This window comes from Streptomyces sp. 1222.5, from assembly GCF_900105245.1.
Taxonomy (GTDB): Bacteria; Actinomycetota; Actinomycetes; order Streptomycetales; family Streptomycetaceae; genus Streptomyces; species Streptomyces albidocamelliae.
On record NZ_FNSZ01000001.1, the window covers coordinates 4,823,942 to 4,937,646 of the forward strand.

The window sequence follows — 113,705 nt, forward strand, 5'->3', positions numbered from 1 at the left end:
CGGCCCGTGCGACCCGTACCGCGTCCGCGGTGGCGCGCACCTCGTGGACGCGCACCGCCCACGCGCCGGCCTGCGCCGCGAGCGCGGAGACGGCGGCCGTGGCGGCGTCGCGCTCCCGGGCGGGCGGTGGCGCCCCCTCCGGGCCGGCGAGGACCCGGCCGAGGAACCGCTTGCGGGAGGCGGCGACCAGCAGGGGATGACCCAGGGTGTGCAGCCGGTCGAGGTGGGCGAGGAGAGTGAGGTCGTGGTCGGCCTCCTTGGAGAAGCCGAGGCCCGGGTCGACGACGATGCGGTCGGGGCTGATGCCGCCCGCCAGGACGGCGTCCACGCGCGCGTGCAGCTCGTCCACGACCTCGGCGACGACGTCCTCGTACGTGCCCCTGACGTTGCCGCCCTCGAGGAAGCCGCGCCAGTGCATGACGACGAACGGGGCGCCCGCGTCGGCGACCACCGGGATCATCGCGGGGTCGGCGAGGCCGCCACTGACGTCGTTGACGAGGGCGGCGCCGGCCTTGAGGGACTGCTCGGCGACGGTGGCGCGCATGGTGTCGACGGAGACGGCCACGCCCTCGGAGGCGAGGCCGCGCACGACGGGGATGACACGGCGCAGTTCCTCGGCCTCGTCCACGCGCGTGGCGCCGGGGCGGGTGGACTCGCCGCCCACGTCGACCAGGTCCGCGCCCTCGGCGACCAGGTCGAGGCCGTGCTTGACGGCGGCGGTCGTGTCGAACCAGCGGCCGCCGTCGGAGAAGGAATCGGGGGTCACGTTCACGACTCCCATGACCGCGCACCGGTCCCATGCCGGAAGACCCGTCACTCGTCCGCGCCCGCTGAGGTTGTTCATACGTTCAGCGTAGGCCCAGGAGGGTGCCGGGAACGCGCGGCGGCCCGGGTGGAAGCCCCTGTGCTGGAGGGGGTGGGGCTTCCACCCGGGCCGGTCTCGGGCCGTACCGCCGGTCCGGGTGGTCAGGCGGCCCGGACGTCACGCTCGGGCACGGCGTGCGCGCAGGGGCGCCGGCCGGCCGCCCGGCGCCGGCGCAGGAAACGCGGCACCGGCAGGGCGAGGTCGACGAAGCCCTCGGCCTGCATCGCGGCGAAGCCGATGCGCGGCAGGTCGCCGGAGACGCGGTAGACCACGAAGCGGGGCTCCCAGCGTGGCTGGAATTTGGCGTTGAACTTGTAGAGCGACTCGATCTGGAACCAGCGCGAGAGGAACACCAGCAGTCCGCGCCAGGCACGCAGCACCGGTCCGGCGCCGATCTTCTCCCCGCGCGCGAGGGCGGAGCGGAACATCGCGAAGTTCAGCGAGACGCGGGTGATGCCGAACCTGGGGGCGGCCTGCAGCGCGGCGACGATGAGCAGTTCGTTCATGCCGGGGTCGGCGGCGCGGTCGCGGCGCATGAGGTCCAGGGAGGCGCCGTCCTCGCCCCAGGGGACGAAGTGCAGGACCGCCTTCAGGTCGCCGTACTCGCCGGGCTCCTCGTCCTGCTTGTGGGCGGTGGCGATCAGGCAGTCGCCGTCGGCCGCGTCCCCGATGCGGCCGAGCGCCATGGAGAAGCCGCGTTCGGTGTCGGTGCCGCGCCAGTCCTCCGCCGCCCGGCGGATGCGGTCCAGTTCGGCCTCGCCGAGGTCACGGATGCGCCGTACCCGGGTTTCGTAGCCGGCCCGCTCGATGCGCTTGACCATCTGGCGCACGTTGCGCATCGCGCGTCCGGCGAGCGAGAAATCCGCGACGTCGACCACCGCCTCGTCGCCCAGTTCGAGCGCGTCCAGACCGGTCTCACGGGTCCACACCTCGCCGCCCGTCTCCGAGCAGCCCATGACCGCCGGGGTCCAGGAGTGGGCCTTGGCCTCGTCCATGAAGCGTTCGATGGCGCCCGGCCAGGCCTCGACGTCGCCGATGGGGTCGCCGCTCGCGAGCATCACCCCGGAGACGACGCGGTAGGTGACGGCCGCCTTGCCGCTGGGGGAGAAGACGACGGCCTTGTCGCGGCGCAGCGCGAAGTGGCCGAGGGAGTCGCGGCCGCCGTGCTTGACCAGCAGGGCCCGCAGCTTCTCCTCGTCCTCCTCGGTGAGCCGCGCGGCCGGGTGCTCGGGGCGGAAGGCCAGGTAGATGGTGGTGACCGCGGTGATCCAGCCGAGGGCGCCGAGGGAGAAGGCCACGGTCCAGGAGGTGTTGCCCTGGTAGTCGACCGGGCCCTCGAAGCCGAACAGGCCGTAGACGACGTGCGTCAGCCGGTCGGCGAGGCTCGGGTCGCCGATCGTCCGGTGCGGGTGGACGTTGACGATGACCAGGCCGAGCAGCAGGGAACCGGCGCTCATCAGGACGAAGTTGGCGAGCGCGCGCCAGCGGCTGCGGGGGTCGGGCAGGGCCGCGAACTCGTCCCGGTGGCGCAGCAGCGGCACCAGCAGGGCGACCGCGATGAGCACGCCGACGAGCGAGTGCCGGTAGGCGAACTGGGCCGCCGCTCCGGCCGGCAGCAGCGCCACCGCGGCGCGCCATGCCCGGCGCTTGCGCCGCTTGAGGCCGTGCGCCAGCAGCAGCAACAGCACGCCCGCGCTCAGCGAGAGCGCGGCGGCGAAGGGGCCGAAGGAACCCGGCAGCACCTCGGCTATGGCGTGCATACGGCTGTGCCGGAAGCGCGGGAACACGCCCGCCGCGATGTCCAGGACGCCCACGATCGCGGCCGCCCTGGCGACCAGTGCGGGGACGGCCTCGGGGCGCGGGCCGCGCAGCATGCGCCGCGCCCGGCTTGATCGGCCCGGAACCCCGCCCGACATTTCCCCATCTATCCTGACAGACATCGCATCCCGTAGTTCTGCGAGAGACCTTCGACCCGGGCCCGATCGGGCATCCGGCGACATTGCGCCCTCTAGGACGGTGTCTCGGGGAGAGAGGTTCACTCCCCACCGGAAAGTCGGGTCAAAGGCCAAGGAAAGCCCCGGGCAAGTCCGCGCGACGACGTGTGGACGCGGCACGGGCGGAAAGCGCAGGCAGGAAACAGCCCATGGGTCTCACGAGCAACAAAGTGCTGGTGCTGGCGATGTTCTTCGCCGCCGTGCTGTTCGTCGGCACAGTGTGGCTGTGGCCGCGCCTGGCCCGGCAGAACTGGCGTACCGTCAGCGGGCGGGTCGGCCTGCTGCTGGCCACCCAGCTGGCACTGTTCGCGTGCGTCGGCCTCGCGGCCAACCAGGCCTTCGGCTTCTACGCCAGCTGGGCCGACCTGTTCGGCAAGGAGACCGATCAGGGGATCGTCGTCGACCACACGGCGCACGGCAGCACCGGCGGTCCGCTGCAGGTGGTCTCCACGTCCGACGTGCCGGGCGGGCGCGGTTCGCGGCCGGAGACGGCCGGGCAGATCCAGAAGGTCGACATCGTCGGCCGGACGAGCCGCATCGCCGCTCCGGCGTACGTGTACCTGCCGCCGGAGTACTTCCAGCCGCAGTACCGCACGCGTACGTTCCCGGTGGGCGTCGTCCTGACCGGTTACCCCGGTACGGCGGAGTCGCTGGTCAACAAGTTGAACTACCCGCGTACGGCACAGCAGCTGGCCAAGGACGGGCGGATGCAGCCGATGATCCTGGTGATGATGCGGCCGTCCGTGGCGCCCCCGCGGGACACCGAGTGCGTGAACGTGCCGGGCGGCCCGCAGGTGGAGACGTTCTTCGCCAGGGATCTGCCGGAGGCCGTGCTCGCGCACTACCGGGTCGGGAAGCGGCCGGGCAGCTGGGGGGTCATCGGAGACTCCACGGGCGGTTACTGCGCGCTGAAGTTCGCCATGCACCATCCCCGGGTGTACGCGGCCGGCGCGGGCCTGTCCCCGTACTACAAGGCGCTGATCGACCCCACGACCGGCGACCTCTTCCACGGTGACCGGAATCTGGAGAACCATGCCGACCTGTGGTGGTTCATCAAGCACCGCCCGGCGCCGGACACCTCGCTGCTCGTCACCAGCAGCAAGGTCGGCGAGCGCAACTACCGGTCCACGCTCACGTTCATACAGGGTGTGCAGGCCACGAACCTGACCCGGATCTCGTCGATCATCCTGGACAGCGGCGGGCACAACTTCAACACCTGGAAGCGCGAGATCCCCCCGGCGCTCCAGTGGCTGAGCGGCCGGCTCACCGACCGCTGACCCGCCGGACCCCTGACGCCCCGTGAGCCACGGGAAGTGGCTGGCTTTTTACGGGGCGGGGGTCCGCGAATCGCCTACGCGCGGTAAGTTTCTGGCCATGCCACGTGGACGCCACCGCCATTCCCCCCCTTTGCACCGGCTGTTGCCTCCGTCGGCGATCGCCGGTGTGTCCGTCGTCTGCGCGCTGGGTCCCTGGGTGTTCTCCGAGGCCACGGTGCTGCGCGCGCTGGCCGCCGCCGCCGCGGTGACCGCTGTCGTCGGTGCGGTCGTGATGCGCCGCTGGGACGTGCAGGCGGGCAGGCAGGTCGCCGACCTCACGCGCGCGCGTGCCGGTGACGAGTGGCGGTTCGAGGAACGGGTCGCCGAACTGGAGACCGACCTGGAGGAGTCCCGCGAGCTGCGGACCAAGCTGGAGCAGCGGCTGCGCGCCAAGCGGGCCGAGCTCGCGGGCCTGCGCAACGAGCACGCCTCCTTGCTGCGCCGGTACGCCACGGCGGAGACCGAGCGCGCGAGCGCCCTGGAGGGCCGCCGGCTGCTGGAGATCGAGGCGGCCGAGCCGTCGACCTCGCCCGCCCTGCCGCCCGCGCGCAGCGCCGGCCGTGGGGCGCTGGAGGCGGCCCCGAAGACCGTGAAGGACGGCGAGAGCGCCGAGGACACCAAGGACGTCGAGAACGCCGGGGACACCGAGGCCGGCGGCGCGAGCTCCGAGGAGGGCGGGGGATCCCCGGCGTCCGGGGACGGGCCGAAGGCGAACGCGGTGTTCTCGCCCGAGGGTTCCTGGCTGTACCAGCGGGCCCTGCTGGCGCTGGCCGGCTTCGACGGCGACGCCCCGGCCGACGACTCCGAGGCGGAGGCCGCGGGTTCCCGGACCGCCGTACCCGAGACCGAGTCCGCGGTTTCCGAGGAGGAGGCGGCCGACGACGGTGCCGCTGAGCCCGAGCCCGCCGCTGCCGACGCGTCCGGCGCGGACGCGTCCGGGTCCGAGACGTCCGGGCCCGAGGCCCCGAAGGGCGGGACGGCCGAGGCCGGGCCCGTCGCCAAAGGAGTCACCGAAGGAGTCGCCGCAGGAGAGGGCGCCGAGGACGGCGTGACGGACCACTCCGCCGCGCCCCGGAGCGAGGACGGCGCGCCGGCGGCGCTCGAGGACGGGGAACCGGGGCAGCACGCGACGGACGGCGATCACGCGCGCGCGGCCGCCGACCCGACGGCTCAGGTCCTGCCCGCCAAGTCCGCCGGACAGCCGCAGTCCGGGCACTTCACGGTGCCGACGGCGGTGGCCGTCGTACCGGCCGCGCCCGCGCGTCGCCAGGTGGTCGAGGGCGGATTCGACTTCTTCGGCACGCAGAAGGGCGAGCCGAAGGCCGCGCTCGACTCCGTGCAGAACGAGGACCTCGCCGATGTCGTCGGCCAGGAGGCCCTCGCCGTGCACAAGGCCGAGGCGGAGGCCGAGTTCAAGCCCGCCGGCCCGAACTCCCTCGGGGCCGGGCAGGTCATCGACCTGACGGAGCACGACGAGACCGAGCAGATCGACGTCCAGGGACTGCGCAGCGCGGCTTCCTGAGCCGCGCGGAACCGTACGGACCGAAGGCAGGGCCCGGCTCCCCCAGGAAGGGGGGCCGGGCCCTCGTCACGGCCGGGCCGTCTCCTCAGCCGGTCATCCAGCGGTCGGGGAGCGCGCCCCGGCGTCCGGTGCGGGACCGCTCCGCCTGCTCGCGCAGCAGCCGCCGGGCCTCCTCGGCGTCCCGCAGCCGCGCCGTCACGGTCTTTCCGGCCCCGGTGTCCACGTGCACGTCGGCGAGCCGCCACAGGCGCTCCCAGGGCCCCTGGGTGAGCCGTACACTCTGCACCTTGGCGTGCGGGACCAGCGACAGCCGGCGGCACAGCAGACCGCTCCGGGTCGCGAACACGGCGCCGGTGACGGCGAGGTGGTGTCCGCGCCACCACACCGGCACGTTCCAGTGGGCCCGCCGGGGCGACCGCGACAGCTCACCGGGCACGGCCGCACCGGGCAGCACGCGCGCGACGACCGACTCGGCGACCGCGCGCGGGACGACGGGCAGCAGGACCGAGTTCGCGGACCCGGCCACGTCCAGCTCGACCCGGACCCGGTCGATGCGCCGCCACAGCAGGGGCTCCACGATCCGCACGGTCTGCACCCGGCCGGGCGGCACCGTCTCGTGCGCGCGGTCGAGCAGCCCGTGGTCGATGCGCAGTCCGTCCGGGGACTCGCTCACCGTCCAGTCGAACTCGGTGACGAACCGCCCCACGCTGCTCGCGCCGGCCGCGCCGAGCAGGGGCAGGGCGCTGGCGAGCACGCTCCACGGGTTGTGCGTGGTGAACCACAGCACGGCCGGCACGACGAGTGCGGCGCACAGCGAGCCCCAGGTGGCGCCGGTCAGCAGCAGGGCGCGCACCAGCTCGCGGGGAGGCACGTGCACCAGCGCGCGGGCCGGGGCCTCACCGACTTCGGCGGCGCTCTCGGGCGCGAAACCGGCCGCGCGCGCGAGCAGTTCCGCGCGCAGGGCGCGCGCGTCCCGCTCGCCCAGGAAGGCGAGCTCGTCCTTGTCGTCGGTGCCGACGACGTCGATCCGCAGCTTCGCGACGCCCGCCACGCGCGCGAGGAGGGGACGGGAGACGTCCACGGCCTGGATGCGTTCCAGCCGGATGTGCGCGGTGCGCCGGAACAGCAGCCCGGTGCGGATGCGCAGTTCGGTGCCGGTCACCGAGTAGTGCGTGAACCACCAGGACAGGAAGCCGTACAGACCGGCCACCGGCACCAGCACGGCCAGCCCCACGAGGAGCATGGTGGAGGTCAGCCGCGCCAGCTGCTCCTGGGTGCCGTTCGGGTCGTGCACCGCCCAGCCGGCCAGGACGGTGACCGGCGCCCACGCCCGGCGGAAGGGCGTGACCGGATGCAGCCGGTGCTCGGTGACGGACGGGTGCTCCGGTATGCCGCCGTCGCCGTCCGGGGAGCTCACAGCCCCGCCGATCGGGCCTCGCCCAGCTCGGTGAGCCGGTCGCGCAGCCGCTCCGCCTCGGCCGGGTCCAGGCCGGGGATGGTCGCGTCGGTCGCGGCTGCCGCCGTGTGCAGCTGCACGGTGGCCAGCCCGAAGCGCCGCTCCAGGGGCCCGGAGGTCACCTCCACCAGCTGCATCCGCCCGTACGGCACGACCGTCTCCTCGTGCCACAGCACACCGCGGCTGATCAGCAGGTCGTCGGCGCGCTCGGCGTACCGCCAGGAGCGCCAGTTGCGCTCCACCAGCCACCAGCACCAGGCGCCCAGGGCCAGGGGCAGCAGGGCGAGGGACGCCCACGCGGGACCCGCGAACAGGTTCAGCAGCAGTCCCGTCGCGAGCGCGAGCACCCCCGCCCACAGGGCCAGCAGCAGCCGGCGCACCCGCACCAGGGCGGGCCGCAGCCCCCGCCACACCAACTCGTCCCCCGGTATTCCGGTCCCGTCAGGGCTCCCCGTCTCCATGGGGCCAGCGTACGTAGGGGAAACTGGGGCCATGACTCCTACGACGGAGACCACGGTCGGGATCGGCGGCGCCGCGGAGAGCACCGACATGGTGCTGAACATCGGGCCCCAGCACCCGTCCACGCACGGCGTGCTGCGGCTCAGGCTCGTGCTGGACGGGGAGCGCATCGTGCACGCGGAGCCGGTGATCGGCTACATGCACCGCGGTGCCGAGAAGCTCTTCGAGGCGCGCGACTACCGGCAGATCGTCATGCTGGCCAACCGCCACGACTGGCTGTCGGCGTTCTCGAACGAGCTGGGCGTCGTCCTCGCCGTGGAGCGCATGCTCGGCATGGAGGTCCCGGAGCGCGCGGTGTGGACGCGCACGCTGCTCGCCGAGCTGAACCGGGTGCTGAACCATCTGATGTTCCTCGGTTCCTACCCGCTGGAGCTGGGCGGGATCACGCCGGTGTTCTACGCGTTCCGGGAGCGCGAGGTGCTCCAGAACGTCATGGAGGAGGTCTCCGGCGGGCGGATGCACTACATGTTCAACCGCGTCGGCGGCCTCAAGGAGGACCTGCCGGCCGGATGGACCGCACGCGCGCGTGAGGCCGTCGCCGCCGTCCGTTCCCGCATGGACGTCTTCGACGACCTGGTGCTCGGCAACGAGATCTTCCGGGGCCGCACGCGCGGGGTGGGGGTACTCTCGCCCGAGGCCGTGCACGCCTACGGCGTGAGCGGGCCCATCGCGCGCGGCTCGGGGGTCGACTTCGACCTGCGCCGCGACGAGCCGTACCTGGCCTACGGCGACCTCCAGGACACCCTGAAGGTCGTCACCCGGAGCGAGGGCGACTGCCTCGCGCGGTTCGAGGTGCTGCTGGAGCAGACCCACAACGCGCTGGACCTCGCCGACGCCTGCCTGGACCGGTTCGCGCAGCTCCCGCCGGGCCCGATCAACCAGCGGCTGCCCAAGGTGCTGAAGGCGCCCGAGGGGCACACGTACGCGTGGACCGAGAATCCGCTCGGGATCAACGGCTACTACCTGGTCAGCAAGGGCGAGAAGACGCCGTACCGGCTGAAGCTGCGCTCGGCGTCGTACAACAACATCCAGGTGCTGACCGAGCTGCTGCCGGGGACGCTGGTGGCGGACATGGTGGCGATCCTGGGCTCGATGTTCTTCGTGGTCGGGGACATCGACAAGTAGGCGACAGCGGTGGGTGCGCCGGAGCGGGTGCGCCGGCGGGCCTCAGGCGAGCGGGTCGGGGATGCCGACCGGCTGGAGCAGCCAGCCGAAGTCGCCGAGGCCGCCCGGGGCGGTGAGCTCGGCGGCCTCGCCGGCACCCGCCAGCGCGCGCACGTAGGCGGCCGGGTCCGTCGAGGCCAGCGCCAGCGGGGGGCGTGCGCCGGTGATCTGCAGCGCGCGCAGGGCGTCGCGTTGCGTGAGAAGGCGCGCGGCGGGCAGCCCACGCGCCGCTTCCTCGGGGCTCTGTGCCTTGCCCGGTCCAGGCTCGGCGAGGTCGCGCGACGCGCCGGCCGCCGCGCACGCGTCCAAGGCCACGTGCGCGGTGATGTCGCAGGAGCCGTCCGGTACGGGCGCCGTCTCGCGGCCCTCCCGGAAGCCGGTGAGCGTGCCGAACGGGGGGCGCGTGTCCACGGTGTGCGCGTAGTCCGCGGCCACGGCGAGCCCGCGCACCACGGTGGCGACGGCGTCCGCCCAGGCCCGGTCCCGGGGCAGTCCGATCTCCGCCCGCAGCCCCTCCTCGGCCGGCAGCGGCCACCACCGCGCCAGCCAGTCCGCCTCCGCGCCGCCCACGGGCGCCCCGAGGCGTTCGGAGCCGTCGTCCGCGACCAGCACCAGCCGGGGCACGCCCGAGGAGTCCACCTCGGCGACGTCCACGGGGACGTTGTCCAGCCACTCGTTGGCGAACAGCAGCCCGGTGACGGCGTCCGGGGGCTCGCTCAGCCAGGTGATCCGTCCGTCCGGGCGGGCCGGACGGTGGGCGATCTCGACGGCGTACCCGCGCGCGCGGGCGGCCACCTCGGCGGGCAGGGCGGCGAGCACCCCGGCGACCAGCTCCCCCCGTCCGGCGCCCATGTCGACGAAGTCCAGCACCGGGGGCCGGCCCAGCGCCTCGTCGACCCGGCACAGCAGCCGGGCCACGGCCCCCGCGAACAGCGGGGAGGCGTGCACGGACGTACGGAAGTGGCCGGCCGGGCCCTCCGGGCGCCGGTAGAAGCCGCCGGGCCCGTACAGCGCCGTCCCGGCCGCCGTCCGCCAGCCGCGCGGGCCGCCACCCGCGCGGGGGCCCTCCGCTCCCGCGGTCGTCTCATCCGTCACGGGAACAGACTAGGCGCACAGATGATCACGTCCTCCACCTTGCGGAGTACACGCGCGGGGTACGGATCGGCCCTCCGGTTGACCCCTGCACACATCTGGTTTCCCTACTCTGGGTTACGTGCAGCGCCTCTACGACTTCCTCCGCCGCCACCCGACCTGGGTCGACACCTTCTGGGCCGTCGTCCTGCTCGGGCTGTCCGGCCTGAGCGTGGTCAACCAGCACGGGGTGGCCGACCAGCACGGCACGATCGCCGAGGGGATGGCCGTGTCGGCGGTCCTGTGCGTCGTCGTCGCGCTGCGCCGCCGCCACCCCGAGCCGATGCTGCTGCTCGCCCTCGCGACCGGACTGGCCCAGCTGGTCCTGGACGTCGAGACGACCGCCGCGGACTTCGCGATGCTGGTGATCACTTACACGGTCGCGGCGATCGGTGCCCGCTGGGCCTCCCGGCTCGCCCTGGCCGCCGGTCTCTGCGCGGCGGTCCTCGCGCAGATCCGCTGGCCGGACGAGCACAGCAGTCTCGCCGGGCAGATCGCGATAGCCGTCTTCCAGACGGTGCCCTTCGCCCTGGCCTGGGTGCTCGGCGACTCCATGCGCACCAGGCGGGCCTACTTCGCCCAGCTGGAGGAGCGCGCGGCCCGGCTGGAGAAGGAACGCGAGGCGCAGTCGAAGGTGGCGGTCGCCGCCGAACGCGCCCGCATCGCGCGCGAGCTGCACGACGTCGTCGCGCACAACGTGTCGGTGATGGTCGTGCAGGCCGACGGCGCCGCCTACGTCCTCGACGCCGCCCCCGACCAGGCCAGGAAGGCCCTGGAGACGATCTCCTCCACCGGCCGCCAGGCCCTCGCCGAGATGCGCCGCCTGCTGGGCGTGCTGCGCACCGGGGAGCACCAGGAGAGCGGGGAGTACGTCCCGCAGCCCGACGTCGAGCAGATCGACGACCTCGTCGACCAGTGCCGCACCTCCGGCCTCCCCGTCGACTTCAAGGTCGAGGGCACCCCGCGCCCGCTGCCCAGCGGCGTGGAGCTGACCGCCTACCGGATCGTGCAGGAGGCGCTCACCAACACCCGCAAGCACGGCGGGCCCAACACCGGCGCGAGCGTCCGGCTGGTCTACTTCGACGACGGGCTCGGCCTCCTCGTGGAGGACGACGGCAAGGGCGCCCCGCACGAGCTGTACGAGGAGGGCGGCGCGGACGGCCAGGGGCACGGCCTGATCGGCATGCGCGAGCGGGTCGGGATGGTCGGCGGCACCCTGGACGCCGGCCCGCGCCCGGGCGGAGGATTCCGCATCAGCGTCCTGCTGCCGCTCAAGCCCGCCTCCTGACGCGCTCGCGCCGCCGAGAGAACGCCCGCCCGCCCCGAACGAAAGAGACCCGATGACGATCCGCGTGATGCTCGTCGACGACCAGGTGCTGCTGCGCACCGGGTTCCGGATGGTGCTCGCCGCCCAGCCGGACATGGAGGTCGTCGCGGAGGCGGGCGACGGCGTCGAGGCCCTCCAGGTGCTGCGCGCCGCCGCCGGCGCCGTCGACGTCGTCCTGATGGACGTCCGCATGCCGAAGCTCGACGGCGTGGAGACCACCCGGCGCATCTGCGTGGAGCCCGACCCGCCCAAGGTGCTCATCCTGACCACCTTCGACCTGGACGAGTACGCCTTCTCCGGGCTCAAGGCGGGCGCCTCCGGGTTCATGCTCAAGGACGTGCCGCCGGGTGAGCTGCTGGCCGCCATCCGCGCCGTGCACAGCGGCGACGCGGTGGTGGCGCCCTCCACGACCAGGCGCCTGCTCGACCGCTTCGCCCCGATGCTGCCCTCCAGCGGCAAGCAGCCCCACCACAAGGAGCTGGAGCGGCTCACCGACCGGGAGCGGGAGGTGATGGTGCTGGTGGCGCAGGGCCTGTCCAACGGTGAGATCGCGGCCCGGCTGGTGCTGAGCGAGGCGACGGTGAAGACCCACGTCGGCCGCATCCTGACCAAGCTCGGTCTGCGCGACCGGGTCCAGGTCGTGGTGCTGGCGTACGAGACGGGTCTGGTGCGCGCGGGCGGCCACGGCTGACGGCCGCCGGCGGGGACCACACGGGCTCGAAGGCGTCCGTCAGCGCAGGACGCCCTCGATGAAGTCGCTGCCCAGGCGGGCCACCGCGGACAGGTCCAGCTGGTGCTGCACGTACCGGCCCTGGCGGCAGGCGGTGATCAGGCCCGCCTTCTTCAGCACCGCGAGGTGCCGGGAGATCTCCGGGGCCGACATGCCGTGCGCGTCGGCCAGTTCACTCGTGGTGTGCGGCCCCCGCGCGAGGTGCCGGCACAGCCGTATCCGCACCGGGTGGGCCAGCGCCTCCAGACGGCGCGTCAGCTGTTCCACGGACGGCGCCTGCGGGCGGACGCCGTTCACCGGATAGGTGATCGTGGGCTGCCAGCCGTAGCGGTGCAGGACCAGCAGGTGCGGGCGCCCGAGGCTGGTGGGCACCAGGACCAGGCCGCCGTCGCCGGTGGCCGCGCGGCCCACCAGGAGCTTGTCCACCGTGACGAGGCCGGCCTCCTCGTCCACCGAGACGGCCGCCGACAGCGAGGTCAGGGCCTCGCCGAGGCCCTTGCGGCGGAGCAGTTCGGTCCGGTGCCGGGCGTCCGCGGCGAGCTGGGGCTGGATCCGCGCCCAGGTGTCGGCGAAGAACGCCTCGTCGCAGTCGAGCATCAGCTGCCGGAACCAGGCGCGGACGGCCGGCGGGTCCTCCAGCAGCCGGCGGGTGAACCGCTCCTGCACGGCGCCCCGCGCGGCGGCCAGTTCCAGGGAGCGTCTGCGCAGCTCGGGGTCCTCCAGCGGGCCGTCCGCCTGGAGGTGGTACCGGGGGTGGCAGGTGAACTCCAGCGCCGCGTTGACGAACTGTCCGTCCGTCAGCTTGTCCAGCTGGTCGAGCTCCTCGGCGAGCGTGGCACCCGGAACCTCGCGGCCCCCGGGGATGCCGGCGAACGGGGCGAACACGTCCGAGAACGTCGTACGCCACAGGAATTCCGCCTCGCACAGCCGGTCGGCCAGGCAGGGGTCCAGCCGTGACGAGACGGCGGTCGCCCAGCCCTGCAGCTCCGGGTGGTGGCCGGGCTCGCTGAGCGCGTGCAGGGCCATCCCGAGCTCCGCGAGCGGAGAGGGCACGACGGACACCCGCCGCCACCTCTCGGCCGTGTTCGCGCCGGCGGCGCCCGTGTCGACGGCCAGCCCGGTGATGTCGATGGTCACGCTCATGCCCCCATCGTGCACCGGCCCACCGACAGCGCCCGCACGGATTGACGGCAGCCGTCAATCCACGGGACATCCGCCCGGCGCACGAGCAGGCTGATCCGCCATGAGCATCACCCAGCAGCACCTCCTCGACACCCATCGCGCCCGTCTGCACGGCGAGCCGGAACCGCCCGCGCCGGGCCGTCACGACCTCGACGTGCTGCGCGCCCTGCGCGACCACCGCCGTTTCCGCGCGGTGATCGCCGGACGCCCCGCGCACAGGCGCGTGCGGCACGCACTGCGTCGCCTGCTGCGCCCGCGCGCGCTGTAGCGGCACGCGGGCCCCGGTTCGGTGCGCCGCGCGCGGGCTACGCGCCGGGCAGCCGGCGCGCGAAGTCGGCGACGGCCGCGCGCACGTCCCCGGCACTCCACTCCAGGCCTTCGGAGCGCACGGACACCTCCGTGCGGGACAGCCCCGGCCCGCCCGGCTCCCAGTGGCCGCCGAAGAGGTACGTCCCCGTCTCCTCGGCCTGGCACAGCGCCGCCTCCATCAGGACCTCGGAGTCGTACGGCAGCCACACCTGGAACTCGTGCGTGTGCGGCTCCCCGGGGTGTACCCGCGCCCACGGCACGCCCGCCGCGGCGAAGCCGTCCCGCAGCGCTCCGGCGACCACGCGCGCGTGCCGGACGTAGTCCGGCAGCCGGGGCAGCTCGCGCTCCAGGCCGACGAGCGCCGACAGGACGGTGGGGAACTGCTGGAAGACCATGCCGCCGTACCGGTGCCGCCAGGTCCTCGCCTCCTCCACCAGGCTCGCCGGGCCGGCCAGCGCGGCGCCGCCGAAGCCGTCGAGCGACTTGTAGAACGACACGTAGACGCTGTCCGCCAGCCCGGCGATCTCCGCCAGCGGGCGCCCGAAGTGGACCGTGGTCTCCCACAGGCGCGCGCCGTCGAAGTGCACCACCGCGTCGCGCTCCCGCGCCGCCTCGACGACACCGGTCAGCTCGTCCCAGGTGGGCAGTACGTAACCGGCGTCCCGGAGCGGCAGCTCCAGCATCAGCGTCCCGAAGGGCTCCTCGAAGTCGCTGACCTCGGCGGCCGTGGGGAGCCGGGGTTCGCTCGTCACCCGGACCGGGTGCAGCTCGCTGACCCGGCTGAAGGCCTGCCGTTCGTGCACCTCGGGGTGGGCGAGGGCGTGCAGGGCGACCGTGCGGTTGCCGGTGCGGTCCGCCCAGCAGCGCAGCGCCACCTGCTGGGCCATGGTGCCGGTCGGGAAGAACGCGGCGGCCTCGGTGCCGAGGAGGCCCGCGACCCGCTCCTCCAGGTCGGCCACGATCCGGTTGCCGTACACATCCACGAGCCGGTCCGTGTCGTACACCTCGTCGGCCGCCTCCTGGAGGTGCGTCAGGCGCTCGCCGACCGTGCGGTAGGCACCGGGGCGCGACAGCACGCGCTCCGCCTTCGCGATCGCGGTGAGGCGCCGCTCCCGCCTGTGCTCCCGCTCGGACTGCTCGGTCCGCCGTTCCCCGCCCTGTGCCGCCGTCTCAGTCATGTACGGATCATGCCGTGACCGGTGCCCGGCACACAGCCGGATTTCCCCGGCCGTGCGGCACCGCGCGCGTGGGGGAGCGGTGCCGTACGCGTGTGCAGAAACCCACAGCCTGTGGACAACCGGCCGCCATCCCACCCGATAGCGTTAACATGACGAGAAATCGTTCGGTACATCGTCCGGTACCCGAAGCGGACTGGAACGGGAAGGCCGCCGTCGCGTGAGTACAGTCCACCAGCAAGACCTCAAGGACCGCCCCGCGCGGCTCACCGTAGGCGTCGTGGGCGCCGGACGCGTGGGCCCCGCGCTGGCCGCGTCCCTCCAGCTCGCCGGGCACCGCCCGGTGGCCGTCTCCGGGGTATCCGACGCCTCCCGCAGGCGTGCCGAGACGATGCTCCCGGGCGTGCCCCTGGTGCCGCCCGCCGAGGTGCTCGGACGCGCCGACCTGGTACTGCTCACCGTCCCCGACGACGCCCTGCCCGGCCTGGTCACCGGGCTCGCCGACACCGGCGCCGTACGGCCGGGACAACTGCTGGTGCACACCTCCGGCCGGTACGGCGCGCAGGTTCTCGACCCCGCCCTGCGCGCGGGCGCGCTGCCGCTGGCCCTGCACCCGGCGATGACCTTCACCGGCACCCCCGTGGACGTGCAGCGCCTGGCCGGCTGCTCCTTCGGCGTCACCGCGCCCGAGGAGCTGCGCCTGGCCGCCGAGGCCCTGGTCATCGAGATGGGCGGCGAACCGGAATGGATCAGCGAGGAGAACCGCCCGCTGTACCACGCGGCCCTCGCCCTCGGCGCCAACCACCTGATCACCCTGGTGGCCCAGTCCATGGAGCTGCTGCGCACGGCCGGGGTGGAGGCACCCGACCGGATGCTCGGCCCGCTGCTCGGCGCCGCCCTGGACAACGCCCTGCGCTCGGGGGACGCGGCTCTCACCGGGCCGGTCGCGCGCGGGGACGCCGGCACGGTCGCCGCGCACGTCACGGAGCTGCGCAAGCACGCCCCGCAGGCCGTGGCGGGCTATCTGGCGATGGCCCGCGCGACCGCCGACCGCGCGCTCGCGCACGGGCTGCTGAAGCCGGAACTCGCCGAGGACCTGCTCGGGGTGCTCGCCCACGGCAGCGGCGGCACGAACGGCACCGACGGCACCGACGGCACCGAGGGGAACGACCGATGACCACCGTCCTGCTCAGCACCGCCGACGAACTGCACGCGCGCGTGCGCCGTGGGCGCCGGGCCGTCGTGATGACCATGGGCGCCCTCCACGAGGGTCACGCCACCCTGATCCGCACCGCGCGGGAGATCGCCGGGCCGGACGGCGAGGTCGTCGTCACGGTGTTCGTCAACCCGCTGCAGTTCGGCGCGGGCGAGGACCTGGACCGCTATCCGCGCACCCTCGACGCCGACCTGAAGCTCGCCGAACAGGCGGGCGCCGACGCCGTGTTCGCGCCGTCCGCGGACGAGGTCTACCCCGGCGGCGAACCCCAGGTGCGCGTCTCCGCGGGCCCCATGGGCGAACGGCTGGAGGGCGCCTCGCGGCCCGGCCACTTCGACGGCATGCTCACCGTCGTCGCCAAGCTGCTGCACCTCACCCGCCCCGACGTGGCCCTCTACGGGCAGAAGGACGCCCAGCAGCTGGCCCTGATCCGGCGCATGGTGCGGGACCTGAACTTCGGCGTGGAGATCCTCGGCGTGCCGACCGTGCGCGAGGAGGACGGGCTCGCCCTGTCCAGCCGCAACCGCTACCTCTCACCCGACGAGCGCCTCACCGCGCTCGCGCTGTCCCGCGCGCTCTTCGCGGGCCGCGACCGGCACGCCGCCCAGGAGGCCCTGCGCGCGCGTGCCAGGGAAGTGCCCTCCACGCACGCGCGTGCCGAGGCGCTGAGCGCCATAGGGGAGTCCCGGGCGGCCGCAGACGCGCACGCGGTGGCCACCGCCGCGCCCGGCGGCCCCGCGGCCGTCCGCGCCGCCGCCCGCCAGGTCCTGGACGAGGCCGTCCGCTTCGACCCGCCGCTCAAGCTGGACTACCTCGCCCTGGTCGACCCCTCCGACTTCACCGACATCGACGACGGCTTCACCGGAGAGGCCGTGCTCGCCGTCGCCGCCCGGGTCGGCTCGACCCGGCTGATCGACAACCTCCCCCTCACCTTCGGATCCCTCGGAGCCGCCTCGTGACCAGCACAGGCATACGACTGCACGCACCCGCACCCGGGTGGGCCATCTCCGCGGACGTGGTCGTCGTCGGCTCCGGGGTGGCAGGCCTGACCGCGGCGCTGCGCTGCGAAGCCGCCGGACTCACCACGGTCGTGGTGACCAAGGCCCGCCTGGACGACGGCTCCACACGCTGGGCGCAGGGCGGCATCGCCGCCGCCCTCGGCGAGGGCGACACCCCCGAACAGCATCTGGAGGACACCCTCGTGGCGGGCGCGGGCCTGTGCGACGAGGAGGCCGTGAGGATCCTCGTCACCGAGGGCCCCGACGCGGTACGGCGGCTCATCGACACCGGCGCCCACTTCGACGAGTCCTCCGAGGGCCGGCTCGAACTCACCCGCGAGGGCGGCCACCACCGCCGCCGGATCGCGCACGCGGGCGGCGACGCGACCGGCGCCGAGATCTCCCGCGCACTCGTCGAGGCCGTACGCGCGCGCGGACTGCGCACCATCGAGAACGCGCTCGTACTGGACCTCCTCACCGACGCCGAGGGCCGCACGGCCGGTGTCACGCTGCACGTGATGGGCGAGGGCCAGCACGACGGCGTGGGCGCCGTGCACGCCCCCGCGGTGGTCCTCGCGACCGGCGGCATGGGCCAGGTGTTCTCCGCGACCACCAACCCGTCCGTGTCGACCGGTGACGGTGTGGCGCTGGCGCTGCGCGCCGGCGCGGAGGTCAGCGACCTGGAGTTCGTGCAGTTCCACCCGACCGTGCTGTTCCTCGGCACGGACGCCGAGGGACAGCAGCCGCTCGTCTCCGAGGCGGTGCGCGGCGAGGGCGCCCACCTGGTCGACGGCGACGGCGTGCGCTTCATGACCGGGCAGCACGAGCTGGCCGAGCTGGCGCCCCGGGACATCGTCGCCAAGGGCATCATGCGGCGCATGCAGGAGCAGGACGCCGAGCACATGTTCCTCGACGCCCGGCACTTCGGCGCCGACATGTGGGAGCACCGTTTCCCGACCATCCTGGCCGCCTGCCGCGCCAACGGCATCGACCCGGTCACCGAGCCCATCCCGATCGCCCCGGCCGCCCACTACGCCTCCGGAGGCGTGCGCACCGACGCGCGGGGCCGCACGACCGTCCCCGGGCTGTACGCGTGCGGGGAGGTCGCGTGCACCGGCGTGCACGGCGCGAACCGGCTCGCCTCCAACTCGCTCCTCGAAGGGCTCGTCTACGCCGAGCGCATCGCCGCGGACATCGCCGCCTCCCACGCGGAGAACGGCCTTGACGTGCGCGTGCCGGAGCCCGTACCGGACCCGGAGCGGCCCGCGCACCCGCTGCTGGCCCCCGAGGCCCGGTTCGCCATCCAGCGGATCATGACCGAGGGCGCCGGCGTGCTGCGCTCCGAGGAGTCCCTGGCCAGGGCCGCTGACCAGCTCCAGCGGCTGCACAGCGAGGCCCGCGACGCGCTCGACGAGAACGGCAAGACCGCCGAGCCCGGCGTCGACACCTGGGAGGCCACCAACCTCCTGTGCGTGGGCCGGGTCCTGGTCGCCGCCGCCCGGCTCCGCGAGGAGACCCGCGGCTGCCACTGGCGCGAGGACCGCGCCGGGCGCGACGACACCCGCTGGCGCCGCCACATCGTCGTACGGCTCAACCCGGACCGGTCGATGGCCGTACGCACCACCGACACCGCAGACTTCCCCCCTACCCGGACCGACCAGCGCCCCCAGGAGCAGTGACAGACGTGAGCACCGACGACCTTCCCCTCGCCCCGACCGGCGGCTGCGGCGACGGCTGCGCCTGCGGGGCGGAGGGTGACGAGGAGTACCTGGAGTGCGGGCTCGACCCCGCGCTCGCCGAGCTGCTGGCCGCTGCGGGGCTCGACCCGATCGAGGTCGAGGACGTCGCCAACGTCGCCATCCAGGAGGACCTGGCCGGCGGCGTCGACGTGACGACCGTGTCGACCATCCCCGAGGACGCGGTGGCCACCGCCGACTTCACCGCGCGCGAGGCGGGCGTCGTGGCCGGCCTGCGGGTCGCCGAGGCCGTGCTCTCCGTGGTGTGCACGGACGAGTTCGAGGTCGAGCGGCACGTCGAGGACGGCGACCGGATCGAGGCCGGGCAGAAGCTGCTGTCGGTCACCACGCGCACGCGTGACCTGCTCACCGCCGAGCGCAGTGCGCTGAACATCCTGTGCCGCCTGTCCGGCATCGCGACCGCCACGCGCGCGTGGGCGGACGCGCTGGAGGACACCGGGACGCGGGTGCGCGACACCCGGAAGACGACGCCGGGCCTGCGCTCGCTGGAGAAGTTCGCGGTGCGCTGCGGCGGCGGCGTCAACCACCGCATGTCGCTCTCCGACGCCGCGCTGGTGAAGGACAACCACGTGGTCGCCGCCGGCGGCGTCGCGCAGGCCTTCAAGGCCGTACGGGAGGCCTTCCCGGAGGTCCCGATCGAGGTCGAGGTCGACACCCTGCACCAGCTGCGCGAGGTCGTGGAGGCGGGCGCCGACCTGATCCTGCTGGACAACTTCACGCCCGGCGAGTGCGCGGAGGCCGTCGGCATCGTCGACGGCCGGGCACTGCTGGAGGCGTCCGGACGGCTCACGCTCGCCACCGCGCGCGCGTACGCCGACACCGGCGTGGACTTCCTGGCCGTCGGCGCCCTCACCCACTCCTCGCCGATCCTGGACATCGGCCTGGACCTGCGCGAGGCGGAGTAACGCCATGCTGCTCACGATCGACGTCGGCAACACCCACACCGTCCTCGGTCTGTTCGACGGCGAGGACATCGTCGAGCACTGGCGGATCTCCACGGACGCGCGTCGTACCGCCGACGAACTGGCGGTCCTCCTCCAGGGCCTGATGGGCATGCACCCGCTGCTCGGCGACGAGCTGGGCGACGGCATCGACGGCATCGCGATCTGCGCGACCGTCCCGTCGGTGCTGCACGAGCTGCGCGAGGTCACCCGGCGCTACTACGGCGACGTGCCCGCCGTCCTCGTGGAGCCGGGGGTGAAGACGGGCGTGCCGATCCTCACCGACAACCCCAAGGAGGTCGGCGCCGACCGGATCATCAACGCGGTCGCGGCCGTCGAGCTGTACGGCGGCCCGGCGATCGTCGTCGACTTCGGTACGGCGACCACGTTCGACGCGGTCTCCGCGCGCGGGGAGTACGTCGGCGGCGTCATCGCGCCCGGCATCGAGATCTCCGTGGACGCGCTCGGCGTGAAGGGCGCGCAGCTGCGGAAGATCGAGGTGGCCCGGCCGCGCAGCGTGATCGGCAAGAACACCGTCGAGGCCATGCAGGCGGGCATCGTGTACGGCTTCGCCGGACAGGTCGACGGGGTCGTCAGCCGGATGGCGCGCGAGCTGGCCGACGACCCGGACGACGTCACCGTGATCGCCACGGGCGGCCTCGCGCCGATGGTGCTGGGCGAGTCCTCCGTGATCGACGAGCACCAGCCGTGGCTGACGCTGATCGGCCTGCGCCTGGTGTACGAGCGGAACGTCTCGCGGCTGTGACATGACCGGCGCCCCCCGGGGCGCCGATGCGCGGGGTGGCCCCGGCCGGGGGAAAGCACGGACGACACGCCTCGACACAACATCCCGATCCGTAACTTTTGTCCGATTAGCGATAGCGTCGCCGCATGCCCACGCCATACGGATCCCGCGGCGGCATGGCGTTCGGCGTGGAGGAGCTGCGTGTGCTCCGTCGCGCCCTCGCCCTCGCCCTTCACCCCGGCCAGGCGTCCGCCGAGGACGTCCAGGACTGCTTCCGCCTCGCCGAGTCCCTCGACGAGGCGACGCGCGAGGGCGTCAGACTGCGCGCCTTCCTGGTGGCCGACCTCGACCGGTACCGCGCCGCCCTGCCGGGCGCGGTCTCCGGCTATCTCGCCCTCCTGGAGGAGGCGCTGGGCGCCGGGCACCGGCCGACACCGGACGACCTCGCCGCGCTGCGGGCGCTGCGCGGGAACCCCGCGGCGGCCGCCCTGCTGGACCGCTGCCGGGCCCTGGCCGAGCGGGACGTACGGGCCCGGTTCGCCCAGGGCCCGCGCAAGGTGCCCGCACCGGCAGTGCCGGCCGCACGTACCCGTCTGCTGGCCCTCGCGGGCGGTGGGGGAGAGTACGGGGCCCCTGGGGTCTCCGTCGTCCGGCAGGGCGAGGAACGTCCCGCGGAGCCCGCTCAGGAGCCGAAGCCCGCGCCCAAGCCGGCGCCGGCGCCCGGCGAGCGGCCCGCCGGGGAACCGGCCGCCCCGAAGCGGCCCATCCCGACCCCGGGCGAGGTCTTCCCCCGCCGCAAGCCGACCCCACCGTCGGGCACGACCGCCGACGACCACCTGGCAGCCGGCTGACCCACCGCCGGTCGGGACGCGCGGGTGGCGCCCGTCCCGGAGGTCCGGGAGGGGGGCCGGACAACGCCCCACCTGCGCCACCGGCACCGGATGCGGTCGGCTTCCACGCGCCCCTTTCAGCGGGCCCGCGAGCCCACCCCACCCGGCAGCCGTCACCCGACGGCGGTGATGGGGGCTCGGCGTCCGCTGACCGGCCGCCCCGGACCCCTCGGCCGGGCAGTTCCTCCCCGTGCCACCGGGGCCGGGTGCGGGTGGTTACGCCACGCCGGCACCCCCTCGGGCGCCCCGAACCCGCACGCGGCGCGGGCCGGGCCTTCCTCGGGGTTCCGCCGAGAGCCGGCATCCGACCGGCAACTCCGGGCGCCGCCGTCGTTCGCCCCGGCCAGAGGGCTTCTCGTCCTGGGCACCGGCGGCGGGGGCGGGTGGCTTCGGCGCATCAAGAGGTGTACGCCCCATCGGGCGCGCGTCCCCCGAGCGGCAGCCGGCACCCTGCGGCGGAGGTGGCGTCCTGGCGTCCTCCGGCCGGCCGCCCCGCGCCCCGGGCGGAGGAGCCCTCCTCCGCGCGGCCGCGCGCGCGTGGCCGCGGCGCGCCGAGGGGTGGTTCGCGTACCCCGCCCCTTTCGTGCCGTCCCGCGTGGCTACCCTGGTCGCATGGACTACGTCTCCGCGCTCGTGCCCCCCATCGTCATGGCCGCCTTCTTCATCGGTGTGGTCAGGGTGATCGTGAAGACCCAGGGCGGGGCCGCCAAGGCCAAGGAGGACGCGGCCGTCGACGCCGCGCTCGCGCGCGCGGAGGGTGCGCGCCAGACCCCCGCGGGCAGCGGCGGGGCCTGAGCGACGGCGCCCGGCGGGCGCCCTTCACCGGCATACGACTCCATGCGGCCGTGCCCTCGGCACGGCCGGCGCCCATCGAGTCGTGCGCCCTTTTTGTTCCCTTTCGTCGGATTGGTGCACGTCCGGCACGCCATTGCCGGGATCTCCCACTATTGTTCTGAGCGTGCCTCGCCCATTGGGAGAACTCGAAGACGCGGTCATGACGCGGGTGTGGAAGTGGAACCGCCCGGTGACCGTTCGAGAAGTCCTTGAAGACCTCCAGCAGGAACGCTCCATCGCGTACACCACCGTCATGACCGTTTTGGACAATCTCCATCAGAAGGGCTGGGTGCGCCGCGAGGCCGAAGGGCGGGCCTATCGATATGAGGCCGTCTCCACGCGGGCCGCGTACGCCGCCGCCCTGATGAACGACGCGTGGTCGCAGAGCGACAACCCGGCGGCCGCTCTCGTCGCCTTCTTCGGGATGATGAGCGAGGAACAGCGCCACGCCCTCAGGGACGCCGTACGGATCGTCCAGGGGCCGGAAGAAACCCAGGAAGCGCCCGAAGCGAGGCAAGAGGAGAACCCCGGCTCGGCCGAGGACGGCACCGGGCGATAGCGTCCGCTCATGTCCGCAGAGCGTCCCGAAGTCTCCGCAAAAGCCATCACCGTCCGGCGGGCCAGGACCAGCGATGTCCCGGCCGTACGCGACCTCCTCGACGCCTACGTCCGCGGTCGCATCCTGCTCGACAAAGCCACGGTCACCCTTTACGAGGACATCCAGGAGTTCTGGGTCGCGGAACGCGACGACAACGCCGAGGTGGTCGGCTGCGGGGCGCTGCACGTCATGTGGGAGGACCTGGCGGAAGTCCGCACTCTGGCCGTGAAGCCCGGCCTCAAGGGCGCCGGCGTCGGCCACCGGTTGCTGCAGAAGTTGGTGGAGACCGCCCGCTGGCTCGGCGTTCGCCGGGTTTTCTGCCTGACCTTCGAAGTCGACTTCTTCGGGAAGCACGGCTTCGTCGAGATCGGCGAGACACCGGTCGACACCGATGTGTACGCGGAGCTGTTGCGTTCCTATGACGAGGGCGTCGCGGAGTTCCTCGGTCTCGAACGAGTGAAACCGAACACCTTGGGCAACAGCCGGATGCTTCTGCATCTGTGATCGTCATTGCCCCGGTGGCCTATGTCCGAAACGCGCATGTTTCCGGACGTCGGCAGTCCACTGGTCCTCTCCCAGGGGTTTGTGTTTTTCCGGCAAAAGCGGTTTGCTTTCCGACGTACTGCAGTACTGCATATAACAGGGGTGGCGAAACGGCGGACGCTGCACAACCCCCTGACCCTGAACGTTATCGATGAAAGGAAATCCGGTGGCACAGAAGGTTCAGGTCCTTCTTGTCGACGACCTCGACGGCGGCGAGGCGGACGAGACCGTGACGTTCGCGCTGGACGGCAAGACCTACGAGATCGACCTCACGACCGCCAATGCGGACAAGCTGCGCGGCCTTCTCGACCCGTATGTGAAGGGTGGCCGTCGTACCGGTGGCCGTGCTTCCGGAGGCCGCGGAAAGGCCCGTGCCGCTTCCGGTGGCAACCAGGACACCGCGGCGATCCGCGCCTGGGCCAAGGAGAACGGTTTCGAGGTCAACGACCGGGGCCGTGTTCCCGCGTCCATCCGCGAGGCCTACGAGAAGGCCAACGGCTGATTCCGCGGGACCCGTGGGAACGCCTAGGGCCGGCCTCGCCGGCGAGCGGGCGGTCCGGCGCATGCGCGCCGCAGCCGGATCCGGTGACATTGCGCTGCCACCGTGTCCACCAGTCGTACGAGATCGGGGGCGCTCCCCTCGCGCCCCACGGCCGACAGAGCCGGCAGCGAGGCCTCGACTTCGCGCCCCGGCCCGGGGGGCCGCAGCCACACGGCGGCCCCCTGCACGGAACCACCCCGCAGGGCGGTCATGAGCGCGGTCGGCGCCAGGGGGGCCGCCATCGAGTCGCCCGCCCCCAGGGCTCGCAGGTCGAGAGCGACAGCGCTCCACTCCAGCCAGTCCAGCAGCCCCGGCAGCTCCTCGGCGCTGCCCGCGGCCACCAGCAGCCCCATCCGGTCCCCGCGCAGGGCCACCGGTGAGTCCGGAGCGAGATGCCGGAGCGCGCCCGCGCCCGCCTCGGCCGGAACGTCCAGCACGTCGAACCGCACCCCGGTGCGCAGCCGCAGCGGCCGCCCGGGCACTGTCGCCCACCCCAGATCGTTCTCGTACCAGAGCCGGGCCCGGGTTCCCGGGTCGGCCGGCTCGGACACCTGGGCCGGGAGCGGTTCCGGCCCCCCGTCGAGGGGCCCCCGGGGAAAGGGGAGCGTATGGATCGTGCGGGCCAAGCCAGCCATGCCACATGCAACCGCCGAAACGGGCGTCAGGTTACGCTGAGTGTCCTTCCGGGCGCGAGGAGTGTCGACAAAGGGGGCGCCTGGGGCACGGGGGAGGCGCAAGGTTGTTCGCCCATAGCGGAGGGAACCGGTGCGCGCGGCATGGAGTGTCAGTCCCAGCGGGTAAGACATGCCTAGTGGGAGGGGGCGACACGCAGGTCGGGGCGTCTCACGTTCGCCATCGGCGTACTGGCGACTGGGGTAACTGCCTGGCCTGCGGGAACATCGTCTCGCACCATCGGGTTGGAGCAGATGTCGGCGTTCGGGGTCAGGAGGCCATCGACGGTGTCGGCAGTTGGAATGAGCGGTCCCCGCTTGCGGGACTAAGCTGCGGAAGGACAGGGAGGGGAAGTTCCCCCCACTGCCTGACCGCTCTGAGGAGCGATTAACGATGTTCGAGAGGTTCACCGACCGCGCGCGGCGGGTTGTCGTCCTGGCTCAGGAAGAAGCCCGGATGCTCAACCACAACTACATCGGCACCGAGCACATCCTCCTGGGTCTCATCCACGAGGGCGAAGGTGTCGCCGCTAAGGCCCTGGAGAGCCTCGGCATTTCGCTTGAGGCGGTCCGCCAGCAGGTGGAGGAGATCATCGGCCAGGGCCAGCAGGCCCCGTCCGGGCACATCCCCTTCACCCCCCGTGCCAAGAAGGTCCTGGAGCTGTCGCTCCGCGAGGCCCTTCAGCTGGGCCACAACTACATCGGCACGGAGCACATCCTGCTCGGCCTGATCCGTGAGGGCGAGGGCGTCGCCGCCCAGGTCCTGGTCAAGCTCGGCGCAGACCTCAACCGGGTGCGGCAGCAGGTCATCCAGCTGCTCTCCGGTTACCAGGGCAAGGAGACGGCCACCGCCGGCGGCCCGGCCGAGGGCACCCCCTCGACCTCCCTCGTCCTGGACCAGTTCGGCCGGAACCTCACCCAGGCTGCTCGTGAGTCCAAGCTCGACCCGGTCATCGGGCGCGAGAAGGAGATCGAGCGGGTCATGCAGGTGCTGTCCCGCCGTACCAAGAACAACCCGGTGCTGATCGGTGAGCCCGGCGTCGGCAAGACCGCCGTCGTCGAGGGTCTCGCCCAGGCCATCGTCAAGGGCGAGGTGCCCGAGACGCTCAAGGACAAGCACCTCTACACGCTGGACCTCGGCGCCCTGGTCGCCGGCTCCCGCTACCGCGGTGACTTCGAGGAGCGCCTGAAGAAGGTCCTCAAGGAGATCCGCACCCGCGGCGACATCATCCTGTTCATCGACGAGCTGCACACGCTGGTCGGTGCGGGTGCCGCCGAGGGCGCCATCGACGCGGCCTCCATCCTGAAGCCGATGCTGGCCCGCGGTGAGCTGCAGACCATCGGTGCGACCACGCTGGACGAGTACCGCAAGCACCTGGAGAAGGACGCGGCCCTCGAGCGCCGCTTCCAGCCCATCCAGGTCGCCGAGCCCTCCCTGCCGCACACGATCGAGATCCTCAAGGGTCTGCGCGACCGGTACGAGGCGCACCACCGCGTCTCCATCACGGACGAGGCGCTGGTCCAGGCCGCCACCCTGGCCGACCGGTACATCTCGGACCGCTTCCTGCCGGACAAGGCGATCGACCTGATCGACGAGGCCGGTTCCCGGATGCGCATCCGCCGGATGACCGCGCCGCCGGACCTCCGCGAGTTCGACGAGAAGATCGCCGCCGTCCGCCGGGACAAGGAGTCCGCGATCGACTCGCAGGACTTCGAGAAGGCCGCCTCCCTGCGCGACAAGGAGAAGCAGCTCCTGGCCGCCAAGGCCAAGCGGGAGAAGGAGTGGAAGGCCGGCGACATGGACGTCGTCGCCGAGGTCGACGGCGAGCTGATCGCCGAGGTCCTTGCGACGGCCACCGGCATCCCGGTCTTCAAGCTGACCGAGGAGGAGTCCTCCCGCCTGCTGCGCATGGAGGACGAGCTCCACAAGCGGGTCATCGGCCAGGTCGACGCCGTCAAGGCGCTGTCGAAGGCGATCCGCCGTACGCGTGCCGGTCTGAAGGACCCGAAGCGCCCCGGTGGCTCGTTCATCTTCGCCGGCCCGTCCGGTGTCGGTAAGACCGAGCTGTCCAAGGCGCTCGCCGAGTTCCTCTTCGGTGACGAGGACGCGTTGATCTCCCTCGACATGTCGGAGTTCAGCGAGAAGCACACGGTGTCGCGTCTCTTCGGTTCGCCCCCCGGATACGTGGGCTACGAAGAGGGCGGTCAGCTGACCGAGAAGGTCCGCCGCAAGCCGTTCTCCGTCGTCCTCTTCGACGAGGTCGAGAAGGCCCACCCGGACATCTTCAACTCGCTGCTGCAGATCCTGGAGGACGGTCGCCTGACCGACTCCCAGGGCCGGGTCGTGGACTTCAAGAACACGGTCATCATCATGACGACCAACCTCGGCACCCGGGACATCTCCAAGGGCTTCAACCTCGGCTTCGCCGCCGCGGGTGACACGAAGACCAACTACGAGCGCATGAAGAACAAGGTGTCGGACGAGCTCAAGCAGCACTTCCGCCCCGAGTTCCTCAACCGTGTCGACGACGTGGTCGTCTTCCCGCAGCTGACGCAGGAGGACATCCTGCGGATCGTCGACCTGATGATCAGCAAGGTGGACGAGCGCCTGAAGGACCGGGACATGGGCATCGAGCTCTCCCAGTCCGCCAAGGAGCTGCTGGCCAAGAAGGGCTACGACCCGGTGCTGGGTGCGCGTCCGCTGCGCCGCACGATCCAGCGCGAGGTCGAGGACACGCTCTCCGAGAAGATCCTCTTCGGCGAGCTGCGTCCCGGCCACATCGTGGTCGTGGACACCGAGGGCGAGGGCGATACCCGGACCTTCACCTTCCGCGGTGAGGAGAAGTCGGCGCTGCCCGACGTCCCGCCGATCGAGCAGGCGGCCGGCGGTGCCGGTCCGAACCTGAACAAGGACGCGTAAGCGTCCGGGCGATGCCCCAAGGGGCCGGTGCTTTCGCACCGGCCCCTTTCGCATGCCCGGGTGACACGCCGCCCTATGGCTGCCTCAGAAGTGCCGTTCTACGACAACTGGCCGTTGTAGTCGGGCAGTTTGTACGTCTTCTCGGCGTGGCCGCCCGAGAGGTCGGTGGCGCTGTTGCCGATGTTCGCGATGATCGTGTAGCCCTGGTTCTCGATGCCGACGCGCTGGGCGGTCTTGTAGGCGGCGACGTCCTTGAAGAGGTCGAGGAGACCGCGCACGTAGAGCCCGGAGACGTCGTAGCCGTCGTGTTCGAGGTTGTACTCGGTGGGCCAGTAGACGATGCCCGGCCGGGCGGTCACGAAGAACAGCTTGACGCCGTGCTCCTGGGCGTAGCGGGCGACGTTCAGCACCGGCTTGTTGGCCGGCTGCGGGAAGCTGAAGCCGAAGTCGGTCTCCAGCGTGGTGTTGTCGATGTCGAAGACGATCGCCTGCTTCTCGCCGGGCTTCGCGGCGGCGATGCGCTGCTTCAGGTAGGGCAGGGCGTCGTTCATGACGGTCTGGCAGTCCTGCTGCCAGGTCGCGTAGTCGACCTTGGCGGCAGCGCCGGCGGTGCTGCTCGTGGTCGCGGCCTCGGCCGGGGCGGCCATCGCGGCCAGGGCGGCCACGGAGACGGTGGTCACGGATATGCGGCGCGCCCAGGGGCGTCTGGTCATCGGTGGGGGTCCTCTCACGTCCGTACACGTGCCTGAATGTCAGGGGCATGATCTGAGGTGAGGGTGGCGCGAGAGGAACCGTAAGGTTACCGATGGGTAGGCGCCTAGGGGTCTGCGGCACTTTTCTTCGTGGGAATCGCGGAGTCCTGGGTCACCTTTCCAGCGGATTCATGCGACCTGGGTCACGTTTGTCCGGATGCATTCGAGAGGCCCAGGTCACATTCACCGGTTGGACGCCGAGAGGCCCAGGTCACATTCACCAGTCCTGCGCCCGGCCGGCCGGTGACATGGCACACAGGGTAAATACCCCGTACTAAGACGGATAGTGTCATACGTAATAGGGCAAAGCGGACACAATAAAGAGACTGAGCGGGAAACGGGCAGTTCACCCGGGTGGCGGAACATGTCGGGTATGTCAAGAACTAGGCGAATTGGCCGACATCTACTACAGAGTGCCGTAGGACGGGGCTTTGTGGCGGCATGGGAAGTCGGGTTACCAATGAATGGCCCCACCGGCGAAAGTCAGTACGCCGGATGGTCGTTCCGTCCCCGAGCCCACGAGGTTTCGTATGTTCCAGCGCGTCACGTCCCGTTCTTCCCGTACGTCCTCGCTCCGCAACCGCGTGGCCGTCGTGGCTGCCGGCATCGGCGCCACGGCCGTCCTGGGGGCCGGGGTCGCGAGCGCCGCCGCGCCGTCCGCCGCCTCCTGGGTGGACCCGGTGAAGAAGTACACGCTCTCGGCCAGCTTCATGCAGGCGGGCAGCCACTGGGTCGCCAAGCACAGTGGCCAGGACTTCGCCGTGCCGACCGGCACCGAGGTCATCGCCGCGCACGGCGGCACCGTCGTCAAGGCCGGCCCCAACGGCGCCGGTGACGGCCCCGCGTACGGCAACGCCGTCGTCATCAAGCACGGAAACGGCACGTACTCGCAGTACGCCCACCTGTCCCGGATCGACGTCAAGGTCGGGCAGATCGTGAAGACCGGCCAGCACATCGCCCTGTCCGGCTCCACCGGCAACTCGACCGGTCCGCACCTGCACTTCGAGATCCGCAAGACCCCGAACTACGGCTCGGCCGTCGACCCGGTCTCCTTCCTGCGCGCCCAGGGCGTGAAGGTCTGATCTAACCCTTGCCGTGGGCGCGCTCGTGCGCCTGCGTGACGAGGTCCAGGGCGACTTCGAGAACGGCCTCGCGCTTTTTCTCGGAGTCGCCTTCGAGGTCCTGCATCACGAACATCCCGGCGTGCAGCGTGAACATCGCGCTGATGGACCGCACCTGGTCCACGAGTTCGGCCTCGGGGTCGATCAGGATGTCCCGCAGGCCGCGCATCCGGTCCTTGAAGGTGTCGCCGATGCGCAGTTCCCGTACCGTCGCCTGGTTCTCCTGCATGAAGCGGAAGAGCGGTTCCGCCCCCGCGAGTGCCTGGCTGTAGCGGCGGATGATCTCCTGCTTGGTCGCCAGCGTGTGCGGCTGCCGTCTGCCCCACTCGATCAGGTCCAGGATCGGCTTCGTCAGGTCCTCGAAGAGGCTGACGATGATCTCTTCCTTCGTCTTGAAGTGGTAGTACAGAGCCGCCTTCGAGACGTCGAGGCGCTCGGCGATCTCGCGCAGGGAGGTCTTCTCGTACCCCTGCTCGGCGAAGAGCTCGAGTGCGACGTCCTGGATGCGCTGGCGGGTGTTTCCGCGGCGCTGCTGCTTGGTGCCGTCCATGGTGCCGCCCATCCTCGTACTCCTCGCGCTCCCAGGGAAACTTACTTGACGCCCGGCTAGTTACAGGTTTACCTTCCCAGTGTAGTGAACTAGCCGGGCGGCAAGTAAGTGCGCGCCGCAGGGGGAGTGGGAAGAGATGGCGGACACGGTGGAGAGTGTCGAGGGCAAAAAGCCCAGGAGCGTGCGGGTCGTCCTGCTCGCGCTCATGATCGCGATGATGCTCGCGATGCTGGACAACATGATCGTGGGTACGGCGATGCCCACGATCGTCGGTGAGCTGGGCGGCCTGGAGCACCTGTCCTGGGTGGTCACCGGCTACACCCTGGCCACCGCGGCCTCGACCCCGATCTGGGGCAAGGTCGGCGACATGTACGGGCGCAAGGGCGCCTTCCTCAGCTCGATCGTGATCTTCCTGATCGGCTCCGCGCTGAGCGGCATGGCCCAGAACATGGGCGAGCTCATCGGCTTCCGGGCCGTGCAGGGCCTCGGCGCCGGTGGTCTGATGGTCGGCGTCATGGCGATCATCGGCGACCTCATCCCGCCGCGGGAGCGCGGCAAGTACACGGGCATGATGGCCGGTGTCATGGCGCTGGCGATGATCGGCGGCCCCCTCGTCGGCGGCACCATCACCGACAACTGGGGCTGGCGCTGGTCCTTCTACATCAACCTGCCGCTCGGCGCGGTCGCCCTCGTCCTGGTCAGCGCCGTGCTGCACCTGCCGAAGAAGCGGGCCAAGGCGCGCATCGACTTCCTCGGCGTGGCACTGCTGACCGTCGGCATCACCTCGATCGTGCTGGTCACCACCTGGGGCGGCACGGAGTACGCGTGGACCTCCGCGCGGATCATGGAGCTGACCGGAATCGGCGTGGCCAGCCTGGTCGGGTTCGTGTTCTGGCAGACCAGGGCCGCCGAACCGGTGGTGCCGCTTCACATGTTCCGCAGCCGCAACTTCACCCTGATGTCGGTCATCGGCTTCATCACCGGCTTCGTGATGTTCGGCGCCACGCTGTTCCTGCCGCTGTACCAGCAGGCGGTGCAGGGCGCCTCCGCGACCAACTCGGGTCTGCTGCTCCTGCCGATGCTCGGCGCGATGCTCGTGACGTCGATGGTCGCCGGCCGGGTCACCACCAACAGCGGCCGCTACAAGATCTTCCCGATCGCCGGCGGCGCCCTGATGATCGTCGGTCTGTACCTGCTGTCGCTGATGGACACCGACACGACCCGGTTCACCTCCGGTGTCTACATGGCCGTACTGGGCCTCGGCATGGGCTGCCTGATGCAGACCACCATGCTGGTGGCGCAGAACAGCGTGGAGATGAAGGACATGGGCGTCGCGTCCTCGTCCACCACCCTGGTCCGTACGCTCGGCTCCTCCTTCGGTGTCGCCATCATGGGCGCCCTGTTCAACCACCGGGTCCAGGACGTCATGTCCGAGCGGGCCGGCGCCCTGGGCTCGAAGATCACCGAGCAGTCGGCGCAGCTGGACGCGGCGAGCCTCGCCAAGCTGCCGGCGGTGGCGCGGGAGGCGTACCAGCACGCGGTCTCCGCGGGCACGCACTCGGCGTTCGTGCTGGGCGCGGCCGTCGCGATCCCCGTGCTGATCGCCGCGTTCTTCGTGAAGGAAGTGCCGCTGCGCAGCGGTCCGCAGAAGCCGGCTCCCGCCGAGGGCGGCGAGGACGTCGCTCCGGCCGCGGTGATCGAGGCCGTCTGAACGAGTCCCCGGTGATCGAGCGCGTCTGACGATCGCCGACGAAGGCCCCCGGCCGGTGTCCGCCCCGGGGGCCTTCGCCATGCGGTGCCCGAACCGGCGCCGCCCCGGCCGGCCTTCGGTGCCATGTGACCGAATCCGCTGGTCGCGCCGGGCCGAGGACGCGACGGACGGCGACCGGGCCCGACGTGGCCCGGGCCGAGCCTCGCGTGGAAGTGCCGTACCCCGGTGCCCGGACGGCGCGTCACCCGCCTCCCGACAGCGGCATCACCGGGTAGCTGCCCGTGTTCGTCGGGGCGTGTTCCGGGAGCCACAGCACGGCCACCGCGCCCTCCGCGGGGACATGGGCGGGGACTCCGGCGGGCCGCACGTTCCGGAACGTCAGGCGAGCGCCGAGCACTCGCGCCTGGCCGGCCGCGATGGTCAGGCCGAGCCCGTGTCCGGTGCCGGCGCGGTCCATGCTGCCGGTGCGGAACCGGCTCGGGCCCTCGGCGAGCAGTTCCTCGGGGAAGCCGGGGCCGTGGTCGCGGACCCGGATCACCCGGCCCTCCACGGTCACCTCGATCGGCGGCCGGCCGTGCCGTGCCGCGTTGGCCAGCAGGTTGAACAGGACCCGCTCCAGGCGTCGCGGGTCGGTGGTGACCTCCGACTCGTGCACCACCCGTACGACGATGTCCGGGTCCTTGGCCGCCACCCGGCGGGCCACGAACTCGCCGAGCATGAGGTCCTGCAACTCCGCCCGCTCCGAGGCCCCGTCCAGCCGGGCCACCTCCAGGACGTCCTCGACCAGGGTGCGCATGGCCTTGGCGCGGTCCAGGACCAGCTCCGTCGGCCGGCCCGGGGGCAGCAGTTCGGCCGCGGTCAGCAGACCGGTCACCGGGGTGCGCAGCTCGTGCGCGATGTCGGCCGTGACCCGCCGTTCGGCCTCGATCCGCTGCTGGAGCGCGTCCGCCATGGCGTCCACCGCCCGCGCGAGATCGTCCGTCTCGTCGCGTACGACCCCGCCGATGGCCTTGCGCACCCTGACCTCGGCCTCGCCCTTGGCGACCTGGTTCGCGGCGGCCGCCGCCTTGCGCAGCCGCCGGGACAGCTGACCGCCGATCAGCACGCCCAGCGCGCTGCCGCCGAGCACGACCGCGACGGAACCGATCACCAGGGCCTGGTCCAGGTCCTTCATCATGTCGGTGCTGCGGTCCGGCATGTGGAGGTGCACGGACAGCACATGACCGCCCTTGACGGGTACGGCCGCCCAGATGTCCGGCACCCCGTCGTGCTCGGCCACGTCACTGGCCCGGCGGCCCTGTTCGACCTTCTCGCGCAGGGTGGCCGGCAGTCCCGCGTCGTCGATCTTGATGTAGGGGAAGGTCGGTCCCCGGTTCAGCTCGTAGTTGCGCTGGGCCAGCAGCAGGCGTTCGTTGGCCAGTTCGCGCGTGTTGTCGAGCATCGAGACACGGGCCGCGTTGTGCACGACCAGGCTGAGCACGATCGCCACCAGACCGGCCACCAGCGCGATCGCCGCGCTGAGCTTCCATCTGAGCCCGGTGCGCAGACCGGCCCGCTCCATGTGCCGGACCGGGTGCCGAAGGATCCCCCGCATCATGCCGCTCCGCTCAGGCCTTCAGCTTGTAACCGAAACCGCGGACCGTCTCGATCCGGTCCTGGCCGATCTTCTGCCGCAGCCGCTGCACATGCACGTCGACGACCCGGGTGTCCCCGCCCCAGCCGTAGTCCCACACCCGCTCCAGCAGTTTGTCGCGGGAGAGCACGGAGCCCGGCGCGGAGGAGAACTCCAGCAGCAGCCGCATCTCGGTCGGTGTCAGCGCCACCGGCCGGCCGGCCCGGCGCACCTCCATGCCGTCGGTGTCGACCTCCAGGTCGCCGAAGGCGAGCGTGCCGCCGTTCACCGGGTCGGCGGACTCCCCGGCCTGCGCGGCCCCGCCGGCGTGCCCGAAGCGGCGCAGCACCGCGCGGATCCGCGCGACCAGCACGGCACCGTCGAACGGCTTGGTCACGTAGTCGTCCGCACCCGCCTCCAGGCCGAGGACCACGTCGATGGAGTCGGCGCGCGCGGAGAGCATGATCACCGGCACGGTGGACTCGTCCCGGATGCGGCGGCACAGGCTCACGCCGTCCAGGCCCGGCACCATGACGTCCAGCAGCGCGATGTCGGGACGGTCCGCCCGGAACGCCTCCAGTCCCGACAGGCCGTCGGGCATCGCGGTGACCGCGAAACCGTCCCGCTCCAGCGCGAGTTGGGTGGCCTCGCGGATGACGTCGTCGTCCTCGACGAACAGGACGTGGGTCTGGTCTGCCATCCCGGTGCTCTCAGTCCTCGTGATCGTGTGGGGGTCAGTCGTCCGCCGCGCCGGAGTCGGCGCCGGTCTTGCTGTAGTCGGTCTCGTGGATCTGTGTCTGGACGAAGCGCCCCGACCGCCAGCCGTAAGTGATCACGGTCTCCCTCGACGGGTTCGACACCGGATTGTCCGTGTCGTAGACCTGCTTGGTCACGGTCAGGTCGGCGCCGTCGATCTCCGCGTAGACCGGCGACTCCTCGTTCTTGAAGACGTTCGTGAACGTGCCGTTCTCCTCGCGGTACACGTACGTGGCGATGCCCACGTAGTCACCGCAGGTCGTCACGTTGACCAGGACGTCGTTGACGGATCCGCCGGTCAGCTCGCCGTAGGTGACGTCGACCGGGTAGTCGTCGCCGCTGCACGGCTTCAGCTCCCGCTTCACCGTCCCGGACACCGCCGGATCCTTCTTGATCAGGTCGACCGCGTCCACCCGCCGGTACTTCTCGGACGGGCTCGGCGAGGGGGAGGCGACGGCGCCCGCCACCGCGGACGCGTGCGCCGGGCCCTCGTCCCGGGGCCCCGTCCCCCCGGCACCGCAGGCGGCGACGAAAAGGGCGAGGGCGGCGATCGAGGCCACCGCCGCGATCACCGCCAATGAACTCCCTCGGGCCCGGTCGGGCCCGGCCCCGGTCAGGCCGCGCAACGCTCCTGCTCCTCACGCTCCAGCGCGCGTGCGTCCAGATCGCGGGCCTCCAGCTCCTCGCGGAGCCGGGCGAGCGCCCGGTGCAGCGTGCTCTTGACCGTTCCGGCCGACATGCCGAGGGCGGCGGCCGTCTCCTCCGTGGACATCTGCTCCCAGTGTCGCAGCACCACGACACTGCGCTGCTTCGGCGCCAGCACCTTCATGATGTCCATCAGCAGGGCCCGGTCGGCGTGCTGCTCGGTGGAGTCGTCCACGGACGCGTCCGGCAGCTGCTCGGTCGGGACCTCCTCCAGCTTGCGCGCCCGCCACCACTCGGTCCGCGTGTTGATCATGACCCGGCGCAGGTACGCGTCGGCGAGCCGCTTGTCGGCGATGCCGTCCCAGCGGCCGTACGTACGCACCAGCGCGGTCTGGAGCAGGTCCTGGGCGTCGACCGGGTCCGGCACCAGTCGGCGGGCGCTGCGCAGCAGCGCGTCCTGCCGGGTGCGGACGTACTCCTCGAATTCGAGCACCTCGCCCTGCGCCATGATCAACCGCCTCCGTTCCCCGTTCACCCCGGATCGCGTCCGGAGTCCTTCAGTCCCCGTGTCCCGTGGTCTGCCGGGCACGGAGAAGAAGCTACGGAGCGGTTGTCACGGGGCTGTGCGGACCAGCCTGCGGCTAGCAGTCGGCTGTCCGTCGGTTGTGTAACGGAAGGAGGAAACGGGTAAAGCGAGTGACCTGAATGTCCCTTTATGTAGCGCTTTGTCGGACTGAAGGCTTCGTAACGAACCCCCGTCGGCCGTGACTTGGCCGCCCGTCAGGCCGACGGCAGCCGGTACAGACCGCCCGCCAGCGGCTCCACCAGACCGTCGGTGACGAGCCCGTCGAGCGCGCGGGCGCGCTGCACCGGCTCGTGCCACACCCGGTCCAGGAGCGTCTGCGGCACCGGCGCGTGCGCCTCCCGCAGCACAGCGAGCAGCTTGCCGCGCACCTGCCGGTCGGTGCCCGCGTACGTCTGCCCGCGACGCGGCGGGCCGGCGTGCTCCGGCTTGCCGGCGAGCCGCCAGGCGCACTGTGCGGCGATCGGGCACCGGGCGCAGCCCTCGTTGCGTGCCGTGCACACCAGCGCGCCCAGCTCCATGGAGGCGGCGGCCCAGCGGGCGGCGGTCCCGTCGTCCTCCGGGAGCAGTTCCCGGGCCAGACGCCGCTCGGCCGCCGTGGTCGCGTTCGGCGGGTACTGCACGCCCGTCACCGCCCGGGCGAGGACCCGGCGCACATTGGTGTCCAGTACCGGGTGCCGCTGCCCGTAGGCGAACGAGGCGACGGCGGCGGCCGTGTACTCGCCGATGCCCGGCAGGGCCAGCAGCTGCGCATGGTCCGTCGGTACGTCGCCGCCGTGCCGTTCCGTTATGGCGACCGCGGCGCCGTGCAGCCGCAGGGCCCGGCGGGGATAGCCGAGCCGGCCCCAGGCGCGCACCGCCTCGCCCGGGGCCTCCTTCGCGAGGTCGGCGGGGCGGGGCCAGCGGGCCAGCCACTGCTCGTAGACGGGCAGCACCCGGCTGACGGGGGTCTGCTGGAGCATGAACTCGCTGACCATCACACCCCACGGGCCCGCCTCCGGGCGGCGCCAGGGGAGGTCGCGGGCGTGGGCGTCGAACCAGGCGATCACGGGGGCGTGAAGCTTCTCAGTCATGGCCTTCCGATCCTGCCACGGCTCGGCGGGTGCCGGGTGTGACGGCGCGGTGACCGAACGTCGCGAAAGGTGAAGAAGCCCGCCGCCGATGTCAGTTGCCGGGATGATGATCCGGAAAAGTTGGTGCGGGCGCGGCGGGTGGGGCCAGCATGCGTCACGATCTCTCGTAAAGTTTGCGCCGTGGGATCTCTGCGCAATCCGGTCGGGCCGCTTCCCTCCACCATCTACTGGCGTCGGAGGGCCGTACTGCTGTCCGTGGTCGCCCTGTTGGCGCTGCTGATCACGTGGATCGTGAGCTTCGGCGGCGGTGGCGGCAAGAAGGGCGCCGACGGGGCCGACGGCAAGAATCCCCAGCACACCATCACGCCGGGCCCCACCCCCTCGGGGTCCGCGATCAGCCAACACCCGGGCGGGCGCGACGAGTCGGGCGGTGGGGACTCCGACGGGAGCGGTTCCGGCACCGGTGGTGACGGCGGCGGCACGGACGCGGGGTCGTCGGGGTCCGCCGGTTCCGCCGGGTCCGGGGGTTCGGGCGACGGCTCGGGGTCCGGCTCCGGCTCTGGTTCCGGGAACGTCGGCACGGGCGACGCCATTCCGGCGTCCTCGTCGCTGCGCAACTGCTCCGCCGGATCGCTGGTGTTGAGTCTGCGCAGCCTGCACAACTCCTACTCGCCGGACCAGACGCCGACCTTCGAACTCACCGCGAAGAACAGTGCGTCCGAGGACTGCAAGGTCGATCTCGGGCCGAAGAACGCGGTGTTGACGATCACCCCGGCGGACGGGGACGACGCGTACTGGTCGTCGGACGACTGCCCCAAGGGAGCCGGGAGCCTGCTGTTCCGGGTGACCGCGGGCAAGAGCATCACGTACACCGTGACGTGGGACCGCAAGCCGAGCGCCGCCCACTGTGCGACGCCCCCCGCGGGCTCGGCGAAGGCGGGCACCTACCTGCTGGAGGCCAAGGCGCCGGGCCTCACCAAGACCCAGGCGTCGTTCGTCCTGTCCGCGGACTAGACACCACCGGAGCGCCCCGAAGGGGCGCGGGGAACCGCGCGACAAGCCACGACGCCCCCGCAGCCGCGGGACGGCAACGCCCCCCGAGCCGGTGGGCGCCCCGGCCGGGTCTCAGACGTACCGCTCCAGGATGGACGACTCCGCCAGCCGCGACAGACCCTCGCGCACGCTCCGCGCCCGGGCCTCGCCCACCCCGTCCACGGTCTGCAGATCGTCGACGCTCGCGGCGAGCAGCTTCTGCAGACCGCCGAAGTGCTCCACCAGGCGGTCGATGATCGCGCCCGGCAGCCTCGGCACCTTGGCCAGCAGCCGGAAGCCGCGCGGGGACACCGCGGAGTCGAGCGTCTCGGGAGAGCCGGTGTAGCCCAGCGCCCGCGCCACCGTGCCGAGTTCGAGAAGCTCCGCGTGGGTCAGGGCGTCCAGCTCGGCCAGCGCCTCGTCGACCGTGCGGGAGCGCTTCGCCGTCGGCTCGGGGACGTAGTCCCGGACGACCAGCTCGCGGTCGGGCTCCACCCCCGCGATCAACTCCTCCAGCTGCAGCGCGAGGAGACGTCCGTCCGTGCCCAGTTCGACCACGTATTCGGCGATTTCGGTGGCGATGCGCCGGACCATCTCCAGTCGCTGGGCGACCGCCGACACGTCCCGGACCGTCACCAGGTCCTCGATCTCCAGCGCCGACAGCGTGCCCGCGACCTCGTCCAGGCGGAGCTTGTACCGCTCCAGCGTGGCGAGCGCCTGGTTCGCGCGGGACAGGATCGCCGCGGAGTCCTCCAGGACCCGGCGCTGACCGTCCACGTACAGGGCGATCAGCCGCATCGACTGGGAGACCGACACCACAGGGAAGCCGACCTGCTTGCTCACCCGGTCCGCCGTGCGGTGCCGCGTGCCGGTCTCCTCCGTGGGGATCGTCGGGTCCGGCACCAGCTGGACGCCCGCGCGCAGGATCTTCGACAGGTCCGAGGACAGCACGATGCCGCCGTCCAGCTTGCACAGCTCCCGCAGCCGGGTCGCGGCGAACTCGACGTCCAGTACGAAACCGCCCGTGCACATCGCCTCGACCGTCTTGTCCGAGCCGAGCACGATGAGACCGCCGGTGTTGCCGCGCAGCACCCGCTCCAGTCCGTCGCGCAGGGCCGTACCCGGAGCCACGGCACTCAGCGAGGCGCGCATCAGGCGATCGGAACCGGCACTCCCACCGGACTTTCCGGGAGCTGCTGCCCGGTCATTGGCTGCCACTGCACTCCTCCGGTCGCAGGTTCTGGGCGCTGCCGTCGTGCGCACTCTGTTCGTACGGACGGGCGAGACCTGGGCAAAGTCTACCGGCGCTCCTCCGACTCCCGTGGGGCCTCTCGGCGACGGGAGCGCGGCAGCACCCGGAGCGCCTCTCCCATGTCGGCGACTTCCAGCACCTTCATACCGGCCGGCACCTTGCCCGGGTCGGTCGGCACGAGCGCGTGCGTGAAGCCCAGCCGGTGCGCCTCGGCGAGCCTGCGCTGCACCCCCGTGACCCGTCTGACCTCCCCGGCGAGCCCCACCTCGCCGATGGCCACCAGGTTCTTCGGCAGCGGGGTGTCGCTCGCGGCGGACGCGAGCGCGAGCGCGATGGCGAGGTCCGCGGCCGGCTCCGAGAGCTTCACTCCGCCGACCGTCGCGGAGTAGATGTCGCGCTTGCCCAGCGCGCTGATCCGGCCCCGCTGCTCCAGCACGGCGAGCATCATCGACACCCGGGAGGTCTCCAGGCCCGACGTCGTGCGGCGCGGGGAGGGAATCTGGGAGTCGACGGTCAGCGCCTGCACCTCGGCCACCAGCGGGCGGCGGCCCTCCAGCGTGACCGTCAGACAGGTGCCGGGTACCGGTTCGGCGCGGCGGGTGAGGAAGAGACCGCTCGGGTCGGCGAGACCCGTGATGCCCTCGTCGTGCAGCTCGAAGCAGCCGACCTCGTCCGTCGCCCCGTAGCGGTTCTTCACGCCGCGCACCAGGCGCAGGCGGGCGTGCCGGTCGCCCTCGAAGTGCAGGACGACATCGACCAGGTGCTCCAGCAGGCGGGGGCCGGCGATCGCGCCGTCCTTCGTGACGTGGCCCACCAGGAGCGTGGACATGCCGCGTTCCTTGGAGGCGCGGATGAGGGCGCCCGCGACCTCCCGGACCTGGGCCATGCCGCCGGGCGCACCCTCGATCTCCGGGGAGGCCACCGTCTGCACCGAGTCGAGGATCAGCAGCGACGGCTTCACCTCGTCCAAGTGGCCGAGGACGGCGGACAGATCGGTCTCGGCCGCCAGATAGAGGTGGTCGTCGAGGGCGCCGATGCGGTCGGCGCGCAGCCGCACCTGGCTCGCGGACTCCTCACCGGTGACGTAGAGGGTGGGGTGCTCGGTGCTCGCGGACTTGGCGGCCACGTCCAGCAGGAGGGTGGACTTGCCGACGCCGGGCTCGCCCGCGAGGAGCACCACCGCACCGGGCACGAGGCCGCCGCCTAGCACCCGGTCCAGCTCGGGCACCCCGGTGGAGCGGGCGGTGGCCCGGCGGCCGTCGACCTGGCCGATGGGCAGCGCGGAGCTGGTCACCCGGCCCGGCGCCGTGGTGCGGACCGCGGGCGCGCCGTACTCCTCGACCGTGCCCCAGGCCTGGCACTCGGGACAGCGGCCGAGCCACTTGGCCGTCTGCCAGCCGCACTCGGTGCAGCGGTAGGACGGGCGGTCCTTGGTGGTCTTGGTACGGGCAGCCATGCGGAAACCGTAGCCCGGAGCACTGACAACGAGACCGGGGGCCGCGTGTGGGTGGTCGGGTATCGGCCACCCACACCGGGATCCGGCCGCGGAATAAATGGTTCCTGTCCCCTTATGAGGGATCGTTTCACCCGTACGGATTAAAAGTGCTCAAGGTTCCAGAACGGGCACTCCGCCGCCGCCTACGGTCGCACGGGTGATGAGCAGCAGTCCGCAGACCACGACCCGCACGACCGGCGCGCACCGGGCGCACCGCGAGGCGCGCGACCGCGCCGCCGCGCGCACCCTGGCCCAGCGGCCGCCGGCGCGCTACGAGCCGTACCTGGACGGTCTGTTCACCTACTGTCTGTCGGTGCTGTGCGACCACGACACGGCCACCGCCGCCCTCGGTGACGTCCTCGCCCTGGCCGAGCGGCGCGGGACCCGCGTCCCGGATGCCGCGGGAGACCGCAGGGCCTGGCTGTACGCGCTGGCCCGCTGGGCGTGCCTGCGCAAGCTGGCCGAGGCCAAGCAGAAACGTCAGGCCTCCCACGCGGCGGGCCGGACGCCGGCCGGTAAGACGGTGCCGGAACCGCCCGTCGCCGTGGAGGCCCAGGAGCAGAGGCGCCGCGAACTGGCGCTGCTGGCCTGGCCGGAGGCGGCGGGCACCACCCCGGAGCAGCGCGAGGCCCTGGAGCTCGCCGTCCGCCATCGTCTCGCCGCCCACGAGGTCGCCGCCGTCCTCGGCATGGAACCCGCGGCCGCGCGCGAACTGCTCGCCACGGCCGCCTGCGAGGTCGAGCGCACCCGGGCCGCCCTCGCCGTCGTCGAGACCGGCGGCTGCCCGAGCGTGGCCCACCTCACCGGGGACAGCCGGCTCGTCCTCAGCACCGCACTGCGCCGGGAACTGGTCCGGCACGTCGACGACTGCCCGCGCTGCCGCCGCACCGCCGAGCGCGCCGTACCCGGCCGCTGGCCCGGTGCCACGGTCACCCCGGCGGAGCTGCCCGTCCTGGAGGCCCCCCGCGCCGCCCTGCACATGGCCCTCGCGCACCACTCACGCACGCGCGGCGCCGACGTGCCGCGTTTCGACCGGCGGGGCTTCCCGATGGACCCCAAGGACCGCGCGGCCCGCCGCGACCGCATCCGCGCGCGTGCCGTCACCACGACCGTGGTCGCCACGGTCGTCGCCGCACCGGTGCTCGCCCTCTGGGCGGCCTACCGGGGCGCCCCGGTGGGTGACGAGGACGGCCCCTCCGCCACCGCGCGGGAGGCGCAGGGCCCCGACGCCCTCGGCGGCGACACGGCCGGCGGCTACGAGAACGCGGGCAACGCGCGCGTGAAGCCCGGCGTCCGCATCGGCAAGGACGGCAAGCCGGACGTCTCCGTGGAGGTCGTGAGCGTCTCCGACGGCGACAGCAAGGGTGCCGCGCGGCTCACGGTCGGCGCGGCGAACGCCGGTGACACCACCCTGATCACCCTGACCGCGTCCGGTTCCGGGAAGGTGCGCTGGTCCGCGGCCACCTCGGCGGCCTGGCTCTACTTCAGCCGGTCCTCGGGGACCCTCGCCCCCGGCGAGACGGCGACGATCAAGGTGTACGTCGACCATCTGCGGGAGCCCTCCGGTCACTGGCGCGCGCGGGTGGCGGTCTCCCCGGCCGGTGCCGTGGTCACGATCGACGGCTACGGCACCGCGCCGAGCCGTCCCACGCCCCCGCAGTCGTCCGCCAGTCCCGATCCGACGCCGTCCGCCACGCCCCCCACCGACCCGCCCACCAGCGAGTCACCCGCACCGTCCACCCCGCCCGCGACCCCCAGCGACCCACCGCCGTCCGGCTCCCCGACCCCGACGCCCCCGCCGAGCGACAGCGAGCCACCGAGCCCGTCGGACAGCTAGTGCTGTGACCACATAGGTTCGCCGGTTTGGTGATCATGACGGTTGGATGTGCGGTGACGTTCGATCCGACCGCTGGAGGTGCAGTGGCCGAGCCTGTCCGTGTGCGCAGACTGACCGACCAGGAGGGGCAGAAACTGCAGCAGATTGTGCGTCGTGGCAGCACCGACTCGGTGCGCTGTCGGCGCGTGATGATGTTGTTGGCCTCGGCCAGCGGGAATCGGGTGCCGGTGATCGCCCAGCCGGTGCAGCCGACCCGGTGGCGGGTTCAGACGGTGGGGGTGGTGCCGCCGTCGATGACGTGTTCGGCGCCGACGATGGCCGAGGCGCGGTCCGAGACGAGGAAGGCGACGAGCTCGGCCACTTCGTCGGGCCGGTTGGGACGGCCCAGCGGGATGCCGCCCAGCGAGTCCATGAGCCGGCCCAGCGCCGCTTCCCGGGTGATGTCTGCTTCGTGGGCGATCCGGGCGACGAGGTTGTCGGCGGCCGAGGTCTGCACGAAACCGGGCGAGACGGTGTTGACGCGGACGCCGTGCGGGGCGACCTCGTTGGCGAGGCCCTTGCTGTAGGTGGTCAGGGCGGCCTTGGCGGCTGCGTAGGCCAGGGTTCCGTTCCACAGGGGCATGCGGCGCTGGATCGAGGTGACATGGACGATCACGCCCTTACCCGTGGCGATCATGTGCGGCAGGAGCGCGCGGTCCAGACGGACGGCGGCCAGCAGGTTCGTGTTCAGCTCCCTGGCCCAGTCGTCCTCGCCGAGCGCGGCGAACCCTCCGGCCGGCGCCTCGGACCCGCCGAGGGTGTTGACCAGGATGTCGACGCCTCCCACGCGGGCGTCCACCTCGGCGGCCACGTGGGCTGCGCCCTGGGCGGTGGACAGGTCGGCGGTGATGAACGCCTTCTCCTCGACGTCGTCGGGGCGCCTGCGGGCCGTGACCAGCACGGTCGCGCCGACCTGGGCGAGACGTCGGGCGATGGCGGCTCCGGTGCCCTTGGTGCCGCCGGTGACCAGAGCGCGTCGGCCTTCGAGGGAGTCGCTGATAGGTGTGGTCACGTTGTGCTCCGTTCCCGGGTGCGGGCGCTCCCTGCGGCCGGTGATCGTCGCCCTGGCCGCGTGGGGCAACTCCCGCCTCACACCGGCCGAACGCAGCATGATCCTCATCGACACGCACAGCGGCGAGGAAGTCGAGCCCGTCGTCGACGCCAAGACCGGCCGCCGGCTCGACGACAGCGACACCTACGTCTTCACCGTGGGTCCCGCAGCCAGCGACGCCATGCGCCACCGATATGCGACACGACCGAACACCCCCGCGGCGTCGTATGGCTGCTCCGAACCGGCACCGAACAGCCATGAGCAGGGCCGGGACACACCCTCCTACCTCATCGACCAGGCAACACCGGATCGCCGTCGATATCACGCATGCCCATCATCCCGCGCCGTTGATAACCAGATCAAGTGAGGCGAGGGGCAACGTCGGTCGTCTTCTCAAGAATCGCCATCATGGGCTGCGCCCCCGGATCCCATCCGAGCCGGACGGAGTCATCAGCGCGACCCGACCCGGTGAACCTTCCCGGTCACAGCACTAGCGGTGGACGCGACGGGGGAGCCGGGGGACGGGGCGGGGGACTGGCCAGGTCACCGTCTCCGGCCGGAAGTCGCGGTGCCGGACGCGGCCCGTGCGGCGTGGACGGGACGGGCATGTCCGTTCCGGGCGCCGGACGAACCGCGGGCCGGAGGACGTCCCGCCGGGAGCGCGCGGCACCGGTCGGCCGGGCACGCGGAACGCGTCCGCCCCTCGCCCACCGGGACGCGGCCGCATCCCGCGCCCGCCGGAACGCCCTCCGCCCGACCGGGACGGCCGGGCGGAAGGCCGGGCCGCGGGCCGCGCGGGAGGGCCGGCTCCGCCGCTAGGGCGCCGGGTCGGCCGGGTGCGGGGCGACCAGGGGCAGCTGCGACGCCAGCCGCTGTTCACACAGCTCGACGAGGCGGTCGTAGCCGGCCTTGCCCATCAGCTCGGTCAGCTCGGCCCGGTAGGAGACGTACACGGGGTCGCCCGCGCCGTGCGCCGAGGTCGCCGAGGTGCACCACCAGTGCAGATCGTGGCCGCCCGGGCCCCAGCCCCGGCGGTCGTACTCCCCGATGGACACCTGCAGCACGCGCGTGTCGTCCGGCCGGTCGATCCAGTCGTACGTCCGCCGGATCGGCAGCTGCCAGCACACGTCCGGCTTGGTCTCCAGCGGCTCCCGGCCCTCCTTCAGGGCGAGGATGTGCAGCGAGCAGCCCATGCCGCCCGCGAACCCGGGACGGTTCTGGAAGATGCAGGAGCCCTGGAAGGGCCGCGTCTGCCGGGACCCCTCCTCGTCCTCGGAGACCCAGCCGCCGCGCACGCCCTCGTCGTGGTGCTGCCAGATGTCCGGGGTGAGCCTCGCCACATGCTCGGCCACCCGCTTCTCGTCGTCCTCGTCGGAGAAGTGGGCGCCCAGCGAGCAGCACCCGTCGTCCGCGCGGCCCGCCTGGATGCCCTGACAGCCGCTGCCGAAGATGCAGTTCCAGCGGGAGGTCAGCCATGTCAGATCGCAGCGGAAGACCTGCTCGTCGTCCGCCGGATCAGGGAACTCCACCCAGGCGCGTGCGAAGTCGAGCCCCTTCTCGTCGCTCACCTTCGACCCCTTGGAGGACTTGCCGCCCTTGCGAACCTTGTCCGCCTTTTCTGCTTTATCGGAGTTCGCCTTTTTCGTCTTTGGCACTCGTCCAGGGTAAGTGGCCGGGGCCCGCTCCGGGGACCGAGCAGCGGCGTTCTGGCAGTAGCGTTCCGTATATGAGACTCGGTGTCCTGGACGTGGGTTCGAACACGGTGCATCTGCTGGTGGTGGACGCCCACCCCGGCGCGTGCCCGCTGCCCGCGCATTCGCACAAGGCCGAACTTCGGCTCGCCCAACTCCTCGACGACAGCGGTGCCATCGGCGACGACGGCATAGAGAAGCTGATCGCCGTCGTACGGGAGGCGCTCCAGGCCGCCGAGGACAAGGGCGTCGAGGACCTGCTGCCGTTCGCCACCTCCGCCGTGCGCGACGCCGGGAACGCCGACGACGTCCTCGCGCGCGTGGAGGCCGAGACCGGTGTCCGCCTCCAGGTGCTCAGCGGCGAGGAGGAGGCCCGGCTCACCTTCCTCGCGGTCCGCCGCTGGTTCGGCTGGTCCGCCGGAAAACTGCTGGTCCTGGACATCGGCGGCGGCTCCCTGGAGATCGCCTACGGCATGGACGAGGAACCGGACACCGCCGTCTCCCTCCCGCTCGGAGCCGGCCGGCTCACCGCCGGCTGGCTGCCCGAGGACCCGCCGGCCCCGGAAGACGTCCGCGCCCTGCGCCGGCACGTCCGCGCGCAGATCGCCCGCACGGTCGGCGAGTTCAGCCGCTTCGGCGCCCCCGACCACGTCGTCGCCACCTCCAAGACCTTCAAGCAGCTGGCCCGCATCGCCGGCGCCGCCCGCAGCGCCGAGGGCCCCTACGTCCAGCGCGAGCTCAAGCGCGAGTCCCTGGAGGCCTGGGTGCCGCGCCTGGCCGGCATGACCACGGACCAGCGCGCCGAACTCCCCGGCGTCTCGGAGGGCAGGGCCAACCAGCTCCTCGCCGGCGCCCTGGTGGCCGAGGGCGCGATGGACCTGTTCGGGGTGGAGAACCTGGAGATCTGTCCGTGGGCCCTGCGCGAGGGCGTGATCCTGCGGCGCCTCGACCACATGGGCTCCGCATAGCGTCCCGGGAGGGGCGCGGGGGGCCGCGCGGGATCCCGCGGCCGCCCGCATGGCAAACCTCACAACGGCGAACAGGCACCGAACATGGGCACCACCCGACGCCGTATGGTGACGGACGTGGCTGAAGCAAAGGACGTGCGCGTCGCCCTGTCGACGGCCTCCGTGTATCCGGAGTCGACGGCGACGGCCTTCGAGATCGCCGCGCGCCTCGGCTACGACGGCGTCGAGGTCATGGTGTGGACCGATCCGGTCAGCCAGGACATCGAGGCGCTGCGCCGCCTGTCGGACTACCACGCCGTCCCGATCCTGGCCGTCCACGCCCCTTGTCTGCTGATCACCCAGCGGGTCTGGTCCACCGACCCCTGGGCCAAGCTCCAGCGGGCCCGGTCGGCCGCGGAGAAGCTCGGTGCCTCCACCGTCGTCGTCCACCCGCCCTTCCGCTGGCAGCGGCAGTACGCCCGGGACTTCGTCGACGGGATCTGGCGGATGGCAGACGAGACGGACGTACGGTTCGCCGTCGAGAACATGTACCCGTGGCGCTACCGCGACCGCGAGATGCTCGCCTACGCCCCCGACTGGGACGTCACCCGGCACGACTACCGGCACTTCACGATCGACCTCAGCCACACGGCGACGGCCCGCACCGACGCCCTGGACATGATCGACCGCATGGGCGACCGCCTCGGGCACATCCACCTCGCCGACGGCCGGGGCTCCGCCAAGGACGAGCACCTCGTGCCCGGCCGCGGCACCCAGCCCTGCGCCGAGGTGCTGGAGCGCCTCGCGTTCACCGGGTTCGACGGCCACGTCGTGATCGAGGTCAACACCCGGCGGGCGATGTCCAGCGCCGAGCGCGAGGCCGATCTCGCCGAGGCCCTGGAGTTCACGCGCAAGCACCTCGCCTCGGCGGCGGTGCGGGTGCCCCGGCGATGAACGGCACCGCGCAGCCGCCGGCGGACGGCGGCACGCCCCCCGCGGGGAACGGGACCACGGCACGCCGCCGGGGCCGCCCCCCGCGCGCCGAGTCCGCCGACACCCGCGACCGCATCCTCGCCGCGGCCCGTGAGGAGTTCTCCGAGCGGGGGTACGAGAAGACGTCCGTACGCGGCATCGCCAAGGCGGCCGGTGTGGACTCGGCGCTCGTCCACCACTACTTCGGCACCAAGGACCAGATCTTCGAGGCGGCCATCGAGGTCGCCTTCGCGCCCGCGCTCGACGCGCCCGACGCGCTGGCCGACGGACCGCTGGACGGCGTGGGGGAGCGGCTGACCCGCTTCATCTTCGGCGTCTGGGACAACCCCACGACCCGCACCCCGCTCCTCGCGATCGTGCGGTCCGCCGTGAACAACGAGACCGCCGCCGCCGTCTTCCGCCGCCTCGTCGCCGCCCAGCTGCTACGCCGCGTCGCCGCCCAGGTGGACCTGCCGGACGCGGAACTGCGGGCCGAGCTGGCCGCCGCGCAGCTGGTCGGTGCGGCGATGATGCGCTACGTGATCAAGCTGGAGCCGCTGGCCTCCGCGGACCTGGAGCAGATCATCGCCCGGGTCGCTCCCGTCGTGCAGGGGCACCTGACCAACCCCTGAGCCGTGCGGCGACCGCTCCCCGGTACCCGCCGCACCCGCGGCCCATGGGACACGTGTCCCGCATTCCGGACAGCCGTGTCCAGTCCTTGGAGGCGCGGCGTACGCTCGTAGACAGTCAGAACTCACTGGCAGAAGGTCTTCGAAGGAGCGAGCGACGATGCCCGAGCTGAGGTCCCGCACAGTCACCCACGGCCGCAACATGGCGGGCGCCCGCGCCCTTATGCGCGCCTCCGGTGTACCCGGTGCGGACATCGGCCGGAAGCCCGTCATCGCCGTCGCGAACTCCTTCACCGAGTTCGTGCCGGGCCACACCCACCTCCAGCCGGTCGGCCGGATCGTCAGCGAGGCGATCAAGGAGGCGGGCGGCATCCCCCGCGAGTTCAACACGATCGCCGTCGACGACGGCATCGCCATGGGTCACGGCGGCATGCTCTACTCCCTGCCCTCCCGCGACCTGATCGCGGACTCGGTGGAGTACATGGTCGAGGCCCACTGCGCCGACGCCCTCGTGTGCATCTCCAACTGCGACAAGATCACCCCGGGCATGCTGATGGCCGCCCTGCGCCTGAACATCCCCACCGTCTTCGTCTCCGGCGGCCCCATGGAGTCCGGCCGGGCCACGCTGGTCGACGGCACGGTCCGCACCCTCGACCTGGTCGACGCGATCTCCGACGCCGTCAACGACAAGATCTCCGACGAGGACATCCTGCGCATCGAGGAGAACGCCTGCCCCACCTGCGGCAGCTGTTCCGGCATGTTCACCGCCAACTCGATGAACTGCCTGACCGAGGCCATCGGCCTCTCCCTGCCCGGCAACGGCTCGGTCCTCGCCACTCACACCGCCCGCCGCGCCCTGTACGAGAACGCGGCCCGCACGGTCATGGACCTCACCCGCCGCTACTACGAGCAGGACGACGACACCGTCCTGCCCCTCAACATCGCCACCTTCCAGGCCTTCGAGAACGCCATGGCGCTGGACATCGCGATGGGCGGCTCCACGAACACGATCCTGCACCTGCTGGCCGCCGCCCAGGAGGCCGGCGTCCCCTTCGGCCTGGAGCAGATCGACGCCGTCTCCCGCCGGGTGCCCTGCCTGGCCAAGGTGGCGCCCAACGTCGCGAAGAACCGCACGTACTACATGGAGGACGTGCACCGCGCCGGCGGCATCCCGGCCCTCCTCGGCGAACTGCACCGCGCGGGCCTGCTGAACGAGGACGTCCACGCGGTCCACAGCCCGTCCCTCTCGGACTGGATGAAGACCTGGGACGTCCGCGGCGGCTCCCCCTCGCCCGAGGCCGTGGAACTCTGGCACGCAGCCCCCGGCTGCGTCCGCTCCGCCGAGGCGTTCTCCCAGTCCGAGCGCTGGGACTCCCTGGACGACGACGCCGAGAACGGCTGCATCCGCTCCGCCGAGCACGCCTACTCCAAGGACGGCGGTCTGGCGGTCCTCAGGGGCAACCTGGCGGTCGACGGCTGCGTCGTGAAGACGGCCGGCGTCGACGAGTCGATCTGGACCTTCGAGGGGCCGGCCGTGGTCTGCGAGTCCCAGGAGGAGGCCGTCCAGCGGATCCTCACCCAGGAGGTCAAGGACGGCGACGTCGTCGTCATCCGCTACGAGGGCCCCAAGGGCGGCCCCGGCATGCAGGAGATGCTGTACCCGACCTCGTACCTGAAGGGCCGCGGCCTCGGCAAGAGCTGCGCGCTGATCACCGACGGCCGCTTCTCCGGCGGCACCTCCGGGCTCTCCATCGGCCACGCCTCCCCCGAGGCGGCCTCCGGCGGCACCATCGCCCTGGTCCGGGACGGCGACCGCATCCGCATCGACATCCCGAACCGCACGATCGAACTGCTGGTGGACGAGGCCGAACTGGCCCGCCGCGAGCAGGCCCTCGACGGCGTGTACGCCCCGAAGGACCGCGACCGCAAGGTCTCCGCCGCCCTGCGCGCCTACGCCGCCATGGCGACCAGCGCGGACAAGGGCGCCGTCCGTGACGTGAGCAAGCTCGGCTGACCCGGACTCCCGCGCGGGGCCGCTCCCACCGGGGGCGGCCCCGCGCCGTCTCACCAGGCCGCGGGGGTACGGCCGTCCACGGCGAAGACGCTGCCGTCGGGCGCCGTGGCGTACACCTGGGCGCCCGCGGCCAGCGGAGCCGGCAGGGTGCCGGCGACCTGGCCCGAGCCCGCCCCGAGCCGGGGCGGTGTCTGCCCGAGCAGGCGTCCGTCCCGGGCGGCCACGGCGAGCAGGCGCCCGTCGGGGGCGCTGACGTAGACGTGATCGGCGGTGGCGACCGGCGCCGAGCCCCGGCTCACCGCCGTCTCCAGGTGCCAGCGCCGCTTGCCGGTGCGCAGGTCGACGGCTTCCAGCGAGCCGCCGGCGGCCAGCAGGTGCAGCACCCGGCCGTGCACGGCCGCCTGCGGAGCCGTCAGCGGCACGGTCAGCCTCGTCCGGCGGGTCGTGCCCGAGGCCGGCGAGTAGCGGACCACCGCGTCCGTGACCGCCGCCGCGCTGTCGTCGGACAGCAGGATCAGCGCACCGCCGTCACTGCCGACCGGCCGCAGCACGCCCCGCAGCCGCGCCGTCCAGCGTGTGTCGCCAGTACCCGCGTCCAACTCGGTGACCTGCGTGTACGCCCCGTCCAGCGAGGTGGTGGCCGCGTGGACCAGGGTGCCGCCGGCGTCGGCGGTCAGGGCCGGGGTGCCGCGGCCGGGCAGCCGGCGGTGCCAGCTCTCGCGCCCCGATGCTCCGTCCACCCCCGTCACCGCGCCGTCCGTGCCGGTGACGAGGAGCATGTCGCCCGCGATCCGCGTCTCCGTGCCGGCGGCCTGGTCCCGCTGCCAGCGGGTCCGGCCGGAGGCCGGATCCAGGCCCACCAGCCGCCGGCCCCCCTCCGTCGGCAGCACCAGTACCCCGCCGGCCAGCGCGGGCGCGCCGTTCGCGTCCGGCCCGCCGACCGCGCGCCGCCACAGCCGCGTGCCGTCCGCCGCGTCGAGCGCGTACGCCGAACCGGACCGGAAGCACAGCAGCCGCCGGGCACCCTCCGTGCACCGCGGTATCCCGGACCCCCGGTCCGCCGGCTGCGTCCGCCACGCCCGGACCGCGGGCACACCGGCCCGGGCCCCGGTCTCCTTCACCTCCGGTCCGTCCGCACCGCGCGGCCACAGCAGCGCCGTGCACACCCCGCCCACGACCAGGACGACGGCCACGGCCGCGACGAGACTCCGCCGTACGACCGGGCGGCCGGGAAGCACCCGCCGGGCCCAGCGGCCGGGGAGCGACCGCCGGGACGGTCGTCCGCCGCCCTCCGGTACGCCGGCTCCGGGCGCGGGCAGCCGTTGTTCCCCGTCGGCGCCGTCCCGCCGTCCGGCTCGGGCACCGGCCAGGGGACCCGCGGTGTCACCGGCCCGCTGCCCCGCGTCGTCACCGGTCCGCTGAGCCGGGATGAAGGCCTGGGTGTCGTACGAGGCCGCCACCGAGCGCAGCTCCCGCATCAACTCGTCGGGCGTCGGCCGCTCGTCGGGTTCCTTGGCGAGACAGCGCACCACCAGTGGCGCGAGGCTCTCCGGCACACCCGTCAGATCGGGCTCGTCGTGCACCACCTGGTACGCCACCACGTACGGGCTGTCGGAGTCGAACGGCCCCCGCCCGGTGGCCGCGTGGACCATGACGGAGCCGAGCGCGAAGATGTCCGCCGCCGGCCCCACCTCCCGCGGCCGGCGGAACTGCTCGGGCGCCATGAACGGCGGCGTGCCGATCAGCTTCCCGGTCTCGGTGCGCAGTTCACTGTCCTTCGGCCGGGAGATCCCGAAGTCGATGACCTTCGGCCCGTCGTCCGCGAGCAGCACATTGCTCGGCTTGAGGTCCCGGTGCACCACGCCGACCCGGTGGATGTCGCGCAGCGCCTCCGCGAGTCCGGCCATCAGCCGCCGCAACTGCTCCGGTGCCATGGGTCCATGACGCTTCACCTGGTCGGAGAGGGTCGGCCCGGGAATGAACGACGTGGCCATCCAGGGCCGTTCGGCCTCCGGATCGGCGTCGACGACGGGCGCGGTGAAAGCACCGCTGACCCGCCGGGCGGCGGCCACCTCCTGCCGGAAGCGGCCCCTGAACTCGGGATCCCGCGCGAACTCGGCGTGTACGACCTTCACCGCGAGCCGCATCCCCGAGGTGCTGCGGGCGAGATGGACGACCCCCATCCCGCCGGAACCGAGACATGACTCCAGGCGGTAGTGGCCGGCGTACTCGGGAAGTTCCGCTTCCGCGCCCGTTCCGCTGCTGCGCTGTGGCGCCATGGACCGCCCCCCGTGCTCGTCGTCCGCGCGCGACGCACGGAGCCTAGTCGATGACTCGTGCGGGACAGAGGCGGCTTGCTAGCCTCCGCGTGCGAGTCGCGCACAGCTGTTCAGCGACTCGCTTCTGTCGCCTCGGTCACCGTGACCGGGGGAACGACGGTCCCCATGACAGCCGTGGGGCCGAGGGGGGAAGTCTCATGTCCGTCGACTCCGTCGACCACCCGGAAGCGGTCCAGGGCTCCGGCGAGCAGGAAGCCCTGACGGCGGAGGCCGCCGTGCGCACCTTCGCGGTCGCCCCGGGCGCCAGCCTGAACGTCCGCAGCGGCCCCGGCACCCAGTACGGCATCGTCCGCGTGCTCCCCGAGGGCTCCCGCGTGGCGATCTTCTGCCAGGCGCCCGGCACCACGGTCACCGGCCCGTACGGCACCACCAAGATCTGGGACAACATCGACAACGGCCAGTACGTGTCCGACGCCTACGTCAACACGGGCAGCGACGGCTACGTCGCCTCGCGCTGCGCGCTCTGACGCCACCCGCGACGGCCGACCCGGCCGGGAGCCCGCCGGGGTCCGGCGCCATAATCGTCCCGTGAGCGACGAAACCGGCACCCCGGACACCCCAGCGGGCTCCGCGGGCGAGACGGCCCCGACCAGCGGCCCCCACCCGGAGCCGCTGCGCTTCTTCGGCACCTCCTGGGTGAACCACGACGCCGGCTACGCGGCGCGCCGCGCCGGCGTCGCCGCCGGGTCCCTGGTCGCGGCCGCCGCCTCCTGCCTGGTGCTGCGCTTCGCCTACGAGGGCATCGCGATCGCCGACACCGGCTCCTTCGTGACCGTGCTGATCATCGCCATGTTCGCGATCTGCAGCGCGCTCGCCTTCCGCAACACCTGGGAGGGCTTCGGCAGCCGGCACGACCCCCAGCGCCAGGCCTCCCTGCGCGGCCTGCTCGCCATCGGTTTCGTCGGCTCCCTCCTCGCCTACTTCTTCCGCTCCCTCACCGAGGCCCCGGGCGAGAAGCTGCACCGCGAGGAGTACGAGAAGGCCCGCGAGGAGTACGAACGCCGTACCACCCGCCGCACCGGCAACCCGGCGAAGAAGAAGCGGCACCGCTGACGGCGGCTGCCACCGGTACCGGCTCGCCGGAACGCCCACTGCCGGCCGGTTCCACGCCGGGGCCCGCCCCTCGCCGCGTACCCCTCGACGTCCGGCGCCCCGCTCCCGGCGGACGCGTCGACCGGGAAGCGTTCGCCGCCGAGCCGGATCACCGCGCCGGCCGCGCCCCACCGCACACGGCGCCGGCCCACGCCGGCCACCCGGTCCGGTCGCCGGGCGCGGTCACGGAAATGCGGTGCCACCGGATGCCGCGCTCACCGAGCATGGTCGTATGACCACGACGCAGCCGCCCTCGCACGCCGCCCGCGCCCACTCCTTCAACGCCGCGGCGGCCCAGTACGCCGCGAACCGCCCGTCCTACCCGCCCGCGCTGTTCGACACCGTCGAGGAACTGGCCGGCCGCTCCCTGTCCGGCGCCCGGGTCGTGGACGTCGGTGCCGGTACCGGAATCGCCACCGCCCTCCTGCACGGCCGCGGCGCCGACGTCCTCGCCGTCGAACCCGGCGCGGGCATGGCCGCCGAGTTCCGCCGCGGGCTGCCGCACATCCCGATCGTCCGGGGCAACGGCAACGCCCTCCCCGTCGCCGGCGGCCACGCCGACTTCGTCACCTACGCCCAGGCCTGGCACTGGACCGACCCGGCCCGCGCGGTGCCCGAGGCGTTGCGGGTGCTGCGGCCGGGCGGTGCGCTGGCGCTGTGGTGGAACGGCGACGCCCTGGACGTGCCCTGGCTCGCCGAGGCCGCGGGCCGTATCGGCCGCTTCCTCGGCACGGACGTCGTCGCCCAGCAGCGGGACGGCACCCGCCCGGAACTGGCCGACCCGAGCGGACGCCTCGGCTTCAGCCGACGGGTGGTCCGCTGGAGCCGCCGCGTCCCGGTCGACACCCACCTCGCGAACATCGGCAGCCACTCGGCGTTCCTCCTCACGCCCGAGTACTCCCGGAACGGCTTCCTCCAGGAGGAGCGCGGCCACCTGCTGGAGGTCTTCCCCGACGGCGTGGTCGAGGAGGTCTACGACGTGCTCCTGCTCGTCGCCACCAGACCCTGAGACCCGGGCTCCCACAGCCGACGGAGCGGCGGCCGGGTCCCCCCGGCCGCCGCTTTCGCATGCGGCCGCACACCCAGGAGTCCCGCCGGCCCGCACCGAGAACCGTCGAGTCCCCCCCCTTGACGGCCCCTGTCCGCGGCGCAATTATTCATCACATGATGAATTACGTGCCGGACCCACCACACCCGGCCCCGACCCCCGCCGTCCACGCCGAGGACCTCACCGTCCGGCGCGGCCCCCGCACGGTCCTGCATCACCTCCGATTCACCGTCCCCCGCGGTCAGATCACCGGCCTGCTCGGCCCCTCCGGCTGCGGCAAATCCACCCTCATGCGCTCCGTCGTCGGCACCCAGGCCAAGGTCACCGGCACCCTCGACGTCCTCGGCCACCCGGCAGGCCACCCCGGCCTGCGCAACCGCATCGGCTACGTCACCCAGGCGCCCTCCGTCTACGACGACCTGACCGTCCGCCAGAACCTCGAGTACTTCGCCGCGATCCTCGACCCCGGCCGCACCGCCGACGAACGCCGCCAGGAGCACGTCACCCGGGCCATCGCCGACGTCGACCTCACCAGCCACGCCGACGCCCTCGCCGGCAATCTCTCCGGCGGCCAGCGAAGCCGCGTCTCCCTGGCCGTCGCCCTGCTCGGGGCCCCCGAACTCCTCGTCCTCGACGAGCCGACCGTCGGCCTCGACCCCGTCCTGCGCCGCGACCTGTGGCAGCTCTTCCACGAACTCGCCGCCGGCCGGGGCGCCACCCTCCTCGTCTCCTCCCACGTCATGGACGAGGCCGAGCGCTGCCACCGCCTCCTCCTCATGCGCGAGGGCGAGATCCTCGCCGACGACACCCCGGACGCTTTGCGCACCCGCACCGGCACCGACACGGTCGAGGCCGCCTTCCTTCACCTCGTCGACCAGGCCGCCACCGCGGGCCGCAGCAAGGAGAGCACCCGATGAGCACGACCGGCCGCGCGCACACCGCCGCACCCACCAGCGCCTTCAGCGCCGCCCGCAGCAGCGCCACCGCGTCCCGGGTACTGCGCCAGCTCCGCCACGACCCGCGCACCATCGCGCTGATGATCCTCATCCCGTGCCTGATGCTGATCCTGCTGCGCTACGTCTTCGACGCCAGCCCCCGCACCTTCGACAACATCGGCGCCTCCCTGCTCGGGATCTTCCCGCTGATCACGATGTTCCTGGTCACCTCCATCGCGACCCTGCGTGAACGCACCTCCGGCACCCTCGAACGCCTCCTCGCCATGCCCCTCGGCAAGGCGGACGTCATCGCCGGCTACGCCCTCGCCTTCGGCGCCCTCGCCATCGTCCAGTCGGCTCTCGCCACCGGCCTCGCCGTGTGGCTGCTCGGCCTCGACGTCACCGGCTCACCCTGGCTGCTCCTCCTCGTCGCCCTCCTCGACGCCCTCCTCGGCACGGCCCTCGGTCTGTTCGTCTCGGCCTTCGCGGCCTCGGAATTCCAGGCGGTCCAGTTCATGCCCGCGGTGATCTTCCCCCAGCTCCTCCTCTGCGGCCTGTTCACTCCCCGCTCCGCCATGCACCCCGCCCTGGAGGCCGTCTCCGACGTCCTGCCGATGTCGTACGCCGTGGACGGCATGAACCAGGTCCTGCACCACACCGACATGACCGCGACCTTCGTCCGCGACGTCCTGATCGTGGCCGGCTGCGCACTGCTCGTCCTGGGACTGGGCGCGGCGACCCTCAGGCGCCGTACCGCGTAGGCACCGCTGCGGTGTTCCGCCTGCCGGACAACCCCGCCCACCGTCCGGAGCCGGTGCGAGGATGACTCCATGAGCCAGAAAGTCGCAGTCCTCGGCACCGGCAAGATCGGCGAAGCCCTGCTCAGCGGAATGATCCGGGGCGGCTGGGCTCCGGCCGATCTCCTGGTCACCGCACGCCGACCCGAACGCGCCGAGGAACTCCGCACCCGGTACGGAGTCACCCCGGTCGCCAACGCCGAGGCCGCCAAGACCGCCGACACCCTGATCCTCACGGTCAAGCCGCAGGACATGGGAACCCTCCTGGACGAGCTCGCCCCGCACATCCCCGCCGACCGCCTGGTCATCAGCGGCGCCGCCGGCATCCCCACCTCGTTCTTCGAGGAGCGCCTGGCCGCGGGCACCCCGGTCGTCCGCGTCATGACCAACACCCCGGCCCTCGTCGACGAGGCCATGTCCGTCATCTCCGCCGGCACCCACGCCACCGGCGCGCACCTGGCCACCGCCGAGGAGATCTTCGGGGCCGTCGGCAAGACCCTGCGCGTGCCGGAGTCCCAGCAGGACGCCTGCACCGCCCTGTCCGGCTCCGGCCCGGCGTACTTCTTCTACCTGGTCGAGGCCATGACCGACGCCGGCATCCTGCTCGGTCTGCCCCGCGACAAGGCCCACGACCTCATCGTCCAGTCCGCGATCGGCGCCGCCGTGATGCTCCGCGACAGCGGCGAGCACCCCGTCAGGCTCCGCGAGAACGTCACCTCGCCGGCCGGTACGACGATCAACGCAATCCGTGAGCTGGAGAACCACGGCGTACGCGCCGCCCTGATCGCTGCCCTCGAAGCCGCCCGCGACCGCAGCCGCGAACTCGCCTCCGGCAAGAAGGACTGAGAAGCCCGCTCCGGCCGACGGGACCGAACCGGTGCCGAATGGGGTCCCCCCTCCGGCACCGGCCGACCGCTCCCGGGCACCCGGCCCACCCGAAGACCTACGCGGTCAGGGCCGTGTCGAACACCGGTGGCAGCAGCCCGATCGCCCGGTACGCGGCATCGACGGTCGGTCGCGCCATCGCCCGTGCCTTCTCCGCTCCGTCCCGGAGGACCCCTTCCACGTACGCGGGGTCCGCGCACAACTCCCGGTGCCTGGCCTGCACGGGCCCGAGGACCTCCACCACGGCCTCCGCGGTGTCCTTCTTCAGGGCGCCGTACGACTCGTACGCGCCGGCCAGCGCCTCGGGCCTCCCGTCCGTGCACGCGGCGAGGATCTCCAGCAGATTCGCCACGCCCGGCCGGTTCTCCCGGTCGTACACGACGTCCCGCCCGCTGTCGGTGACGGCCCGCATCACCTTCTTGCGCACCACGTCGGGCTCGTCGAGCAGGTACACGATCCCCGGCCCCGAGTCCTCCGACTTCCCCATCTTCGACGTCGGGCCTTGGAGGTTCATCACCCGCGCCGCCACTCCCGGCCGGGTCGCGCGCGGCACCACGAAGGTGTGCCCGTACCGCTGGTTGAACCGCACCGCCACGTCCCGCGCCAGCTCCACGTGCTGCACCTGGTCGTCGCCGACCGGCACCTCGTCCGTGCCGAACGCCAGGATGTCCGCCGCCATCAGCACCGGATACGTCAGCAGCGACAGCCGGACGCTGCCGCCCCGCTCCCGCTCGCGCGCGGACTTCTCCTTGTACTGCACCATCCGCCGCATCTCGCCGTCGGTCGCCACGCACTCCAGCAGATAGGACAGCCGGGTGTGCTCGTCGACATGGCTCTGCAGGTAGACCGTGCAGACCTCCGGGGCGAGCCCGGTCGCCAGCAGCAGCGTCGCCGCCTGCCTACTGAGCCTGCGCACCCGCGCCGGATCGTGGTCCACGGTCAGCGCGTGCAGATCCACGATGCAGAACAGCGAGTCCGCCCGGTGCTGGTCCACCTGGGCCCACCGCCGCATGGCGCCCAGGTAGTTCCCGAGGGTCACGTGCCCGGTCGGCTTGATCCCGCTGAAGACCCGCGTCATCTCCACTCCACCTCCTGATCGGGACCGCCGCTTCTGCGGCCGGCCCCCGGAGTCCCGGAGGAGATACGAGAACGGCCGCCGAAGCGGCGGCCGTTGAGTGCATACGTGTGTACGGCCGCCGTCAGGCGGCCCACCAGAGCTGGATACACGTACGCGTAGACATGACGACCACAGTACGCCGCCGGAGGGCCGCCCGGACGAGGGTTGACACACCCCGGGCCGATGCGTACTGTTCTCCGAGTTGTCCGACGTGAGCACCGACTCCGGTCGGCCCCGGACAGCCATTCCGCAGGTACCAACCACTCTCTCGTCGCTTCGGCGTCGAATGTTTTGGCGTGCGTATTTGCGAAATGAGGAATCCGCGTTCGAAAGGGCGCCGGCCCCCGATTAGCTCGGGGGCGAGGAATCCGCTAAAGTCTCACTCGTCGGAACGGCCCAAGGGCCGGGAAGACAAACCCCGCCGACCGGGAATCGGACGCCGAAAGGATCTGATAGAGTCGGAACCGCCGGAAAGGGAAACGCGAAAGCGGGAACCTGGAAAGCACCGAGGAAATCGGATCGGAAAGATCTGATAGAGTCGGAAACACCGAAGGGAAGCCCGGAGGAAAGCCCGAGAGGGTGAGTACAAAGGAAGCGACCGTTCCTTGAGAACTCAACAGCGTGCCAAAAATCAACGCCAGATTAGTTGATACCCCGTCTCCGGTCATCACGATCGGGACGAGGTTCCTTTGAAAAAACACAGCGAGGACGCTGTGAACCATCGGACTATTCCTCCGGTGGTTCCGCTCTCGTGATGTGTGCACCGGATTACCGGTAAACATTCACGGAGAGTTTGATCCTGGCTCAGGACGAACGCTGGCGGCGTGCTTAACACATGCAAGTCGAACGATGAACCACTTCGGTGGGGATTAGTGGCGAACGGGTGAGTAACACGTGGGCAATCTGCCCTTCACTCTGGGACAAGCCCTGGAAACGGGGTCTAATACCGGATATCACTCCTGCAGGCATCTGCGGGGGTCGAAAGCTCCGGCGGTGAAGGATGAGCCCGCGGCCTATCAGCTTGTTGGTGAGGTAGTGGCTCACCAAGGCGACGACGGGTAGCCGGCCTGAGAGGGCGACCGGCCACACTGGGACTGAGACACGGCCCAGACTCCTACGGGAGGCAGCAGTGGGGAATATTGCACAATGGGCGAAAGCCTGATGCAGCGACGCCGCGTGAGGGATGACGGCCTTCGGGTTGTAAACCTCTTTCAGCAGGGAAGAAGCGAAAGTGACGGTACCTGCAGAAGAAGCGCCGGCTAACTACGTGCCAGCAGCCGCGGTAATACGTAGGGCGCAAGCGTTGTCCGGAATTATTGGGCGTAAAGAGCTCGTAGGCGGCTTGTCACGTCGGGTGTGAAAGCCCGGGGCTTAACCCCGGGTCTGCATTCGATACGGGCAGGCTAGAGTGTGGTAGGGGAGATCGGAATTCCTGGTGTAGCGGTGAAATGCGCAGATATCAGGAGGAACACCGGTGGCGAAGGCGGATCTCTGGGCCATTACTGACGCTGAGGAGCGAAAGCGTGGGGAGCGAACAGGATTAGATACCCTGGTAGTCCACGCCGTAAACGGTGGGAACTAGGTGTTGGCGACATTCCACGTCGTCGGTGCCGCAGCTAACGCATTAAGTTCCCCGCCTGGGGAGTACGGCCGCAAGGCTAAAACTCAAAGGAATTGACGGGGGCCCGCACAAGCAGCGGAGCATGTGGCTTAATTCGACGCAACGCGAAGAACCTTACCAAGGCTTGACATACACCGGAAACGTCTGGAGACAGGCGCCCCCTTGTGGTCGGTGTACAGGTGGTGCATGGCTGTCGTCAGCTCGTGTCGTGAGATGTTGGGTTAAGTCCCGCAACGAGCGCAACCCTTGTCCTGTGTTGCCAGCATGCCCTTCGGGGTGATGGGGACTCACAGGAGACCGCCGGGGTCAACTCGGAGGAAGGTGGGGACGACGTCAAGTCATCATGCCCCTTATGTCTTGGGCTGCACACGTGCTACAATGGCCGGTACAATGAGCTGCGATACCGTGAGGTGGAGCGAATCTCAAAAAGCCGGTCTCAGTTCGGATTGGGGTCTGCAACTCGACCCCATGAAGTCGGAGTTGCTAGTAATCGCAGATCAGCATTGCTGCGGTGAATACGTTCCCGGGCCTTGTACACACCGCCCGTCACGTCACGAAAGTTGGTAACACCCGAAGCCGGTGGCCCAACCCCTTGTGGGAGGGAGCTGTCGAAGGTGGGACTAGCGATTGGGACGAAGTCGTAACAAGGTAGCCGTACCGGAAGGTGCGGCTGGATCACCTCCTTTCTAAGGAGCACTTCTTACCGGGCTTGCCCGGTCAGAGGCCAGTACATCGGCGAATGTCCGGTGCTGGTTGCTCATGGGTGGAACGTTGATTATTCGGCACGATCCAGGATGGATCAGGCGCTAGTACTGCCCCTCGGGGCGTGGAACGCAGATCTGATCGGCTGATCGTGCCGGGCACGCTGTTGGGTGTCTGAGGGAATGTTCTTCCTTCAGTCGCCGGCCCCAGTGAACTCGAGCCTGTTGGTTCGGGGTGATGGGTGGCTGGTCGTTGTTTGAGAACTGCACAGTGAACGCGAGCATCTGTGGCCAAGTTTTTAAGGGCGCACGGTGGATGCCTTGGCACCAGGAACCGATGAAGGACGTGGGAGGCCACGATAGTCCCCGGGGAGTCGTCAACCAGGCTTTGATCCGGGGGTTTCCGAATGGGGAAACCCGGCAGTCGTCATGGGCTGTCACCCGCTGCTGAACACATAGGCAGTGTGGAGGGAACGAGGGGAAGTGAAACATCTCAGTACCCTCAGGAAGAGAAAACAACCGTGATTCCGGGAGTAGTGGCGAGCGAAACCGGATGAGGCCAAACCGTATGCGTGTGAGACCCGGCAGGGGTTGCGCATGCGGGGTTGTGGGATCTCTCTTCTGCGGTCTGCCGGCCGTAGGACGAGTCAGAAACCGTTGATGTAGGCGAAGGACATGCGAAAGGTCCGGCGTAGAGGGTAAGACCCCCGTAGTCGAAACGTCAACGGCTCGTTTGAGAGACACCCAAGTAGCACGGGGCCCGAGAAATCCCGTGTGAATCTGGCGGGACCACCCGCTAAGCCTAAATATTCCCTGGTGACCGATAGCGGATAGTACCGTGAGGGAATGGTGAAAAGTACCGCGGGAGCGGAGTGAAATAGTACCTGAAACCGTGTGCCTACAAGCCGTGGGAGCGTCGGATGCAGCTTGCTGTATCTCGTGACTGCGTGCCTTTTGAAGAATGAGCCTGCGAGTTTGCGGTGTGTTGCGAGGTTAACCCGGGTGGGGAAGCCGTAGCGAAAGCGAGTCCGAACAGGGCGATTCAGTAGCACGCTCAAGACCCGAAGCGGAGTGATCTAGCCATGGGCAGGTTGAAGCGGAGGTAAGACTTCGTGGAGGACCGAACCCACCAGGGTTGAAAACCTGGGGGATGACCTGTGGTTAGGGGTGAAAGGCCAATCAAACTCCGTGATAGCTGGTTCTCCCCGAAATGCATTTAGGTGCAGCGTCGTGTGTTTCTTGCCGGAGGTAGAGCACTGGATAGGCGATGGGCCCTACCGGGTTACTGACCTTAGCCAAACTCCGAATGCCGGTAAGTGAGAGCGCGGCAGTGAGACTGTGGGGGATAAGCTCCATGGTCGAGAGGGAAACAGCCCAGAGCATCGACTAAGGCCCCTAAGCGTACGCTAAGTGGGAAAGGATGTGGAGTCGCACAGACAACCAGGAGGTTGGCTTAGAAGCAGCCACCCTTGAAAGAGTGCGTAATAGCTCACTGGTCTAGTGATTCCGCGCCGACAATGTAGCGGGGCTCAAGCGTACCGCCGAAGTCGTGTCATTGCAGCAATAAGCCCCAACGGGTGCTGTGATGGGTAGGGGAGCGTCGTCTGCCGGGTGAAGCAGCACCGGAAGGTAGTTGTGGACGGTTGACGAGTGAGAATGCAGGCATGAGTAGCGATACAAACGTGAGAAACGTTTGCGCCGATTGACTAAGGGTTCCTGGGTCAAGCTGATCTGCCCAGGGTAAGTCGGGACCTAAGGCGAGGCCGACAGGCGTAGTCGATGGATAACCGGTTGATATTCCGGTACCCGCTGTGAAGCGTCAAACATCGAGCATCGTGATGCTAAGGCCGTGAAGCCGCCCTGATCTCTTCGGAGTTGAGGGGAGTGGTGGAGCCGCCGAACCAAGCGGTTAGTAGGTGAGTGATGGGGTGACGCAGGAAGGTAGTCCATCCCGGGCGGTGGTTGTCCCGGGGTAAGGGTGTAGGACGCAAGGTAGGCAAATCCGCCTTGCACATAGTCTGAGACCTGATGCCGAGCCGATTGTGGTGAAGTGGATGATCCTATGCTGTCGAGAAAAGCCTCTAGCGAGTTTCATGGCGGCCCGTACCCTAAACCGACTCAGGTGGTCAGGTAGAGAATACCGAGGCGTTCGGGTGAACTATGGTTAAGGAACTCGGCAAAATGCCCCCGTAACTTCGGGAGAAGGGGGGCCACGCTCGGTGATCCGATTTACTCGGTGAGCTGGGGGTGGCCGCAGAGACCAGCGAGAAGCGACTGTTTACTAAAAACACAGGTCCGTGCGAAGCCGTAAGGCGATGTATACGGACTGACGCCTGCCCGGTGCTGGAACGTTAAGGGGACCGGTTAGCTCCATTTCGGTGGGGCGAAGCTGAGAACTTAAGCGCCAGTAAACGGCGGTGGTAACTATAACCATCCTAAGGTAGCGAAATTCCTTGTCGGGTAAGTTCCGACCTGCACGAATGGCGTAACGACTTCTCGACTGTCTCAACCATAGGCCCGGTGAAATTGCACTACGAGTAAAGATGCTCGTTTCGCGCAGCAGGACGGAAAGACCCCGGGACCTTTACTACAGTTTGATATTGGTGTTCGGTTCGGCTTGTGTAGGATAGCTGGGAGACTTTGAAGCAGCCACGCCAGTGGTTGTGGAGTCGTCGTTGAAATACCAGTCTGGTCGTGCTGGATGTCTAACCTGGGTCCGTGATCCGGATCAGGGACAGTGTCTGATGGGTAGTTTAACTGGGGCGGTTGCCTCCCAAAGGGTAACGGAGGCGCCCAAAGGTTCCCTCAGCCTGGTTGGCAATCAGGTGTTGAGTGTAAGTGCACAAGGGAGCTTGACTGTGAGACCGACGGGTCGAGCAGGGACGAAAGTCGGGACTAGTGATCCGGCGGTGGCTTGTGGAAGCGCCGTCGCTCAACGGATAAAAGGTACCCCGGGGATAACAGGCTGATCTTCCCCAAGAGTCCATATCGACGGGATGGTTTGGCACCTCGATGTCGGCTCGTCGCATCCTGGGGCTGGAGTCGGTCCCAAGGGTTGGGCTGTTCGCCCATTAAAGCGGTACGCGAGCTGGGTTTAGAACGTCGTGAGACAGTTCGGTCCCTATCCGCTGTGCGCGTAGGAATATTGAGAAGGGCTGTCCCTAGTACGAGAGGACCGGGACGGACGAACCTCTGGTGTGCCAGTTGTCCTGCCAAGGGCATGGCTGGTTGGCTACGTTCGGGAGGGATAACCGCTGAAAGCATCTAAGCGGGAAGCCTGCTTCGAGATGAGTATTCCCACCTCCTTGAGAGGGTAAGGCTCCCAGTAGACGACTGGGTTGATAGGCCAGATATGGAAGCCGGGCAACCGGTGGAGTTGACTGGTACTAATAGGCCGAGGGCTTGTCCATTGATGCTCGCGTTCACTGTGTTGGTTCTGAAACCACGACCAGGTCGCCCCCATGTGCGGGCGTTTCGGTTGAGAGTTTCATAGTGTTTCGGTGGTCATAGCGTGAGGGAAACGCCCGGTTACATTCCGAACCCGGAAGCTAAGCCTCACAGCGCCGATGGTACTGCAGGGGGGACCCTGTGGGAGAGTAGGACGCCGCCGAACAATCTTTGGGAAAACCCCCGCATCCACGGATGCGGGGGTTTTCTGCGTTTAGGGTCGACGTATGCGCTACGACCTCATCATCTTCGACAACGACGGCGTCCTCGTCGACAGTGAGCCGATCTCCAATCGGCTGCTCGCCACGTATCTGACGGAGTTGGGGCACCCGACGTCGTACGAGGAGTCGATACGGGACTACATGGGGTCGGCGATGCACCGGATCCACGAGCTCGTCCTGGAGCGGACCGGGCAGCGGCTGCCGGACGACTTCGACGACGTCTTCCACGCGCGCGTCTTCGCTGCCTTCGAGCGGGAGTTGCAGCCCGTGGCCGGCGTCGGAGGCGTGCTGGAGAAACTGGCCGCCGACGGCGTGCCGTACTGCGTGGGCTCCTCCGGGAGCCACGAACGGATCAGAGTGGGGCATCGGACGACCGGACTCGACCGGTGGTTCACCGAGGACCGCGTCTTCAGCTCGCAGGACGTCGGGCGGGGCAAGCCGGAGCCCGACCTCTTCCTGTACGCGGCCCGGCGCATGGGAGTCGCACCCAAGAGGTGCCTGGTGGTGGAGGACTCCCCCCTCGGCGTCCAGGCGGCCGTGGCGGCCGGGATGGACGTGTACGGCTTCACCGCGATGACGCCGGCGAGCAGGCTGGCGCAGGCGAACCAACTCTTCGCCGACATGGGCGAATTGGCTGACCTGCTGGTATGACGCGGGCCACCGGTCCGCTCCTGACATTTGTCATGCGGACCTCCGGACGATCGTTTCTACAGCCGGCCCCCCTGTGTCGGCGAAGCTGAACGCATGACGAAGAACACGGGGGCCCAGGGCCGGAGCGAGCAGCGGAAGCGCAACCCGAGCGTGCTCGACAACTTCAAGCCGTTGCTCGTCGACGTGGCGGTGCCGCTCGGCTCGTACTACCTCCTCAAGGAGGCCTTCGGGATGAGCGTCTTCGCGGCGCTCGCCTGGAGCAGCGTCGTGCCGGCGCTGCGGACCGTGTGGAGCCTGGTCAGGGAACGCAGGACCAACGGGCTCGCGGGCCTCATCCTCGTCGTGAACGTCGTCTCGCTGCTGCTGAGTTTCGTCTCCGGCGACCCGCGGCTGATGCTCGCCAAGGACAGCGGGATCAGCAGCACGGTCGCCATCGGCATCCTGGTCTCCGTACGGCTCGGCAAGCCGATGATGACCGCCGGTATGAAGCCCTTCCTCATCAAGGGCGACGCGGCGAAGGAGGCCGCCTGGGAGCGGCTGATGACCGGGAAGGCGACCGCCTCCGCCGCCTTCCGGCGGAAGGAGAGCGTCTTCTCCGTCGTCTGGGGCGTGGCGCTGTTCGCCGAGTGCGTGGCGCGGGTCGTGGGGGCCTACACCGTCCCGGTGGACACGATGGTGTGGCTCGGGACGGTCGTCATGATCGGTACGGTCGCGGTCGCGATGGTCGTCAGCGGCGGCCTGGCCGTCGCGCCGATGGAGGGGATGCTGGCCGCCGAGGTGGAGGCCGGCGCCGACCGGGCGCAGCCCGAGGTCGCCGTCGCCGTCGCCGCCTGACTCGGTGCTCGGTGAAGCTGAAGGAAATTCATCTTTGGCTTGATCTACCCACAGGTAGCCCGGGGCCCTACGCTCGCCGCCATGACTGATGTGCTGCGGCGCGGTAGGGCCTCGCTGGCGTTCAGCTTCTTCGCCCAGGGCGCCGCCTTCGCCCTGCTCGTGACCCGCATCCCGGCCGTCCAGGACCGGTACGGCGTTTCCGACGCGCTGCTCCCGGCCTTCCTGGCCGCCGTACCGATCCTCGCCGGTGTCGGCAGTGTGACCACCGAGCAGCTGGTGAAGCGGGTCCGGCCCAGCCGGCTGCTGCGCTGGTCGCAGCCGGTGGTGCTGCTGGCGCTGCTCGGGGTGGGGGCCGGCGGGCAGGGGCAGGTGGCCGCGCTCGCGGTGGCGCTCGGCGGGTTCGGGCTCGCGGTGGGCGCGCTGGACGCCTCCATGAACATGCTCGGCGTCAGTCTGCAGCGGACGTACGGGCGCAGCATCATGCTCAGCTTCCATGCCGCCTACAGCCTGGGCGGGATCGTGGGCGCCTCGCTGGCCTGGGCCGGGGCGCACTGGCACCTCGCGCTCTGGGTGTCGTACCTGCCGGTGGTGGCGGTGCTGCTGCCGGCGGCGCTGGTGGGGAGCAGGTGGTACGTCGACGGGGAGCCGGCGCCCGTGGCGGACGACCGGGCCGGCGGCGGCGGTGTGGTGTTCAAGCTGCTGCTTCCGCTGTGCCTGGTGATGACCTTCGCGTACATCGGGGACTCGACGGTCTCCAACTGGAGCGCGAAGTACCTGAAGGACGTGCTGGGCAGCTCGGAGCAGCTGGCGACGGTGCCGTACAACGTCTACATGATCACCACGCTCGTCGGCCGGGCCGTCGGGGACTACGGGGTGCGGCGGCTCGGGGCCGTGACCGTCGTGCGGCTGGGCACGCTGGTGGCGGCCGGCGGGTTCGCGGTGGTGGCCGTGGCGCCCGGGGCGTGGATCGGGATGCTCGGTTTCACCCTGCTGGGTCTGGGGCTGTGTGTGCTCGTGCCGCAGACGTTCGCGGCGGCGGGGCGGATGTTCCCGGGGGCTTCGGACACGGCGATCGCCCGGCTGAACATCTTCAACTACGTGGGTTTCCTGATCGGTTCGCCGTTGGTCGGGACCCTCGGCGACACCTGGAGCTATCGCGCGGCCATGCTGGTGCCGATGGTGTTGGTGCTGGTGACGTTGGTGTACGCCAGGTCGTTCGCCGCTCAACCGGACCGATACGGTGGCGGGCATGAGCGGCCGCGCACAGCTGATGTGGGACGAGGCAGTAACGGGCTATGACTTCGGCAGGGACCATCCGATGGACCCCGTCCGGCTGGAGCTGACCCGGAAACTGGTGGGTGCCTTCGGGCTCGACCGGGAGATGGAGGTCGTGGCGGCGAAGCCGGCCGGCGAGTCGACGCTGCGGCTGGTCCACCGGGAGGACTACATCGACGCCGTGAAGGCCGCGTCCGCGGATCCCGCGGGTGCCGACGGAGCCTACGGGCTCGGCACGGTCGACGACCCCGCGTTCGCCGGGATGCACGAGGTGTCCGCGCTGATCGCCGGCCAGTCGGTGGGGGCCGCGGAGGCGGTGTGGCGGGGGGACGCCGACCACGCCGTGAACTTCGCGGGCGGGCTGCACCACGCGATGCCCGGGGGCGCGTCGGGCTTCTGCGTCTACAACGACGCCTCGCTGGCGATCGCCCGGCTGCTGGAGCTGGGCGCCGAGCGCGTCGCCTACGTGGACGTCGACGTGCATCACGGGGACGGGGTCCAGGCGGCGTTCTGGGAGGACCCGCGGGTGCTGACGATCTCGCTGCACGAGCATCCCCGTACGTTGTTCCCGCAGACCGGGTGGCCGCAGGAGACCGGCGCCGGGGACGGGGAGGGCGCCGCGGTGAACGTGGCGCTGCCGGCGGGCACCGGGGACGCGGGGTGGCTGCGGGCGTTCCACGCGGTGGTGCCCGAACTGCTGGCGGAGTTCCGGCCGCAGGTGCTGGTCTCGCAGCACGGTGCCGACACGCACTTCGAGGACCCGCTGGCCCATCTCGCGGTGTCGCTGGACGCGCAGCGGGCGGTGCAGGTGGCGTGTCACGAGCTGGCGCACGAGCACGCCGGGGGCAAGTGGGTGGCGCTCGGGGGCGGCGGTTACGCGGTGGTCGAGGTCGTGCCGCGGTCCTGGACGCATCTCGTGGCGATCGCCGCGGGGCGGCCCGTCGCTCCGGAGACGATGATTCCCGACGAGTGGCGGCAGCAGGTCTACGCCCGGACCCGGCAGCCGGGACCGCACCGGATGACCGACGGCCGGTGGCCGGTGAGTTGGGCCGCCTGGGACGAGGGGTACGACCCCGCCGACCGCCTGGACCAGGCCGTGCTGGCGACGCGCCGGGCGGCGTTCCCGCTGCGGGGGCTGCTGCCCTAGCGCAGCGCTCCGTGGCAGTGGTGAGGCGGGAGGCGTTAGGCCGACCGTGCGGTCTTCTCGCCGTTCCGCTGCCCGCCACCGGGCCGATGGGCCACCATCGCACCGTGTCGCCCCCTGCCGACCTCCGCGCGCACCTGCTGGCCGCCGGGCTGGCCGGGTTCGTGGGGACCTCGCGTGAGGACAGCCTGCGCAGTTACCGGCTGTTCGCGGCCCGGGATCCGCGGCTGTTGATCGGAATCGACCCGGAATGGCCGTGGGAACAGCCGGACTTGCTCGCGTTGATGGCGGAGAAGTGCGGGGTTTCGGCCGACCCCCGGCACACGGCCGGCCCCGACGTGATCGATCCGGAGCGCACGCTGGCCGCGCTGGACGCCTTCGCGGAGCGGATCGGCGAGGTCGCCCGGCGGGGCGCGCCCGTGCTGTTCGGCACCGGGCACCCACAGCGGCTGCTCGGTTTCTACGCCGGCCTTGCGGACGCGCTCTCGGCGGCGGGGTGTGAGGTGCTCACCCCTGCGCAGGGTCGCTGTGTCGACATATTGACCCGGTTCGGTCTACGTACGTATCGCGTCGACTACCTACGTGGTGTTGCCCTGGTGCGGGAACCGGAGGCCGAGCGCCCCGGTGGTGAGCCGGGCGTCCACAGTCATTCGCCGCTCCCGGTTCGGGTCGTGCTCGAGGCCGCGGCGGAGCGCGGGGGGCCGCTGCCCGAGCTCGTGGTGGGGGATCACGGGTGGCTCTGCGGTGCAGGTCAGCTGGGGTTCGAGGCGATCGGGCCGGCCGACACCGATGATCCGGCGCCGTTCGTGGGAGAGGCCGAGGGATCCGTGTCGGTCGTCGTTCCGGTTGACGACGGCGTGCGCTCGGAGCACTACCTCCCGCTCACCCGCTACGTGCTCAAACGAGCGTGTCTGTCACAGTAGGCAGGCGATGGGTGCACCTCTTCCCCACTCGCATCACCCGCCCCTACATTGGGGAGTGAGCACGCAACGACGAAGAGTCACCGGAAGGGGAAGCCGGTGGCCGTCGAGTGCGGAAGGTTCAGGTGTGTCATGGCTGCAGCTGGCGAGAGGCCTCTGAACGAGGTTCAGTTCCTGACCGTGGCGGAGGTCGCCACGGTGATGCGAGTGTCGAAGATGACCGTGTACCGGTTGGTGCACAGCGGTCATCTGCCCGCGATCCGGGTCGGGCGGTCGTTCCGTGTCCCGGAGCAAGCGGTACACGAGTACCTCCGCGACAGCTACGTGGGGGTGGAAACGGCCTGACGGTGTCCCCGGGAGACCGGAACACCCCTCGATTACGACCTCAGCGCTCGGTTGGGTAGGCTAGGCCCTCGTAGGTCGTGTGGGCCCATGGCGCCCAAACAACCGAGTGATGAGAAGTGAGCGAGGGTAGTCGTGGGCTCTGTTATCAAGAAGCGGCGCAAGCGGATGGCCAAGAAGAAGCACCGCAAGCTGCTCAAGCGCACGCGCGTTCAGCGTCGCAACAAGAAGTAAGCGACGCCGCGAGGGCGTACACCTGTGGCCTCCCACCCGTGCTGGTGGGAGGCCGCAGTCATGTCCGCAGGTACGGCGCGGGGCCCCCGGCATGTTCCGATGGAGGGGTTTCGGTCACCTCATGCATCGGGGGGTCATCACAGCGCAACATCGAACCGCTAAGTTGGCCGCACACGGGGAACGCGGAACTGGGGCAACGCGGAGAAGGAAGGCGCTGATCTTGGCGAAGGTCGTGCTCGTCACCGGAGTGGCCCGGCAGCTGGGCGGCCGGTTCGTGCGGCGGATCCAGCGGGACCCGGAGGTCGACCGGGTGATCGCCGTGGACGCGGTGCCGCCGGCGCACCATCTGGGCGGCGCCGACTTCGTCCAGGCCGACATCCGTAAGCCGACCATCGCCCGGGTGCTCGCCGAGACCGGCGCCGACACGGTCGTGCACATGGACGTCACGGGCACGGCCCTGGGCGGGGGCAACCGGGCCACGGTCAAGGAGACCAACGTCATCGGCACCATGCAGCTGCTCGGCGCCTGCCAGAAGTCGCCGACCGTGAAGCGCCTGGTGGTGAAGTCCAGTACGAACGTCTACGGATCGGCGCCGCGCGACCCGGCCGTGTTCACGGAGACGACCCCGCCCAAGTCCCTGCCCAGCGGCGGCTTCGCCAAGGACGCCGTCGAGGTCGAGGGGTACGTGCGCGGGTTCGCGCGGCGGCGGCCGGACGTGGCCGTGTGCGTGCTGCGGTTCGCGAACATCCTCGGCCCGGCCGCGGACAGCCCGCTCGCCTCGTACTTCGCGCTGCCGGTCCTGCCGACCGTGCTCGGCTACGACCCGCGGCTGCAGTTCGTGCACGAGGACGACGTCATCGAGGTGCTGCGGATCGCCTCGCACGAGCCGCGCCGGGGCACCCTCAACAGCGGCACCTTCAACATCGCCGGGGACGGTGTGCTGCTGCTCTCGCAGTGCTCCCGGCGGCTGGGCCGGCCCACCGTGCCGCTGCTGCTGCCCGCGGTCACCTGGGCCGGCTCCCTGGTCCGTACGCTGGGTATGACGGACTTCTCACCCGAGCAGATCCGGCTGCTCACCCACGGGCGGGTGGTGGACACGGTGCAGATGCGCGAGACGCTGGGTTTCACGCCCAGGTACACGACGGCGGAGACGTTCGCGGAGTTCGCACGGAGCCAGGGCCCCGGGCTGCTGCCGCCGGAGGCCCTCGCGGGGGCCGTCGACCGGATCGCCGCGCTGGCCGCCCAGACCGGCGGCCGGCCCACGACGCACAGCGCCAATTGAGGAGCGCAGCAACGATGGCGGACGCCAAGGTCATTCCGTTCGACGACGACCGGTCCCGCGGGAGCGCCGCGCAGCGGCCGGCGCGGCGCCGGAGCACGGGGAGCCGGCGCAAGGGCGAGAGCGCCGTGGTGCGCGGGGTGGGGGAGGCCGGGGAGCTCGGTGAGGTGCAGCCCCTGCCCGGCCGGGCGCAGACCCGGGAGGACGGCGCTGTGCGCCCCGAGGAGGAGTCGCCGGAACCGGCGGAGGCCGATGGGCACGACGGTGGGCTTGAGCGGCGTGTGGCGGCCGGACTGGCCTTCCTACGGCGCCGGCTGACCGGGGAGTACGAGGTCGACGACTTCGGGTACGACGAGGAGCTGACCGACCAGGTCCTGATGTCGCTGCTGCGGCCGTTGTACGAGAAGTACTTCCGGGTCGAGGTGAAGGGCGTCGAGAACATCCCCGCGGAGGGCGGGGCGCTGATCGTCGCCAACCACTCGGGGACGCTGCCGCTGGACGGCCTGATGATGCAGGTCGCCGTGCACGACCACCACCCGGCCGGCCGGCATCTGCGGCTCCTCGCGGCCGACCTGGTGTTCGTGCTGCCGGTGGTCAACGAGCTGGCCCGCAAGCTGGGGCACACGCTGGCCTGTTCCGAGGACGCCGAGCGGCTGCTGGAACAGGGCGAGTTGGTCGGGGTGATGCCGGAGGGCTTCAAGGGCATCGGGAAGCCGTTCGGCGAGCGGTACAAGCTGCAGCGGTTCGGCCGGGGCGGATTCGTCTCCACGGCGCTGCGGCAGGGCGCGCCGATCATCCCCTGCTCGATCGTCGGGGCGGAGGAGATCTATCCGATGATCGGCAACGCGAAGACGCTCGCCCGGCTGCTGGGCTTCCCGTACTTCCCGCTGACGCCGACCTTCCCGTGGCTGGGCCCGCTGGGCGCGATCCCGCTGCCCACCAAGTGGACGATCCAGTTCGGCGAACCGATCCCGACGGACGGCTATCCGCCGGAGGCCGCCGAGGACCCGATGCTGATGTTCAACCTGACCGACCAGGTACGCGAGCAGATCCAGCACACGCTGTACAAGCTGCTGGTGCAGCGCAGGTCGGTCTTCTTCTGACCTGTACGACGGCAGACCCGCACGACGACAGACTCTACGGCGAAGGGGGCGCCCCGCTCGGGTGGGGCGCCCCCTTCGCTCCGGCCGCGACGGCTAGTCCGCGTCCTCGCTGTCGATGCCGAGGCCGGGGAGCAGATCCGGGAAGAGCGGCGGGATGGTGATGTCCGGCTGACCCGACGGGGTCTTGCCGGCGGACGGCGAGCTGTTGTCGCCGCCGATCTTCGGCGGGTCGAGCAGACCGCCCGTGTCGCCCCCGATCAGACCGTCGCCGCTGCTGCCCGTGGCCGAGCCGCTCGGGCTGCCCGGGCTCGCGTGCCTGCCCGGGGACGGGGTGTCACCCGAGGAACTGGGCTCGGTCGACCGGTGGGTGTCGGAGGAGCCGGTGGACGCCGGGCCGGAGCCCCCCTGCCGCTTGCCGTGCCCGGGTTGGGCCGGCTGCTGGGGCAGCAGGGACTGCAGCGGGGCGACCTCTTCGTCTATGGCGTCGAAGACCGACGACACCTGCTGTTTGACGTCCCCGAGCTGCATGGGCAGCTTGTCGCTGAGCGTGCTCCACGCCTCACGATGGGACCGCGAGAAGGTGGAGAGTGCCTGGATGGGGCCCAGCGAATCGGGGTCGGCCTGGTAGGCGGCGTGCAGCAGGCGGTGGCCCTCGGCCACGTCGTGCTGCATGCCGGACAGGGTGCGGCGGATCTCCCCGATGGACTCGTGGTCGAGGTGACCGCCACGGCCGCGGTCCAGCAGCCGGCGGGCCTCGTTGAGCCGGGTGGAGGCCTGGTCGAGGTAGGTCTGGCCGCGCTGGTCGTCACCGTCGGTCAGATAGTTGAGCTTGAAGTCCTCGATCCCGCGTTTCAGGCCGTACAGCGAGTCGCCGGGCAGGGCGTCGGAGCTGGCGGCGGCGACCCCGCCGAAAGCCCCGGCGGCCACGCCGACGCTGAGCCCGCCCGCGGCGAGCCCCTTGGTCAGCCTGGAACGCGGGCGGAGTTTGCCCAGCGGGCTCGCCCGGTGTGCGCCCCGGGCCCTATGGGAGCGCTGTTCCGGTACCGACGCATCCGCCGCCCCGGTTCCCTCCTGGAGCATGGCCTCCATCGCGGCCACCAGTTGGGCGCGCTGGACGACCTTGACCTCGGGGTCGAGCTGCGGCTTGGGCAGCCCGCCGAGACCCGCCGCCAGGGCCAGCAATGTGCCCTGTTCGGCCGGTTCCCCGGCGGTCGGCGGCGAACCCGCCGGTGCTGCGGACTGCTCGGCCGCCGTGTCCCGGTCGGACTGCTCCTCCAGGGCCTGGGCGAAGGCGTTCGCCCGCCGGTGCGCCGATACATTCGCGATCACTGGCGGCACCTCCTCTCGTCATGACGGTCGACTCCCCAGGGGGTCCTGAGGGTTGCACGCCCACGACCACTTCCACACGATCGAGCGATCAGGGTCGGCCAGGACGTGACCACAGGGAGCCTGTATCCCGCACAACGACTGGCGCGGCACTTGGGTTACGGACGCCGGACGATCGGCTCGGAAAGGCAACGGGCTTTCACGCAGAGTGAGTTGCCCGTCGCCCTGAGTGGTGCGGGGCGCGGGCTTCAGCGTGCGTCGTCCGGCAGCAGCCGGGCGAGCGTCCGTACGGCACGGTACTGGAGGGTCTTGATGGCGCCCTCGTTCTTGCCCATGACCCGGGCCGTCTCGGCGACCGAGAGGCCCTGGAGGAACCGCAGGGTCACGCACTCCTGCTGCTGCGGGTTCAGCCGGCGCACGGCTTCCAGCAGGGCGGCGTTGGACAGGGACTCCAGGACCGAGTCCTCCGGGGAGCGCTCCACCTCGTTGGCGTCCAGCATCTCGCCGGTCGTGACCTCGAGGCGGAAGCGGCTGGACTTGAAGTGGTCGGCGACGAGGTTGCGCGCGATCGTCACCAGCCACGCCCCGAAGTCCCGGCCCTGCCAGGTGAAGGTGCCGATCCTTCTGAGCGCCCGCAGAAAGGTCTCGCTAGTGAGGTCCTCGGCGGTCGCCCGGCCGCCCACGCGGTAGTAGATGTACCGGTACACCGTGTCGCTGTACTGGTCGTACAGCCGACCGAAGGCCTCGGCCTCGCCCGCCTGGGCGCGCTCGACGAGGTCCATCATCCGGGCGCTGTCGCTGTCCGCGGCCGGGCGGCGGGCGGTGGCGGCGCCGCTGGGGCGCCCTCGTCTGCCGACCGCGGCGCCGCTTTCGGCCAGTGCGTAGCACGGGCCGGCGGGCGCGGCGGCGGCGAAGGCGGGGACGGCGTACGCGGTCGGGACAAAGCCGCGCATCGTCTCTTTGGCCATTGCGACCGTTGCGCGGAGCGTAGCCAGGCCCGAGGCGTCAACCCCGACGTGTGGGTACACGGGACTCCCAGAGGCAGAGCTTCCATCACGTGCAGTGCGGGACCGTTCACCCGCCGTAGCGACGAATGGGGTCTCGTTTGCGTCTGAGGAGAATAACGCTTCGTGCAGGCACTGCTACACCGAGTTGCTCAAATCATCGATTGCGTCGCTTCTGTTACCGATTGACGCCCCATCAAGGACCGTAGAGTGATCGATTTTTGAACGGAAAGGGGCGAGTTTCGGCGAAGTCCAGGGCATCTTGAAATGGCCGCGGCATAATTCGGGCGCGCGGCACGGAAACTGAGGGAGTGTGGGGCGGGGCGGGGCGGGGCGGGGGCGGGAGCGGCGGTGCGGCCGCTACCGGCGCCGTCGGCTCAGGGCGATCGCCGCCGCCGTGCCGCCGGCGACCGCGCCGACGCCGGCCGCCGCGGGGATGCCGACCTTGGCCGCCTTGCGGCCCGTCCGGTAGTCGCGCAGGCGCCAGTCTTGTTCGCGTGCGTGCCGGCGCAGCTTGGCGTCCGGGTTGATCGCGTAGGGGTGGCCGACCAGGCACAGCATGGGGATGTCGTTGTGGCTGTCGCTGTAGGCCGCACAGCGGGAGAGGTCGAGTCCCTCCGCCGAGGCCAGCGCGCGGACCGCCTCCGCCTTCGCGGGACCGTGCAGCGGCTCGCCGACCAGCTTGCCGGTGTAGACGCCGTCGACGGACTCCGCGACCGTGCCGAGCGCGCCGGTCAGGCCGAGGCGGCGGGCGATGACCTGGGCGATCTCCACCGGGGCCGCCGTGACGAGCCACACCTTCTGGCCCGCGTCCAGGTGGGCCTGGGCGAGGGCGCGGGTGCCCGGCCAGATGCGGTCGGCCATGTACTCGTCGTAGATCTCCTCGCCGATCGTCTGGAGCTCGACGACGCGGTGGCCCTTGACGATGGACAGTGCCGAGTCGCGGGCGTCCTGCATGTGCTCCGGGTCCTCGACACCGGCGAGCCGGAACCAGGCCTGCTGCCAGGCGAACCGGGCCAGGTCGCGCGTCTCGAAGAACTTCCGCTTGTACAGGCCGCGGCCGAAGTGGAACAGCGCGGCACCCTGCATCACGGTGTTGTCGAGGTCGAAGAAGGCGGCCGCCCTGTCGTCGCCGATCACCGGGAACTCGGGTTCCACCTCGGCGACCTGCGGGAACTGCGGCGCCTCCTGCGAGGACTTGCGGGCAGCCTCCGCCGAGGCCTCGCCTGCCAACACGCTCCGCGCCGTGGCGGAGCGCCTACGGGGAGTGAGCCATCCGAGAGCGGCCATGTCGTGAGCATAGCCAGTCTGTTCGGTGCTTCCGGAGTCGAGAGGTTGGAAGGGTGTGAACTCTCCGCGACCGGGCCGTTAAAGAACTGCCCGAAGACGACCGGTACGGCGGTGCCGGGCGCGCGAGAATGGCCGGTATGAGTCCCCTCTTCCGACGTAAGGCCGAGCCCCGTGAGCGGCTGGTCACCCTCATTCGCAAGCCCGGCTGCCATCTGTGCGACGACGCCGAACTCGTGCTCGACAAGGTCTGCGGAGAACTCGGCGTGTCCTGGGAGCAGCGGGACATCACCGAGGACCGGGAGCTGCACGACCGGTACTGGGAGCAGATTCCGGTCGTACTGATCGATGGTGAACAGCACACCTTCTGGCGCGTGAACGAGGAGCGACTCCGCCGGGCACTGACCGAGTAGTACAAATCCCCGAAAAGTCGCTTAGGATCAATGGCGGTTAGGTCTCGGGGGCGGGATTCGTGAGGAGAGTGTCCGGTTTTGCCCCCAGTAACGAAGGAACCTCGGTGTGTATACGCCGGTTCCCGCCAAGGGTGCGGAAGCCGCGTGACCCCGGTCACTTCTGCCGGGCAAATCGGACACCATCTTTGTGCACGCGTTCACAAAGACATAGCCTGCTGTCGACGGGGCGGTCCGGGGACGTATGACCGCCCACAGCCCCGCTCTACCCGCAGGAGCACCGTGGCAACTGGCCGAACACACCGACCGGCGACCCGTAGCCGAGGGATTCCCGAGGCCACCGTCGCCAGGCTTCCGCTGTACCTCCGAGCCCTGACGGCACTGTCCGAGCGCTCGGTACCCACGGTCTCCTCCGAGGAACTGGCCGCGGCGGCGGGGGTCAACTCCGCCAAGCTGCGCAAGGACTTCTCCTACCTGGGTTCCTACGGAACGCGCGGTGTCGGCTACGACGTGGAGTACCTCGTCTACCAGATCTCCCGCGAGCTCGGCCTGACCCAGGACTGGCCCGTCGTGATCGTCGGTATCGGCAACCTCGGCGCCGCGCTGGCCAATTACGGCGGGTTCGCCTCCCGCGGCTTCCGGGTGGCCGCGCTGATCGACGCCGACCCGGGCATGGCCGGGAAGCCCGTCGCCGGCATCCCGGTCCAGCACACGGACGAGCTGGAAAAGATCATCAAGGACAACGGGGTGTCCATCGGCGTCATCGCCACCCCCGCCGGTGCCGCCCAGCCGGTCTGCGACCGGCTCGTGGCCGCCGGGGTCACCTCCATCCTGAACTTCGCGCCGACCGTGCTGGCCGTCCCGGACGGGGTCGACGTGCGCAAGGTCGACCTCTCCATCGAGCTGCAGATCCTCGCGTTCCACGAGCAGCGCAAGGCCGGCGAGGAGACCGCGGCCGGGACCGGCGCCCTGCCCGCCGCCGCTCCCCGCGGCACGGCCGCCGACGACTCCACCGACCAGGGACCAGACGGGGACGTACCCGCCGTGATGCCGGCATGAGCCTTCTCGTCGTCGGACTCAGCCACCGCAGTGCCCCGGTCAGCGTGCTGGAGCGGGCCGCGCTGACCGCGGACGCCCAGACCAAGCTGCTGCAGGACACGGTCGCCGCCGAGCCCGCCACCGAGGCCGCGGTGCTCGCCACCTGCAACCGCATCGAGCTCTACGCCGACGTGGACAAGTTCCACGCCGGTGTCGCCGAACTGTCCACCCTGCTGGCGCAGCACAGCGGCGTCGGCCTGGAGGAGCTCACCCCCTACCTCTACGTCCACTACGAGGACCGGGCCGCCCACCATCTGTTCTCGGTGGCCTGCGGGCTGGACTCGATGGTCGTCGGCGAGGGGCAGATCCTCGGCCAGATCAAGGACTCCCTGGCCCGGGCGCAGGACCTGCACACCGCGGGACGGCTGCTGAACGACCTGTTCCAGCAGGGCCTGCGGGTCGGCAAGCGCGCCCACTCCGAGACCGGGATCGACCGCGCCGGGCAGTCCCTGGTCACCTTCGGCCTGGAGCAGCTGGCCGTCGGCACGGACGTCGGTGTCTGGGCCGAGGGCAAGAAGGCGCTGGTCATCGGTGCCGGGTCGATGTCGTCGCTGGCCGCGGCCACGCTCGCGCGGGCCGGGGTCGCCGAGATCGTCGTCGCCAACCGCACCGTCGAGCGCGCCGAGCGGCTCGCCCAGATCCTCACCGAGGGCGACGACACCGCCGTGGCCGCCCGTGCGGTGACCATGGACGCGGTGCCGGGTGAGCTGACACGTGCCGACGTCGTCGTCTCCTGTACCGGGGCGACGGGTCTGGTGCTCACGGCGGAGGCGGTCGCCCAGGCGGTCGAGGGCCGCACCGGACGGCCCGCCGCCGAGCTCGCCGACAGGGCCCCCGCGCCCACGCACGGCAAGGCCCCGCTGACCGCCGGCGCCGACGAGAACTGCCCGCTGGACCTGGCCGCCGCGCAGCCCGGTTTCTCCGTCATGGGGGAGGCGGCCGTGGCAGGCATGGACGCGGCCACTCTGGAGCAGCACGCGGCCTGGGTCGCCGGCGGCACCGTCGACCGCCGGGAACGCCGTACGCCCGAGTCGGACGCCGAGCTGATCACCGCGCTCGCCGCGACCGCCGCCACCGTCGGCCGCATCCCCGAGCGCCGCAAGCCCGAACCGGCCGCGGGGATCCCGCGTCCGGCGCCCTCCTTCTTCCTCCTCGACCTGGCCATGCCCCGCGACATCGACGCGGCCGTGCACCGGCTGGCCGGGGTGCGCCTGGTCGACATCGAGTCGCTGGCCGAGGCGTCCGCGGACGCGCCGATGGCGACCGACGTGGACCAGGTCCGGCGTATCGTCTCCGACGAGGTCGCGGCCTTCGGGGCGGCCCAGCGGGCGGCGCACATCACGCCGACCGTGGTCGCACTGCGCACCATGGCCGCCGACGTCGTCGCCGGTGAGATCGCACGGCTCGACGGCCGCCTGCCCGACCTGGACGAACGCCAGCGCGGGGAGATCCGGCAGGCCGTGCACCGCGTCGTCGACAAACTGCTGCACGCGCCGACCGTACGGATCAAGCAGCTCGCGGCCGAGCCCGGCGGCGCCGGGTACGCGGACGCGCTGCGCACCTTGTTCGACCTCGACCCCGAGACGGTCGCCTCCGTCTCCCGGGCCGTGGACAGCACAGACAAGAAGGACCGACCGGCATGACTGACAAGGCACTGAGACTGGGGACCAGGCGCAGCAAGCTCGCCATGGCCCAGTCCGGGCAGGTGGCGGAGGCCGTCCGCCGGGTGACCGGCCGGCCCGTCGAGCTGGTCGAGATCACCACGTACGGCGATGTCTCCCGCGAGGCGCTGGCGCAGATCGGCGGCACGGGCGTCTTCGTCACGGCGCTGCGTGACGCGCTGCTCAGGGGCGAGGTCGACTTCGCGGTTCATTCGCTCAAGGACCTCCCGACCACCCAGCCCGAAGAACTCGCCCTGGCCGCCGTGCCGCTGCGCGAGGACCCGCGGGACGTGATCGTCGCCCGGGACGCGCTCAAGTTCACCGACCTGCCGCGGGGCGCCCGCGTCGGCACGGGTTCGCCGCGCCGGATGGCGCAGCTGAACGCGTACGCCCGTGCCCACGCGCTGGACATCGAGACGGTCGCGATCCGCGGCAACGTGGACACGCGCATCCGGTACGTCCGCGACGGCGAACTGGACGCGGTCGTGCTGGCCGCCGCCGGACTGAACCGGATAGGCCGGATCGACGAGGTGACCGACTTCCTGTCGGTCGACACGGTTTTGCCCGCCCCCGGCCAGGGGGCACTGGCGATCGAGTGTGCCGCGGACAACGCGGACCTGATCGCGGCGCTCGGCGAGCTCGACGACCCGTTCACCCGGGTCGCCGTGACCGCCGAACGGTCCCTGCTCGCCGCCCTGGAGGCCGGATGCAGCGCCCCTGTGGGCGCGCTGGCCGACCTTCTGAGCGACGGGCAGATTGTCAAGGAAATGCGCCTGCGCGGCGTCGTCGGCACGACCGACGGCACCCGCACGGTGCAGCTGTCCACCACCGGTCCCGTGCCCCAGACGCACGAGCAGGCGATGGCACTCGGTCGCGAACTCGCCACCGAGATGCTCGCCCAGGGCGCGGCCGGTCTGATGGGGGAGCGAGCACAGTGAGCCCCACCACCCTTCCCGCCGGCCTCGAACACGGGCACGTCACCTTCCTCGGTGCCGGACCCGGGGATCCGGGACTGCTGACTCTGCGCGCCGTGGAGGCGCTGTCGAACGCGGACGTCCTGGTCGCCGAGCACGAGGTGCTCGACGTCATCCGGACGCACGCCCGGCAGGGCGTCTCCGTCGTGAGGACGGACGCCGACCCCTCCTCGGTCTCGCCGCCGGGCACGGGCACGCCGCAGCTCACGGTCGTTGACGGCACGTCAACCGCCGCCGCTGCCCCGGCCCCTGCCCGGGATGCCGCTCATCTTGTCATGGAGGCTGCGCGGGGCGGCAGGCGGGTCGTCCGTGCGGTGTCCGGGGACCCGGGACTTGATACGTACGCGGCCGAGGAAATGCTCGCCTGCGTCGCCGCCGGTGTGCCCTTCGAGGTCGTGCCCGGTGTGGCGGCGGCGGTCGGCGTGCCCGCGTACGCCGGTGTGCCGCTGCGCGACGCGCAGGGCGCGGACGTCCGGTTCGTGGACGCCCGTACCGCCTCCGACCGCTGCTGGACGGAGGTGGGCGCCTCGGACGGCACGGTGGTCGTCTCGACGACGCTGGACGCGGTGGCCGCCGCGGCCGGCGAGCTGGTCTCGGCGGGCCGCAAGCCGGACACCCCGCTGACGGTCACGGTCGCCGGTACGACGACCCGCCAGCGCACCTGGACGGCGACGCTCGGCACGATCGCGCAGACGCTGAAGCAGGCGAAGGTGCTGCCGTCGCCGGACGGCGGCCGGCCGGTGATAGCCGTGGTCGGCGAGCGTTCCGCCGCCGCCCAGCGCGACCAGCTGTCGTGGTTCGAGTCCAAGCCGCTGTTCGGCTGGAAGGTGCTCGTGCCGCGCACGAAGGAACAGGCGGCCTCGCTCTCCGACCAGCTGCGGTCCTACGGCGCCGTGCCGCACGAGGTCCCCACGATCGCGGTGGAGCCGCCGCGCACGCCCCAGCAGATGGAGCGGGCGGTCAAGGGCCTGGTCACGGGGCGCTACGAGTGGATCGCCTTCACGTCGGTCAACGCGGTGAAGGCGGTCCGGGAGAAGTTCGAGGAGTACGGCCTTGACGCTCGGGCTTTTGCGGGTATCAAGGTGGCTGCGGTCGGTGAGCAGACGGCGAAGGCGCTGATCGCCTTCGGCGTCAAGCCGGACCTGGTGCCGAGCGGGGAGCAGTCCGCCGCGGGTCTGCTGGAGGACTGGCCGCCGTACGACCCGGTGTTCGACCCGATCGACCGTGTCTTCCTGCCGCGTGCCGACATCGCCACCGAGACCCTGGTGGCCGGCCTGATCGAGCTGGGCTGGGAGGTCGACGACGTGACCGCCTACCGGACGGTCCGCGCGTCGCCGCCGCCGGCGGACACCCGCGAGGCGATCAAGGGCGGCGGCTTCGACGCGGTCCTCTTCACGTCCTCGTCCACGGTCCGGAACCTGGTCGGCATCGCGGGCAAGCCGCACAACGTGACGGTGATCGCCTGCATCGGCCCGGCCACCGCCAAGACCGCCGAGGAGCACGGCCTGCGGGTCGACGTGATGGCTCCCGAGCCGTCGGTGCACAAGCTGGCGGAGGCGCTGGCCGACTTCGGCAGGAAGCGCCGGGCGGCCGCGCTGGAGGCGGGCGACCCCGTCACCCGGCCCAGCGAGCGACGGCCGGGAGCGCGCAGGCGCCGGTCGACGACGTGAGCGCCGGGCGGCCGTGAGGCCCTGAGGCGATGAGGAGGCGGGACGTGTCGTGAAGGCGCGTCCCGCCTTTCGCCGTCCGCCCCCGGCGCCTCCCGGGGCGAGTTGTGTGCATGCCATGATCGGGCGCATGCGCGAGTACGCCGTGTACGCGGAGATCGTCTACTGGCGGCGGAGCCTGTGGAACGGGGCGCGCTGCGTGCCCGTGGTGCTGAGCCGGTTCCCCGGTGAGCTGCGGGCCGAGGACCGGGACGGGCAGGTCGTCGTCCAGGGCGATCCCCGGGAGGTGGAGGGCCGGTTCACCCGGCTCGGGACCCTGCTGATCACCGTCCGCGGGAAGCGGTACGCCCTGGTCGGGCGGGGCGGTGGCATGTCTCCGGTGCCGAGTCCCGAGCAGCGGGCCGCGGTGAGCGCCTTCGGGGCCTCGTCGCCCGCGGCCGGGGGAGCGGTCGACCAGGTCCTCAACGCCGGCGCCGGCGCGCGGATGCGCGCCTGGCACGCCCGGCTCGGCGGGGCCGGCGCCCGGCTGTGGTGAGCCGCCCCGCGGCGGCCGTGCGCCGACGCCGCGTCGGCAAAGGCGCGCCCCGCGCGGGCGTAGCGTAGAAGGCATGACGAAGTACGGATCCTTTCCCGGTACGCGTCCCCGGCGGCTGCGGACCTCGCCCGTCATGCGGCGGATGGTCGCCGAGACGCGACTGCACCCCGCCGACTTCATCCTCCCGGCGTTCGTCCGGGAGGGCGTCTCCGAGCCGGTGCCGATCTCGGCGATGCCCGGTGTCGTGCAGCACACCCGGGACAGCCTGAAGAAGGCCGCGCTGGAGGCCGTCGAGGCCGGGGTCTCCGGGATCATGCTGTTCGGCGTGCCGGAGGAGAGCAAGAAGGACGGTCAGGGCACCGTCGGCACCGACCCGGACGGGATCCTCCAGGTCGCGTTGCGCGACGTGCGGGCCGAGGTCGGCGACGACCTGCTCGTGATGTCGGACCTGTGCCTGGACGAGTTCACCGACCACGGGCACTGCGGGGTGCTGGACGCCGAGGGCCGGGTCGACAACGACGCCACCCTGGAGCGGTACGCCGAGATGGCCCAGGTGCAGGCCGACGCCGGAGCCCATGTCGTGGGCCCCAGCGGGATGATGGACGGCCAGATCGGCGTGGTCCGCGACGCGCTCGACCAGATCGGCCGCGAGGACGTCGCCATCCTCGCCTACACCGCCAAGTACTCCTCCGCCTTCTACGGCCCCTTCCGCGAGGCCGTCGGCTCCTCGCTCCAGGGCGATCGCAAGACCTACCAGCAGGACCCGGCCAACTGGCGCGAGTCCCTGCGGGAGCTGGAGCTGGACCTCGCCGAGGGCGCCGACATGGTGATGGTCAAGCCGGCCGGACCGTACCTGGACATCGTCGCCCGGGTCGCGGACGCCGTGGACGTGCCGGTCGCCGCCTACCAGATCTCCGGTGAGTACTCGATGATCGAGGCCGCCGCCGAGAAGGGCTGGATCGACCGCGACCGCGCCATCTTCGAGACCCTGACCGGTATCAAGCGGGCCGGGGCGCGGAACATCCTCACCTACTGGGCCACCGAGGCGGCCCAGAAGCTGCGCTGACCCACCGGCGGAGACGGCGGCCCAGCGCCGCCGTACGGGCGGTGTCCGGATCCCGGAATTATCGGTGTATTCGACACGCAACTCCCTATGCTCCGGACGGAGACGATCCACCGAGCCGAGGAGAGCCGCGCCATGACCGTCACCGAGCCGGCACCGCCCACCGCGCCCGTCCCGCCGCTCGCCGAGCGCGCCCGCAGTGTGGGCGGTTCGCCCGTGCGGGACATCCTCGCGGTCACCGCCCGCCCCGAGGTCATCAACTTCGCCGGCGGCCTCCCGGCACCGGAACTCTTCGACCGGGAGGGCATAGCCGCCGCGTTCCGGGACGTGCTGGCCGAGGCCCCGGCCCGGGCGCTGCAGTACTCCACCACCGAGGGCGAGCCGGCGCTCCGGGCCGCGCTGGCCTCCCGGATCACCGCCCAGGGGCTGCCCACCGCGCCCGACGACCTCCTGATCACCACGGGGTCCCAGCAGGCCCTGTCCCTGCTGGCGACCGCGCTGCTCGAACCCGGCGACACCGTCCTGGTCGAAGACCCCTGCTATCTCGCGGCACTTCAGGTGTTCGGCCTGGCCGGCGCCCGGGTGGTGGCCGTGCCCGGCGACGAGGACGGAGTGGATCCCGAGGCCCTGGCGGAGGCCGTCCGCCGCGAGCGCCCGAAGCTCCTCTACCTCGTCCCCACCTTCCAGAACCCCACCGGCCGGACGATGCCCGCGCCGCGCCGCGAGGCGATCGCCGCCGTGGCCGCCCGGCAGGGCGTGTGGATCGTCGAGGACGACCCCTACGGCGAACTCCGTTACGACGGCGAGCGCGTGCCCTGGATCGCGTCGTTCCCCGGCGCCGCGGACCGGACCGTCCTGCTCGGTTCGTTCTCCAAGGTGATGGCCCCCGGCCTGCGCCTGGGCTGGCTGCGCGCCCCCGCCGGGCTGCGCCGGGCGTGCGCGGTCGCCAAGCAGGCGGCCGACCTGCACACGCCCACCCTCAACCAGCTCGCCGCCTGCCGCTACCTGGGCGTGCTCGACGCCCATGTGGAGCGGGTGCGGGCCGTGTACGGCGCCCGCCGGGACGCCATGCTGGCGGGCCTTCCCGGTGCCCTGCCGGCCGGTTCGCGGTGGAGCCGGCCCGAGGGCGGCATGTTTCTCTGGGCGCGCCTGCCGGAGGCCTACGACACGGTCGCGCTGCTGCCGCGGGTGGTGGAGCAGCACGTCGCCTACGTCCCCGGCGCTCCCTTCTACGCCGGGGAACCCGACCGCTCCACCCTCCGGCTCTGCTTCGTCACACAGACGCCGGAGGAGATCGCGGAGGGGCTGCGCAGGCTGGGCCGGGGTCTCAGCGGCTGAGGGCGCGGGCGGGCGTCAGTCCCACCAGAAGGTCCAGGTGTGGCTGCCGACGAGGTCCTTGGCGTAGGCGCGCAGCGGGTCCGGCCCGTCCTCCAGAGCGGTGTCCGGGCAGAACGCGAAGTGCTCCGCCGCCACGGCCTCGGCGGCCTCCCGGGTGGTCGGCGGAGCGGCGACGGAGACGATCAGGGTGTCCGGGCCGAGGGCCACGACCCGTATGCCGAACCGGTCCTCCCAGGAACGCAGCACCGCGCAGATACGCGCCACGTCCGCCTCGTAGTTGACCGGGCCGGTCCAGCCGACGGCCGCGGGGATGTCGGCGGACCGGCGCGCGGGGACCAGGGCGAGGTGCGCCTCCTCGATCTCGGCGTCCCGGCCGCTCTTCAGCGCGTCGGCGACCTGCGCGGCGCGGGTGTCCGGGTCGGCGGAGAGGGCGCCGGGCGGTGCGAGGCCGGGCCACTGCCGCCCGAACGGGGCGAGGTCCTCGGCGGCTTCGTCGTAGGCCGCCTCCTCCTCCCAGTACTCCGCGAGGACGTCCTCGGCGTCGTGGTCGCCCGGGTAGGACGTCTCGCCGGGCAGGAACACCCAGTCCTGGAGGCTGCCCGAGGAATCGCTCAGGTCCACGAGCACCGGCAGCAGACCGATGCGGGACGCCGGGGCGCCGAGGGCCTTCCAGGTCCCCGGCGCGGCCGGCTTCTCCGCGTACCACAGCAGCGGTTCGTGCCACGGCCCGTCCTGAGCCAGGTCGAACAGCCTGCCGGGCGGCAGTTGCAGCCCCAGGGAACGCCCGCTGGGGTCGGTGGCCAGCCGGGGCAGCGGATTGGGAAGAGTCGCCATGCCGCCGACTGTAAACGCCCCCACTGACAACGCCGTTGGCGCCTCCGCGACGGCATCCCGGGCGGCCGTGGTGGTGCTCCACGGCCCCCGGAGGCCGCGCGTCAGAGCTTCTCGGGGGTCCTGATGCCCAGCAGGGCCATGCCCCGGTGCAGGGTGCGGGCGGTGAGGTCGACCAGGAAGAGGCGGTTCTCCACCTGCTCCGCGGTGTCGGCCTTCAGGACCGGGCACTGGTCGTAGAAGGTCGTCAGCAGCGACGCCAGCTGGTACAGGTACGCGGCCAGCTTGTGCGGCTCGTAGTCCGCCGCGACCTCCAGGACCGTCTCCGCGAACTGGTCCAGGTGCAGGCCGAGAGCGCGCTCCGCGGGGGCCAGTTCCAGCTCCGGGTGGGCGGCCGGGCGGGCCTCGCCCGCCTTGCGCAGGATGGACTGGACGCGAGCGTACGCGTACTGGAGGTAGACGGACGTGTCGCCGTTCAGCGAGACCATCTGGTCCAGGTCGAACTTGTAGTCCCGGACCGCGGAGGTCGACAGGTCCGCGTACTTCACCGCGCCGATACCGACGTAGCGGCCGTTCTCGGTGATCTCCCGCTCCGTCAGACCGACCTTCTCGGCCTTCTCGCGGACGACGGCGGTGGCCCGCTCGACGGCCTCGTCCAGCAGGTCCTGGAGCTTGACCGTCTCACCGGCACGCGTCTTGAACGGCTTGCCGTCCTTGCCGAGGACCGTGCCGAAGGCCAGCTGGTGCGCCTTGACGTCGTCGTTCAGCCAGCCGGCCCGGCGGGCGGTCTCGAAGACCATCTTGAAGTGCAGGGCCTGCCGGGCGTCCACCACGTACAGCAGCGTGCTCGCCTTCAGGTTGAAGACGCGGTCGCGGATCGCGGACAGGTCGGTGGCCGCGTAGCCGTAACCGCCGTCCGACTTCTGCACGATCAGCGGCACCGGCTTGCCGTCGGGGCCCTTGACGTCCTCGAAGAACACGCACAGCGCGCCCTCGGAGCGGACGGCGACACCCGACTCCTCCAGCATCCGGCAGGTGTCGGCCAGCATGTCGTTGTAACCGGACTCGCCGACGATGTCGGGGTCCTGGATCTCCATGTCCAGCTTCTCGAAGACGGAAAAGAAGTAGATCTTCGACTCGTCCACGAACTTCTGCCACATGGCGAGCGTCTGCGGGTCGCCGGCCTGGAGGTCCACCACCCGGCGGCGGGCGCGCGTCTTGAACTCCTCGTCGGAGTCGAACTTCCCCCGCGCGGCCTTGTAGAGGCGGTCGAGGTTCGACATCGCCTCCTCGCCGGTCACCCGGGCGTCCTTGTGGTCCAGCTCGTGCGGGTGCTCGTCCAGGTACTGGATGAGCATGCCGAACTGGGTGCCCCAGTCGCCGATGTGGTGGCGGCGCACCACGTTCTCGCCGGTGAACTCCAGCAGCTGCACCACCGCGTCGCCGATCACCGCCGACCGCAGGTGGCCGACGTGCATCTCCTTGGCCACGTTCGGCTGCGCGTAGTCGATCACCGTCGTGCCGGGGTGCCCGGCGTACGGCACGCCGAGGCGGCCGGTCTCGTCCGCGTACCGCGCGGCGAGGTTCTCGGTGATCGCCTTGTCCGCGATCGTGATGTTGAGGAAGCCGGGGCCGGAGACCTCGACGTCCTTGATCACGTCGCCCGCCACCACCTGGGAGACGACCTGGGTCGCCAGCTCCCGGGGGTTGGCCTTCGCCTTCTTGGCCAGCGCCAGGATGCCGTTGGCCTGGAAGTCGGCCCGGTCGCTTCGTCGCAGCAGCGGGTCCGCGCCGGCGGCCTCCGGCAGGGTGGCCGAGAGGGCGGACGCGAGGTGCTGCTGGACGGAATCGCTGAGGGACGTGACCGAGGCCATAGGAATGGGTGCCGTTCTCCTCGTGGGGTGGATATACCCGGTCAGTATCCCACGGCGGGTAAAGCCGTTTTCGCGGGCGCAAGCCCGTCTGTGAGAATGGAGTGTCACCCCGTTCAGAAAGAAGGACGTGCCGATCGTGGCTCAGAGCACCGAGACCACCGACTGGGTCTCCCGTTTCGCGGATGAGGTCATCGAGGAGTCGGAGCGTCGGGCCCCGGGCAAACCGGTCGTCGTCGCGTCCGGCCTCTCCCCGTCCGGGCCCATCCACCTCGGCAACCTGCGTGAGGTCATGACCCCGCACCTGGTCGCCGACGAGATCCGCCGCCGCGGCCACCAGGTCCGGCATCTCATCTCCTGGGACGACTACGACCGGTACCGCAAGGTCCCGGCCGGTGTCGCGGGCATCGACGACTCCTGGGCCGAGCACATCGGCAAGCCGCTGACCTCGGTGCCGGCGCCCGAGGGCTCCGCGTACCCGAACTGGGCCGAGCACTTCAAGGCCGTGATGGTGCAGGCGCTGGCCGAACTGGGCGTCGAGTTCGACGGGATCAGCCAGACCGAGCAGTACACCTCGGGCGTCTACCGCGAGCAGGTTCTGCACGCCATGCGGCACCGCGGCGACATCGACGCGATCCTCGCCCAGTACCGCACGAAGAAGGCCCCGAAGAAGCAGCAGCAGAAGGCCGTGGACGACGCCGAGCTGGAGGCCGAGGAGGGCTCGGGCGCCGCGGCCGAGGACGACGGCAGCTCCGGCTCCGCCGGGTACTTCCCGTACAAGCCGTACTGCGGCGGCTGCGGGAAGGACCTGACCACGGTCACCTCGTACGACGACGAGACCACCGAGCTGGCGTACACCTGCTCCGCGTGCGGCTTCGCGGAGACCGTCCGGCTCAGCGAGTTCAACCGCGGCAAGCTGGTCTGGAAGGTCGACTGGCCGATGCGGTGGGCGTACGAGGGCGTGATCTTCGAGCCGAGCGGGGTCGACCACTCCTCGCCCGGGTCGTCGTTCCAGGTCGGCGGGCAGATCGTCGGCATCTTCGGCGGCAAGCAGCCGATCGGCCCGATGTACGCCTTCGTCGGCATCTCCGGCATGGCGAAGATGTCGTCCTCGCGCGGTGGCGTGCCCACCCCCGCGGACGCGCTCACGATCATGGAGCCGCAGATCCTGCGGTGGCTGTACGCGCGCCGGCGGCCCAACCAGTCCTTCAAGATCGCCTTCGATCAGGAGATCCAGCGGCTCTACGACGAGTGGGACAAGCTCGCGGCCAAGGTCGCCGACGGTTCCGCCCTGCCGGGTGACGTGGCCGCGTACACCCGTGCCGTCGGCACCGCCGCCGGTGAGCTGCCGAAGACGTCGCGTCCGCTGCCGTACCGCACGCTCGCGTCCGTCGCCGACATCACCGCCGGACACGAGGACCAGGCCCTGCGCATCCTCTCCGAACTGGACCCGGAGCAGCCGCTCGGCTCCCTGGACGAGGTCCGGCCGCGCTACGACCGCGCCGAGGCGTGGATCAACACCCACGTCTCCGCCGACCAGCGGACCATCGTGCGCGACGAGCCCGACGCCGAGCTGCTGAAGTCCCTCGACGAGGCGTCCCAGCAGTCCGTGCGGCTGCTGCTCGACGGGCTCGCCGAGCACTGGTCGCTGGACGGGCTCACCCACCTGGTCTACGGCGTGCCCAAGGTGCAGGCCGGGTTCGCCGCCGACGCCACGCCCAAGGAGCTGCCGCCGGAGATCAAGACGGCCCAGCGGACCTTCTTCGCCCTGCTCTACCACCTGCTGGTGGGGCGGGACACCGGGCCCCGGCTGCCCACGCTGCTTCTGGCGGTCGGGCAGGACCGGGTGCGCGAGCTGCTCGGGCAGTAGGCGGACAGCAGGCGGCGATCGGAAGGGGCCCTCCACCAGGGAGGGCCCCTTCCGTCTGTCCTGTCGCCGCTGTTCTGTCTCCCGTGCCCGGACGCACGCCCTCAGGCGATGTGGTCCTCCTGGAGTTCCGCGGTGTGGCGGTTGGCGAAGCGGTTGACCATCCGTTCGGCCTCGCCCTTCGGCAACGCCATGCCGAAGGTCGCCTCGACGTCGTCCTTGAACTGGGCGGGGGTCGGGTAGCTGCCGTCGATCGACTTGCGGAAGACCAGGTAGAAGTCCTCCTCGGTCGGCTCCGGCTCCGGAGTGCCGCCGCCCTCGCCGAGCTCCCGGGTGCGGTGGGCGGTCACCGGGATCGGGAAGCTGCCGGTCTCCTCCGGGGAGGGCTGCTGGAACCGCTCCGGAACCTGCTCCTCGTACCAGTCCTCGTACTGCTCCTCGGGCTCGTACAGCGCCTCGGGGGGCGGTTCGTAGGCGGGGTCGTAGCCGCCGTGGTACTCGATCTCGCGCTGGGACTGGAACCAGGGGCTCTGCTCGTCCACCGGCGGCTCGGGGCGCTGCTGACCGGGAGCCCCCGCCTGCCGCGGTATCGGCACCCCGGCGCCGTCGCGGGCGCCCGCGCCCGCGGGGCCGTCCACGGCCGCGTCGGCCGCCACGAGCTGCGGCTGCCGCGTGACCACCGGCAGCACCGCCGGTTCGATGCCCGCCGCCAGCAGGCCCGCCGGGGCCGTCTCCGCCAGCGGGACCCCGTAGCGGGCCAGCCGCAGCGGCATCAGCGACTCCACCGGAGCCTTGCGGCGCCAGGCGCGGCCGAAGCGGGAGCGCAGCCGCGCCTGGTAGACGAGCCGCTCCTGCTCCAGCTTGATCACCTGGTCGTAGGAGCGCAGCTCCCACAGCTTCATGCGGCGCCACAGGAGGAAGGTGGGGACCGGCGAGAGCAGCCAGCGGGTGATGCGGACGCCCTCCATGTGCTTGTCGGCCGTGATGTCCGCGATCCGGCCGATGGCGTGGCGGGCCGCCTCGACGGCGACCACGAAGAGCACCGGGATCACCGCGTGCATGCCCACGCCCAGCGGGTCCGGCCAGGCGGCGGCTCCGTTGAAGGCGATCGTCGCCGCCGTCAGGAGCCAGGCCGTCTGACGCAGGAGCGGGAACGGGATGCGGATCCAGGTCAGGAGCAGGTCGAGGGCGAGGAGGACGCAGATGCCCGCGTCGATGCCGATCGGGAACACATACGAGAAGTTCCCGAAGCCCTTCTTGATGGCCAGCTCACGGACGGCCGCGTACGAACCGGCGAAGCCGATACCGGCGATGATCAACGCACCGGACACGACAACGCCGATGAGAACGCGGTGCATCCGAGTCAGCTGTGGCGCTGCCACTCGTACTCCCCTCCCATTGCGTGTTGTTGCGCGCAACAGAGTGGCACACGTGTGCGGTGAACGTGGTGCCGGTCAGCCCTTACGGGCCCTCCGCTCAGTTCTTCGCGGCGGACGACTTGGACGCGGACGCGCCGGCGGAAGGCGCCTTGGACGCGGACTTCGACGGCGAAGCCGACGCGGACTTCGACGCGGCCTTGGAGGGGGACGCCGAGCCCTTCGAGTCCGAACTCTGCCCGGAACCTTCACCGTTGGTCTTCGAGACGGACGCGACCACCTCCCTGAGCGCCTTCTCCGCGGCCTTCGTCAGGTCGCCGGCGGCCGGGGTCTTCTCACCGGCGAGACCGGCGCCGTTGTAGTCGAGGGTGACGACGACGTTCTCGACGCGGGCCACGACCGTCTGCTGCTTGAAGAGGCCTTCCTTCTTCTTCAGGTCGTAGCGCACCGTCGTCGCCTCCGCGCCCGTGCCGGACAGGGGGGTGGCCTTGACGTCCTTCGCGCCGTCCACACCCTGGGCGTCCCGGACCTGCCGGCTGTAGTACGTGTGCGCCTGCGCGTCGCCGGAGCCCCGGGCGGTGTCGGAGTCGAAGCGGAGCAGGGAGACGTTCAGCCAGCGGAACTGGGAGCCCTTGACGCCGTTGTTGTCCAGGCTGTTCCAGGCACAGGAGGCCCGGGTCGACGGGTCGTCCGAATTGCCCTTCTTGGCGGAGTCCGAGCCCTTCGGCACCAGATCGCCCAGCGTCTTCTTCGTCAGCACCGCGCACGCGTCCGGGAGCTTCTTGTAGGCCGCGGCCTGCACCGTCGGGGAGGCGCTGGCGGACGGCTTCGCGGAGCCGCCCGCGGACTGCTGGGCGGACGCCTCGTCACCGCCCTTGGCCTTGGAGTCGCCCGAGTCCGAGGAGCAGGCGGCGGTGATCAGAACCGCGGGGACGGCTGCCGCGCAGACAAGAGCACGGCGAAGGCGCTTGGCTCGCTGGTCAGTCTGGACACGGACGTCTCGCTGTGCTGCTCGCTGCATGGTTCCTTCACTCGTGACGCTCGGTGTTCGTGCGGGTTCCTGCGGGGCCCCACGGTACGCGGTGAGGGAGCTGTGCGGTTTGCGTTCGACTGCTTCGCGGACGGGCCGGGGTGGTTCCGCGAAGGCCGTCAACCGCCCAGTTCGTCGTCCAGTTGGGAGGCCAGCTCAAGGGCTCTGTCCTGCATTTCCTTGCTCTCGGGGACCGTTCCGGTGGCGGTCGGCTGCTCCTCGTACTGGATGGTGACGACGACGTTGGACGTGCGGAACACCACAGTCACCGTCCGCTGTCCGGCCGTCGAGCCGGACGGCTTGAGCCGGTCGTCGAGATACCCCTGGTCGCCGAGATCGGTCAGGACACGCGGCTGCAGGTCGTCCGGCGGGGCGCCGGCGGCGGACCCGGAGGCCCCGGACGCCGGGGTGGAGGGGGAGTCCGACGGGCTCGCCCCGCCGCTGTGGGAGGCCGTGGGGGTCGGGGTGCCGGCCGGGGACTGCGTCGTCGCCGAGCCGCTGCTCTGCTCGGGCAGGTCGGCGGCCGTCTCCTTGTCCTGGTACAGCGTCTTCGCCTGGTCCGCGTCGCTGACCGAGTTGTCGTACGACACCACCCGCTCGAAGTCGACCGACAGACGGTCGGTGGCGTCGGCGGACTCCACCTTCCAGCCGCACCCGACCTTGCGGTTGGTGTCGTAGGTGAGCGTGGCCTGGCCCTGGTAGGCCTTGTCGCGCTGGGAGGGGTCGGTGATCTGCTTGATGCCGGGCAGCAGCGAGTCGAGGCCGTCGTGGTCGATCGCGCCGCAGGGCTCGGGCAGGCTGCGGTACTTGCCCGGCTGGGCCGTGACCGTCGCCGTGCCGGCATCGCCCGGGTTGGCGTCGTCCGTCGGGCTCTCGTCCCCGGATCCGCTCGTGCAGCCGGCCAGCAGCACCGCGAGAAGAGCGGCGGTGCCGGGTAGGTACGCCTTGCGCTGCACGGTCGGGCTCCTCTCGACGGTGTGCGACACGGCGATGGCCGGTCGCTCGGTGCTCAGTGTCCCCGCTGGTTATTCGCTTGCCGCGGCGGGGCGCCCCCTGGAGACAATGTGTATCGCACGCACCGCGGTGGACGCCGGTCCCCTGTCCCTTTCCTGGACCTTGGCGCCGCTTTTGCGTTTTGTTGCTTCTAAGCCTTTTGTTGTCTTTGTCGGGGGAATGAGGAACGTATGTCGTACGTGGAGATGCCGGGCGCGAAGGTCCCGATCCGGATGTGGACGGACCCCGCGACGGTCGAGGACGTGGCCCTGCGCCAGCTCCAGAACGTGGCGACCCTGCCGTGGATCAAAGGTCTGGCCGTGATGCCGGACGTCCACTACGGCAAGGGCGCGACGGTCGGCTCGGTCATCGCGATGCAGGGCGCCGTGTGCCCGGCCGCGGTGGGCGTGGACATCGGCTGCGGGATGTCGGCGGTGCGGACGTCGCTGACGGCGAACGACCTGCCGGGCGACCTGTCCCGGCTGCGGTCGAAGATCGAGCAGGCGATTCCGGTGGGGCGGGGGATGCACGAGGATCCCACCGACCCCGGGCAGTTCCATGGTCTGGCGACCGCCGGGTGGGACGACTTCTGGAAGCGGTTCGACGGGATCGCCGATGCGGTCAAGTTCCGTCAGGAACGTGCCACGAAGCAGATGGGGACGCTCGGGTCCGGTAACCACTTCGTCGAGGTGTGCACCGACACCGACGGCGCCGTGTGGCTGATGCTGCACTCCGGTTCCCGGAACATCGGCAAGGAACTCGCCGAGCACCACATCGGCGTGGCCCAGAAGCTCCCGCACAACCAGGGCCTGGTCGACCGCGACCTCGCGGTCTTCGTCGCGGACACCCCGCAGATGGCCGCCTACCGCAACGACCTGTTCTGGGCGCAGGAGTACGCCAGGTACAACCGCACGCTCATGATGGCGCTCCTGAAGGACGTCGTCCGCAAGGAGTTCAAGAAGGCGAAGCCGACCTTCGAGCCGGAGATCTCCTGCCACCACAACTACGTGGCGGAGGAGCGGTACGAGGGCATGGACCTGCTCGTGACCCGCAAGGGCGCGATCCGGGCCGGCTCCGGGGACTACGGGATCATCCCGGGCTCGATGGGCACGGGTTCGTACATCGTGAAGGGCCTCGGGAACGAGCGGTCCTTCAACTCGGCCTCGCACGGGGCCGGTCGGCGGATGAGCCGCAACGCGGCCAAGCGGCGCTTCTCGACGAAGGACCTGGAGGACCAGACCCGGGGCGTGGAGTGCCGCAAGGACTCCGGCGTCGTGGACGAGATCCCGGGCGCTTACAAGTCCATCGACCAGGTGATCGACCAGCAGCGGGACCTGGTCGAGGTGGTGGCCAAGCTGAAGCAGGTCGTCTGCGTCAAGGGCTGACGAAGAAGGCCCACGAGGAAGGCCCCCGGCCGGTGCCGGGGGCCTTCCTCGTGCGGTCGGGGCTCACTTCGCGTGGCGCACGGCGTAGATCATGACGAAGGCCACGAAGTGGATGCCGAACAAGAAGTAGGCGAGGAAGTACCAGACCTGGCGTTCGTCCTTCGTCTCCTGGGCCAGGCGGCGCTTCTCGAAGGAGTCCTCGTCCGCCATCACCGCTCCCGGTGGACCTTGGTGTTGGAGGCCTGGGCGCGCGGGCGCACGACCAGCAGGTCGACGTTGACGTGGCTGGGGCGGGTGACCGCCCAGGTGATCGTCTCGGCCACGTCGTCCGCGCTGAGGGGCTCGGCGACGCCCTCGTACACCTTCGCCGCCTTCTCCTCGTCGCCGCCGAAGCGGGTGAGGGCGAACTCGTCGGTCCGGACCATGCCGGGGGCGATCTCGACGACCCGGACCGGCCGGCCGACGATCTCCAGGCGGAGGGTCTCGGCGAGGACGTGGGCGCCGTGCTTGGCGGCCACGTAGCCGCCGCCGCCCTCGTAGGTGCCGTGGCCGGCGGTGGAGGAGACCACGACGACCACGCCGTCGCCGCTCGCGTCCAGCTTGGGGAGCAGGGCCTGGGTGAGGTTCAGGGTGCCGAGGACGTTGGTCTCGTACATCGTGCGCCAGTCGGCCGGGTCGCCGGTGGCCACCGGGTCCGCGCCGAGCGCGCCGCCCGCGTTGTTGACCAGCACGCCGACCGTCTTGAAGGCGCCGGCGAACTCGTCCACGGCCGCGCGGTCCGTCACGTCCAGCTGGTAGGCGACCGCCGAGTGCCCGGCCCGGGTCAGCTCCTCGGCCAGGGCCTCGATGCGGTCCTTGCGGCGGGCGGTGAGCACGACGCGGTAGCCGGCCTCGGCGAGCTGCCGGGCCGTGGCGGCACCGATGCCGCTGCTCGCACCGGTGACGACGGCGATGCGGGAGGCGGCGGACGGGGCGGCGGTGGCCATGAGCTGCTCCTGGGGGAGAGGAATCGGCGTCGGTGGTAGGCGCTTTCGTCCAGCCTAGGCGAGGCTCAGCCGCTGTTCCTCGGCGCCCACATGATCACGGCCATGCCCGCGAGGCAGATCAGCGCACCGGTGATGTCCCAGCGGTCGGGGCGGAAGCCGTCGGCGACCACGCCCCACAGGATCGAGCCGGCCACGAAGATCCCGCCGTAGGCGGCGAGGATCCGGCCGAAGTGGGCGTCCGGCTGGAAGGTGGCGACGAAGCCGTACGCGCCCAGGGACAGCACGCCCCCGGCGATCCACAGCCAGCCGCGGTGCTCGCGCACGCCCTGCCAGACCAGCCAGGCGCCGCCGATCTCGAACAGCGCGGCGACGACGAACAGGGCGGCGGAGCGGAGGATCGGCATGGGTGCAGCTTCGCACGCGGGGGGCGTGTCACCTGTTGGAGGGCGCCTGGTCTGCCGCGCGCGTGGCATACATCCGTACGGCGGCCGGAACGGCGGCGTGCGGTGGTGAGGAGTGGTGAGGCATGCGGATGCGGACGTGGGTGGCGGCCGGGGTGTGCGCGGGCGCCGTCCTGACGCAGGGGAACGCGGTGGCCGCTCCCGTGCCGGAGACCGACCTGTCCTTCCACGGGACGGTGGTGATGAACGGGGACCAGGTGGAGGTGCGGCTGACCCCGCGCAACGACGGGCCCGGGGCGATCACGGACGCCACGGTGCGGCTGCGCTGGTCGGTGCCGCTGGTGGACCCGCAGTCGCTGCCTCCCCGATGCCTGCGTGAGGACGAGCGGACGGTGCTGTGCGCGACCGGGGCGCTGGCCGCCGAGGCGACGGGGGAGCAGCTGCGCGTGCCGGTACGGCTGCGTGAGCTGCCGCCGGAGGTGGAGGTGCGGCTGGAGACCGCGTGGAGCGGGGACGTGGTGGACAAGGACCGGTCGAACGACAGCCTGGCGGTGCTCGTGCTGGCCACGGGGGACACGTACGCCTTCTGAGCCCGCGGGTCAGGCGGGGTTCTGCTCGTCGTAGCGTTCGCGGGCCGTGCGGACCTCGTCGAAGTGGGCCTCGGCCCATTCCTTCACGGCGGTCAGCAGGGCGGCCAGGCCGGCGCCGAGCGGGGTGAGCTCGTAGTCGACGCGGACCGGCACGGACGGGGTGACCGAGCGGGTGACGATGCCGTCCCGCTCCAGGGCGCGCAGGGTCTGCGTGAGCATCTTGGGGCTGACGCCGGCGATCCTGCGGCCGAGGTCGCTGTAGCGCATGGGGCCGGCGGCGAGGGCGGCGACGACGAGGCCGACCCACTTGTCGCTGAGCCGGCCGAGCAGCTGGTTGGTGGGGCAGCTGCGCAGGAAGGCGTCGTAGTCGGCGCGGGCCTGCTCACGCCGCTGGGCGGCGGTCATGGTCGCCATGGGGGCTCTCCTCCGGGTCACCAACGCACTCTCGGGTAACTACTTACCTATGGATAGTAGCTCTCCTACGGTTGGTGCTGCGGCCGGGAAACCGGCCGGAGTTCGGACAACTGGCTTTTTCCCGAGGAGAGTTGACATGCGTGCTGCTGTGGTGAGGACGTTCGGTGGCCCGGAGGCGGCGGAGATCGTCGAGGTCGCGGTGCCGGAGCCGGGGGCGGGCCAGGTGCGGATCAAGGTGGCGGCCGGTGCGGTGAACCCGGTGGACCTGGCGGTGCGCGCCGGTCTGTTCGGTGGCCCGGAGGCGGCGATAGGGCTCGGCTGGGACGTCGCCGGGACGGTGGACGCGGTGGGTGACGGCGCGGCCTGGCAGGTCGGCGACGAGGTGGTCGCGCTGGTGCCGGGGGTGGCCGATCCGCTCGGTGCGCACGCCGACTACGCGGTGGTGGCCGCGGACGCGGTGGCCGGGGCTCCGGCCTCGGTGGACGCGGTGCACGCGGGCACCCTGCCGCTGAACGCGCTGACCGCCGCGCAGGCCCTGGACCTGCTGGATCTCGCGCCGGGGGCGTCGCTGCTGGTGACCGGCGCCGCGGGTGCGGTGGGCGGGTTCGCGGTGCAGCTGGCCGCGCGCCGGGGGATCACGGTGACCGGGCACGCCCGGCCGGGCGACGAGGAGCCGGTGCGTTCGTTCGGTGCCGCGCACTTCACCTCCGGGGGCGTCGAGCCGGCGAGTGCGGACGCGGTGCTGGACGCGGCGGTGCTCGGCCGGCCGGCGCTGGAGTGGGTGCGGGACGGGGGCGTGTACGTCGGCGTCCGCCCCGGTACCCAGCCCGCTCCGGTGCGCGGGGTGCGGACCGACGCCGTCCAGGTGCGCGCGGACGGCGCCCGGCTCGCGGAACTGGTCCGGCTGGTGGACGAGGGGGTGCTGACCCTCCGGGTGGCGGAGACCTACGCCCTGGCCGACACGGCGAAGGCCCACGCCCGCCTGGCCGAGGGCGGCCTGCGCGGCCGGGTGGTGCTGGTGCCCTGAGCCGAGGCGGGCTCGGTTGGCGGAGGGCCGGTTTCCAGGTGGGTCCGGGGTGGGACCGGGGAGGCGGGGAGCTGCCGGGCGGTCTCGGCCGGGCGCTGCCGGGCCGGCGCTGTGGGTGCGGCCGGGGGCCTGCCGCGTGAGCTCTCGGTGAAGCGGGGTGAGGGGCCGGCTGCCTGAGGGGCCGGGTGCGGCCGGACCCGGGAGCTCGGGTGGGCCGGCGGCTGGAGCGGCGGGTCCGGCTGTGAGGGGAGCGGGCGGGCGGCGCGGCGGTGGCGGGTGAGCGGCCGGCCGGCCGGACAAGGGCCGGGTGCCGCCGGTCCTGCGGGGTGCGGGTCGGCCGGGGGTGCAGGGTCCGGAGGGCGCGCAGGGGGAACGGTTCCCGCTGGGGTGCCGGTGGGCGCGGGGTCGGAATATCCGGGAGTGGGTGGTCGTTGGGCGGGACATAGTTGAAGCGTAAACAACTTGGAGGGTGAGCGACCATGCAGTTCGGGATCTTCACGGTCGGCGACGTCACGCCGGACCCGACCACCGGGCGTACGCCGACCGAGCGCGAGCGGATCAAGGCCATGGTCGCCATCGCGCTCAAGGCCGAGGAGGTCGGCCTGGACGTCTTCGCGACCGGTGAGCACCACAACCCGCCGTTCGTGCCGTCCTCGCCGACCACGATGCTCGGCTACATAGCGGCCCGGACGGAGCGGCTGATCCTGTCCACGTCCACCACGCTGATCACCACCAACGACCCGGTGAAGATCGCGGAGGACTACGCGATGCTCCAGCACCTGGCCGACGGGCGCGTCGACCTGATGATGGGCCGCGGCAACACCGGGCCGGTCTACCCCTGGTTCGGCAAGGACATCCGGGACGGCATCAACCTCGCCGTCGAGAACTACGCCCTGCTGCGCCGCCTCTGGAACGAGGACGTCGTGGACTGGGAGGGCAAGTTCCGCACGCCGCTCCAGGGCTTCACCTCGACGCCCCGCCCGATGGACGACGTGGCGCCGTTCGTGTGGCACGGCTCCATCCGGTCCCCGGAGATCGCCGAGCAGGCCGCCTACTACGGCGACGGCTTCTTCCACAACAACATCTTCTGGCCCGCCGACCACACCAAGCGCATGGTCGAGTTCTACCGGAAGCGGTACGCCCACTACGGGCACGGAACGCCCGAGCAGGCGATCGTCGGCCTCGGCGGTCAGGTGTTCATGCGCAAGAACTCCCAGGACGCCGTGCGCGAGTTCCGCCCGTACTTCGACAACGCGCCGGTGTACGGCCACGGGCCCTCGCTGGAGGACTTCACCGAGCAGACCCCGCTGACGGTCGGTTCGCCGCAGCAGGTGATCGAGCGGACCCTGTCCTTCCGCGAGTACGCCGGCGACTACCAGCGCCAGCTGTTCCTGATGGACCACGCGGGACTGCCGCTGAAGACCGTGCTGGAGCAGCTCGACATGCTCGGCGAGGAGGTCGTGCCCGTGCTGCGCGAGGAGTTCGCGAAGGGACGCCCGGCCGACGTGCCCGAGGCGCCGACCCACCAGTCCCTGCTCGCCGCGAAGGAGGCGACCGCCGTATGAAGCTCGTAGTCGTTTCGGCGGGACTGAGCGTCCCGTCCTCCACCCGGCTGCTGGCCGACCGGCTGGCCGCCGCGGTGGACCGGCGGACGCCGGTGCGGACCGAGGTCGTCGAGCTGCGTGACCTCGCCGTCGAGATCGCGCACAACTTCACCAACGGATTCGCCGGGAAGGCCCTCGCCGCCGCGCAGGACGCGGTCGCGGGCGCCGACGGGCTGATCGTCGTCACACCGGTGTTCAGCGCGTCGTACAGCGGGCTGTTCAAGTCGTTCTTCGACGTGCTGGACAAGGACGCGCTGGCCGGCAAGCCGGTGCTGATCGGCGCCACCGGCGGTACGGGACGGCACTCGCTGGTGCTGGAGCACGCGCTGCGGCCGCTGTTCGCGTACCTGCGGGCCGTGGTCGTGCCGACCGGGGTCTACGCGGCCTCTGAGGACTGGGGTGCGGAGGGGCTGGCCGAGCGGATCGAGCGGGCGGCGGACGAGCTGGCCGCCCTGCTGCCGCTGTCCGCCCGCCGGAGCGAACCCGAGGTCGTGCCGTTCGCCGAGCAGCTGGCCGCGCTGGAGCGCTGATCACCCTCCCCACCCGTGGCGGCGGCCACGGGTGGGGAGGGGGACGGGAGGCGTGCGGTGCGGGTGGGGGCTGTGACGGTGAGAGGGCGGTAAAAAGGGTGATCGTAGGCCCGCTCGCCCCGGCCGGAGCACCGCCGCCTTGGCAGACTGGACGAGTGCCCCAGACTGTGCTGCTCGCCGAAGACGACCGTGCCATCCGCCATGCCCTGGAGCGGGCCCTGACGCTGGAGGGCTACGAGGTGACGGCCGTCGCCGACGGGGTGGAGGCGCTGGCACAGGCCCACCGGACGCCGCCGGACGTGCTGCTCCTCGACGTGATGATGCCGGGCATCGACGGGCTCCAGGTATGCCGGGTGCTGCGGGCCGAGGGCGACCGGACGCCGATCCTCATGCTCACCGCCCTCGTGGAGACCGCCGACCGGATCGCGGGCCTCGACGCGGGCGCCGACGACTACGTCGTGAAGCCGTTCGACGTGGAGGAGGTCTTCGCCCGGCTGCGCGCCCTGCTGCGCCGTACCAGCGCAGTACCGGCCGGCGGCGGCACCGGCCCGGACACCGGCACCGCCCGTGACCTCCAGCTCTCCGACCGGCAGCTGGAGGCCGCCGGCATCCGCATGGACCTCCAGGCCCGCCGTGCCTGGCGTGGGCGGCGCGAGCTGGAGCTGACCCGCACCGAGTTCGAGCTGCTGGAGCTGCTGGTGCGCAACGCGGGCATCGTGCTCGACCACTCCACCGTCTACGACCGGATCTGGGGCTACGACTTCGGGCCCGGCTCCAAGAACCTCGCCGTGTACGTCGGCTATCTGCGCCGCAAGCTGGACGAGCCCGGCGCACCGCAGCTGATCCACACGGTGCGGGGCGTGGGTTACGTGCTGCGGGAGGACTGAGTGGGCCGCCCGCGGCGGCCGCCGGTCCCGCGCCGGCCCAAGCTCGTCTCCCTGCGCACCACGTTCGCCGTGTCCTTCGCGGCCGTCACCGCCGCCGTCACGATCCTGGTCGGCATCCTGTCCTACAGCTCCGCCGCCCGTCTGGTCCGCGTCGACCAGCAGTCGGTGTTCACCGAGGTCGTGCAGGACGTCCAGGACGAGGTGCGGCAGCACAGGATGGTCCCGGAGGACTTCTCCTCCTCCCGCCCCGGGCACGACCTGGTCCGGCCCGCCCGCACCGATGTGCAGGTGCTGGGCACCCGGGGCGAGATCGTCGACCACGGCAGCCCGGTGCTGCCCGTGACCTCCCGCGACAAGGCCATGGCGACCGCGCGGTCGGCCGGGAGGGTGGTCCAGCACAAGGACGTACGGGTCGACGAGGACCTGTTCCGCATCGCCACCGTCTCGCTCGGCGACGGACGGGGCGCGATCCAGGTGGCGCAGGAGTTCAGCGACACCGAGGACCTGCTGCGCACGCTCCAGCAGCGCACGCTCTATCTGATGGCGGCCGTCGTGGTCGCCGCCGGCCTGTTCGGATGGTGGCTGGCCCGGCGCATCACGCGCCGGCTGGTGATCCTGACGTCCGCCGCGGAGGACGTGGCGCGCACCCGGCAGCTGGGGATCGAGGTGCCCGTCGCGGGGCTGGACGAGGTCGGGCGGCTCGGGCGGGCCTTCGACCGCATGCTGGGCCGGCTCGCCCAGTCCGAGGAGGACCAGCGGCGGCTCGTCCAGGACGCGGGACACGAACTCCGTACGCCGCTGACCTCCCTGCGGACGAACATCTCGCTGCTGCGCCGGATCGACGAACTGCCGCCGGGCACGCGCGAGGAGCTGGTCGCGGACCTCGGGCAGGAGGCCCGGGAGCTGACCGACCTGGTCAACGAGCTGGTCGACCTCGCCGCCGGGCAGTCCGACGCGGAGCCCCCGCAGCGGGTGGACCTCGCCGATCTCGCCGAGGAGGTCGTGGGCGTGGCCAGGCGGCGCACCGGACGGCAGGTCGTGCTGCGCACGCGCGGTGACACGACGACCGACGGGCGGCCCGGGATGCTGCAACGGGCGATCTCCAACCTGGTCGAGAACGCGGCCAAGTTCGACCGGGGCGGCGAGGCGCCGATCGAGGTCTCGGTCACCGGGCCGGCCCGGCCGGGCACCGTGCGCGTGGAGGTGGCGGACCGGGGACCCGGTATCGCCGACGGCGACCTCATCCGTCTGTTCGACCGCTTCTACCGTGCCGCCGACGCGCGGTCCCTGCCCGGGTCGGGGCTCGGTCTGTCCATCGTGCGCGAGGTCGCCATGGCACACGGCGGGGCACCGTTCGCCTACCGGCGGGAGGGCGGTGGAGCGGTCATCGGGTTCACCGTCGGCGGCGGCATCGTCAGGAGCGGGGGCCCGCAGGGCGGGGGCTGAGGGATCCCCCCGGGACCTGCGGCTTTCCGGGACCGGCTCCCTATGACCCGCCTCCCCTTCCCGGGAAGGTGAGGAAGCCCTCCGCGCGGGCGCTGGCCAGGCCGATCCGCGGGATGTCGCTGCTCTTCGCGAAGAGGAGGAAGCGGGGCTCCCAGACCGGGCGGTACTTGGCGTTGGCGCGGTAGAGGGACTCGATCTGCCACCAGCGGGAGAAGAAGGTGAGGATCGAGCGCCACAGGCGCAGGACCGGGCCCGCGCCGAGGCGGGAGCCGCGTTCGAAGACCGAGCGGAACATCGCGAAGTTGAGGGAGACCCGGTCGATGCCCGACTCCCGCGCCCGCAGCAGGAGTTCCACCACCATGTACTCCATCAGGCCGTTCTCGCAGTCGCGGTCGCGGCGCATCAGGTCCAGGGAGAGGCCGTGCTCTCCCCAGGGCACGAAGCTGAGCAGGGCGCGCGGTTCGCCGTTCGCGTCGCGGCACTCCAGCATCACGCAGCGGCCGTCGGCCGGATCGCCGAGGCGGCCGAGGGCCATGGAGAAACCGCGCTCGGTGGCACCGTCGCGCCAGTGGTCCGCGCGGTCGACGAGCAGGGCCAGCTCGTCGGCGGGGATGTCCTCGTGGCGGCGGATGCGGACCGAGTAGCCGGCCCGCCGGACCCGGTTGTGGGCCTGCCGGACCACGCGCATGGCGCGGCCTTCGAGGGTGAAGTCGGCCAGGTCGACGATCGCCTCGTCGCCCAGTTCCAGCGCGTCGAGACCGTGCCGGGCGTAGACGGTGCCCGCCTCCTCGCTCGCGCCCATCACCGCGGGCGTCCAGGCGTGCCGGCGTGCCTCGGCGAGCCAGGCGTCGATGGCCCCGGGCCAGGCCTCGGGGTCGCCGATCGGGTCGCCGGAGGCGAGGCTGACCCCGCCGACGACGCGGTAGGTGACGGCGGCCTTGCCGCTGGGGGAGAAGACGACCGCCTTGTCACGGCGCAGCGCGAAGTAGCCGAGGGAGTCCCGGTCGCCGTGCCGGTCCAGCAGCGCCCGCAGCCGCCGCTCGTCCTGTTCCGCGAGCAGGCACGCGCCGCGCGGTGCGCGGAAGCAGGCGTAGAGGACCAGCAGGAAGACCGCGGCGATCAGGACGTTGACGATCACGTCGGCCCAGCGGGGGGCGTGCACCGCGGGCACACGGTCCGCGAGCGGACCGACGCTGATGCCGCGCAGCAGCGTGTAGGCGATCTCGTCCTTGAGGGTGGCGCCGGGCAGCTGGTTGGTCGCGCGGACCAGCAGGGTGCCCGCGGTGCCGCCGACGAGGGTGCCGCCCAGGCCGACGGCGAGGGCCAGGCGCGGGTTGGAGCGGTCGCCGATGGCGGAGAACTCGCGCCGGCCGAGCAGCAGGGCGGCGACGAAGAGGCCGGTGAGGGCGGCGGAGAGCCAGTTGAACAGGTGCTCCTGGTACGCGTCGCGGGTGAGCGCGAGGACGTAGAGGCAGAACAGGAAGCCGGACAGGAGCAGGTTGAACACCCAGGCGGCGCGCTTGCGGCGGCGCATCACCACCGCCAGGAACAGGGCCAGCGCCGCCGAGACGAGGCCGGCGGTGGCGAGGTACGGGGTGAAGAACTCGCCCGCGTTGTGCTCGTGCACCTCCTCGCGGAAGGGCAGCGACATGACCCCGGCGATGTTCAGGACGGCCAGGACGCGCAGGTACCAGACGGTGGCCGCGGCGGCGCGGGTGCGCACCCGGCTGTCGGGTGCCGGGTGGAAACGGATCGGCGGGAAGCGGTTCGGCAGGAGTCGGACGCGGCGGGGACCGCGCGGAGCAGGAGCCTGCGGGGAGGTCGGGGTCGGCTGTCGAGCGGGCATGGTGACCGGTCGCCTTGGGGGACGGGGACGGGACACCGCAGACCCTACAGCGTGTCGGGTGGCGCGGGTGCGGGGATGCGCACGGTCCGGGCACAGGGTCTCACCCGTCAGCCGCCGGTGCCGCGCCGGGCCGCCGCCAGCAGCCAGGCCAGATTGCCCACCGCCGCCCCGGCGGCCACCACGGCGACGATCACCCCGCCGGTCGCGAGGCCGTCGCTGAACAGGTGCGGGCGCCGGTCGAGGCTGTGCAGCCCGAAGCCGCACAGCTCGTACACGCCGACGGCGGCGATCACCAGGCTGACGAACAGCAGGGCGAGTGTCGGCGCGAGGCTGCGGACACAGACGGCCCCGGTTTCCGATTCCGTCTCCTGCATGGCTCCCCCGATGGACAGACGCGTGACCGCTGGCGGTTCGGAACCTACATTACGTAGGGTCGGTCGTGGGCGACGGCGTGCGGATCCGGCCCTCTGTGGACTCCTGGCCGAAGCGGCCCGCCGAGCCGGTTCCGGCCGGCGGTGGCTCCGGGGCCGGTGCGCCTACTCCGGCCCGCCGCGGCCGGTGCGGCGGGCGTAGGCGCGGGCCGCGCGGGCCCGGTCGCCGCAGCGTGTGGAGCACCAGTGGCGGCGGCCGTGGCGGAGCAGGTAGCGGTTGCAGGGGGGCGGAGCCGCAGACGGTCAGCCGGCCCCGAGGGCTCCGAGCCGATCGTCGGCGAGGTCACCGGCTTCCTGCTCACCTCCGCCGACCTGCCCGGCGTCTACATCAGCGGCGACAACGCCTCCCTGGACCTGGTCGGGGAGATCGCCGCGCGGTACGCCCCGGTCGACACCGCCGTCCTCTTCGCCGGCGCGCCCCGCCTGCCCGTCCTCGACGACGCCTCCTCGTCCTCGACGGCACCGGTACGGCGACGGCCGCCCGGCTTCTCGGTGCCCGCCGGGTGGTGGCCGCCCACTGCGACAGCTGGGCCCATTTCACGGAGTCCCGGGAGGACGTCGTCCGGGCGTTCGAGAAGGCGGGCCTGACGGACCGCCTCCAGCCGGCCTGACCCCGAGGACGTCCAGCATCGCCCGGGTGGCCGGGCCGGGGTTGAAACCGCTCCAGGCCAGGTACTCCACGCGGTGCGGCCCGTCGACCACCGGGACCAGGGCCAGTTCGGGGTTCTGGGCGGCCAGCGGCCGGATGTACGCCGAGGGCAGCAGCGCGACACCGAGTCCGCGTTCGAGCAGCCGGATGATCAGCTCGACCACGCCCGCCTCGTACGCCACGTCACGGACCAGCCCCGCCGCGGTGAACGCCCGGTCGGACTGGGCCCGCGCGGGCGTGCCGGCGACGAAGTCCACGAAGGTCTCCTCGGCGATCTCCCCGAGCGTGACCTGGGAGGCGCCCGCCAGCCGGTGACCGGCCGGCAGCACGAGCACGTGCTCGTCGTGGTCCAGCACCACGGTCTCCACACCGGACGGCCGTTCGCCCTCCGGCAGACCGAGGAAGGCGATGTCGAGGTCGCCGTCCCGGAGGGCGGTCACCAGCTCGTCGCTGCGGCCGGAACGCAGGACGACGCGCACGTGCGGGTGCTGGGCGCGGTACCGCTGGAGCACCTCGGGCACGTCCACGGCGGCGGTGGTCACGATCACGCCGACGGCGAGGCGGCCGCGCACCACGCCCGTGGCGGCCGCCGCGTCGGCCGCGGCGCGTTCGGCGGCGGCCAGGCACTCGCGCGCACCGACGACGAACGCCTCGCCGGCGCTGGTCGGCTCCACACGTCGGCTGGAGCGCGCGAACAGCTGGACCCCCAGCTCGCGTTCCAGGGCGGCGATCCGGTGACTGAGCGAGGACTGCACGACGCCGCAGTGCTCGGCGGCGCGCGTGAAGTTGCGGGTTTCGGCGACGGCGACCACGTACCGCATCTGCTGGAGATCCACAGCGGCAATCGTCAGCGTTCATGGCTGCGATGACAACCATGCTTTGGAGTCATGGCGGGTGCCAGCCGAGACTTCCCGCATGGATTCCTCGACCGGGCGGTCCTTCGTCCCGCCGCGCAGCCCGTCCGCGCAGCGGGCGGCCACCGTCGTACTGACCGCGCTCGCCCCCGCCTCCTGGGGCACCACGTACGTCGTGACCACGGAGCTCCTGCCGCCGGGTCACCCGCTGTTCGCCGGGCTGATGCGCGCCCTGCCGGCCGGACTGGCCGGACTCGCGATCACCCGGGTCCTCCCGCGCGGGGACTGGTGGTGGAAGGCCGCCGTCCTCGGCGTGCTCAACATAGGCGCGTTCTTCCCCCTGCTGTTCCTCGCGGCCGAACGCCTCCCCGGCGGGGTCGCCGCCACCCTGGGCGCCGCACAGCCCCTGCTGGTCGCCGGACTGGCCGGCCTGGTGCTCCGCGACCGGCCGACCCCCTGGCGGCTGACCTGGGGCGTGGTCGGTGCGCTCGGCGTCGCCCTGGTGGTGCTCGGGCCGCGGGCGCGGCTGGACGCCACCGGCGTCGCCGCGGGTCTCGCCGGTACGGCCGCCATGGCCTGCGGTGTCGTCCTCACCAAGCGCTGGGGCCGTCCCGCCGGGGTCGGCCCGCTGGCCCTGGCCGGCTGGCAGCTGACCGTCGGCGGACTGCTGCTGCTCCCGCTCACCCTGGTGATCGAGGGGACACCGCACGGGATCGACGCCGCGGCCGTGGGCGGCTACCTGTGGCTGGGCGGCATGGGCGGGTTGATCGCGTACACGCTGTGGTTCCGCGGGATCGGCCGCCTGCCGGTCGGCGCGTCCGCACCGCTCGTGCTGCTGTCCCCGCTGGTGGCGACCGCCATCGGCATCGCACGGGGAGAGTCGCTGAGCCTCCCGCAGACCCTGGGCTTCCTCCTCGCGCTGGCCGCCATGCTGGCCACCCAGCTCGATCCCCCGCACCCCGGCCGGCGGGCGCGGCGCGGGACCCCGGATCCCAAAGAGCGCGCGGCGGCCTCCGGTGAGCCGGGCATGACGGTCGCCGTGCTGGGTGCCACCGGGATGGTCGGCAGCCGGGTGGCGGCCGAGGCCGCTCGCCGTGGACACCGGGTGCTGGCCCTGTCCAGGAAGCCCGAGGCGCACGACCCGGCCGCGGACCCGGCCGTGACACCGGTCGCCGTCGACGTGCGGGACGCCCACGCCGTGCACGAGGCACTGGCGGGCTCCGCCGCGCACGGTGCCGCCGACGCCGTGGTGCTGGCCGTGCGGACCGAGCCGGCCGACGAGGAGTTCCTGGTCGGTGCGACCCGTACGGTCCTGGACACCGCCGCGCGGCTGGGCATCCGTGTCCTCGTGGTGGGCGGCGCCGGGGCGCTGCGCAGTCCGGACGATCCCGGACTGCTCGTCGCGCACAACCCCGCGTACGTGCCCGCCGAGGTGCGGGCCGTCGCCGCCGCCGGTCTGGCCCAGTGGGAGACGTGCCGGGCCCATACCGGTGCCGACTGGGTCTATCTCAGCCCGCCCGCCCTGCTCGAACCCGGTTCACGGACGGGCCGGCACCGGCGCGGCACCGACACCCTGCTCACCGCCGCCGACGGCCGGTCGTGGATCAGTGCGGAGGATCTGGCGGTCGCGGTGCTCGACGAACTGCAGACGCCGGGCGCCGAGCGGCACATCACGGTCGTCCACCACGACGCGGCCCCACCCGCCGGTTCCTACGCGGCCCCCGCGTCACAAGAGAAGTCGTAGCCGGTGAAGTCGGCGACCGGGACGTACCCGAGGCGCCGGTAGAGGGCGTTGCTGGTGGGGTTGGCCGGGTTCGTGAACAGGACGACGTCCGTCGCGCCCGCCGCCAGCGCGGCCCGGCTGACCTCGGCCGTCACCGCACCGGCGTAGCCGCGGCCCCGGAGGCGGGCCGGGGTGTACACGGGGTCCACCCGGACCATGCCGCCGACCATCGAGGTCGAGCCCGCCATGGACACCGGGGTGCCGTCCGGGGTCTCCCAGAACGTGAACCGCTTGTCGGCGAAGCGTGAGGCGGCCCAGGAGCCGGGGTCCGTGGCGAGGACCTCGCCGACGTCGGCGCAGAACGCGCCGCACCAGCGGACGACCCGCTCGTGGTCGTGCGCGCCCGCGACCCGGCCCGCGCCCGCCGGGACCGGCTCCTGCGGGGTGAGCGTGCCGAGCCGGTGGAGTCGGCCCCACCAGGAGGCCTCAGGCTCCGCGCCGGTGTGCCGCTGCCAGGCCTCGGCGAACGCGGTGGCGCTGTCGTGGTCGGCGAGCACGCCCGGGAGGGGGTGGCCGAGGCCGGCCAGGCGCACGGCGAGGGTGTCGGCCTGCTCGGGGGAGAGGGCGGTGACGGTCAGGCGGCGGGACGGAAGGCGGTAGCAGACGGCGTGGACCTCGCCGCCCGACTCCAGCCGGCCGAAGACGGTGGCCTCGCCGTCCGGGGCGCCGGCCCCACGGGTGCGCAGTCTCTCGACCGTGGTCAGCGGTGTGTTGTGCAGGGCCGGGCGCGAGCGCAGGAAGTCTCCGGCCCGGGCGAGGAACTGGTCGACGTCTTCGGTGAGATGCCAGTCGTCGGGTCGCATGCCTCATGCTCCCCGATCCGCGCGGCTCGCGGGCGCGAACGCCCGGAGCGGAGACGGGCCGACGCCCGGCCCGGCCACTTCGCGCGGGAGTCCCGCCCGCCCCCGGTGCGGCGGGACCGGCTCAGGGCCAGACGAGGCAGTACGGCTGGTGCCCGGCCTCGTGCAGCCGGTGCGAGAAGTCCTGCCACTCGTGCAGCAGCTGGTACACGTTGAACGCGTCGCGCGGGCCGCCCCGGTCCGGGACCGTCGACCAGATGAAGGCCGCGGCGCCGACCGCCTCCTCGCCGATGTCGCGCAGGGGGTCGACGACCGTCATGGGAAGCTTGACGACGGCGTAGTCGGGGTGCAGCACGACCAGTTCGAGGGGCGGGACCTTGTGCAGGGGCACGCCCTCGATGCCGGTCAGCACCATCGCGGCCATCGTCTCCGGCTTGATCTTGGTGAACATGCCGTTCATGCCCAGCTCGTCGCCGCCGAGTTCCTCGGGACGCATCGAGATGGGGACGCGGGCCGCGGTCGCGCCGTCCGGCGCGCCGAAGTATTTGTACGTCACCCCCACCCGACCACCATTCCTGCTCCCCGCCCGCAGGCGGTCGGCCCGGTGGTCGAGCCGGCGGTCGATCGGCCGCTCCGGCTGCCGGTCGGTCTGCCGGTCGGGCTGCTGGTCGATCTGCCGGTCGTACCGCTCGGGCTCACTCGGTACACCCTGTGTCTGACGTGCTTCGGTCGCTTCCTCCGCCTCGCGCCGGTGCCTTCCCCGCCGGGCACGTCGAGGACCCAGGTCATCAGTCCCCTCGCCCAGTCCGCCACCGCGATGCATATCTCCACCCGACTGCTTTTCTAGGACGCGTGGCCCCCGCCGCGCAACCCGATCATCGTGTCAGTGACCTCCCCCACGGCCGCCCGCCGAAACGTGCGGTGGAACAGCAGTCCACGCGGGGAACTTCCCGACCCCTGATCATTACGTGCGTATGAGCTGTGTGTATCAGGTGTCAGTCTCGCAGATGAGGGATGGAGCCGCTTTGATCTTGAGCGGCGCCGCTCTGATCCTGAGGCGGACCGCGGTCCGGCCGGGGCGCGGCCTACCCTGAGGGGGTCACCACGCCACCGGAGTCCGAGAAGCCGGAGAACTCGCACGTCATGAGTGCCCTGAGCGAAACGCCCTATCCGTACGAAGCGCCCGCCTCGCAGGCGCTCTTCGACCGTGCCTCCGCCGTCACACCGGGGGGCGTGAACTCCCCGGTGCGCGCCTTCCGTGCCGTCGGCGGCACCCCGCGCTTCATGGTGTCGGGGAAGGGGGCCTACCTCACCGACGCCGACGGGCGTGAGTACGTCGACCTCGTGTGCTCCTGGGGACCGATGATCCTCGGCCACTCGCACCCCGAGGTCATCGCCGCCGTCCAGGAGGCCGTCGCCCGCGGCACGTCCTTCGGCACGCCCGGCGAGGGCGAGGTCGCCCTCGCCGAGGAGATCGTCGCCCGGGTGGCGCCCGTCGAGCAGGTCCGGCTCGTCAGCAGCGGCACCGAGGCGACCATGTCGGCCATCCGCCTCGCCCGGGGCTTCACCCGGCGCTCCAAGGTGATCAAGTTCGCCGGCTGCTACCACGGCCACGTGGACTCGTTGCTCGCCGCGGCCGGCAGCGGTGTCGCGACCTTCGCGCTGCCGGACACCCCCGGCGTCACCGGCGCCCAGGCCGGCGACACGATCGTGCTGCCGTACAACGACCTGGAGGCCGTGCAGGAGGCCTTCCACCGGCACCCGGGCGAGATCGCCTGCGTGATCACCGAGGCCTCGCCCGGCAACATGGGCGTCGTGCCGCCGGACGCCGGGTTCAACCAGGGCCTGCGCGACGCCTGCCACAAGAACGGCGCCCTCTACATCTCCGACGAGGTGATGACGGGCTTCCGGACCAGCAGGAGCGGCTGGTTCGGGGTCGACGGGGTCGCACCCGACCTCATGACCTTCGGCAAGGTCATGGGCGGCGGCTTCCCGGCCGCCGCCTTCGGCGGGCGCGCCGACGTCATGGCCCACCTCGCCCCGGCCGGGCCCGTCTACCAGGCCGGCACCCTCTCCGGGAACCCGGTCGCCACCGCCGCCGGTCTCGCGCAGCTGCGGCTCCTCGACGACGCGGCGTACGAGACGGTGGACGCCGTCTCCGCGCAGATCCAGTCGCTGGTCACCGAGGCGCTGAGCAAGGAGGGCGTCGCGCACCGGCTGCAGAGCGCCTCCAACATGTTCTCCGTCTTCTTCACCGACCGGCAGGTGCGCAACTACGAGGACGCCAAGCGGCAGGAGTCGTACCGCTTCACCGCGTTCTTCCACTCGCTGCTGTCGAACGGCGTCTACCTGCCGCCGTCGTCCTTCGAGTCCTGGTTCGTGTCCACGGCCCATGACGAGCGGGCCATCCAGAAGATCGCCGACGCCCTCCCGGCGGCGGCCCGGGCGGCTGCGGAGGCCACCGCGTGAGCAACAGCACCGGCAACACCGGCGACAAGGACATCACCGTCGTCCACCTCATGCGGCACGGCGAGGTCGAGAACCCGAGCGGCGTCCTCTACGGACGGCTGCCCGGGTACCACCTGTCCGAGCTCGGCCGGCAGATGGCCGACCGGGTCGCCGAGCACCTCGCCTCACGTGACGTCACCCACGTGTGCGCCTCGCCGCTGGAGCGCGCGCAGGAGACGGCCACCCCGATCGCCAAGGCGCACGGCCTAGGCCTGGACACCGACGAGCGGCTCATCGAGGCCGACAACGTCTTCCAGGGCAAGACGTTCGGGGTCGGCGACGGCGCGCTGCGCAAGCCGGACAACTGGAAGCACCTCGTCAACCCGTTCCGGCCGTCCTGGGGCGAGCCGTACATCGACCAGGTCGTGCGGATGATGGGCGCGCTGAACGCGGCCAAGGACCGGGCCCGCGGGCACGAGGCGGTGCTGGTCAGCCATCAGCTGCCGATCTGGATCGTCCGTTCGTACGTCGAGCGGCGGCGGCTGTGGCACGACCCGCGCAAGCGGCAGTGCACCCTCGCCTCCCTGACGACCTTCACGTACCAGGGCGACAAGATCGTGTCGGTCGGCTACAGCGAGCCCGCCATCGATCTCGTCCCGGTCCATCTGCGCGCCGGCGCCAAGCCCCAGAAGGGCAAGGGCACGGCCCAGGGGAAGGCCTTCGGGGCCTGACGGACCGTCGTTTCCGGAGGTCCCTTTGAAGCGCTTGGTGCGCTTTTGCGGGGATCGTTACGAAAAGCGCACAAATTGGCGGAACCTCCCCGATCGTCACGCCCTCTGACTGGGTGACCATCCAGCAGGCGCGACGAATCGGGGATCTCCATGCGCACCATCTCCCGGACCCTCTCCCGGCGTGGGGCACTCGGCCTCGGCGCGGGCGCGGCGGCCGCCGCCGGTCTCGCCGGCTGCGGGGGACTCAAGTCCTCGGACGGCGCGGGGCACCGGGACGGTTCCGGCAAGGGCGTCGACGGGCACGACGGCAAGGACCAGGGCCGGCCCGGTGCCCGTCCGGCGCGGCCCATCGGCGACGGCTCCACCTCCTTCACCGGCAGGCAGCCGCACCAGCCGGCCAGGCCCGAGCCGCTGGAGCCGGGCCAGACCCCGCCGCAGTTCGTGATCTTCTCCTGGGACGGCGCCGGCGAGGTCGGCAACGGACTCTTCCCGCGCTTCCTCGATCTCGCCAAGGAACACGGCGCGAGCATGACCTTCTTCCTCTCGGGGCTGTATCTGCTGCCCGAGTCGAAGAAGCGGCTGTACGAGCCGCCGAACAACCCGCGCGGCGCCTCGGACATCGGCTACCTCACCGACGCGCACATCAAGGCCACGCTCGCAGGCGTGCGCCGCGCCTGGCTCGAGGGCCACGAGATCGGCACCCACTTCAACGGGCACTTCTGCGCGGGCGGCGGCTCGGTCGCCAACTGGAGCCCGCAGCAGTGGCGCAGCGAGATCCGGCAGGCGAAGGCGTTCGTCAAGGAGTGGCGGACGAACACCGGCTGGACGGACCTGCCCTCGCTGCCCTTCGACTACGACAAGGAGCTGGTCGGCGGCCGCACGCCGTGTCTGCTCGGCCAGAACAACCTGCTGCCCACCGCCCGCGAGCTGGGCTGGCGCTATGACGCCTCCTCGCCGGGCGGCCGTCAGACGTGGCCGGTGAAGCGCCAGGGGATATGGGACCTGCCCTTGCAGCAGATACCTTTCCCCGGACGTTCCTTCGAGGTCCTGTCCATGGACTACAACATGCTGGCCAACCAGTCCGTGAACTCCACCAAGGCGCCCGCGTACAACTACCCGGGCTGGCGCAAGCAGTCCGCGCAGGCGTACATCCAGGGATTCCAGCGGGCGTACGAGACGAACCGGGCGCCGTTCTTCGTCGGCAACCACTTCGAGGAGTGGAACGGCGGCATCTACATGGACTCCGTCGAGGAGGCCTTCAAGCACATCGCGCGCGAGAAGGAGAAGGGCGGGGACGTGCGGCTGGTCTCCTTCCGGCAGTTCGCGGACTGGATGGACGCGCAGAAGCCCGAGGTGCTCGCGAAGCTGCGGACGCTGGAGGTCGGGCAGCGGCCCGCCGGCGGCTGGAAGGAGTTCCTGCGGGACACCAAGTCGGCCTCCTCGGACGCCGCCTGAGCCTCGCGGGGTACATAGTCCGAAATGCCCCGTGTAAATACGCCCTGAAATGCGGTTCTCTGTCCGGCAGGGGGGCGCGCAAGATCCCCGGAACGGCCATGCGAAACTTTTCACATGAGTACCCGAAGCCGCGCCGTTCTGCTCAGTGCCGTGGCCGCCGTGGCGGCCCTGTCCCTGTCCGCGTGCGGTAAGGGCGGCACCTCCGGCGGCGGTGGCAACACCAACTTCGTCACCGGCAACAACGGCATCGACACCGCGCCGCAGGGCGAGCGGGCCGCGGCCCCCGACCTGTCCGGCAAGACCATCGACGGCAGGACCGTGGACGTCGCCGACTACAAGGGCAAGGTCGTCGTGCTCAACGTCTGGGGCTCCTGGTGCGGCCCCTGCCGTGAGGAGGCGAAGTACTTCGCCAAGGTGTCGAAGGACTACTCCGGCAAGGGTGTGCAGTTCGTCGGCATCAACACCCGGGACACCAGCACCACCCCGGCGGTCGCCTTCGAGAAGGAGCACGGGATCGGGTACCCGAGCCTGTACGACCCCACGGGCCGGCTCATGCTCCGCTTCAAGAAGGGCACCCTCAACCCGCAGCTGATCCCGTCCACCCTCATCCTCGACAAGGACGGGAAGGTCGCCGCGCGTGCCCTGGAGCCGCTCGACGACGCCGGCCTGCTGAAGATGCTCAAGCCGGTCCTGGCGGAGAAGTGACGTGAGCGCGACCCTGACGCTGGCCGCGGTGGGCCAGAACCAGACCGTGCTCCACGGCGCCCTGCTGATCTCCGCACCCCTGGCGCTGCTCGGCGGGCTGGTCTCCTTCTTCTCGCCCTGCGTCCTGCCGCTGGTCCCCGGCTACCTCTCCTACGTCACCGGCGTCGCCGGCACCGACCTGGCCGAGGCCCGGCGCGGCCGGATGGTCGCCGGCGCCTCCCTGTTCGTCGTCGGCTTCAGCGCCGTCTTCGTCTCCGGCGGCGCGCTGTTCGGCTACTTCGGCTCGACCCTCCAGGACTACCGGGACCCGCTGAGCAAGGCGCTCGGCGTCCTCATGATCCTCATGGGTGTGTTCTTCATGGGGCTGATGCCCTGGTTCACCCAGCGCGAGTTCCGCTTCCACAGGCGGCCGTCGAACGGCCTGGTGGGCGCCCCGTTCCTCGGCGCCCTGTTCGGCATCGGCTGGACCCCCTGCATGGGCCCGACTCTCTCCTCGGTGAACGCGCTCTCCTGGAACGAGGCGAGCGCCGGACGCGGCGCCCTGCTGACGGTGATCTACTGCGTGGGTCTCGGCGTCCCCTTCGTCCTCACCGCGATCGCCTTCCGCAAGGCGCTGGGCGCCTTCGCCTGGGTCAAGCGCCACTATGTCTGGGTGATGCGCATCGGCGGCACGATGATGATCGTGACCGGTGTGCTGCTGCTGACCGGTGCCTGGGACGCCCTGGTGCAGCAGATGCAGACCTGGTCCAACGGCTTCAGTGTGGGGATCTGATCGATGAGCAACACCACTACCGACAACTCCCCGGGCGAAGCCGGGAGCACCGAGAGCCAGGACGACCTGGGGGCGGCGGGCTCCCAGCTGTCCACGGCACCGCGGGAGGAACTCGCGACCGTGCCCGGTCTCGGCGTCATCGGCTGGGTCCGCTGGTTCTGGCGGCAGCTGACCTCCATGCGGGTCGCGCTGCTGCTGCTCCTGCTGCTCTCGCTCGGCGCGATCCCCGGCTCGCTGATCCCGCAGACCGACGCCGACGCGAGCAAGGTCGAGGACTTCCGCACCGCCCACAAGACGCTGACGCCGATCTACGACAAGCTCGGCCTGTTCCACGTCTACAGCTCGGTGTGGTTCTCCGCCATCTACATCCTGCTGTTCGTCTCCCTGATCGGCTGCATCGTCCCGCGCACCTGGCAGTTCGTCGGCCAGCTGCGCAGCCGTCCGCCGGGCGCGCCGAAGCGGCTGAACCGGCTGCCGGCCTACACGACGTGGCGGACCGAGGCCGACCCCGAGCAGGTCCGCGAGGCCGCGCTCGCCCT

The 113,705-nt window shown here is 71.4% G+C and carries 102 protein-coding genes, 3 rRNA genes and 3 pseudogenes (2 of these 108 running past the window's edge); 68 read left to right on the plus strand and 40 right to left on the minus strand.

All coding sequences use genetic code 11. The annotated features are described in order from the left end of the window. Both folP and BLW57_RS21675 read right to left on the minus strand, forming a co-directional pair. Positions 1-844: the 5' portion of a dihydropteroate synthase gene (gene folP / locus BLW57_RS21670; RefSeq protein ID WP_093476664.1), read on the minus strand. The gene continues 71 nt to the left of window position 1, outside the view; the window shows 844 of its 915 coding nt (coding positions 1-844); the start codon lies at positions 842-844; the stop codon falls past the left edge of the window. Positions 845-966: 122 nt separating this feature from the next. Next, positions 967-2,781, minus strand: a complete 1,815-nt coding sequence (locus BLW57_RS21675) for a phosphatidylglycerol lysyltransferase domain-containing protein (protein ID WP_093476665.1) — start codon at positions 2,779-2,781, stop codon at positions 967-969. 227 nt (positions 2,782-3,008) lie between these two features. Here BLW57_RS21675 and BLW57_RS21680 point away from each other — a divergent pair, with 227 nt between their 5' ends. Together BLW57_RS21680 and BLW57_RS21685 are read left to right on the plus strand one after the other, a co-directional pair. Then, positions 3,009-4,136, plus strand: coding sequence for an alpha/beta hydrolase (locus BLW57_RS21680; RefSeq protein WP_093476667.1), 1,128 nt, complete (start codon positions 3,009-3,011; stop codon positions 4,134-4,136). Positions 4,137-4,233: 97 nt separating this feature from the next. Then, on the plus strand, positions 4,234-5,697 hold the full coding sequence (locus BLW57_RS21685) for a hypothetical protein (RefSeq protein ID WP_176985677.1): 1,464 nt from the start codon (positions 4,234-4,236) through the stop codon (positions 5,695-5,697). Positions 5,698-5,782: 85 nt separating this feature from the next. On the opposite strand, the gene BLW57_RS21690 is transcribed toward BLW57_RS21685, so the two are convergent. Both BLW57_RS21690 and BLW57_RS21695 read right to left on the minus strand, forming a co-directional pair. After that, positions 5,783-7,114 (minus strand): PH domain-containing protein, encoded by a 1,332-nt coding sequence (locus tag BLW57_RS21690; protein WP_093476668.1) that lies wholly within the window; start codon positions 7,112-7,114, stop codon positions 5,783-5,785. Continuing rightward, positions 7,111-7,614, minus strand: a complete 504-nt coding sequence (locus BLW57_RS21695) for a PH domain-containing protein (protein ID WP_093476670.1) — start codon at positions 7,612-7,614, stop codon at positions 7,111-7,113. Before BLW57_RS21695 ends, BLW57_RS21690 begins: the two co-directional genes overlap by 4 nt. Before the next feature lie 31 nt (positions 7,615-7,645). Here BLW57_RS21695 and BLW57_RS21700 point away from each other — a divergent pair, with 31 nt between their 5' ends. Next, positions 7,646-8,797 (plus strand): NADH-quinone oxidoreductase subunit D, encoded by a 1,152-nt coding sequence (locus BLW57_RS21700; RefSeq protein WP_093476671.1) that lies wholly within the window; start codon positions 7,646-7,648, stop codon positions 8,795-8,797. 42 nt (positions 8,798-8,839) lie between these two features. On the opposite strand, the gene BLW57_RS21705 is transcribed toward BLW57_RS21700, so the two are convergent. After that, on the minus strand, positions 8,840-9,931 hold the full coding sequence (locus tag BLW57_RS21705; RefSeq protein WP_176985678.1) for an SAM-dependent methyltransferase: 1,092 nt from the start codon (positions 9,929-9,931) through the stop codon (positions 8,840-8,842). 118 nt (positions 9,932-10,049) lie between these two features. Here BLW57_RS21705 and BLW57_RS21710 point away from each other — a divergent pair, with 118 nt between their 5' ends. Then, positions 10,050-11,255, plus strand: coding sequence for a sensor histidine kinase (locus BLW57_RS21710; RefSeq protein ID WP_093476673.1), 1,206 nt, complete (start codon positions 10,050-10,052; stop codon positions 11,253-11,255). Between the two features lie 52 nt (positions 11,256-11,307). Then, positions 11,308-11,985 carry a response regulator gene (locus tag BLW57_RS21715; protein WP_093476674.1) on the plus strand — a complete coding sequence of 226 codons (678 nt, stop codon included), beginning with the start codon at positions 11,308-11,310 and terminating at the stop codon, positions 11,983-11,985. Between the two features lie 39 nt (positions 11,986-12,024). Here the strand turns inward: BLW57_RS21715 and BLW57_RS21720 are convergent, their stop codons facing one another. Further along, positions 12,025-13,167, minus strand: a complete 1,143-nt coding sequence (locus BLW57_RS21720; protein WP_093476676.1) for a DUF5937 family protein — start codon at positions 13,165-13,167, stop codon at positions 12,025-12,027. 100 nt (positions 13,168-13,267) lie between these two features. Here BLW57_RS21720 and BLW57_RS21725 point away from each other — a divergent pair, with 100 nt between their 5' ends. Beyond that, on the plus strand, positions 13,268-13,474 hold the full coding sequence (locus tag BLW57_RS21725) for a hypothetical protein (protein WP_093476677.1): 207 nt from the start codon (positions 13,268-13,270) through the stop codon (positions 13,472-13,474). Positions 13,475-13,511: 37 nt separating this feature from the next. Here BLW57_RS21725 and BLW57_RS21730 read toward each other — a convergent pair whose 3' ends face one another. Further along, entirely contained in the window at positions 13,512-14,693 is a 1,182-nt protein-coding gene (locus BLW57_RS21730; RefSeq protein WP_093476679.1) for a threonine aldolase family protein, read from the minus strand. Positions 14,694-14,910: 217 nt separating this feature from the next. On the opposite strand from BLW57_RS21730, the gene BLW57_RS21735 reads away from it, so the two are divergent. From BLW57_RS21735 to BLW57_RS21780, 10 genes are all read left to right on the plus strand, one after another. Then, a complete protein-coding gene (locus BLW57_RS21735; RefSeq protein ID WP_093476680.1) occupies positions 14,911-15,867 on the plus strand; it encodes a Rossmann-like and DUF2520 domain-containing protein in 957 nt (318 codons plus the stop codon). Then, complete coding sequence (panC, locus tag BLW57_RS21740; RefSeq protein ID WP_093476682.1) at positions 15,864-16,865, plus strand: pantoate--beta-alanine ligase; 1,002 nt, start codon at positions 15,864-15,866, stop codon at positions 16,863-16,865. The genes BLW57_RS21735 and panC overlap by 4 nt, the downstream gene beginning before the upstream one ends. After that, positions 16,862-18,583 carry an L-aspartate oxidase gene (locus BLW57_RS21745; RefSeq protein ID WP_093476683.1) on the plus strand — a complete coding sequence of 574 codons (1,722 nt, stop codon included), beginning with the start codon at positions 16,862-16,864 and terminating at the stop codon, positions 18,581-18,583. Before panC ends, BLW57_RS21745 begins: the two co-directional genes overlap by 4 nt. Before the next feature lie 5 nt (positions 18,584-18,588). After that, a complete protein-coding gene (gene nadC, locus BLW57_RS21750; protein ID WP_093476685.1) occupies positions 18,589-19,566 on the plus strand; it encodes a carboxylating nicotinate-nucleotide diphosphorylase in 978 nt (325 codons plus the stop codon). Positions 19,567-19,570: 4 nt separating this feature from the next. Next, positions 19,571-20,368 (plus strand): type III pantothenate kinase, encoded by a 798-nt coding sequence (locus tag BLW57_RS21755; protein WP_093476686.1) that lies wholly within the window; start codon positions 19,571-19,573, stop codon positions 20,366-20,368. Positions 20,369-20,523: 155 nt separating this feature from the next. Then, complete coding sequence (locus BLW57_RS21760; protein WP_093476688.1) at positions 20,524-21,198, plus strand: hypothetical protein; 675 nt, start codon at positions 20,524-20,526, stop codon at positions 21,196-21,198. 651 nt (positions 21,199-21,849) lie between these two features. Beyond that, entirely contained in the window at positions 21,850-22,032 is a 183-nt protein-coding gene (locus BLW57_RS21765; RefSeq protein WP_073901063.1) for a hypothetical protein, read from the plus strand. 199 nt (positions 22,033-22,231) lie between these two features. After that, positions 22,232-22,630 (plus strand): BlaI/MecI/CopY family transcriptional regulator, encoded by a 399-nt coding sequence (locus BLW57_RS21770; protein WP_093476689.1) that lies wholly within the window; start codon positions 22,232-22,234, stop codon positions 22,628-22,630. A gap of 9 nt (positions 22,631-22,639) precedes the next feature. Next, positions 22,640-23,173 carry an amino-acid N-acetyltransferase gene (locus BLW57_RS21775; protein WP_093476691.1) on the plus strand — a complete coding sequence of 178 codons (534 nt, stop codon included), beginning with the start codon at positions 22,640-22,642 and terminating at the stop codon, positions 23,171-23,173. Between the two features lie 205 nt (positions 23,174-23,378). Beyond that, positions 23,379-23,714, plus strand: coding sequence for a histone-like nucleoid-structuring protein Lsr2 (locus BLW57_RS21780; RefSeq protein WP_073901057.1), 336 nt, complete (start codon positions 23,379-23,381; stop codon positions 23,712-23,714). Between the two features lie 23 nt (positions 23,715-23,737). On the opposite strand, the gene BLW57_RS21785 is transcribed toward BLW57_RS21780, so the two are convergent. Beyond that, a complete protein-coding gene (locus BLW57_RS21785; RefSeq protein WP_371127803.1) occupies positions 23,738-24,388 on the minus strand; it encodes an SCO3374 family protein in 651 nt (216 codons plus the stop codon). A gap of 430 nt (positions 24,389-24,818) precedes the next feature. Between BLW57_RS21785 and BLW57_RS21795 the strand changes: the two genes are divergently transcribed. Next, complete coding sequence (locus BLW57_RS21795) at positions 24,819-27,344, plus strand: ATP-dependent Clp protease ATP-binding subunit (RefSeq protein ID WP_093476694.1); 2,526 nt, start codon at positions 24,819-24,821, stop codon at positions 27,342-27,344. A 98-nt stretch (positions 27,345-27,442) separates the two neighbouring features. On the opposite strand, the gene BLW57_RS21800 is transcribed toward BLW57_RS21795, so the two are convergent. Beyond that, positions 27,443-28,057: an HAD family acid phosphatase gene (locus tag BLW57_RS21800; protein ID WP_093476696.1), complete on the minus strand. Its 615-nt coding sequence runs from the start codon at positions 28,055-28,057 to the stop codon at positions 27,443-27,445. A 569-nt stretch (positions 28,058-28,626) separates the two neighbouring features. On the opposite strand from BLW57_RS21800, the gene BLW57_RS21805 reads away from it, so the two are divergent. Then, entirely contained in the window at positions 28,627-29,178 is a 552-nt protein-coding gene (locus tag BLW57_RS21805) for a M23 family metallopeptidase (RefSeq protein ID WP_093476697.1), read from the plus strand. Position 29,179: 1 nt separating this feature from the next. Here the strand turns inward: BLW57_RS21805 and BLW57_RS21810 are convergent, their stop codons facing one another. Beyond that, positions 29,180-29,779, minus strand: coding sequence for a TetR/AcrR family transcriptional regulator (locus BLW57_RS21810; protein WP_093476699.1), 600 nt, complete (start codon positions 29,777-29,779; stop codon positions 29,180-29,182). A 124-nt stretch (positions 29,780-29,903) separates the two neighbouring features. Between BLW57_RS21810 and BLW57_RS21815 the strand changes: the two genes are divergently transcribed. Continuing rightward, on the plus strand, positions 29,904-31,478 hold the full coding sequence (locus BLW57_RS21815; RefSeq protein ID WP_093476700.1) for an MDR family MFS transporter: 1,575 nt from the start codon (positions 29,904-29,906) through the stop codon (positions 31,476-31,478). Positions 31,479-31,719: 241 nt separating this feature from the next. Here BLW57_RS21815 and cseC read toward each other — a convergent pair whose 3' ends face one another. The 5 genes from cseC to BLW57_RS21840 all read right to left on the minus strand — a co-directional run bounded on the left by cseC (position 31,720) and on the right by BLW57_RS21840 (position 36,147). Continuing rightward, positions 31,720-33,072: a two-component system sensor histidine kinase CseC gene (gene cseC, locus BLW57_RS21820; protein ID WP_093480816.1), complete on the minus strand. Its 1,353-nt coding sequence runs from the start codon at positions 33,070-33,072 to the stop codon at positions 31,720-31,722. A 13-nt stretch (positions 33,073-33,085) separates the two neighbouring features. Then, positions 33,086-33,790 carry a two-component system response regulator CseB gene (cseB, locus tag BLW57_RS21825; RefSeq protein WP_093476702.1) on the minus strand — a complete coding sequence of 235 codons (705 nt, stop codon included), beginning with the start codon at positions 33,788-33,790 and terminating at the stop codon, positions 33,086-33,088. Between the two features lie 34 nt (positions 33,791-33,824). Then, complete coding sequence (locus BLW57_RS21830) at positions 33,825-34,418, minus strand: hypothetical protein (RefSeq protein WP_093476704.1); 594 nt, start codon at positions 34,416-34,418, stop codon at positions 33,825-33,827. Positions 34,419-34,459: 41 nt separating this feature from the next. Next, positions 34,460-34,999, minus strand: coding sequence for a SigE family RNA polymerase sigma factor (locus BLW57_RS21835; protein WP_073901040.1), 540 nt, complete (start codon positions 34,997-34,999; stop codon positions 34,460-34,462). Between the two features lie 272 nt (positions 35,000-35,271). Continuing rightward, positions 35,272-36,147, minus strand: a complete 876-nt coding sequence (locus BLW57_RS21840; RefSeq protein WP_093476705.1) for an HhH-GPD family protein — start codon at positions 36,145-36,147, stop codon at positions 35,272-35,274. A gap of 180 nt (positions 36,148-36,327) precedes the next feature. On the opposite strand from BLW57_RS21840, the gene BLW57_RS21845 reads away from it, so the two are divergent. Then, positions 36,328-37,161 carry a hypothetical protein gene (locus BLW57_RS21845; protein ID WP_176985680.1) on the plus strand — a complete coding sequence of 278 codons (834 nt, stop codon included), beginning with the start codon at positions 36,328-36,330 and terminating at the stop codon, positions 37,159-37,161. Positions 37,162-37,272: 111 nt separating this feature from the next. Here the strand turns inward: BLW57_RS21845 and disA are convergent, their stop codons facing one another. Continuing rightward, positions 37,273-38,397 carry a DNA integrity scanning diadenylate cyclase DisA gene (gene disA, locus BLW57_RS21850; RefSeq protein ID WP_073901036.1) on the minus strand — a complete coding sequence of 375 codons (1,125 nt, stop codon included), beginning with the start codon at positions 38,395-38,397 and terminating at the stop codon, positions 37,273-37,275. An 80-nt stretch (positions 38,398-38,477) separates the two neighbouring features. Next, complete coding sequence (gene radA, locus BLW57_RS21855) at positions 38,478-39,887, minus strand: DNA repair protein RadA (RefSeq protein WP_093476707.1); 1,410 nt, start codon at positions 39,885-39,887, stop codon at positions 38,478-38,480. A gap of 196 nt (positions 39,888-40,083) precedes the next feature. On the opposite strand from radA, the gene BLW57_RS21860 reads away from it, so the two are divergent. Next, the gene (locus BLW57_RS21860) at positions 40,084-41,763 is read left to right on the plus strand and encodes a BACON domain-containing protein (protein ID WP_093476709.1); all 1,680 of its coding nucleotides are present in this window, start codon (positions 40,084-40,086) and stop codon (positions 41,761-41,763) included. Positions 41,764-41,846: 83 nt separating this feature from the next. Next, positions 41,847-42,011, plus strand: a pseudogene (locus BLW57_RS42450) (IS630 family transposase); the annotation flags it as partial. A gap of 17 nt (positions 42,012-42,028) precedes the next feature. Here BLW57_RS42450 and BLW57_RS21870 read toward each other — a convergent pair. Then, positions 42,029-42,814, minus strand: a complete 786-nt coding sequence (locus tag BLW57_RS21870) for an SDR family oxidoreductase (RefSeq protein WP_093476710.1) — start codon at positions 42,812-42,814, stop codon at positions 42,029-42,031. A 22-nt stretch (positions 42,815-42,836) separates the two neighbouring features. Between BLW57_RS21870 and BLW57_RS21875 the strand changes: the two are divergent. Continuing rightward, positions 42,837-43,073: pseudogene (locus tag BLW57_RS21875) on the plus strand (transcriptional regulator); the annotation flags it as partial. 595 nt (positions 43,074-43,668) lie between these two features. On the opposite strand, the gene BLW57_RS21880 reads toward BLW57_RS21875, so the two are convergent. After that, complete coding sequence (locus BLW57_RS21880) at positions 43,669-44,508, minus strand: DUF3109 family protein (protein WP_093476712.1); 840 nt, start codon at positions 44,506-44,508, stop codon at positions 43,669-43,671. 71 nt (positions 44,509-44,579) lie between these two features. Between BLW57_RS21880 and BLW57_RS21885 the strand changes: the two genes are divergently transcribed. The 4 genes from BLW57_RS21885 (at position 44,580) to ilvD (ending at position 49,106) form a co-directional block, all read left to right on the plus strand. Further along, positions 44,580-45,512: a Ppx/GppA family phosphatase gene (locus BLW57_RS21885; RefSeq protein ID WP_093476713.1), complete on the plus strand. Its 933-nt coding sequence runs from the start codon at positions 44,580-44,582 to the stop codon at positions 45,510-45,512. A 105-nt stretch (positions 45,513-45,617) separates the two neighbouring features. Beyond that, on the plus strand, positions 45,618-46,445 hold the full coding sequence (locus BLW57_RS21890; RefSeq protein ID WP_093476715.1) for a sugar phosphate isomerase/epimerase family protein: 828 nt from the start codon (positions 45,618-45,620) through the stop codon (positions 46,443-46,445). Next, positions 46,442-47,095 carry a TetR/AcrR family transcriptional regulator gene (locus BLW57_RS21895; protein ID WP_093476716.1) on the plus strand — a complete coding sequence of 218 codons (654 nt, stop codon included), beginning with the start codon at positions 46,442-46,444 and terminating at the stop codon, positions 47,093-47,095. Before BLW57_RS21890 ends, BLW57_RS21895 begins: the two co-directional genes overlap by 4 nt. Before the next feature lie 157 nt (positions 47,096-47,252). Beyond that, complete coding sequence (ilvD, locus tag BLW57_RS21900) at positions 47,253-49,106, plus strand: dihydroxy-acid dehydratase (RefSeq protein ID WP_093476718.1); 1,854 nt, start codon at positions 47,253-47,255, stop codon at positions 49,104-49,106. Positions 49,107-49,156: 50 nt separating this feature from the next. On the opposite strand, the gene BLW57_RS21905 is transcribed toward ilvD, so the two are convergent. After that, complete coding sequence (locus BLW57_RS21905) at positions 49,157-51,385, minus strand: protein kinase domain-containing protein (RefSeq protein WP_093476719.1); 2,229 nt, start codon at positions 51,383-51,385, stop codon at positions 49,157-49,159. A 197-nt stretch (positions 51,386-51,582) separates the two neighbouring features. Here BLW57_RS21905 and BLW57_RS21910 point away from each other — a divergent pair, with 197 nt between their 5' ends. From BLW57_RS21910 to proC, 6 genes are all read left to right on the plus strand, one after another. Continuing rightward, entirely contained in the window at positions 51,583-51,912 is a 330-nt protein-coding gene (locus BLW57_RS21910) for an SH3 domain-containing protein (RefSeq protein WP_093476721.1), read from the plus strand. 61 nt (positions 51,913-51,973) lie between these two features. Then, positions 51,974-52,498 carry a hypothetical protein gene (locus tag BLW57_RS21915; protein WP_093476722.1) on the plus strand — a complete coding sequence of 175 codons (525 nt, stop codon included), beginning with the start codon at positions 51,974-51,976 and terminating at the stop codon, positions 52,496-52,498. 271 nt (positions 52,499-52,769) lie between these two features. Continuing rightward, positions 52,770-53,546 carry a class I SAM-dependent methyltransferase gene (locus BLW57_RS21920; RefSeq protein WP_093476724.1) on the plus strand — a complete coding sequence of 259 codons (777 nt, stop codon included), beginning with the start codon at positions 52,770-52,772 and terminating at the stop codon, positions 53,544-53,546. A gap of 155 nt (positions 53,547-53,701) precedes the next feature. Then, positions 53,702-54,502 (plus strand): ABC transporter ATP-binding protein, encoded by an 801-nt coding sequence (locus BLW57_RS21925; RefSeq protein ID WP_093476725.1) that lies wholly within the window; start codon positions 53,702-53,704, stop codon positions 54,500-54,502. Beyond that, the gene (locus BLW57_RS21930; RefSeq protein ID WP_093476727.1) at positions 54,499-55,281 is read left to right on the plus strand and encodes an ABC transporter permease; all 783 of its coding nucleotides are present in this window, start codon (positions 54,499-54,501) and stop codon (positions 55,279-55,281) included. The genes BLW57_RS21925 and BLW57_RS21930 overlap by 4 nt, the downstream gene beginning before the upstream one ends. 69 nt (positions 55,282-55,350) lie before the next feature. Beyond that, positions 55,351-56,163, plus strand: coding sequence for a pyrroline-5-carboxylate reductase (proC, locus tag BLW57_RS21935; protein ID WP_073901013.1), 813 nt, complete (start codon positions 55,351-55,353; stop codon positions 56,161-56,163). Between the two features lie 97 nt (positions 56,164-56,260). On the opposite strand, the gene trpS is transcribed toward proC, so the two are convergent. Next, the gene (gene trpS / locus BLW57_RS21940) at positions 56,261-57,280 is read right to left on the minus strand and encodes a tryptophan--tRNA ligase (protein ID WP_093480818.1); all 1,020 of its coding nucleotides are present in this window, start codon (positions 57,278-57,280) and stop codon (positions 56,261-56,263) included. Positions 57,281-58,100: 820 nt separating this feature from the next. On the opposite strand from trpS, the gene BLW57_RS21950 reads away from it, so the two are divergent. From BLW57_RS21950 to BLW57_RS22005, 12 genes are all read left to right on the plus strand, one after another. Continuing rightward, a 16S ribosomal RNA gene (locus BLW57_RS21950) occupies positions 58,101-59,626 on the plus strand. 304 nt (positions 59,627-59,930) lie between these two features. Then, a 23S ribosomal RNA gene (locus tag BLW57_RS21955) occupies positions 59,931-63,051 on the plus strand. Positions 63,052-63,137: 86 nt separating this feature from the next. Next, positions 63,138-63,254: ribosomal RNA gene (rrf, locus tag BLW57_RS21960) — 5S ribosomal RNA — on the plus strand. Together the 16S, 23S and 5S rRNA genes form the textbook arrangement of a ribosomal RNA operon. Positions 63,255-63,315: 61 nt before the next feature. Beyond that, positions 63,316-63,960 carry an HAD family hydrolase gene (locus BLW57_RS21965; protein ID WP_093476728.1) on the plus strand — a complete coding sequence of 215 codons (645 nt, stop codon included), beginning with the start codon at positions 63,316-63,318 and terminating at the stop codon, positions 63,958-63,960. 93 nt (positions 63,961-64,053) lie between these two features. Next, the gene (locus BLW57_RS21970) at positions 64,054-64,794 is read left to right on the plus strand and encodes a VC0807 family protein (protein ID WP_093476730.1); all 741 of its coding nucleotides are present in this window, start codon (positions 64,054-64,056) and stop codon (positions 64,792-64,794) included. An 81-nt stretch (positions 64,795-64,875) separates the two neighbouring features. Next, entirely contained in the window at positions 64,876-66,093 is a 1,218-nt protein-coding gene (locus BLW57_RS21975; RefSeq protein WP_093476731.1) for an MFS transporter, read from the plus strand. Next, positions 66,044-67,216 (plus strand): acetoin utilization protein AcuC, encoded by a 1,173-nt coding sequence (locus BLW57_RS21980; RefSeq protein ID WP_093476733.1) that lies wholly within the window; start codon positions 66,044-66,046, stop codon positions 67,214-67,216. The genes BLW57_RS21975 and BLW57_RS21980 overlap by 50 nt, the downstream gene beginning before the upstream one ends. A gap of 86 nt (positions 67,217-67,302) precedes the next feature. After that, complete coding sequence (locus tag BLW57_RS21985; protein WP_093476734.1) at positions 67,303-68,136, plus strand: phosphatase; 834 nt, start codon at positions 67,303-67,305, stop codon at positions 68,134-68,136. Positions 68,137-68,265: 129 nt separating this feature from the next. Beyond that, complete coding sequence (locus BLW57_RS21990) at positions 68,266-68,478, plus strand: helix-turn-helix domain-containing protein (RefSeq protein WP_046417307.1); 213 nt, start codon at positions 68,266-68,268, stop codon at positions 68,476-68,478. A 132-nt stretch (positions 68,479-68,610) separates the two neighbouring features. Further along, positions 68,611-68,709: a 30S ribosomal protein bS22 gene (locus BLW57_RS21995; protein WP_003948845.1), complete on the plus strand. Its 99-nt coding sequence runs from the start codon at positions 68,611-68,613 to the stop codon at positions 68,707-68,709. A gap of 220 nt (positions 68,710-68,929) precedes the next feature. After that, a complete protein-coding gene (locus BLW57_RS22000; protein WP_093476736.1) occupies positions 68,930-69,991 on the plus strand; it encodes an NAD-dependent epimerase/dehydratase family protein in 1,062 nt (353 codons plus the stop codon). A gap of 14 nt (positions 69,992-70,005) precedes the next feature. Then, positions 70,006-71,091 carry a lysophospholipid acyltransferase family protein gene (locus BLW57_RS22005; RefSeq protein WP_093476738.1) on the plus strand — a complete coding sequence of 362 codons (1,086 nt, stop codon included), beginning with the start codon at positions 70,006-70,008 and terminating at the stop codon, positions 71,089-71,091. A gap of 93 nt (positions 71,092-71,184) precedes the next feature. On the opposite strand, the gene BLW57_RS22010 is transcribed toward BLW57_RS22005, so the two are convergent. The 3 genes from BLW57_RS22010 to BLW57_RS22020 form a co-directional block, all read right to left on the minus strand. Further along, positions 71,185-72,420: a DUF5667 domain-containing protein gene (locus tag BLW57_RS22010; protein ID WP_093476739.1), complete on the minus strand. Its 1,236-nt coding sequence runs from the start codon at positions 72,418-72,420 to the stop codon at positions 71,185-71,187. 245 nt (positions 72,421-72,665) lie between these two features. Beyond that, the gene (locus BLW57_RS22015) at positions 72,666-73,445 is read right to left on the minus strand and encodes an ECF subfamily RNA polymerase sigma factor, BldN family (protein ID WP_093476741.1); all 780 of its coding nucleotides are present in this window, start codon (positions 73,443-73,445) and stop codon (positions 72,666-72,668) included. A gap of 336 nt (positions 73,446-73,781) precedes the next feature. Beyond that, positions 73,782-74,711: an HAD family hydrolase gene (locus BLW57_RS22020; RefSeq protein ID WP_093476742.1), complete on the minus strand. Its 930-nt coding sequence runs from the start codon at positions 74,709-74,711 to the stop codon at positions 73,782-73,784. 128 nt (positions 74,712-74,839) lie between these two features. Between BLW57_RS22020 and BLW57_RS22025 the strand changes: the two genes are divergently transcribed. From BLW57_RS22025 to BLW57_RS22060, 8 genes are all read left to right on the plus strand, one after another. After that, positions 74,840-75,121, plus strand: a complete 282-nt coding sequence (locus BLW57_RS22025) for a glutaredoxin family protein (RefSeq protein WP_093476744.1) — start codon at positions 74,840-74,842, stop codon at positions 75,119-75,121. Between the two features lie 279 nt (positions 75,122-75,400). Further along, positions 75,401-76,177, plus strand: coding sequence for a redox-sensing transcriptional repressor Rex (locus BLW57_RS22030; protein ID WP_093476745.1), 777 nt, complete (start codon positions 75,401-75,403; stop codon positions 76,175-76,177). Continuing rightward, positions 76,174-77,859, plus strand: a complete 1,686-nt coding sequence (locus tag BLW57_RS22035) for a glutamyl-tRNA reductase (RefSeq protein WP_093476747.1) — start codon at positions 76,174-76,176, stop codon at positions 77,857-77,859. Before BLW57_RS22030 ends, BLW57_RS22035 begins: the two co-directional genes overlap by 4 nt. Beyond that, positions 77,856-78,815, plus strand: coding sequence for a hydroxymethylbilane synthase (gene hemC / locus BLW57_RS22040; protein WP_093476748.1), 960 nt, complete (start codon positions 77,856-77,858; stop codon positions 78,813-78,815). Before BLW57_RS22035 ends, hemC begins: the two co-directional genes overlap by 4 nt. After that, positions 78,812-80,521 carry a bifunctional uroporphyrinogen-III C-methyltransferase/uroporphyrinogen-III synthase gene (locus BLW57_RS22045; protein WP_093476750.1) on the plus strand — a complete coding sequence of 570 codons (1,710 nt, stop codon included), beginning with the start codon at positions 78,812-78,814 and terminating at the stop codon, positions 80,519-80,521. The genes hemC and BLW57_RS22045 overlap by 4 nt, the downstream gene beginning before the upstream one ends. Before the next feature lie 127 nt (positions 80,522-80,648). Then, positions 80,649-81,053, plus strand: coding sequence for a hypothetical protein (locus tag BLW57_RS41480; RefSeq protein ID WP_093476751.1), 405 nt, complete (start codon positions 80,649-80,651; stop codon positions 81,051-81,053). A 73-nt stretch (positions 81,054-81,126) separates the two neighbouring features. After that, entirely contained in the window at positions 81,127-82,119 is a 993-nt protein-coding gene (gene hemB / locus BLW57_RS22055) for a porphobilinogen synthase (protein ID WP_093476753.1), read from the plus strand. 132 nt (positions 82,120-82,251) lie between these two features. After that, positions 82,252-83,454 carry an aminotransferase-like domain-containing protein gene (locus BLW57_RS22060; protein WP_093480819.1) on the plus strand — a complete coding sequence of 401 codons (1,203 nt, stop codon included), beginning with the start codon at positions 82,252-82,254 and terminating at the stop codon, positions 83,452-83,454. A 15-nt stretch (positions 83,455-83,469) separates the two neighbouring features. On the opposite strand, the gene BLW57_RS22065 is transcribed toward BLW57_RS22060, so the two are convergent. Beyond that, a complete protein-coding gene (locus tag BLW57_RS22065) occupies positions 83,470-84,288 on the minus strand; it encodes a DUF4253 domain-containing protein (protein ID WP_093476754.1) in 819 nt (272 codons plus the stop codon). Positions 84,289-84,389: 101 nt separating this feature from the next. Further along, positions 84,390-86,159: an arginine--tRNA ligase gene (gene argS / locus BLW57_RS22070; protein WP_093476756.1), complete on the minus strand. Its 1,770-nt coding sequence runs from the start codon at positions 86,157-86,159 to the stop codon at positions 84,390-84,392. A 127-nt stretch (positions 86,160-86,286) separates the two neighbouring features. On the opposite strand from argS, the gene lysS reads away from it, so the two are divergent. Beyond that, positions 86,287-88,026, plus strand: a complete 1,740-nt coding sequence (gene lysS, locus BLW57_RS22075) for a lysine--tRNA ligase (protein WP_093476758.1) — start codon at positions 86,287-86,289, stop codon at positions 88,024-88,026. Positions 88,027-88,127: 101 nt separating this feature from the next. Here the strand turns inward: lysS and BLW57_RS22080 are convergent, their stop codons facing one another. The 3 genes from BLW57_RS22080 to BLW57_RS22090 all read right to left on the minus strand — a co-directional run bounded on the left by BLW57_RS22080 (position 88,128) and on the right by BLW57_RS22090 (position 91,385). Further along, positions 88,128-89,381 carry a DUF2637 domain-containing protein gene (locus BLW57_RS22080; protein WP_093476759.1) on the minus strand — a complete coding sequence of 418 codons (1,254 nt, stop codon included), beginning with the start codon at positions 89,379-89,381 and terminating at the stop codon, positions 88,128-88,130. Positions 89,382-89,499: 118 nt separating this feature from the next. After that, on the minus strand, positions 89,500-90,420 hold the full coding sequence (locus BLW57_RS22085) for a DUF3558 family protein (protein ID WP_093476761.1): 921 nt from the start codon (positions 90,418-90,420) through the stop codon (positions 89,500-89,502). 128 nt (positions 90,421-90,548) lie between these two features. Continuing rightward, complete coding sequence (locus BLW57_RS22090) at positions 90,549-91,385, minus strand: hypothetical protein (protein ID WP_093476763.1); 837 nt, start codon at positions 91,383-91,385, stop codon at positions 90,549-90,551. Positions 91,386-91,613: 228 nt separating this feature from the next. Here BLW57_RS22090 and BLW57_RS22095 point away from each other — a divergent pair, with 228 nt between their 5' ends. After that, positions 91,614-92,807 carry an RtcB family protein gene (locus BLW57_RS22095; RefSeq protein WP_093476765.1) on the plus strand — a complete coding sequence of 398 codons (1,194 nt, stop codon included), beginning with the start codon at positions 91,614-91,616 and terminating at the stop codon, positions 92,805-92,807. Positions 92,808-92,870: 63 nt separating this feature from the next. On the opposite strand, the gene BLW57_RS41485 is transcribed toward BLW57_RS22095, so the two are convergent. From BLW57_RS41485 to BLW57_RS22105, 3 genes are all read right to left on the minus strand, one after another. After that, the gene (locus BLW57_RS41485; RefSeq protein WP_176985681.1) at positions 92,871-93,017 is read right to left on the minus strand and encodes a hypothetical protein; all 147 of its coding nucleotides are present in this window, start codon (positions 93,015-93,017) and stop codon (positions 92,871-92,873) included. Further along, positions 93,017-93,793, minus strand: coding sequence for an SDR family NAD(P)-dependent oxidoreductase (locus BLW57_RS22100; protein ID WP_093476767.1), 777 nt, complete (start codon positions 93,791-93,793; stop codon positions 93,017-93,019). The genes BLW57_RS41485 and BLW57_RS22100 overlap by 1 nt, the downstream gene beginning before the upstream one ends. 65 nt (positions 93,794-93,858) lie before the next feature. Beyond that, positions 93,859-94,197: a YnfA family protein gene (locus BLW57_RS22105; protein WP_093476769.1), complete on the minus strand. Its 339-nt coding sequence runs from the start codon at positions 94,195-94,197 to the stop codon at positions 93,859-93,861. 122 nt (positions 94,198-94,319) lie between these two features. Between BLW57_RS22105 and BLW57_RS22110 the strand changes: the two genes are divergently transcribed. Beyond that, positions 94,320-94,784 (plus strand): hypothetical protein, encoded by a 465-nt coding sequence (locus BLW57_RS22110; RefSeq protein WP_176985682.1) that lies wholly within the window; start codon positions 94,320-94,322, stop codon positions 94,782-94,784. A gap of 9 nt (positions 94,785-94,793) precedes the next feature. On the opposite strand, the gene BLW57_RS22115 is transcribed toward BLW57_RS22110, so the two are convergent. Continuing rightward, complete coding sequence (locus tag BLW57_RS22115) at positions 94,794-95,198, minus strand: winged helix-turn-helix transcriptional regulator (protein ID WP_093476770.1); 405 nt, start codon at positions 95,196-95,198, stop codon at positions 94,794-94,796. 136 nt (positions 95,199-95,334) lie between these two features. On the opposite strand from BLW57_RS22115, the gene BLW57_RS22120 reads away from it, so the two are divergent. The 5 genes from BLW57_RS22120 to BLW57_RS22140 all read left to right on the plus strand — a co-directional run bounded on the left by BLW57_RS22120 (position 95,335) and on the right by BLW57_RS22140 (position 100,692). Further along, the gene (locus BLW57_RS22120) at positions 95,335-96,225 is read left to right on the plus strand and encodes an NADP-dependent oxidoreductase (protein WP_093476772.1); all 891 of its coding nucleotides are present in this window, start codon (positions 95,335-95,337) and stop codon (positions 96,223-96,225) included. 479 nt (positions 96,226-96,704) lie between these two features. Further along, a complete protein-coding gene (locus tag BLW57_RS22125; protein ID WP_093476773.1) occupies positions 96,705-97,790 on the plus strand; it encodes an LLM class flavin-dependent oxidoreductase in 1,086 nt (361 codons plus the stop codon). After that, entirely contained in the window at positions 97,787-98,359 is a 573-nt protein-coding gene (locus tag BLW57_RS22130) for an FMN reductase (protein WP_093476775.1), read from the plus strand. The genes BLW57_RS22125 and BLW57_RS22130 overlap by 4 nt, the downstream gene beginning before the upstream one ends. A 155-nt stretch (positions 98,360-98,514) precedes the next feature. Further along, positions 98,515-99,246, plus strand: coding sequence for a response regulator transcription factor (locus tag BLW57_RS22135; protein WP_093476776.1), 732 nt, complete (start codon positions 98,515-98,517; stop codon positions 99,244-99,246). After that, positions 99,247-100,692, plus strand: coding sequence for a sensor histidine kinase (locus tag BLW57_RS22140; protein WP_093476778.1), 1,446 nt, complete (start codon positions 99,247-99,249; stop codon positions 100,690-100,692). A 40-nt stretch (positions 100,693-100,732) separates the two neighbouring features. Here the strand turns inward: BLW57_RS22140 and BLW57_RS22145 are convergent, their stop codons facing one another. From BLW57_RS22145 to BLW57_RS22165, 5 genes and pseudogenes are all read right to left on the minus strand, one after another. Next, positions 100,733-102,538 (minus strand): phosphatidylglycerol lysyltransferase domain-containing protein, encoded by a 1,806-nt coding sequence (locus BLW57_RS22145; protein ID WP_093476779.1) that lies wholly within the window; start codon positions 102,536-102,538, stop codon positions 100,733-100,735. Between the two features lie 107 nt (positions 102,539-102,645). Then, on the minus strand, positions 102,646-102,912 hold the full coding sequence (locus BLW57_RS22150) for a hypothetical protein (RefSeq protein ID WP_093476781.1): 267 nt from the start codon (positions 102,910-102,912) through the stop codon (positions 102,646-102,648). Between the two features lie 162 nt (positions 102,913-103,074). Further along, a pseudogene (locus BLW57_RS22155) lies at positions 103,075-103,219 on the minus strand (CGNR zinc finger domain-containing protein); the annotation flags it as partial. Positions 103,220-103,292: 73 nt separating this feature from the next. After that, complete coding sequence (locus BLW57_RS43125) at positions 103,293-103,505, minus strand: hypothetical protein (RefSeq protein ID WP_371127804.1); 213 nt, start codon at positions 103,503-103,505, stop codon at positions 103,293-103,295. Position 103,506: 1 nt separating this feature from the next. Beyond that, a complete protein-coding gene (locus tag BLW57_RS22165) occupies positions 103,507-104,454 on the minus strand; it encodes a LysR family transcriptional regulator (protein ID WP_093476782.1) in 948 nt (315 codons plus the stop codon). A 79-nt stretch (positions 104,455-104,533) separates the two neighbouring features. On the opposite strand from BLW57_RS22165, the gene BLW57_RS43130 reads away from it, so the two are divergent. After that, a complete protein-coding gene (locus BLW57_RS43130) occupies positions 104,534-106,216 on the plus strand; it encodes an EamA family transporter (RefSeq protein WP_371127805.1) in 1,683 nt (560 codons plus the stop codon). Here BLW57_RS43130 and BLW57_RS22180 read toward each other — a convergent pair. Together BLW57_RS22180 and BLW57_RS22185 are read right to left on the minus strand one after the other, a co-directional pair. Beyond that, complete coding sequence (locus BLW57_RS22180) at positions 106,183-107,058, minus strand: GNAT family N-acetyltransferase (RefSeq protein WP_093476784.1); 876 nt, start codon at positions 107,056-107,058, stop codon at positions 106,183-106,185. The two genes, BLW57_RS43130 and BLW57_RS22180, sit on opposite strands and share 34 nt — an antisense overlap. Positions 107,059-107,179: 121 nt before the next feature. Then, on the minus strand, positions 107,180-107,617 hold the full coding sequence (locus BLW57_RS22185; RefSeq protein ID WP_010353923.1) for a hypothetical protein: 438 nt from the start codon (positions 107,615-107,617) through the stop codon (positions 107,180-107,182). A gap of 590 nt (positions 107,618-108,207) precedes the next feature. On the opposite strand from BLW57_RS22185, the gene hemL reads away from it, so the two are divergent. The 6 genes from hemL to BLW57_RS22220 all read left to right on the plus strand — a co-directional run. Beyond that, positions 108,208-109,524 carry a glutamate-1-semialdehyde 2,1-aminomutase gene (gene hemL / locus BLW57_RS22195; protein ID WP_093480822.1) on the plus strand — a complete coding sequence of 439 codons (1,317 nt, stop codon included), beginning with the start codon at positions 108,208-108,210 and terminating at the stop codon, positions 109,522-109,524. 50 nt (positions 109,525-109,574) lie between these two features. Next, positions 109,575-110,234 carry a histidine phosphatase family protein gene (locus BLW57_RS22200; RefSeq protein WP_256339837.1) on the plus strand — a complete coding sequence of 220 codons (660 nt, stop codon included), beginning with the start codon at positions 109,575-109,577 and terminating at the stop codon, positions 110,232-110,234. A gap of 150 nt (positions 110,235-110,384) precedes the next feature. Continuing rightward, positions 110,385-111,689, plus strand: coding sequence for a polysaccharide deacetylase family protein (locus tag BLW57_RS22205; protein WP_093476788.1), 1,305 nt, complete (start codon positions 110,385-110,387; stop codon positions 111,687-111,689). 114 nt (positions 111,690-111,803) lie between these two features. After that, entirely contained in the window at positions 111,804-112,394 is a 591-nt protein-coding gene (locus tag BLW57_RS22210) for a TlpA family protein disulfide reductase (protein WP_176985683.1), read from the plus strand. 1 nt (position 112,395) lies between these two features. Continuing rightward, positions 112,396-113,166, plus strand: a complete 771-nt coding sequence (locus BLW57_RS22215) for a cytochrome c biogenesis CcdA family protein (RefSeq protein ID WP_093476791.1) — start codon at positions 112,396-112,398, stop codon at positions 113,164-113,166. A 3-nt stretch (positions 113,167-113,169) separates the two neighbouring features. Beyond that, on the plus strand, positions 113,170-113,705 hold the start of the coding sequence (locus tag BLW57_RS22220) for a cytochrome c biogenesis protein ResB (RefSeq protein WP_093476793.1). The gene runs 1,180 nt beyond the window's last position; 536 of the gene's 1,716 nt are visible here — the first part of the coding sequence; it begins with the start codon at positions 113,170-113,172; its stop codon lies beyond the right edge, outside the window.

Excerpts from the sequence above, each read along its gene's own strand:
- BLW57_RS21675 (WP_093476665.1), bottom strand. The coding sequence starts at position 2,781 with ATGTCGGGCGGGGTTCCGGGCCGATCAAGCCGGGCGCGGCGCATGCTG.
- BLW57_RS21760 (WP_093476688.1), top strand. The coding sequence starts at position 20,524 with ATGGCGTTCGGCGTGGAGGAGCTGCGTGTGCTCCGTCGCGCCCTCGCC.
- BLW57_RS22020 (WP_093476742.1), bottom strand. The coding sequence starts at position 74,711 with ATGGCCGCTCTCGGATGGCTCACTCCCCGTAGGCGCTCCGCCACGGCG.
- BLW57_RS21700 (WP_093476671.1), top strand. The coding sequence starts at position 7,646 with ATGACTCCTACGACGGAGACCACGGTCGGGATCGGCGGCGCCGCGGAG.
- BLW57_RS22065 (WP_093476754.1), bottom strand. The coding sequence starts at position 84,288 with ATGGCGACTCTTCCCAATCCGCTGCCCCGGCTGGCCACCGACCCCAGC.
- BLW57_RS22125 (WP_093476773.1), top strand. The coding sequence starts at position 96,705 with ATGCAGTTCGGGATCTTCACGGTCGGCGACGTCACGCCGGACCCGACC.
- BLW57_RS22095 (WP_093476765.1), top strand. The coding sequence starts at position 91,614 with ATGTCGTACGTGGAGATGCCGGGCGCGAAGGTCCCGATCCGGATGTGG.
- BLW57_RS21920 (WP_093476724.1), top strand. The coding sequence starts at position 52,770 with ATGACCACGACGCAGCCGCCCTCGCACGCCGCCCGCGCCCACTCCTTC.
- BLW57_RS21680 (WP_093476667.1), top strand. The coding sequence starts at position 3,009 with ATGGGTCTCACGAGCAACAAAGTGCTGGTGCTGGCGATGTTCTTCGCC.
- BLW57_RS21695 (WP_093476670.1), bottom strand. The coding sequence starts at position 7,614 with ATGGAGACGGGGAGCCCTGACGGGACCGGAATACCGGGGGACGAGTTG.
- BLW57_RS21800 (WP_093476696.1), bottom strand. The coding sequence starts at position 28,057 with ATGACCAGACGCCCCTGGGCGCGCCGCATATCCGTGACCACCGTCTCC.
- BLW57_RS43130 (WP_371127805.1), top strand. The coding sequence starts at position 104,534 with ATGGATTCCTCGACCGGGCGGTCCTTCGTCCCGCCGCGCAGCCCGTCC.
- hemC (WP_093476748.1), top strand. The coding sequence starts at position 77,856 with ATGACTGACAAGGCACTGAGACTGGGGACCAGGCGCAGCAAGCTCGCC.
- BLW57_RS21840 (WP_093476705.1), bottom strand. The coding sequence starts at position 36,147 with ATGACTGAGAAGCTTCACGCCCCCGTGATCGCCTGGTTCGACGCCCAC.
- BLW57_RS21730 (WP_093476679.1), bottom strand. The coding sequence starts at position 14,693 with ATGACTGAGACGGCGGCACAGGGCGGGGAACGGCGGACCGAGCAGTCC.
- BLW57_RS21765 (WP_073901063.1), top strand. The coding sequence starts at position 21,850 with ATGGACTACGTCTCCGCGCTCGTGCCCCCCATCGTCATGGCCGCCTTC.
- panC (WP_093476682.1), top strand. The coding sequence starts at position 15,864 with ATGACCACCGTCCTGCTCAGCACCGCCGACGAACTGCACGCGCGCGTG.
- BLW57_RS21770 (WP_093476689.1), top strand. The coding sequence starts at position 22,232 with ATGACGCGGGTGTGGAAGTGGAACCGCCCGGTGACCGTTCGAGAAGTC.
- BLW57_RS21970 (WP_093476730.1), top strand. The coding sequence starts at position 64,054 with ATGACGAAGAACACGGGGGCCCAGGGCCGGAGCGAGCAGCGGAAGCGC.
- BLW57_RS22200 (WP_256339837.1), top strand. The coding sequence starts at position 109,575 with ATGCGGCACGGCGAGGTCGAGAACCCGAGCGGCGTCCTCTACGGACGG.
- BLW57_RS22145 (WP_093476779.1), bottom strand. The coding sequence starts at position 102,538 with ATGCCCGCTCGACAGCCGACCCCGACCTCCCCGCAGGCTCCTGCTCCG.
- BLW57_RS22035 (WP_093476747.1), top strand. The coding sequence starts at position 76,174 with ATGAGCCTTCTCGTCGTCGGACTCAGCCACCGCAGTGCCCCGGTCAGC.
- BLW57_RS21975 (WP_093476731.1), top strand. The coding sequence starts at position 64,876 with ATGACTGATGTGCTGCGGCGCGGTAGGGCCTCGCTGGCGTTCAGCTTC.
- BLW57_RS21720 (WP_093476676.1), bottom strand. The coding sequence starts at position 13,167 with ATGAGCGTGACCATCGACATCACCGGGCTGGCCGTCGACACGGGCGCC.
- BLW57_RS21685 (WP_176985677.1), top strand. The coding sequence starts at position 4,234 with ATGCCACGTGGACGCCACCGCCATTCCCCCCCTTTGCACCGGCTGTTG.
- cseC (WP_093480816.1), bottom strand. The coding sequence starts at position 33,072 with ATGCGGGGGATCCTTCGGCACCCGGTCCGGCACATGGAGCGGGCCGGT.
- BLW57_RS41485 (WP_176985681.1), bottom strand. The coding sequence starts at position 93,017 with ATGGCGGACGAGGACTCCTTCGAGAAGCGCCGCCTGGCCCAGGAGACG.
- BLW57_RS21965 (WP_093476728.1), top strand. The coding sequence starts at position 63,316 with ATGCGCTACGACCTCATCATCTTCGACAACGACGGCGTCCTCGTCGAC.
- BLW57_RS22120 (WP_093476772.1), top strand. The coding sequence starts at position 95,335 with ATGCGTGCTGCTGTGGTGAGGACGTTCGGTGGCCCGGAGGCGGCGGAG.
- BLW57_RS21910 (WP_093476721.1), top strand. The coding sequence starts at position 51,583 with ATGTCCGTCGACTCCGTCGACCACCCGGAAGCGGTCCAGGGCTCCGGC.
- BLW57_RS21925 (WP_093476725.1), top strand. The coding sequence starts at position 53,702 with ATGATGAATTACGTGCCGGACCCACCACACCCGGCCCCGACCCCCGCC.
- BLW57_RS22180 (WP_093476784.1), bottom strand. The coding sequence starts at position 107,058 with ATGCGACCCGACGACTGGCATCTCACCGAAGACGTCGACCAGTTCCTC.
- BLW57_RS41480 (WP_093476751.1), top strand. The coding sequence starts at position 80,649 with ATGCGCGAGTACGCCGTGTACGCGGAGATCGTCTACTGGCGGCGGAGC.
- BLW57_RS22025 (WP_093476744.1), top strand. The coding sequence starts at position 74,840 with ATGGCCGGTATGAGTCCCCTCTTCCGACGTAAGGCCGAGCCCCGTGAG.
- BLW57_RS22085 (WP_093476761.1), bottom strand. The coding sequence starts at position 90,420 with ATGCAGCGAGCAGCACAGCGAGACGTCCGTGTCCAGACTGACCAGCGA.
- BLW57_RS21885 (WP_093476713.1), top strand. The coding sequence starts at position 44,580 with ATGAGACTCGGTGTCCTGGACGTGGGTTCGAACACGGTGCATCTGCTG.
- BLW57_RS43125 (WP_371127804.1), bottom strand. The coding sequence starts at position 103,505 with ATGGGCCCAGCTGTCGCAGTGGGCGGCCACCACCCGGCGGGCACCGAG.
- BLW57_RS21890 (WP_093476715.1), top strand. The coding sequence starts at position 45,618 with ATGGTGACGGACGTGGCTGAAGCAAAGGACGTGCGCGTCGCCCTGTCG.
- BLW57_RS21990 (WP_046417307.1), top strand. The coding sequence starts at position 68,266 with ATGGCTGCAGCTGGCGAGAGGCCTCTGAACGAGGTTCAGTTCCTGACC.
- proC (WP_073901013.1), top strand. The coding sequence starts at position 55,351 with ATGAGCCAGAAAGTCGCAGTCCTCGGCACCGGCAAGATCGGCGAAGCC.
- BLW57_RS22060 (WP_093480819.1), top strand. The coding sequence starts at position 82,252 with ATGACCGTCACCGAGCCGGCACCGCCCACCGCGCCCGTCCCGCCGCTC.
- BLW57_RS21755 (WP_093476686.1), top strand. The coding sequence starts at position 19,571 with ATGCTGCTCACGATCGACGTCGGCAACACCCACACCGTCCTCGGTCTG.
- BLW57_RS21785 (WP_371127803.1), bottom strand. The coding sequence starts at position 24,388 with ATGGCTGGCTTGGCCCGCACGATCCATACGCTCCCCTTTCCCCGGGGG.
- BLW57_RS21985 (WP_093476734.1), top strand. The coding sequence starts at position 67,303 with ATGGGCCACCATCGCACCGTGTCGCCCCCTGCCGACCTCCGCGCGCAC.
- BLW57_RS22005 (WP_093476738.1), top strand. The coding sequence starts at position 70,006 with ATGGCGGACGCCAAGGTCATTCCGTTCGACGACGACCGGTCCCGCGGG.
- BLW57_RS21810 (WP_093476699.1), bottom strand. The coding sequence starts at position 29,779 with ATGGGCGGCACCATGGACGGCACCAAGCAGCAGCGCCGCGGAAACACC.
- cseB (WP_093476702.1), bottom strand. The coding sequence starts at position 33,790 with ATGGCAGACCAGACCCACGTCCTGTTCGTCGAGGACGACGACGTCATC.
- BLW57_RS22115 (WP_093476770.1), bottom strand. The coding sequence starts at position 95,198 with ATGGCGACCATGACCGCCGCCCAGCGGCGTGAGCAGGCCCGCGCCGAC.
- BLW57_RS21930 (WP_093476727.1), top strand. The coding sequence starts at position 54,499 with ATGAGCACGACCGGCCGCGCGCACACCGCCGCACCCACCAGCGCCTTC.
- BLW57_RS21715 (WP_093476674.1), top strand. The coding sequence starts at position 11,308 with ATGACGATCCGCGTGATGCTCGTCGACGACCAGGTGCTGCTGCGCACC.
- BLW57_RS21835 (WP_073901040.1), bottom strand. The coding sequence starts at position 34,999 with ATGGCGCAGGGCGAGGTGCTCGAATTCGAGGAGTACGTCCGCACCCGG.
- BLW57_RS21805 (WP_093476697.1), top strand. The coding sequence starts at position 28,627 with ATGTTCCAGCGCGTCACGTCCCGTTCTTCCCGTACGTCCTCGCTCCGC.
- BLW57_RS22130 (WP_093476775.1), top strand. The coding sequence starts at position 97,787 with ATGAAGCTCGTAGTCGTTTCGGCGGGACTGAGCGTCCCGTCCTCCACC.
- BLW57_RS21980 (WP_093476733.1), top strand. The coding sequence starts at position 66,044 with ATGAGCGGCCGCGCACAGCTGATGTGGGACGAGGCAGTAACGGGCTAT.
- radA (WP_093476707.1), bottom strand. The coding sequence starts at position 39,887 with ATGGCTGCCCGTACCAAGACCACCAAGGACCGCCCGTCCTACCGCTGC.
- BLW57_RS22150 (WP_093476781.1), bottom strand. The coding sequence starts at position 102,912 with ATGCAGGAGACGGAATCGGAAACCGGGGCCGTCTGTGTCCGCAGCCTC.
- BLW57_RS22110 (WP_176985682.1), top strand. The coding sequence starts at position 94,320 with ATGCGGATGCGGACGTGGGTGGCGGCCGGGGTGTGCGCGGGCGCCGTC.
- hemB (WP_093476753.1), top strand. The coding sequence starts at position 81,127 with ATGACGAAGTACGGATCCTTTCCCGGTACGCGTCCCCGGCGGCTGCGG.
- BLW57_RS21905 (WP_093476719.1), bottom strand. The coding sequence starts at position 51,385 with ATGGCGCCACAGCGCAGCAGCGGAACGGGCGCGGAAGCGGAACTTCCC.
- BLW57_RS22205 (WP_093476788.1), top strand. The coding sequence starts at position 110,385 with ATGCGCACCATCTCCCGGACCCTCTCCCGGCGTGGGGCACTCGGCCTC.
- ilvD (WP_093476718.1), top strand. The coding sequence starts at position 47,253 with ATGCCCGAGCTGAGGTCCCGCACAGTCACCCACGGCCGCAACATGGCG.
- BLW57_RS22105 (WP_093476769.1), bottom strand. The coding sequence starts at position 94,197 with ATGCCGATCCTCCGCTCCGCCGCCCTGTTCGTCGTCGCCGCGCTGTTC.
- BLW57_RS21815 (WP_093476700.1), top strand. The coding sequence starts at position 29,904 with ATGGCGGACACGGTGGAGAGTGTCGAGGGCAAAAAGCCCAGGAGCGTG.
- BLW57_RS22080 (WP_093476759.1), bottom strand. The coding sequence starts at position 89,381 with ATGCACCGCGTTCTCATCGGCGTTGTCGTGTCCGGTGCGTTGATCATC.
- argS (WP_093476756.1), bottom strand. The coding sequence starts at position 86,159 with ATGGCCTCGGTCACGTCCCTCAGCGATTCCGTCCAGCAGCACCTCGCG.
- BLW57_RS22100 (WP_093476767.1), bottom strand. The coding sequence starts at position 93,793 with ATGGCCACCGCCGCCCCGTCCGCCGCCTCCCGCATCGCCGTCGTCACC.
- trpS (WP_093480818.1), bottom strand. The coding sequence starts at position 57,280 with ATGACGCGGGTCTTCAGCGGGATCAAGCCGACCGGGCACGTGACCCTC.
- BLW57_RS21795 (WP_093476694.1), top strand. The coding sequence starts at position 24,819 with ATGTTCGAGAGGTTCACCGACCGCGCGCGGCGGGTTGTCGTCCTGGCT.
- BLW57_RS21775 (WP_093476691.1), top strand. The coding sequence starts at position 22,640 with ATGTCCGCAGAGCGTCCCGAAGTCTCCGCAAAAGCCATCACCGTCCGG.
- BLW57_RS21895 (WP_093476716.1), top strand. The coding sequence starts at position 46,442 with ATGAACGGCACCGCGCAGCCGCCGGCGGACGGCGGCACGCCCCCCGCG.
- BLW57_RS22210 (WP_176985683.1), top strand. The coding sequence starts at position 111,804 with ATGAGTACCCGAAGCCGCGCCGTTCTGCTCAGTGCCGTGGCCGCCGTG.
- BLW57_RS21725 (WP_093476677.1), top strand. The coding sequence starts at position 13,268 with ATGAGCATCACCCAGCAGCACCTCCTCGACACCCATCGCGCCCGTCTG.